Source organism: Bariatricus massiliensis (assembly GCF_900086725.1).
GTDB lineage: Bacteria > Bacillota > Clostridia > Lachnospirales > Lachnospiraceae > Allocoprococcus > Allocoprococcus massiliensis.
Map to the genome: position 1 here is coordinate 882,811 of NZ_LT574838.1, position 109,288 is coordinate 992,098.

Here is a 109,288-nt window from a genome sequence, read left to right on the forward strand (position 1 = left end):
GTTTTCAAATATGGCCCGCACTTCCTCCAAAGTTTTTTCCTGCATCATAATCTCCTCCTTCATGATATTTTTATTTTAGTTTCATTTTTTGTATAATTACCGCCATATTTCACATACTATGCCGAGGTGATTTTAATGGCGTCTTATGTAGCTCCAGAGATTCGGGATAAATTTGAATCTCTGTCCATCAATCTTAAAAACTGTATTCTCGAGCGCGATGTACAGCTGAACTCTATTCATGATCTCATCAACGTGCTGGAAGATATAGTAAAAGAAGGGGAAGCCGAGTAGGCCCCTTCCGTAAAACTTGTTATCATACAACAAAAAGTGCCGTAAACACGGCACTTTTTTAGTGGAGCCTAAGGGGAAGCAGTCGAACTCGGCGGCTTCCCCTTTAACAAAAGGGTCGCCGTCCGCTCCTTTCAGCATATCCCACGTGATTTCGGTCTTATCCTCCGAATACCACGAGGTCACGACCAGCTTTTCGTCGTAGAGATAAATCTTATCGACGAAATATTCCAATATCTTATCGCGCGTCTCCGGGTTGTCGAAGTCCGCGTGAAGGAACTTCTCGAAGTACGCCTTGATGCTGTGCTCGTCCTCGCACAGCGAGACCTTGACGTTCTCGGCCTGTATAGCGTCGTTCAGGGATGCCTTCTGCGCCTCAAGCTGGTTTAGGCGCTCTATGAGGGTGTCGCTGAGCGCACCGCCCTCGATTGCCTTCATCAGGTTCGCGATGCCCTTCTCGACCTCCTTGCGCTTCGCCTCCAGACCTTCGAGGTACCCCGTCTCCTTGTAATGCTCCTTGTAGTACACGGCGGCGTCCACCGCAAGGGACATCAGGTTCTCCGAGTCGTCGATGATGTGCCTCAGGACGTCGGTCACGAGGTCCTCAATCCAGTCCTTCTTGACCTTCTTCTTCGTGCACAGCTTCTTCCGCTGGGCGGAGCAATAGTAGTAGTAATACGTGCGCCCCGTCTTGCTCGTGCCCGAGACGCCTTGCATCGTCTCCCCGCACTCGCCGCAGTACAGCTTCCCGGTCAGCCAGTAGCGAGGAGCGCCATCCTCGTCCATTCCTCGCGCCCTCTGGGAACCCTTGCGCTTGTTCTCGGCGAGGCGCTTCTGCGCCCTGTCGAACGTCTCCCCGTCGACCAGAGCGGGCATCCCGCCGGGAACGACGAACTCGCCGTGCCTGTACTCGCCGATGTACGCGCGGTTCTTGAGCATCCTGTGCATCGTCTTCACACCGAAGGGGTTACCCCTCGACGTACGCAGACCGGCCTCGTTGAACTCGTCGCAGATGGACTGCATGGGTTCTCCTTCGGCGTACTTCGTGAACATCAACTGCACGAACGGCGCGGTATCGGGGTCTATGACGTACTTGCGCTTCTTGTCCACCTTCTCCGTCTTGAAGCCGAACACCTTATGGCCGTTGAAGTTCGCGTGCTCGGCGTTGAAGTCCATCCCTCGTTGGATGTGCACGGACAGGTTCCGGCTGTAATACTCCGCCAGAGCCTCCATCAGCCCCTCGATGAGGATTCCCTCGGCGGTGTCCGTCGGGATGTTCTCCGCCAGCAGGTGTATCTCGCACCCCGCGTCGCGAATCGTCTTCTTCGCCATCGCCAGCACGTACTTATCGCGACCCAGACGGTCGGTCTTCCACGCGATGAGGGTGTTCGGACGGATTTTTGCGACCTCCGACAACATCAGCTGGAATCCCGGACGGTCTTCCTTCGTGCCGGATATGGCCGCGTCCTCGTACTCTCGGACGATTTTCAGCCCGTGCGCGTCCGCCCATTCGTGGGCAAGCTCGCGCTGCTGTTCGATGCTCGCCTCGTTCTGCGAGTGGGAGGAGTAGCGATAGTACGCGATGGCGAGGTTGTTGTCGTTGAGCTTTGATTTCTTTCTCGCCAAATGAATCACCTCCATTCGTTTAGACACTTTCTATTTCAATCTCAATTGATTAAATGCTTTTTGATTAGTCCGCAAATGCTCAATTTGTGCTTTCTTCCGACTTGTCGGAACAATGCTCCTTCACCCACCCGTGGATGATTGCCGCGATGGTCGTGTTCCTCTCTGCTGCCATAATCTTCAGCTTTCTCTTGTCCTCCACCGTTATGGAAAGCGAGAGAATCGTCCTCTCGGGGGCGGCTCCACTCTTGGTCCCATCCATCCGTACTCCCTCCCTAGGTAAACTTTATATAATTATATAATTGCAACGCAAGAGTGTCAATCTCCGGCGGGAGGCACCGGACAGCGTGATAATGTGCGCCGACCGGGAAATCCCTTGATTTACGTGCAGATTTTATATATAATTATATAATAATATGTTGGATTTTGCTCTGACAATGAGGTGCGGCCTGCCGCACCAAAAGTGAGAGTGGCAGCTTACACATAAAAGGAGGTTCTTTCATATGACTCTAACACCGACCGTCAAGCGCCTGCTTGCCGTGACGGCGTCCCTCGCCATGGCTTTATCACTGGCCGCATGCGGAACCGCTAAAACGGGGGAAGAAGCGCCGGGCCATCGAATCACATTGACCATCACGGCGGACAAGGGCTGGGACGAGAATTCCACGCCTGCCATCGTCCACATCAAGGGGCTTGATGAGGACAATGCTTCCGTTGACTTCTATCACGCCGTGAAGGCTGATAAGGACGGGAACAAGGGCACATCCAAAACTATGCCTTAATTTTGTTTTTGTAACGGAAAGACGAGGGTTCAAGTATTTTATAATACGGTATTAAGAAATTTTCCTCTTTTCTGCCCTAAATGTAAATTAACGCATATCGTTGATGTTGAAAAACTAGAAATCATAATCAAAAACTCTGAAAAACAAACTTTTTAATTTTGAAAAGGAAGGATATTTAAATGAAACACTTACCTAAAAGTACACCTACGGAAATATTGAATGACCCATACGGATTTACTTACAAAGAAATGTCGGAAGTAATTGGAGAGGATAAAGCAAGAGCCTTATATACGGAATTGTATAAACAGCCATTTCACAAAGAAAATCTATCAATATCAACAAAAAAAGTCTATAAAAGTAGCGATACTGAAAAGTATGTTTATGAATTGAAAGATAACAGGTATATTGAAACGGTTTTTATTAAACGGCGAGATGGTGGGACTGTTTGCGTAAGTACGCAAGTTGGTTGTTCTGTTGGCTGTATTTTTTGTGAGTCCGGACGCAATGGTTTTGTTCGTAATCTAACACCGTCTGAAATTGTGCAGCAGGTTGTATTGATACGTCAAAAAGTAAATCGTATCGTTTTTATGGGAATGGGAGAACCTTTATTCAATTACGACAACTTGATTGCAGCAATCCATATTCTTCGAGATAGAAATGGACTTAACTTTCCAACCGACGGCATTACCGTATCAACAGTTGGTCCAGTTAATCAATTAAAAAAATTGCGCGAAGAACATCTAAAAATTCAGTTGACAATATCTTTACATGCAGCAACACAGGCTGCGAGAAACTGTATCATTCCTCATATGCACATGTACGCTATTGAAGATGTTGTTAAGCAAGCATTGTCCTATTCTCAAAGGCATAATCGAAAAGTGGTATTTGCGTATTTGCTTTTACCAGGTATAAATGACCGTTCCTCAGATATAAGGCAACTTGCAAAATGGTTTAAGGGCAAAAATGTTATGATTAACGTGCTGCAATACAACCCGACGAGTAATTCAAAAATTAGAGCACCACAAAAACAAGAAATGGTTGCGTTCAAACATCAATTAGAGCAAACAGGACTTGAAGTTACCATGAGAGTTTCTCATGGTAGAGAGATTAAAGCAGCTTGTGGACAGTTAGCTAATACATATAATAAAGCCAAAAAACAACAGAAATAATTTAATTAAAAGAGCCAGACGCACAGACGCAGAGCCGATAATATGCAGTTTGAAATACTGCTGTTATCGGCTCTTTTTTGATTTTAATTTGTGCCCCTAATAACCATATTGGAGCAAAATCAGAACTGTTGCTTGTCGTTCTTTGGTTTCCGCAGCAGCTTTGAAAAATCAAAGCCGCCGTTTCTTTTTATCTTCTAATGAAATGACGCGGTATCACTGTTGAAATCGGCGGCTAAAGGAGGTAGCCGCCATGAAGCAAAAAGCATATCGACAAAATCCGACAGTTATTGACTTATCAAAAAAAGCCCGCCCACCACCGGGGGAAACTACGCTTATATATATGAACTGTCTAATCATCTGGATACTGCTTACAATGCCTATGCGCCCGTCCGGGCTTTTCGGACGGGCGCATTTTGTACGTTCAAAAAATTTTTGAAGAAATTTCAAAAAATCTTCGGCGTTTTTGAAAAACGCCGTATTGCCCCGCGAAAAGGGGGGAAGCACCACCAACTTTCCAACGAGAAAGGAGGTGAGAATGTGGAACCTAATAGCAGGGAGTTTTACAAACAGTGTGCTTTTCAGAAGTTTTGTAATACGGTATTGCACAATGAAGCTTGCGACACCCATAGAGAACTTCGCAGACACAAGGCAAAGGAAGTGACCTTTTCCGACATGACCTTAGACGAAGCGCGGCAGCTTCATACGTTTGATGAATATTTCAAACGTGAAGCCGCCGAAACCGTCTTTGAGAAAGCCGGGAAGAAAATCACGCCAAAGCTGCTTCTTGAAGCAATCCGTACTTTGCCGGAAGAAAAGCGCAAAGCCATATTGCTGTATTACTTCGAGGGAATGAACGATACCGAGATTGCGGAGCTGTTCAACACGTCGAGAAGCACGATACAGTACAGGCGGACAAGCTCTTTTGAGAAATTAAGAAAATATCTGGAGGAAAATGCTGATGAATGGGACGAATGGTAACGAACCCGGCTACCCGGAAAATGCCCTTGTTCCTTATCCTGTCATTGTGGCAGCGACAAAGTAGAAGTTGACAAGGGACGCTACGACATCGATGTCATCAGCCCTGTCAATAAGGACGGCTCAGCTTACGAGCTGTTCGACACAGGTGATGCGACAGAGGTCGCAATCTCCGACGAACAGGACGAGGTCACTGTCGACTGCCAGATGACCTTCATCTCCGCAGACAAGGTGACGGACGATATGCTCAAGGCAATCGTTACCGACACGAAGACCGCCGTTGAAAACGGCGACTCCACCCTCAAGGGTGACAACGGAAAGGCCATCCTCGACAAGCTCGATAGCAATGTGAACGCCAACCCGAACGCCTCTGACGAGACGAAGGAAGACGCTTCTAAAGCCGACGAGGAAGTCAATGTCGACAGCGAACCTGCCGACACTACCAGCAAGCCTGCTGACAAGCCTTCCGACGGAAACGCCAACTCTTCCAGCTCCAACTCTGGAAATTCTAACTCTGGAAACTCTGGAAACAGCAATTCCAGCTCTGGCTCTTCCAGCAACACTGGAAACTCCAGCGGTTCCGACAAGCCGAGCAAACCTGCTCACCAGCATTCGTGGAAACAACACACCGCACAGAAGTGGGTATCCAACATGGTGACGGTTCCCGACTATGAAACTCAGAAGGTTGCTGTTGGAACAAACTTCATCTTCGCTGAAGATGGATATGTCGCAAGTAACATCAACGACGCAAAGGCTCATGCCAAAGAGCTTATTAAAGCTGGTTACATCGGCAACTACCGTACAGAAACCATCTACGAAACGAAACAGGTTCAGGTCGGTTCCCATCAGGAAGACCATGGTCACAACGAGACCTATGTCGACTACGAATACTGCGACTGCGGTGCCCGCCGTTAATCGCAACCGTCCATACCACGGCTATGCCAGACCCCTCACGGGGAACGGCATAGCCGTATTTTTTTTTCAATTATCCGCCACAGGCGGTACGGCGGATACCCGCCAAACTATCGCGATACGACTCATGGCATAGGCGAAGACGCCTGAGACCCTCCGAGGGGCTTTCTGAAGCCCACCGTTCCATCATCCCTAGACCCCTTTCGGAACGATTTTCGGGAATCGTCCCATAGACGAGCCGAAGTCGATTTTTCGACGTTTCCGCCTCTTTCGGGGAGAGACCCTTGAAAGGTCTTTTCCAAGCCCATCTCAAGCCCACCCGCGCTCTCGACCGTCGATATGCCTTCGGCATCGGGTCGGCGCGTGAAGGAGAAGGCCCGAAAGAAAGGGAGACGAGAGATGAACGGCTACGGCATCGAGACCTATGCGGATTTGGCCAAGACGGTCGGCGGGATGGTCCTCGCCAACGAGATGGCGCATCGTCCGCTGGAATTCGTGAGCGGGGATTTCGCACCATGGGACGAGATATTCCAGTGGTACATCATCAGCTACCCCGACTTCCTGATGGAGCACACGGACGAGCCGGTGTTCCATGACGAGGAACTCGACCTGTACGTCTGGGGAATCACCCACTTCGGTACAGGCTGGGACTGCGTGCCCGCCCCCGAGATTCGCTGAGAATGACGGTTCCCGCAAGGGAGCCGCCATTTTTTTACTCCCCGAGGTACTTGTCCTCGTCGCGCACGCGCTCCGTCGCCTCGGCCGTCTGCTGCATCTTCGGCGTGACGCCGCGATGCTTGACGGTGCGGGCGGCCTCGTTGTCCAGAGCCTCCTCGGCGGCCTTCAGGCGCTTCTCGGCGTCCCACATGTTGCCTCGGGATTCGTAGAGACAACGCTCGGCATCCTCCTGCATCCTGCGGCGCTGGTCCTCCATGAACTGGAGCATCATCATGCGGAACATCCGGGCCATCATGTCCGACATCATGCGGGAGACGGGGTCGGTCCCGGTCCTGCTCGCCAGCGTGTACAGCCCGAATCCCATCGCGAGGCTCGGGCAGGCTCCCTTCAGGGCGTCTCGTGCCTCCTTGGAATCGCGGAACTCCCTGCGGGCGCGTTCCACATCGGCGCGGAGCTGGGCGAGGGCGTCTTCCGGGTCGTTCTCTGCATTCGCGAGCGCCTCGTACTGCTCCCCGGCGATAGGCATGCCCTCGCTCTTCCTGCGGCGGGCGTACACGTTCTTCAAATCGGAGGCCATGTCCCTCACGTCGGACTCGCTCGGTTCGTACATGTCAAAATCATGCTGGGCAGGGGAATCCTGCTGCGTATCCTCCATGCCGACCATCTGGGAATCCTGATTCGGGGACGGCGCTGTCTTCAGTTCCTCGCGGGCCTGCTGTCCCTGCTTCTCCTCGAAGAACCGCTCGACGCCTTCCTTCGTCAGGTCGTCTGCGAGGTTGGAGGCACGGCGCTTCCGGGTCCTACGCTTCGGACCCCATTCGTCCCGCATCCTGTAAGACCATCCGACGGACTTCTCGCCCGTCTTCTTGTCGATTTTCGATGTCTCATTGAGGGTCACTCCAGCGAACGCAAGACGCTGCTTGAAATCATCAATATCGCTGGCCTCGTCCCTTGCTTTTGCCACCGCATCGCCGAGATGGCGGTCGAAGGAATCGTGCTCGAACGAGTCCCGTTTCTCCGCCCATGTCGACTTGTCCTTGCCCGCTCCAATCACGGACAGACCCCACTCGCGGCTCAGCTCGTCGTTCACCGCCTGCACGCGCGGGGCGAACAGGCTCGTGTCGTCCTTGTTGATGACCTGCCCGGTGCGGCAATCGTGATTCGCGATTGTCGCGTGGGCGTGGACGCATCCGCCCTCGCCGTCCACGTGCATGGTCACCCAACACGGGGAGTCGGGGGCGAGTCTATGGCAGAGCAGGTAGGCGTGCTCCATGCCCCTCTGCACATCATCGGGATTGCCCGGATTCAACTCGTCGAGCGCCCATGAGACGCGAAGCTCGTAACCCTCGTTGACCATGTTCGGATGGACGGCATGAAGCCCGTTGCAGTACGCGATGAACTCACCTCGGGAGGGCATGTCGCCCATCTGGGCGGCGATGCGGTCCGTCCCGTTTCGCAGGCGGTCGCGTCTGCGCTTTCCCTCTCCGAACTCGGTGTACGACATGCGCCCCCGGACGTCGGGCAATGCCTGCACATACGTCGTCGACATCAGACATCACCTCCCGTGATTCCGCCATGCAAATCGGCTCGAAGCTCCTTGACCTCGTCCGACAATCCTTCGATGGATTCCCTCAGGCTTTCGAACGCCTTCTTGTCCGGCTCCATCTTGATTTCCTCAAGCATGCCCATCCCTTTCACGCGGGCGTTGAAGGCCCGCGCAATCTGGTTGATGTTCACGCCGATTCGGTTCAATTCCATCAGCATCCGGTCGAGCTGCGGAGTGTCCGCAACGACCTCGTGCTCCGTGTGGGAACCGGCGGAACCGTACAGCGCGCCACGCAGATAATTCGAGCGCGTGCGTCCGCCTCTCTTCCCATCCAGAAGGGCAAGCTCCTCGGCGTTCATGCGCACCTGAACCACCGCCTCGCGACGGTCCTTCTTGTAGCGCTGGCGGGTCGCCTTGCCGCTTCTCTTCTCAACTTCTTTTGCCATGCAAAACACCTCCTTATTCGCAATCCAAATGCGATGCGCATTTCTCGTCGCACTTTGCTGCAATCTGCGAAACGGGGAAGGGAGCAAGCATTGACCATGTACGTACAAAATGCGAATATCGCATTTTTCCCGCCATGGTCAGCTTGCGAGGGGGCGGCTCCGCCGTCCCCTTCGAACCCCCGAATCTGTCCCCTCCGACTCAACATGTTCTGTCCGACAGAACCACGCGACCGAATGTCGGACACGGGGACGACTCCCCATGTCCGAACCTCCGGCGCGTTTTAATCGAAGGGACGGCGCTCGGGATTGAACCCCTCGACGCCGAGAGAACCGCGGTCGCCGTCCGAAGAATCGGCGTCGCCCGCAGGTTCGCGCACGACTGCGTTCGGGTCACCATCGGAAGGATTTCCGCCGTTTCCATGTCCGGCGTCCCTGCGCAGTGTCTTGACGAACGCGAGCACCTCTTCGGCGGAACCCATCTCCTTCACTTCGGGGAAGACCGCTACGAGGGCATCGGCGTACGCCTTGGTCTTCGCAGCCTGCTTCTCGCGGCGCAACTTCTTCGCCTGAGCCTCAAGCTCACGCGCCTTCTTGTCGATGTCATCGAATCTCTTGATAGCCATAATCAATCACTCCTTATCTATTTGAATCTATCTCTTCACTTGCGGTCGTTTCTCCGGACACCATGTACGCCGGAATCGACCCCACCTTGTTCCGCACATAGCCTCGATAGCTGTCCTTCACGTCGGGCTGCGCCAGACGCATCTTGTCGTTTCCCCGGTAGTCGTGATTCATCCACTCCTGTACCTGATATTCGAGAATCAGCATCTCGGGGACATCCATCCGGTTCGCCGAGCGGACCTTGTCCTGTAACTGCCATCCGTATTCCGGTGCAATCAGTTCGAGCGAGGAATAGAAGGAGTTCCGGCTCAGCATCTTTCCCTGAGGGACGTTCGTCTGGAACCAGTAGCGGTACAAATCGTATAGAAACTTGCAAGGGAGCAGGTCCCATGTGGCTTGGTCAAACACCTCGTCCGCGAACTGGCGAAGAGGGTCGTTGTCGACTCGGAACACGTCCAGCGACTTCTCGGATGCTTCGGGAACGCTGAACTCGTCGAAATCCATCTCGTACAGGGTGTGGAACAGGACGTATTCGAGGACATCCTTTCGTCCCAGATAATCGTCCTTGATGTATTTCCGCTCGCAGCCCTCGAATCGCTTCTCGAACGGAATCACGAGCAATCGCCTGTACATGGATTCCGACTTGTCCTTGAGCTTTGGAATCTCGTTCACGCATTGAATCATCAGCCCGCGGAAAAGGCACGGCATGGGAGCCTTGTACTTGCGGTTGAGCAGGAACGGGTCTCCCGTGATGACCGACTTGAGCGTGGCCGCCTTGTCGATATACGTTCCGACGTCGTTCTCGTCCGTGATAATCGCCTGTACGCGGGTAAGCTCCTCAAGCATGAAATCCTGCCCGAAATCCTTCAGGGGAATCGAGGCCCAAGAGCCTTTCCCGAGCAGGTTCCGGACGAGGGCGCAGAACGTGCCCTTTCCGTTGTTGCCCTGAGTAGAGTACAGCCAGACGGATTTGTTCCACGGCATGTTCGGACGCAGGGAAGCCCCCAGCACCTCCCAGAGAACCTTGACAACCTCGGGGTCGTCGGAAAGCTCCTCCATCCACGAGACCACGTCCCAATCCGTTCCGTCTTGGTCGTTGTGGATGACCGGATTCCGGGCGTTCGGGACGAAATCCACGTTCGACTTGCTGGTGAACACGTACTTCGGGTCGAAATCCAGCAGAATCTTGTTCTCGTAGTCGAAGATTCCGTTGTTCACGGGAACGAGTGCCTTGTCTTTGCAAGGCTCCACCTTCGGCACGAGGACGCGCAGCTTGTTCTCGGTGTTGCGCATGTCCACATCGCTGATTCCCGGGTGGAGAGCTGTAATCAACCTCCGGACCGTCTCGGTGCGGGTGTCGTACAGCCCTCGCCGTTCCCCGTGGGATTGGTAGACCCCCACATCGAAATTCCCGTCGCCCTCCTGACCGTTCAGGCGGATTCCGACCGCGTGGTACAGGCGAATTATCACGCTCGCCACCTGCCAAGGCGTCAGAGCCTTCAGTTTCCGTACGCGGTCAGCAGGGGCTTTCGCGTTTGGGTACGCGTCCTTGACGGGCGCTCCCATAGGGGCGTTCGGGTCGCGGGGACCGAGGTTGTATTCCTCGATTGCGTTGTTGGTCGCCTGAAGAAGCTCCGCCTCGATGCTCTCGAACGGCAGGTCGGCGTCCTCGTCGAGGCCGTCCAGATAATCGTCCGTGACCGCCTTGAGCAGTCCGTTGTATGTTAAGTCTTGAAATTCGCTCATATCTGTGCTATCATTAACACAGTTGAAAGGTACCGTCCCGTAAGCGTCGCCAGCGCTGGGGCGGTTTTCTTTTTGCCTCATAACCTCACCTCCTTAATGAATCCCGTGAGACACCAGATATTTCTCGAACGTCTCGCGGTGAATACGACGACTGCGAATCGTGTCAGTCATCACCACGAAGTCCGCGTCATCGGCCTTCATCAGTGAACGCACGCGCCCGATTCCTATTTCGAACAGGGTCGACGCCTCGGCACTCGTCAGGAACGGCTTCGCTTTCAGAGCCGTGATGTAGGCCGCGTATTCCTCCATCGTCAGCTCGCTCCCGCCGAGAATCTTCTTCGTGAATCCCTTCTTCTGTTTTGCATTTGCCATAAAGCAACCTCCTTTTTTCTGCCTATAAACGCAAAAAAGCGGCGAACCAGAATCCAGCAATCAAGCTGAAATCTGATTCGCCGCTCGTCACGTTCGTGCGATTGCCGTCCTATTTGGACGGGTAGACGCTGTTGCCTCCCGCATCGGCTCGTCAGACCGACGCAGTTTCGAGGGCGGACCCTCATCGGCTTCCTCCCGAGCCTAAGGCTCGGTCTCAGATAGGCTTACGTCGGTATATCCCGGCCGCTATCCATCGGCAATCATGTCGCGAATATATGGATATTATACAACATGAAATGACGGAAAGCAATAGCAAACGTCATATAATTGCAGGTCAGGGGCTTGTTCGACGCTGTTTCCCGCCATAAATGAGCGGAAACAGTATGCAAAAAAATCGCGGTACAGGGGGAAGAGGGGTGCTCTCAGGTAAATGTTCCAGTTTTGTTCCACTTTTGTTCCAGTTTTTTCAGGCAAAATGGAACGCTGATTTCCCGATGGTTCTCGACCCGAAACGCCGTTGTTCCAATTGTTCCAGTTTTTTTCAACAAACTTTTTTATATATACGGATTTCTCTTTTTTCTTCTCGCATAAATAAAGGTTTATAAAAAAGTGGAACAAATGGAACAATCGAAGAAATGCCCCGAGAATATGCGGGTTTCGTCTGTTCCAATTTTGTTTTGAGAAATGGAACAAGATTTTTCAAATCGGGCTGGGGCACCGAGGAATTGCGGGAAATGTCTGTTCCAACTTTTTTGGAACAAAATGGAACAACAATCTCTTGAATACATCATCTTTCCCACGTACCCAGTCCATAAAGCGCATCGAGCGAAGCGAGATTGCTGGTTGTGCTCCCACATCCTCTTCAGAATGCCCCAAAAGCCGTTTTAGGGCACAGAAAAGCCCGAAGGGTAACAAGTACCTCCTCGGACTTAAAACGTCTTAAAACGCAAAATACGATGTCAGAAAAACGAAAAGGGGACACCCTAAAGGGCATCCCCAAATCTATACACAAGCGCGAACTCATTCTTGATGAAGAAGAGTTCGACGCTTCCTCTTTTGGTGGACCTGAGGGGAGTCGAACCCCTGTCCGAAAGCTCTTCCATTAAAGCTTCTCCTATCACAGTCATTACTTTGACATTCCCTCCGTCAGACGCCTAATGACAGGCTGCTGATTTTAGTAGCTTCATCAATTCTTCCATTCCCTCAAAGCTTTGGAAACGAAGTGCCTCATCTGTTTGAAGCCGGTGACTTAAGCGATGAGTGACTTAAGGCCGACTGCTGCCACTAGGCAGCGTACGCTAAATTTTCGTCTGCGTTTATATTTAGTTACGGATTGATACGCGGTCCCGCCCCGCGGATAGCTTCTCTAACTTCTAAACCCCCGTCGAAACCAGTACAAGCCCTGATATATCGGCACTGGTATGCAAACGTCTAGCTTCTTCCTTTATTATATGGGCACGTTCTTTCGCTGTCAAGGTATTGCGCCCACATTTTCATACTTCCCTAGCTGTGGGCCTCTTTTTTTACCAGCAGCCCGCTCCTCAGAAGAACTGGGCGCAGTGCATTATATATGACAGCCACCAAGACCGTCGATACTACCGCGTTCACAAATGTGGTGGCTGTGCTCCATTTTGCCAGCACGCTTGCCATCTCCTGTGGCTGCCCAAGGATAATCTGTTTGTAGAAATATCCTACTATCGGGTCTGCGATTACGTTAAAGCCAAGCCCTGCCACGGATGCAATGACACTCCATTTAAAAATATATTTTTTATCACTGCTTTCGTCTATCTTTGCAATCCGATGTGCCACAAGCCCTACGATCAGGCCGATACAAAGCTTCAACACAAATGTCTTCGGCGCCCCTGTTATATAAATTGGGTCAAGAATATCCGCAAAAGTCATGCCAATCGCTCCTGCAAGTCCGCCGTACCACCCTCCCAGCAGCAGCGCTCCTAATACGCAAAACGCATTGCCAATGTGGAGAGAAGTCGCGTCTCCTCCCGGCATGGGAATCTTTATCTGAAGAAACGTGAACGACACATAACATAACGCCGCCAAAAGCGCGGTCTGCGCTAATTTCATCACTGTACCATTGTTTTTATTCATCGTTAATCCGTCCTTTCTTTCAAGCTAGCTCATATTTGCTATATCATACCACTATACTGTACATATAAAAATATCCAATTTTGAACTTTTTTGAAGGGACAGATGCGCAATGACCTGTTAATTCCACATCTATTCCAATCCCAATATTTCTGCCAGCACTTCCACAATAATCTCGTTCGTACAGGACTTCACATATCCCATCATATGTAAAGATATTTCGTCCCACTGCTGCGCTTCAGTCAAATCCTCTCTTTTTTTAGTCGTATCAATAAGGCGGACTAGCTGAGGCGCAAGCTCCTCATACGTCTCCAATGTCTGCTGGGTCACTAGCTTATTCAGCTCTTCTTTTGTTGTAGGTACCATATTTCTTCACTCCTTATCCTAGATTTCTGACCTTGAAATCCCGCTCCGCTTCTCTTTTCTGGTCTTTCTTGGCGATATCCTGACGTTTATCATACAGCTTTTTCCCCTTTGCCAGCCCGATTTCCACTTTCACGAGACTGCCGCTGAAATACACTTTAAGCGGTACGATAGCCATCCCCTTTTCTTTCGTTTTTCCCAGCAGCTTGTTGATTTCCGTCTTGTGGAGCAGAAGTTTCTTCACGCGCAGAGGATCTTTATTAAAAATATTTCCCTTTTCGTATGGACTGATATGCATACCATAGATAAAGACCTCTCCGTTTTCTATCCGTATAAAGGCCTCCTTGATACTGCATTTCCCCATACGCAGGGATTTCACTTCTGTTCCGTGAAGTGCTATCCCTGCCTCGTAAGACTCTAAGATAAAATAATCATGATATGCTTTTTTATTATTCGCAATCAGCTTTCCCTGTGATTTTGCCATGTCAACTCTCCTCCCCCGCTATCTCAAAATCAATAGTCCGGGTCAAAATATCTGTCCCGATTACCCGCACGCGCAGCTTCTGTCCAAGCTCATACACTTTTCTGGTATGGGAACCAATCATCCGGTAATGTTCCTCATCATAATCATAATGGTCGTCCGTCATCACAGTCACATGCACTAACCCTTCCACTGTATTGGGCAGTTCTACATACATTCCCCACTTCGTAATACCGGAAATAACACCTTCGAACTCTTTGCCAAAGAACTGCTGCATATATTGCACCTTTTTCAGCTTGATCGTCTCCCGCTCTGCTTCTTCCGCACGCCGCTCCAAGCTGCTTGCCTGCATGGTAACCTCTGGCAGAATCTTATCAAAATGGTTCCGGCGTCCCTCGTTCATGCGTCCCCGGAGATTGTCCTTGATAATCCGGTGAATCTGCAGATCGGGGTATCTTCTGATGGGTGATGTGAAATGTGTATAATACTGGGTGGCAAGTCCGAAATGCCCTTCATTGTCCGGCGAATACTTGGCCTGCTTCATGGAACGCAGCGTAAGCCTGCATATCATGGCCTCCTCCTGTGTCCCCTCAATCTTGTCCAGCAGCTTCTGTATTTCCTTTGGCCGTACAACCTGATTCGATAAATGCATCGTGTAACCGAAATTTTGTATAAATGTCTGAAGCTTTTTCATCTTCTCCTCATCCGGGGCTTCGTGCACACGGTAAACAAAGGGAATCTCCTGCCAGAAGTAGTCTTCCGCCACTGTCTCGTTGGCCAGCAGCATAAAATCCTCAATAATCTTCGTAGCCACATTCCTGTCATACGGCGTTATCTCCAGCGGATTGCCATTCTCGTCCAGCTTCAGCTTTGCTTCCGGGAAATCGAAGTCTATCGCTCCCCGTTTGTGGCGCTTCTCCCTCAAAATCGCGGACAGCTCCTGCATATGCTCGAACATGGGAATCAAGTCCCGATAGCGCTCGCATTCAGCCTCGTCATGGTCTTCTAAAATCTTTTTCACACTGGTGTAGCTCATCCGCTCGTCCACCTTGACGATAGTCTCGGCAATAAGATGATCCACCACGTCGCCTTTGTTATCTATCTTCATAATACAGGACAGCGCCAGCCGCTCCTCCCCCGCGTTCAAAGAACACATGCCATTCGACAGCGCATGGGGCAGCATAGGAATCACCCTGTCCGCCAGATAGACGCTGGTTCCCCGCTTCAAGGCCTCTCTGTCTAGCGCGCTGTTCTCCTGCACGTAATTCGTCACATCCGCAATGTGCACCCCGAGAACGTATTTATTTCCCTCTTTCGTGAGCGTGATCGCGTCGTCCAAATCCTTGGCATCTTCGCCGTCGATCGTGACCGTCTGCCAGCCCCGTATATCCTTTCTCCCCGCCATATCCGCAGAACTCACAGGCTTCGCCAGCCGCTCTGCCTGATTCAGTACCTTCTCCGGGAATTCTGTTGGCAGGCCGAACCCCTTCACAATGGAAAGGATATCCACCCCGGGGTCATTGGCATGTCCGAGAATCTCGACAATCCTGCCCTCCGGCTTTTTGCCCTCCCCGCCGTAGGAAGTCAGCTCTACCACAACCTTATGCCCGGTCACCGCTCCTTTGGACTTTTCAGCAGGCACAAAAATATCTTGTAAATAGCGGGCGTTATCCGGCACCACAAATCCAAAATTCTTCCGGCTCTGATAATATCCCACAAGAGTCGCCGTTCCCCGGTTCACGATTCGGAGTATCTTTCCTTCCCGACGTTTACCCTGCGGCGCGGCGGTTACGACCACTTCCACCTCGTCCCCCTGCATAGCGCCGTTCATATCGTCCTCGGATATAAAGATATCGTCCGGTTCGCCTTCAATAATGACAAAACCAAACCCTTTTGCATGGGCCTGAAATGTCCCCCGCAGATGTCTGGCTTCCCCTTTAATATATTTGCCTTTCTGGGTGACATGAATCTTACCCTCTCTCTCCAGACTATCCATCACAGCCTTCAGCTCTTCTCTCTGCTCCTTCGGCACCTGCAGGAGCACAGCCAGCTCCTTCAGCTTCATTGGCACGTAGAATTCGTCACACATGAAATCATATATCAACTTTTTCCGTTTTTCAAACATTTGGTCCACTTTCTCCACCTCCTATATCGAAAAAAGAACACTCTATATTCCCTATAGAGTGTTCCTCATTTTCATCCATTCATTCGTTACGCAAATACTTTCAGATTCAGCACAGCTGCAAGCACGATAAAAAGAATCGCCAGAAACTTCGTGGACTTTACAAGCGCCCCTTCCATAGAACGGCCTTTGTTATGTCCCCAGTAAGTATCCGCTGCCCCCGCAATCGTCCCAAGGCCTGCCGCCTTACCTTCCTGCATTAATACGATGATTGTTAATGCGATACAATCTATTGCAAAAATAATTAAAAGTACTGTCTTTAAAATTTCCACTTTTCACACCTCCTGATGGATAAAACCACGATTATTTTAACATACTCCCCTCATATATTCAAGAAGTATTTTCTCAAAAACATCAAGAAATTCTTAAGATTTACCCTAAAATCTTTCACAAATCTTTATTCCTGCTTGCGCGAATCTTAGTTTTTCTACGATACAATACACTCATACAAAAGGAATCAGCTTCAAAAAGGAGGGGCACTTATGAAAAAGCAACTACAGGTAATCTCCAACTCAATATATACAAGGACACCATTTATAGATCGGGCGGCCGTGGCCAGCCATACATACAGTGTTTCCTCGTTAGTACTGCAGTTCTTCATCTTTTCCTTCATCGGATGGCTCTGGGAAGTGCTGCTGCACGTATATACAGACCATGCGTTTATAAACCGCGGCGTTATGACAGGCCCGTGGCTTCCTATATACGGAAGCGGCGGAATTCTAATGCTTCTGCTTCTCAAGCGGCTGGCAGAGAACCCTAAAAAGTTATTCTTATCCATCATGGCACTCTGCGGTGTCATTGAATATGTGACCGGGACTTTTTTAGAGTATGTATTCCATGCCAAATGGTGGGACTACAGCGACATGCTCTTCAATATCCAAGGACGTGTATGTCTGGCCGGTCTGCTTCTATTTGCAGTGGGAGGCTGTCTCATCATCTATGTAGGCGCGCCGTGGTTAGATAGAAAGCTGTCCACTATGCCGGTCTATGTGAGAAGAGGGCTCTGCATCGTACTACTGTTAATCTTTGCAGGCGATGCCATATTTTCTGTCTTTCAGCCAAACACCGGCGCCGGAATCACATTTCCTCACTAGGCTTCTTATCATGCCCCGATGAAATCCATAAAATTTGTACTATATATTTTCTCAAGTATCTTTTCAGATAGCCCGAGTCCATGCATAAGCGTGGGCTCTTTTTCTTTCACATAATACCCGTCCGCCTCTAAAATATAGTCCCCTTTTGTTTCCAGAAATCTAGTAATCAACTCCGCCCTCGCCCGGCTTTCTTTCATGGACAATGGTGTTGCTTCTTTCCAGATGACAGAGCGTGCTCCTATGTCTGTCCCATAACAAATACGATTCTGGTATTTTTCAAAAAATATGCCGGCTTCCTCCACATTCTCGGACAAATTATAATAGAGTTCCACCCCGGGAGTGATATCAATTCTCACCTCCTCAAAGCGCTCCAAGACACTTGCCAGTCTTGGAAGCTGCCGGGACATAAAATAAAAATGGGGAAACAAGATACGAAGCCTCGGATGACGCTCCAGCACATGAAGCATCTGCGCATACTGCGCCTCATTATTCACATATGTCTCATCATAGAACCAGCCCGCTTTTTTCGCGTATTCAGATACCTGCGCCGCGTCCCAGAACTCCTCCGGATCGTTGACATGCATAATTATGGGTATCTGGCGTCTCTCCACCTCCTTCCAATAAGGTTCCCACACTTCCGCGTCAAAATCCGGCACCTTATCATTCTTTCTCACATCCGGTTTGCCCTCCAGCATCTTAATACCTGTGCATCCAAGTTTCATGAGGCGGTCAATCTCCCCCGCCAGCTCCTGTGCGGTCTGCCTCACTGGGGCCTGTCTTCTGTAAATGTTCCTGTCGATGCCTCCAAATATCCAGATTGGAATACCGCATGTTTCCCGGAACGCGAACGCGTCCTGCTCCACCGGCCGCACGCCACCCTTGGGAATGCATAACAGTCCAATTCCCGAAAGCTCCTGTTCTTCTATCACCGCTCTAAGCCTGCCGGCTTCCAAATCCTCCGCAAAATGTACGTGGCCGTCTATCTTCATTCTCTTCTTCCTCCGTCTTTATCCGCCTTTTCTAAAAGAAAGTATAGCACAGAATTTCCCACTTTTCCCTTTTGATTTGTTCTCTTCTATGTTATTGTATATGGAAAGAATGTTTCTTGGGAGGAATATGAAATGAATTTTTTGAGTATTTTTGATGTCATCGGCCCCAATATGATAGGGCCTTCCAGCTCCCACACAGCGGGGGCGGTATCCATGGCTTTACTGGCACGGAAAATGTGTCCGGAGCCAATCCGCAAAGTGACCTTTACCTTATACGGTTCTTTTGCAAAAACATATCACGGACATGGGACAGACCGTGCGCTGTTAGGGGGAATTCTCGGTTTTCATACCGACGACCCGCGTATTCGGGACGCTTTTGAGCTTGCCAAAGAGTTTGGTGTAGAATACGAATATATCATTGATGAGGAAACTATCACAGATCATCCAAATACAGCAGATATGGCCATTACCGGCGTGAACGGATATGAATTATCAGTCCGTGGAGAATCCATCGGCGGCGGCAAGATTAAAATCGTCCGTATCAATTCTATCGATGTAGAATTCACCGGTGAGTACAGTACATTAATCGTAAAACAGCTTGATCTGCCCGGTATTGTCGCACACATTACCCAATGCCTCAGCAACCAAAACGTCAACATCGCTTTCATGCGCCTTTTCCGTGAGGATAAAGGAGCAGCGGCCTATACGGTGGTGGAATCGGACGAGCCGATTCCGGAAAGTATTCTGGAAGAAATCAAGCAGAATCCGCATGTGCAGGAACTCATGCTGATTCAGATGTAGGAGGTAGGGAAAATGGATTTTAGAAACGGACATGAATTATTGAAAATATGCGCGCAGGAGAACCTTCCTATTTCTGAAGTAATGCGCCAGAGGGAAATCACCTGCGGAACACTGAAAGAAGACGAAGTGGCGGCCAAGTTAAAGACCGTGCTTTCTATTATGAAAGATGCAGTAAATAAGCCGCTGATGCAGCCCAAGAAATCTATCGGAGGACTGATTGGAGGCGAGGCTAAAAAAGTTTCCGACTTCGGGAGAACCGAGCAGAGTATCTGCGGTTCTCTGATGAGCAAAGCCATCTCCTACAGTATGGCAGTTCTGGAAGTCAATGCCTCCATGGGACTGATTGTGGCAGCCCCCACCGCCGGCTCTTCCGGCGTGCTTCCGGGAGTACTTCTGGCACTTCAGGAGGAAAAGCAGCTCCGTGACGAACGGATTCATCACGGCCTGTTGAACGCGTCGGCCGTAGGTTACATCCTCATGCGCAACGCTTCCGTATCCGGCGCTGAGGCAGGATGTCAGGCTGAGGTGGGCGCCGCGTCTGCCATGGCGGCAAGCGCCGTCGTAGAGATTATGGGCGGAACCCCGGAAATGTCCCTGCAGGCGGCAAGCCTCGCTATGTCCAACCTTCTGGGACTCGTCTGCGATCCGATCGCAGGCCTTGTAGAAGCTCCCTGCCAGAGCAGAAATTCCATCGGGGCGTCCAACGCGATTACCTGTGCGGAACTGGCTCTCGCCGGCGTCACACACCCGATTCCCTTCGATGAGATGGCCGAGGCCATGTACCGCGTAGGAAAAAGTATTCCTTTCGAACTCCGTGAAACTGCCATGGGCGGCTGCGCCGGAACACCGACAGGATGCTCACTCTGCAGCCGTGGGATGGCCTAAATTGTGATTTTATTGAGTTGAAACTAAAAGCCGGAAGGGGGATGCGCCCTCCGGGATGTGTCCCCCTTCATATGGTTAATTAGTGTCAGCGGATAATGCGTTAATCTCTTCAACGGACATTCCTGATATTTTAGAGATTTCTTCAAGTGGCAGTCCGCTCTGCTTCATACGCAGAATCAGCTCGTCACGCGCAGCGAAGCCCTCTTTGCGTCCAGCGGCGAGGCCCTCTTCACGTCCTTCTTCCCTCACGAACTTCATATGTTTTTCTTCGTTATATTCATAAATACTCACGCTTTTCGCCTCCGCTCTGTTCTTCCGTAGGAATTCTGCCAGAATGTCCTCTCTGATACACTCGGTAATAGCCAATTCAACAGCCGCTTCCAAATCCATAGTCTTAGCATACCTCCTGACCCGTGCGCTGTACTCGGAATAATCCTTAAGTGTCTTGCAGGCATCTAAAACAGCGCTGCTATGACCGGGATTGATGTTGAGTACCGTGGCCGTAAGTTCCAAAGAATAGTCCTCTTTCTCTATCATGAACGCATCCGACAGCTTGATAGTCTGCCTGTCGGCTATCTCATCCGTTCCATTGTAAAATACCACGAATTCAGGTGTAGGAATCTTGATGAGCTTCGTGCCGTAGAAATTTGCATCCATAGTCAGGGCAGAGTACAAATCTGATATATACAGCAGACAGCGCAGCGGAAGGTTTGGACTGTAGGTGGACTGGTGCTCATACAGGTACAGCTGCGAAGCAATGACAAAGGAGATGTCATTGTGCATCGACATGTAGATTGCATTCTCCAGAGTGTTAATCTCCAGCAGTTCCGGATTGTCATAATTAGTTCCATTCATCGCATTATAGAGCTGCAGTAATTCTTTTTTGTCGCTGAATATCATCTCAAATATTCTGGACTTGTAGGTACGGTTGACCGTAGGAGTGATTGCTGTGGATGCCGATACGTTCCCGGGGTTTTGTTGTGTTTCTTGCATATAAGTACCTCCTTGTTAAAAAGATGCAGGAGGCCCTCCAACCGTATTCGTCCGTACAAGAAACCTCGCTGCTGTTAAAGTGGAATGTAAAGCATTGAGATTTCTGTAAATTGATACTTTTCAGAATGATGATATCAGAGGCAGCAACGCTGCTTAGAATGTGAAGAAATATAATGCTTTGATTATATTTTAGCACGAGCTGATTTGAGTGTCCAGATTTGAAAAACAAAAAACTACAAAGGGACATAGATGAAATGCTATAATTAATTCAGTGGTAGTAAATGCCCTTTTCTATGCAAAAAGTGGAATGGAAAAAGTCTTTTCTAAGGGAGAAACACAATGAATAAGCCGATTATCAATGAAATTGAAACGAAAAATATTTTGACAAAATCCAATTTGCCTGTTTGTGAATACTCAGTAAACCCATATGTAGGGTGTACCCATGCCTGCAAATATTGTTACGCCTCCTTTATGAAGCGGTTTACAGGACATACGGAACAGTGGGGAACTTTTTTAGACGTAAAGTACTGGAAAGAAATCAAAAACCCCGCAAAATATAAAGGAAAGGAGTTGTTTATCGGCTCCGTCACCGACCCTTATAATCCGCAGGAAGAAATATACAAACGTACAAGGACTTTGCTTGAAGAGTTAAAAGGAAGCGGCGTAAAATTAAGTATTTCCACGAAATCCGATTTGATACTGCGTGACTTGGACTTGATAAAGACTTTTCCAAATACCCGTGTTTCATGGTCTATCAACACACTGGACGAAAACTTCCGGGCAGATATGGATAATGCCGTTTCAATAGAACGGCGGCTTGCCGCCATGAAAGCATTTTATCTTGCAGGTGTGCGTACTACTTGTTTTATTTCTCCGATATTTCCCGGAATCACGGATATAAAAGCCATCATCCGGCAGGTAAAATCACAATGCAATCTAATCTGGCTGGAGAATCTCAACCTGCGGGGCGGTTACAAATCTGTCATTATGAATTACATACAGGAAAAATACCCACAGCTTTTCCCTTTGTATCATGAAATATACGATTGTAAAGACCGTAGTTATTGGATAGCACTTGACAAGGAGCTAAAAGCCTATGCCGCCGAAGCCGGGCTTGCTTATGTAACAAATGACGACAGCATGACAAGGAACTTTCATTCCCCGCCTGTTATTGTCAACTATTTTTATCATGAACAGATTAAAAAATCTGCAAGAAAGGGCGCAGCGCGTAAGGGTGAAAGTCATGCCAGAACTGCCAGAAGTTGAAACAATAAAAAGAGTGCTTGAGCCTCAAATACAAGGACTTACCATTGAAAAAGTTACGGTAAGACGCCCGGAAGTCACAGCTTATCCCACGTCAGACGAATTTTGCAGGCTGCTGGCAGGACAGGTCATTTTCCACATGACACGCAGGGGAAAGTTTTTGATTATCCAATTGAGCAGTAATGACCGTATCATCTTGCACTTACGTATGACAGGCTGCCTGCTGGTAACCCCGGCAGACTACCCGGAAGAAAAGCATACACATATTATTATCAGTCTAAATAATGGCAAGGAACTACGATTCTCTGATACACGGCGTTTCGGGCGTTTCTGGCTGCTTCAAAAAGGCGAGGCCGATACATACAGCGGGGTAGAAAAATTAGGGGTAGAGCCGTTTGACAAGTCGCTTAACGCCGAGTATCTGAGCTCCCGTTTAGGGAAACGCAAAAAAGCCGTAAAAGAATGCCTGCTAGACCAAAGTGTCATTGCAGGCATAGGCAATATCTATTCTGACGAGATTCTGTTTACTGTAGGAATTCACCCTGCACGACCTGCAGGCAGCTTGAAAATAAAGGAATGGGAACGCCTCGCTGCTGCTATCCCAGAACGTATTTCTTATTTTATCGAAGCAAACCGAATAACGCCAGAGGACTACTTGAAAACCAGAGGGCGGGACTACCGTAACACCCCGTTTTTACAGGTTTATGGACACGAGGGGAAAAATTGTCCCGTGTGTGGTGAAATACTATCCAAAATGGTAATCGCCGGACGGAGCAGCGTATTCTGTCCACGGTGCCAAAGGGAAAAGGCATAACGAACAGACAAGAACCATATGATATACCTCTTGCGACTTATGGCAGCACCAAAGCGCTGCCATTGAGTTTCAACACGCGGTCTATTTTATTGATGGAGGCCATGCGATAAGAGTAGGCGGCGGACTCGAACAATGCGTATATATCACTTCCATCCTGATAGATCTGTTCGAGGCGTTCCGGGAATTTTATCGTCTTATAAGCTTCTGAGGTGGACAGAATCCCGTATCGGCTGTAATTGAATACCTGTACTTCCGATGGCAGGACGCCCCATGACCGTGTGAGGAGGATTTTATTATTGTAAAATGCCATGCCCTGTACTTTTCCGGAGATGACCTGCATACTGACGGCGCAGGCGACTGGGTCGATTACGCCTACGGTTCGTTTTAAGTTCATATCGGTCTTCTCGTAAAGTGTGCCGTCGGCATTTATCAAATATTTCTCTATCACACTGGCTTCATCCTGTGTGAAAAAGCCTACAAAGAGCGCCCCGTCGTGGTAAGTCATAAAGGATGCCCGTTTAATCCGGTACAGATTGTAGGACATGTCAAATTCCAGCGGCTTATACTCATCTGTGAACTGGTATTCTTCCAGATGTTTCAGTGATATGGCGTTCGCCTGTGCCCACGTAGAGCCCTGCCCCGTGACCCAGAGATTATGATTCATAGTGTCATACGCCATGCCGCCCACATGTGCACGTGTGTTCAGTACGATTTCTTTGATGAATTTATGTGTCACCTTATCTAGGACATAGATGACCGAATTATGTTCCTTCGTCCGGCAGTAAGCGCTGATCAGCAGATAGTCTTCCGTGATAGCCAGCCCCTGCGGCGTCATAGACGTACACATGGCTGGTTTTCCTGTAGAACGGATACGAAGCGTTCTGGTAGCCTCCAGCCCCGGCACTATATAGGTTCCATAGTCCACATCGCCGTCACGGTCCGTGTACGCATACTGATAGACTTCTTCATTGCGCTTTACGGTTTCCATGTGCTCCTTCATTGTATATAAAGCATCTGTATTCGTCTCCGTCAGTTCCGTCTGCGGCTCGTGCTGGGCACGGTATTGGAAAGCGTAGTACCAGTATCCGGTACCCGCCAGCGCCAACACTAAAAGCACACAGACGACACGCCTGAGTCTTTTCCATCTTGCCTTTCGACGCGCTTTCCTGCCCGTCCGTATTTCTTCTTTATTCTTTTTCTTCTCTTCGCGTTTCTGCTGACGTTCTTTCTTGTTCATTCTATCCCACTTCGTTTTTATAGACTTTCTGAGTAGTGAATCCACGCCCTTTTACTTCATTCACATTCCCGATAATCATGAAAGCATTGGGGTCTACTTCCTGCACGATCTGGTTGATTCTAACCAGCTCTCTGTTGGTGACCACGGCCAGAAGCATCGGCTGCTCCTTTTTCAAGTACCCTGTCCTTGCGTGAATGAAGGTTGTTCCTCTATCCAGTTTTTCCTGAATCATCTGATTCAATTCTTCTGTTTTATCACTGATAATCTTTACCTGCGTTCTGGTGCTTCCCATGAGCAGAACCTTATCCAGCATCGTTGTGTAGATTAGAACCAGCAAAATTCCATAGATAATCTGTTCTTTATTGGAAAATACCATCTGTAAAATCAGAATCCCAAAGTCAAATGCATAAAGCATTACCGATACCGGAAGCCCGAACTTTTTATTTAAAACGAGAGGAGGAATATCCATACCTCCCGTCGATGCTCCGGCACGGATGACAATCCCGATTCCGAATCCAATCATTAATCCCCCGCATACTGTGGCAAGCATCTTATCACTAGTCACATTTCCCAATGCAGGTATATTCTGAAAAACACCTAAAATAAACGGATAATAGAATGTGCTCACCAGAGTAGTCAGCGCAAACTTCTTTCCCAGCATGACGGCGCCCAAGATAAACATAATCGTATTAAATATCAATACGAATGTATGTATGGGAAGTCCCAGATAATGTTCTACACTGATTCCCAAACCAGTGGTACCGCCCGTAATCATATTATTCGGTAAAATAAAAACTACAATCGCTAATGAATATATCGTATTCCCCAATAGTATTAAACAAAGATTCTTTATATTTGTCTTATTCACAGTTTTCCTCTCCTGACCTTTCGATATAATGCCGGGTTCAAAAATTATTCTGTCCCTGACATCTAGCTATTAGTATACATTCGCGGTGTTTATTCAACAAGTGCTTAGAACAACTTTTTCTGTTTTTCATTTTATAATTTTCTCATAATCTGCTTTTATTCATTCAATACTCTGCTATAATAGAACTATGAACAACAATTTTCAGAATAACATTTCAGCTGATTCAAACATTAGCATGGGAAAGAGGGCAGAAAATGAATGATATAATGACTCTACAGAAAATGATTGATGAGAGCAGCCGTATTGTGTTTTTCGGCGGCGCCGGTGTTTCCACTGAGAGCAATATCCCTGACTTCCGGAGTGCGGACGGACTTTACCGCCAGCAATACAAATATTCTCCAGAGCAGATAGTGAGCCACAGTTTTTTCACCCGGCATCCACAAGAATTTTATGAATTTTATAAAGAAAAAATGATGTTTCTGGACGCAAAACCAAACAAAGCGCATCTGAAACTGGCTGAACTTGAAGCGGCGGGAAAGCTAGCCGCAGTTATCACCCAGAATATTGACGGTCTTCATCAGGCTGCAGGCAGTAAGAATGTACTGGAGCTGCACGGAAGTATTTTGCGAAATTACTGTATGCACTGCCATAAGTCATACAGCGCCGAATATGTCAAGCACTCCGCCGGCATCCCTGTCTGCGAATGCGGGGGCACTATCCGCCCGGATGTGGTACTCTATGAAGAAGCTCTGGATTCTGCAATCATCCAAAAAGCGATACAGGCCATCTCCGAAGCAGATATGCTCATTATTGGCGGAACTTCTCTCGTTGTCTATCCTGCCGCCGGATTTATCGACTATTTCCACGGCAGGCATCTGGCAGTCATCAATAAGGACGCTGCCGCCCGGGAAGTGGGTGCAGAGCTTACCATCCACGCCCCTATCGGTGAAGTTCTGGGGCAGATTGCCGTACACTGACATGCAGAAGCCCTGCCCATAGAAACAATACTCCTTTCTATGGGCAGGGCATACAATTATGAAAACTAACGTTTGTCTTTATCGATAAATTTCAGACTGATTGCTGCTATTAGTACATATACCGCGGCAAATGCCAGAAGATATCCCCATCTTCGAACCACCAGCTCATCTTTATATTCATAAATTTTCCGGTATGTATAATCATGAAGAAACTTTTCAAATCCCGCATAAGCATTTTCCTTCACATTATCCGGAAGCAGCTCCAAAACATCATCCACTAGCTCTATGTCCTCAATCATCTCCAGCTCCGATTGAAGAATCTCAGAAGGAATCTCGTTCATGTTCGACTCTACACACAGCGCCCGCTGCCCCCATTTGCTGATTGTAAGGTCGGAGAGTATTTTTGCATTGCCTGTTATTGGAAAAATAGAGCCGGAAAAAATCAACTGTATGATGAGCACAAAGGGCATCACCGTCATGGCTGATGTCGTGCTTTTCACAACAGAAGATATGGCCAGCCCCAGCATATCCGCCGCAAATAGAATCAAAAACAGTGTAATAAATATATCCACATAAAAGCTTCCGGTAACAAGGCCTTTCGATGGCAGTTTCATGAAAAAACCATACACCAAAACCATAATCAATGCCTGTATGATGCAGATAATTCCTTGATATATTACGTGCGCCGCGACATAGGAAGTGATATGGAGTCCAGTCCGGTGCTCCCGTTTGATAATCTGCCGTTCTCTGCAAATGCTTTGAATCGAATTAAAGATTCCAATCCAGATACTGGCCGATACAATCGCAAAAAATCCTGAACGTGTACTTTCCTTTTTCAGCATCATTGAATCCTTCAATACTACAGCCAGAAGCAGGGATACGATGACGGCAAAAGCCAGTGTCTTCCAATCTTTTTCATTTTTAAATATACGGAATAATTTTCCAACATAAATTCTAACCTGTGCCAGACGGCCCTCACGTTTCTCTTCCATCCCCTATTTCTCCTCTAGTTCTTTGTATTTCTTTATATAGTAATCCGCCATTCCCTCTCCGCCTTCATCGGTGCGGTTAATCTTTAGGATGACCTCTTCCATCGTATTCACTTCGAAAAAAGTTCTGGCCTCATGGGGCGTACCATAAAAGGCCAGATGGCCAATATTGTCCTCATTGCCCTTCGCCAATACAATCACACGGTCGAAAAGATCTATGACACGGTCCGGTGAATGCGTAATGACAAGTACAGTCTTATCTTGATCTGCTATCTGACGCAGCGACTCCATCAAATGGCGTGCCATGACACCGTCAAGACCAGAATCTGGCTCATCTAAGAAGAAAAGTCCCGGGTCCGCAATATACTCTACCGCGATACTAAGACGCTTACGCTGCCCGCCAGAAAGTTTACCTACAAGGGATTCTGACTCACGTTCCAGTCCAAAAAGCTCCAGCACCTCCTCCACTCTCTGCCTCCGCTCCTCTTCCGAGATATCTACGGGAAGCTTCAGCTCTGCCGCGTTTGCCAATGTGTCTTTTACCGTGTCCTCCATGCGAAGCCAATCCTGCTGCGGCACATAACCTATCTCATACTTCATGCTGTCATAGTTCTTATAGATATCCACCCCGTCTTTCGAAACACTTCCCTGTGCTTTTTCATACCCCATGACGGCATTGAAGAATGTGGTTTTTCCGGCGCCTGAGCCGCCCAGCACCATCACCATCTCTTTTGGCCTGATAGTCAAATCAATGTCTTTCAAAAGAAGGCGTTTACGGAATAAATTCCAGACACTGCGCTCTTCTATATGTATCACGAGCTTATGCTTGGACGCTTCATGATGATTGTAACAAAGCCGGTCTCCTTGAAGCAAGAACAAAGTCTCTCCAATTCGCACCACATCAAGAAACTTTAACGTACAGCTCCCCTTTACCTGCCCTCCGTTCACATATACGCCATACTTTGTATTGTGTTCTTCCACTCTCCAATGGTTCCCGTCATACCGCATAACCGCATAATGTTCAGGAAGTTCTGTCTCTGCTACTTCCTCTCCTTCCGATTCTTCTCTGCAGCTCAGATAATAATTCCTCTGCCGATCTTCCAGTGAAAAACTTCTCCATTCCGTCTCTTCTTCAAATTTATCCCGATAAATCAATATTGCCGCCTGCGCGTCTACCGTGCCAAACTGCGTATCGTCGATCCGAAGCACATCGCCGTCTTCCAATTTTACATGGTTATCATCATCCGTAAATCTGGAGCCCACCTTTTCATCGTTATAGTAGGTTCCGTATTTGGTTCCCAAATCCTTGTAAACAAACCGTCCTTCTTCTTTCAGCAGCTTCCCGTGAAGCTCTGCCGCAAAGGGGCAGTCTATCTGTATCTCCGCCGGACTGCCCTCTTCTTTCCGGCCGAGATACACGGTCTCCGCCAGCGGGTACTGCTCTATTCCACTTTGTCCGCTGCAGATGATAAGTTTTGCTTTCTGTCCCACCTGCTCTTCCTCCTCTCCTTGTAAATATGATACTGCCGCAGTCAAAACACCTTTTGACCCTGATGTCTACGGATTTCTCCGCACTCCGTGCTCCCAAAATCCTAAAAACATTCGAAATCCGCCCTAATCGGGCTACTTTCTCATGTTTTACGGGTCCCAAAGTTATCCAATTGCATGCCAGCATGCATTGTATAACTTTTTGACCCTGACATCATATGATTATACTATGGGAAAAGGGGTCATGGCTGCCCTCCCCCTGCTCTTTACTATTACAGAAGTGTTTTTACCGTTATTGCCGCTGCACATTGTGTGCATCCCCCGGAGGGTTTTATTATATTAGGAAAGTTCGAAGGACTTTCCTAATATAATAAAAAGCACAGCGGTCCAGAAACTGGAACCGCTGTGCTTAGGCTTCTAATTATTATATGATTTAAAGAACTTATAAACTCCGTCAAGCGCCTTGGTGAGCACCGGAATCTCCTCTTCCTCCAGATTCTCCAGCACCGACTCCACCATCTTTCGGTGGAATTCCTCGTGATGCCGGTAAGCCTTCTCCCCCTTCTTCGTCAGGCGGATATAGACCACTCTCCGGTCCTCCTCACTGCGCTCCCGAATGGCATACTTTTTATTTACAAGGCTGTTCATGGACGTAGTAAGAGAACCGACCGTGATGTTCAGCTTTCTGGCGATGGCGGACATATTATTCCCGTCCCCCAGCCCGATGGCCTCGATGATATGCATATCGTTGTTGGTCAAATCCTTGAACTCGTCTGTGATAACTGCTTTTTCTTCCAATTCCCAGATATCATTAAACAAATGCACTAACACTCTGTTGATGCTCTCGTATGCGTCCACGTCTTACCTTCCCTCTCTTTACTTGATTCTTTTTTAATTATACCCTCTATGCCAGCAAAGAATCAACGACTTCTTTTACCGTCTCTATTTTTTCTGCCCGGTATGCGGACGCCCCGCAAAATAAGAGGGCATTGTCAACATCTCCCCTTGCAGCGTTCACCAGAGCTTCTGTGATACAATAAGGTATTTCCGCAGGGTTACACTTGCGCAGACAGCCAAGACATTTCCTCGGAGCTTGCCGCTCCCCGGACATGACCCGCTCCATAAATGGATTGCGTATGGCTCGCCCCGGCATTCCCACCGGACTTTTTACAATGACAATGTCTTCTTTCGCAGCCTGAATATATCTTTCCTTATATTTTGTGTCTGCGTCACATTCCTTTGTCGTCACAAATCTGGACGCCACCTGAACCGCGTCGGCTCCCAGAGAAAAAGCGTGTCTGACATCATGGGCATTTTCAATCCCGCCCGCAAGCGCCACCGGTACCTTCACTCCATATTTATCTGAATACTCCTTAACCACGGCAAGAATAGCCTGCACTTCCCTGTCGTAAGCCGCCTCATCGAACTTATCTAACTGTTCTTTATCAAAGCCCAGATGCCCTCCGGCCTTGGGCCCTTCGATTACGACCATATCTGCAGTCCGGCTGTATTTTTTATCCCAATATTTTAAAATCACTTTTGCAGACTTCTCAGTGGAGACAATCGGGGCAATCTTTGTTCTGCTGCCTTCCACGTAAGACGGCAAATCTGTGGGAAGCCCCGCTCCGGAGATAATCAAATCGGCCCCCGCCTCCACGGCTGCCTTTACATACTCATCATAATACTTAAGCGCCACCATAATATTGAACCCAATCACACCGTGGGGCGCGATGTCTCTCGCCCTTTGAAGCTCACTTCCTATTGCCCTGATGTTTGCTTCCTTCGTGCAGCTCTCAAAGTCCGGCTCCTTAAATCCAATCTGGGCGGAGGAGATGATGCCTATGCCGCCTTCCTTCGCCACGGCTCCGGCCAGTCCCCCAAGGCTGATTCCCACGCCCATACCTCCTTGTATCAGAGGCTTCTCAACTATGAGATCTCCTATTTTTAATGACGGATACTCCATATGATCTCTACCTATATCCTTTCTTACATCTGGCGGAAACGCTCATATCGCTTTTCCGTCAGTTCCTCCGGTGTGAGTGCTCCATGTTTTTTCAAAAATTCACAGATACAGGAGTCCATAGGGCCTGTCACCTCCACCAGATTTTCCTTGGTCAGATGCGCCGGCTCCGGCAGCACCCGCTCCACGATTCCTGCCTTTTTCAAATCTCCCGCAGTCAGTCTCATAACGCCTGCCGCCTCTTCTGCTCTCTTACTGTCCTTCCAAAGAATGCTCGCAAAACCTTCCGGTGACAAGATAGAGTAGATGGAATTCTCGAGCAGCCATACTTCATCCGAGACTGCCATGGCCAGAGCGCCGCCGCTTCCGCCTTCCCCAATCACTACAGAGAGTATCGGTACGCCAAGGCCCGACATCTCAAAAAGATTGCGTGCGATGGCCTCTCCCTGCCCTCGCTCTTCTGCCTCTAATCCACAGAACGCTCCCGGTGTATCTACAAAGCAGATGATTGGACGGCCGAATTTCTCCGCCTGTTTCATCAGCCGCAATGCCTTCCTATAACCTTCTGGTGAAGGCATTCCAAAGTTACGCTCAATATTCTCCTTCGTGGTGCGCCCCTTCGCCTGTGCAATGACCGTCACCGGAATCCCATGGAATCTTGCCACGCCGCCGACAATTGCCTTGTCATCCTTGAAATAGCGGTCACCGTGGAATTCCACGAATTCTGTAAATAAAGCTTCCATATAATCCGCTCCCACCGGACGGTCCTTCATGCGGGAAATTTGTACCCGCTCCCAAGGGGCAGCAGTTTCCCTGCCGTTTTTCTTCAGTCCGCAAACGGTAGTATTTTTGTCCTCCAGCGGTAGTGTTTCCTGTGCATGAAGCTTCACAATCTGCGCCAAGGTATCCTTCAGATTCTCCCGCTCCACAATCTTATCTACAAATCCGTGTTCCAGCAAAAACTCTGCGCGCTGGAAGCCCTTTGGAAGCTTCTGTCCGATGGTCTGCTCGATTACACGGGGGCCCGCGAAGCCAATCAGTGCATTAGGCTCTGCCAGAATAATATCTCCTAACATGGCAAAGCTCGCGGTCACCCCTCCGGTTGTGGGGTCGGTCAACACGCTGATATACAGCTGTCCTGCATCGTGATGTCTTTTCAGCGCCGCGGATGTCTTGGCCATCTGCATCAGAGAATGAATCCCCTCCTGCATCCTTGCGCCGCCGGAACATGCAAATATAATGACAGGAAGTTTCTCCTGTGTGGCACGTTCTACCGCCCGTGTAATCTTTTCACCTACTACCTTACCCATGCTCGCCATCATAAATCTGCCGTCACAGACAGCCAGCACCACATCGTTGCCATCAATTTTTGCCTTGCCGGTAACGACGGCCTCATCCAGACTGGTCTTCTCCTGAAGGGCTGCTATCTTTTCTTCATAACCCTTGTAATTCAATGGATTTCCCGATGTAAGCCCTGTATCCCACTGGGTAAATGTACCTTCATCCGCGACCATCTCAATCCGGCGCATGGCATGCACCCGAAAGTAATTGTGGCACTTCGGGCAGATATAATATCCCTTTTTCACATCTTCTGTCAAAATCGCAGACTTACAGGCATTGCATTTCTTCATCAGCCCTTCCGGTACTTCTGGCGCCGCCTCCTGTCTTGACGCGGCTTCTGTCCGCGCAAGTTCGACTCTATATGCTCCCGGGGCATGTGCCTCGGTCAAGGAAATATAATTTTTCCGATTGGTCTTCTTGAACATGTTAGATAATTTCAACGTTATCTCCTCCTACAAGCAGCTCCTGCTCCTTGTCTGCAATAAACTCAATATCAAAATTTCCCGCCTGATAGTCCGGATGATTGAGAATCTCATACTGATAATCTACATTGGTATCGATTCCCTCGATAATCACCTCGCCCAGCGCGCTTCTCATCTTCATGATTGCCTCGGTACGATTCTTGGCAAATACAATCAGTTTTGCCAGCATGTTGTCATAGTAAGGCGGCACGGTATAACCGCTGTAAATGGCCGAATCAATACGGACTCCCTTGCCCCCCGGCAGATACATATCTGTAATCGTACCCGGACATGGACGAAAGCCTTTAGCCGGATTCTCCGCATTGATTCTGCACTCAATGGCGTGGCCTGTGAGCTGTACATCCTCCTGTTTGTAGGAAAGCTCCCTTCCGTCCGCAATGCGAATCTGCTCTTTGATCAAGTCAATTCCAGTTACCCATTCCGTCACCGGATGCTCCACCTGAATTCTTGTATTCATTTCCATAAAGTAAAAATTTCCGCTTTTTTCCAGTAAGAACTCGATGGTTCCGGCGTTTTCATAATGCGCCGCCTTGGCTGCCTTGACTGCGGCATCCCCCATAGCCTGACGCAGCTCTTCGCTGATGACGGTGCAGGGAGACTCCTCGATCATCTTCTGGTGATTCCGCTGTATGGAGCAGTCACGCTCGCCCAGATGGATGACATTGCCATATTTATCCGCAAGAATCTGAAACTCTATGTGCTTCGGGTGTTCTACAAAATGCTCGATGTACATCGTATCATCCCCGAAGGCTGCCTTTGTCTCCTTCTGTGCCGTCTGGAAAGCGGCTTCAAACTCTTCCGGCGTGCGGGCTACCCGCATCCCTTTTCCGCCGCCGCCAAGGGCCGCTTTCACAATCACTGGATATCCGGTCTGTGCCGCAATCTCCGCCCCTGTCCGGGCATCGTAGATTGGCTCTTTACTGCCCGGAATGACCGGGACTCCCGCCTCAATCATGGTGTTTCTCGCCTGTGATTTATGCCCCAGCCTGCGGATGACCTCCGCGTCCGGCCCGATGAAAATGATATTGCACTGTGCGCATAATTCTGCGAATTTACTGTTCTCGGAGAGGAATCCAAAGCCCGGGTGAATCGCGTCCGCCCCGGAAACGATGGTGGCGCTGATTATCTGCTCCATATTTAAGTAGCTCTCCGTGGAAGGTGCAGGCCCGATGCAGACTGCCTCATCCGCAAGCTGCGTATGAAGCGCTTCCCGGTCCGCTTCTGAATATACCGCCACCGTCTCAATGCCCATTTCCCGGCAGGCTCTGATAATCCGCACGGCTATCTCTCCCCGGTTTGCAATCAATACTTTCTTTATCATGAACTTCCCACCTATCCTATCATCAATGACAACTCGGCTTTCACCGCCACTTCACCGTCCACGGAAGCCGTCGCTTCGCCGATAACAAGAGGCCCCTTCTGGCGGATAATCTTCGCCTCCAGTTTCAGCTTATCGCCGGGACATACTTTCCTTCTGAACTTACAGTTCTTAATTCCGCCAAAGTAACCAAGTTTTCCTTTGTTCTCCTCTTTCACGAGTACAGCCACCGCGCCAACCTGAGCCAGCGCCTCCACAATCAGCACGCCCGGCATAACGGGTTCCTGAGGGAAATGTCCTGCAAAGAAGTCTTCCCGGTAAGTGACACACTTATATCCGACCGCATATTCGCCTTCCTTATAATCTTCAATATAGTCGACCAGCAAAAATGGATGCCTGTGAGGGATAATTTCCTTTATTTCGTTAATACCTAAATAATTCATTCTCTGCTCCTCCTGCTCTATACGGCCTTACACGATACGGAACAACGGCTGTCCGTACTCCACTGCTTCCCCGTTCGCGACCAGCACCTCTGCAACTGTACCGTCGAACTCGCTCTCAATATCATTCATCAGCTTCATAGCCTCCACGATAGCGATGGTCTGCCCCTTCTTTACACTGGCTCCCGCCTCCACAAAAGGCTCTGCCTCTTCAGAAGGTGCAACGTAGAAGGTTCCTACAAGGGGTGACTTAATCAGTCTGCCCGGTTTATCCTCCATGGAGGTTGACTCCTCATCATCTTCTGCTGTCTGCAAAGCGGCTGTCATTTGCGGCGCAGCCTGCACTGCCTGTAAAGCCTCCGCCGGAATAGCGGCCCCTGCAGCCGCAAAGGCCACTTTATCCTTCTCCCGGCTCATACTTAGCTTAATGCCGTTCTCTTCATATTTGAATCCGGTCAGCGTCGAATCCGATACTGTCTGAATCAATGTTACCAACTGTTCAAATTCCATCATTATTCCTCCCACTTCTTTATAAGGAGTGTGGCGTTATGCCCGCCGAATCCCAGTGAATTGCTCATGGCATATCGAATATCCATCTCCACTGGCGCTCCTACCGCATAATTCAGATTACATTCCTCATCCGTCTCAACCGTTCCCATCGTCTGATGGACGAATCCGTCCTCAATGGCTTTTACGGTGGCAACACACTCCACCGCCCCGGCGGCGCCAAGCAGATGTCCAATCATAGACTTTGTTGAGTTGATCACAAGCTTCTCTGCCGCCTCGCCAAATGCCCGCTTAATCGCATACGTCTCGAACAAATCATTATGGTGCGTGCTCGTTCCGTGGGCGTTGATATACTGCACATCCTCTGGTCTGACACCCGCCTCTTCCATGGCAAATTCCATGGCCTTAGCCGCGCCGCTTCCGTCCTCGGCCGGGGACGTGATATGGAAGGCGTCCCCTGTAGAGCCATAGCCTACAAGCTCCGCATAGATTTTCGCGCCTCTTGCTTTCGCGTGCTCCAGTTCCTCCAGTACGACCACGCCTGCGCCCTCGCCAAGTACGAAGCCGTTGCGCTCCTTGTCGAATGGAATGGACGCGCGCATTGGATTCTCGGAAGTCGTCAGTGCGGTCAGAGCAGTAAATCCGGCCACCCCTGTGGGGCAGATACAACTCTCTGTACCTCCTGCGAACATTACTTCTGCGTCGCCATACTGAATCGCGCGCAGGGCGTCGCCGATACAATTCGTTCCACTTGCACATGCGGTCACTACATTCGTGCACTTTCCCTTCAGCCCAAGCTGAATGGACACATTCCCTGCCGCCATATTGGAAATCATCATAGGCACCATCATGGGATTGACCCGGCCCGGCCCTTTTTCCTGAATCACCGTGTACTGTCTTTCCACCTGCTGCAGACTTCCAATCCCAGAGCCAATGATAACGCCGCACCGGTACGCATCTTCCTTTTCAATCTCAAAACCCGCATCCGCACAGGCTTCCTTTGCCGCCGCCACCGCATACTGAGAAAATGTTTCCATGCGCTTTGCAGCCTTGAAGTCCATATGCTCTTTCGGTACGAAGTCTTTGACTTCCGCCGCTATTTTCACCTTATAATCCGTGGTATCGAACTTGGTAATCTCGCCAATTCCTACCGTTCCGGCCTTTGCATTTGCCCAAAATTCTTCTACCGTGTTACCGATTGGAGTAACGGCGCCAAGTCCCGTTATCACTACTCTTCGTTTCATATATCTAATCTCCTTGATTTTACCTTTTTCATCTTCTAAGCCACAATCTGCCTGCTATCTTCTTCCGGCAGGTTACATGCACATTCCGCCGTCTACATGGAGCACCTGTCCGGTGATGTAGGCCGCTTCATCGGAGGCGAGAAATGCAGCCGCAGCCGCGATGTCTTCTCCCTGCCCCAGACGGGCAAGCGGAATCTGTGCCAGCGTAGCTTCTTTTACTTTGTCTGAAAGTGCATTGGTCATATCCGTCTCTATGAATCCCGGCGCAATCGCATTGACCGTGATTCCTCTGGACGCCAGCTCTTTTGCCGCTGACTTTGTCATGCCGATCACCCCCGCTTTGGAGGCGGAGTAGTTCACCTGACCTGCGTTGCCCGCCACTCCGACTACAGAAGACATATTGATAATTCTCCCGCTTCTCTGCTTCATCATCTGACGGGACGCGAACCGGATACAGTGGAACGTTCCCTTTAAATTGGTATCGATGACATCTGCGAAATCCTCCTCGGACATCCGCATCATAAGCCCGTCTCTCGTGATTCCCGCATTGTTCACCAGTATATCGATTCTGCCGAATGTATCCACAATCTCTTTTATGAATTGCTCGCAGGCCGCAAAGTCCGCCACATTGCACTGCATAACCATTGCTTTACCGCCTGCGCTCTCGATTTCTGCCTTCACTTCCTCGGCTTTATCGGCCGAGCCATTATAATTGATTACAACGGAAGCTCCCTGAGCCGCCAGTTTTTTGGCAATGGCTTTTCCGATGCCCCTCGACGCTCCCGTTACTACCGCAATCTTTCCTTCTAACATCTTGTACTCCTTTTTCAACTGCCGTTTTCTCTTATACCGGCAGCTCCTCTACTACTTTGTCCACATCTTCCCAAGTTCCGATATTATATACCTGCACCTCGCGGTTGATTTTCTTCAAGAATCCGGCCAGCGTTCTTCCCGGTCCGATTTCCACAAAGGTGTCCACACCCTCTGCGATCATGCGCTCTACACTTTCCTGCCAGCGTACTGACTCTGACACTTGCCGGGCCAAGAGCGCCTTCGTCTCCCCAATATCTGACACGTATGTGGCAGTCACATTGGTCACATAGGGAATCCGGAGCGCCCGCAACTCGGTCTTCTCAAGAACTTCCGCAAGCTCTGCTCCCGCCGGCTTCATCATCGGTGAGTGGAAGGGGCCGCTGACGTTCAGCATGACCGCACGCTTCGCCCCCGCTTCCTTAAGCGCCTCAGCCGCTTCCTCCACGGCCTTCGTCTCTCCGGTAATCACTATCTGCCCCGGACAGTTAAAGTTGGCCACGGTCACGCCTTCCCGCCCCTTTAGGACTTCCACGATGGCTTCGCCCGTCATCCCAAGTATGGCTGCCATAGCGCCCTCGCCCGCCGGAACCGTATTCTGCATAAGAATCCCTCTCTTCCGTACAAGTTTAATGGCGTCTTCCTCTGACATCCCTCCAGCCGCACTGACTGCACAATATTCTCCCAGACTCAATCCCGCAGTTACATCCGGCTTTAGTCCCTTTTCTGTCACAACTCTTGTCATTGCCAGACAGGTCGTCACAAGCGCAGCCTGCGTATATTCTGTCAAATCCAGTCTGTCATTTTCCTCAAAGCACAATGCTTTCATATCTATATCCAGCAGCTCGCTTGCCCTGTCGAAAAGCTCCGCCGCCACTTTACTATTTTCATAAAAATCCTGCCCCATCCCGCATTTTTGCGCGCCTTGTCCGGGGTAGATAAATGCAATCTTACTCATAGAATCCTGCTCCTTTAATCAGTGCGTCAGTCTCTCTTACTAATCTGTCGATCAGCTCCTTACAAGTGCATTCTTCTTTTACCATAGCCGCACTCTGCCCCGCCATCACACTGCCATTTGCCACATCGCCTTCTACCACAGATTTTCTCAAGCCTCCCAAAGTCAGGTGTTCCAGCTCCTCGAAAGAAGCCCCCTCCTGCTCCAGCTTTAAATACTCCTTCGTCATCTGATTTCTCAGCGCACGCACCGGATGGCCAGTACTTCTTCCTGTGACTCTGGAATCAATGTCCCTTGCTTTTATGATTGCTTTCTTATAATTTTCATGTACAATAGATTCTTTCGTTACCACAAAATGCGTTCCCAGCTGCATGCCTTTAGCGCCCAGCATAAATGCCGCCGCCATTCCTCTGCCGTCGGCAATCCCTCCGGCCGCGATCACCGGGATATTGACCGCATCCACGATCTGCGGGACTAATACCATTGTAGTATTCTCTCCGATATGGCCGCCTGCCTCACAGCCCTCCGCTACCAACGCATCAGCGCCACAGCGCTCCATACGTCTCGCAAGCGCCACAGAAGCCACCACCGGAATCACCTTGACTCCCGCTTCTTTCCACATACTCATATATTTTTCCGGATTCCCGGCCCCTGTCGTCACGACCTTCACGCCTTCCTCCGCCACTACCTTTGCCACTTCATCCGCATAGGGACTCATCAGCATAATATTTACCCCAAAGGGGTTATCCGTCAATTTTTTTGCTTCTCTAATTTGTTCACGTACCCAGTCTGCCGGAGCGCTGGCAGCTCCAATGAGTCCAAGCCCACCGGCATTCGATACGCCGGCCGCAAGATGATACTCAGCAACCCAAGCCATTCCGCCTTGAATGATTGGATATTCAATTCCCAGTAATTCGGTTACTTCTGTTTTCATATTACAACCTCTTTCTTGTCTACTTTACTTACGTTATCTGTACTAAATTATTTCTGCAGTCCTTCGATATAAACTACTACATCGCCAATGGTCTTTAATCCGCCGATAGCTTCTGTGTCAATCTCCACACCAAATTCATCTTCAAAAGACATTACCATATCCATCAAATCCAAAGAGTCTGCCCCCAGTGATTCAAAGGTTGTCTCCGCTGCCAAGTCTGCCACGTCTACTCCTAATCCTTCTGCTACGATGTTTTTCACTTTTTCTAACATAATATTCTGCTCCTTTTTTTCTCAATTTTATTTTATATAAAGAGATTCCTCTCTCTTTACCAGTTGATCAGAGATGCTCCCCAGGAAAGCCCCGCACCGAATCCGGCAAGTACTGCCCTTTGTCCTTCCTTTAGCATCCCTTTCCGGTTCATCTCATCCAGCAGTATCGGTATACTTGCAGAAGATGTGTTCCCGTACTCTTCAATATTCATGGGGAACTTCGCTATATCTACTTTCAAACGCTTTGCCACAGATTCAATAATTCGTTTATTGGCCTGATGCAAAATGAACCAGTCGATATCTTCCACCTCGAGCCCCGCCTTATCCAAAAGCTCGTGAATCATTTCCGGTACCTTTTTCACCGCAAATTTAAAAACGCCTTTGCCGTCCATGTATACATAGGTACTTTTATCTTTCATCTTTTCTTCCCAGTTTTTCTGATGCCGGCTTTCGCAAGTGAGCACACCTCCCTTGACACCGTCAGAATATGTAACGCAGGGCGTAAGCTCTCCTTCTACTCCCTTCAGAACCGCAGCTCCCGCGCCGTCCCCGAACAAGATGCAAGTGCCTCTATCCTCCCAATCCACCAGATTCGAAAGGCTCTCACTTCCTATGATAAGAATCGTGTTGTACATGCCGGAGGCAATATATGCCTGTGCCGTATTGTACGCAAACACAAAGCCGCTGCAGGCCGCGCTCAAATCAAAGCAGGTGGCGTTGACAGCCCCCAGCTCCCGCTGAACCTCACAGGCCGCACAGGGGAGAATCACGTTAGATGAGATTGTGGACACAAGAATCAAATCCACCTCATCGGCTGTAATCTGTGCGTCCTGCAGCGCGCGCTTTGCTGCCTTCGAGGCCATACTGACCGTCGTATCTTCTTTAATAATGTGGCGTCTTACAATTCCGGTACGCTCACGTATCCATTCATCGTTCGTATCCACCATCTTAGCCAAGTCATTATTATGGTAATAATTCGACGGCGTGTAAGCTCCTGTCCCATATATTTTTCCTATCATTTTTACATTTCTCCATATAGTTGTTTTACAGTAATATTATTTGATTTTAAAATACTTTGAGTTTCAAACTAATAGCTACTATATCATAAAAAAAAATGTTTGACAAGTATCAATTTTATGGTATAATGATTTTTGTCAGCGAGTTGAGTTGGCGGATTGCGGAAGTGTCGGAATGGCAGACGAGCTAGATTCAGGTTCTAGTGCTCGCAAGGGCGTGTGGGTTCAAGTCCCATCTTCCGCAGGTATAGAAAATAGTAGAAATACCGTAAATACGGGCGTTTCTGCTATTTTTTTATTGTCTTTTTTTCTCGTTGGGGGACATTTGGGGAGATTACTATAATTCTATGTTATATTCCATATTAAAATACATCAACCACTATTAAATAGCAATTTAGCTGGCAAGGCCGACATTACCAAGTTATCTGCCGTGGCTGGGGAGACTTTGACCGGGGAATATTTTGCCGGTGCGCCGGTGTATTCAAAGCTAATAGACGTAGGCGCGCTTCCCAATAACTCAGATAAGAATGTGTCTACCGGCCTGACTAGTGTCAATTATGTATGGATTGATACCGCAAACAGTATGGTATTTAACAGCGGCGCACATTATCCGTTTCCGTATATTGACCCCGGCAGCCTATCAAATGCAATAACTGGACGGTTACAAAATAGCTTTACTACATTAACAATCACAACCAAAACAAACTGGACTGGGTACGCGTGCATAGTGGCAATTAAGTACACTAAGCTATAGTTTATTTTGGTCCGAGGTAAGTAGCCATAAAACGGCTGTTACCGGCACTTAACACCACGGCCTTGCCAGAATTTTGCAAAAGTGTGAAAGTGAATAAGTCACCTGCAGATGCCTCATTAACGAATGAGTACATACAGCTAACGTAATTTGATGCGGTGGCTATCTGACGGCTCTGATTAATATTGTTACGGTCAAGATAACCGTATAATGCGTGTTGTCCACTCCACCCGGCTTCTGTAAAGTCAATAAGGACATCAATCCTGTATACTCCGGCGAAGGGGACTCGGAAGCCGTGCTTGTATGTTGTCCAATCAGGGACATACTCTAGCCCAAGGCTATCGAATATTTTTGTATTCCAGCCTGTGCCGCCCGGATTACTCGCATCACTATTGACATTATAATTGCCTGTATGACAATACACCGCGCTCTTGCCAATATGTGCTAAATTGCTATTTATCTTAAAATATTTCTATAAAATGTATTGACTTTGCGCCAATATTGGCGTATAATGTAATTAAAGATAAGGAAAGGGGATAAAAATCATGAAGTATAAAAATATAGCAAATAAAGCTCTTATCAATAATGTAGACGAAGAAAAGGTAAATGCAATTGCAGAGAGTATGAGAAAAAACGGCTTTGTTGGATGCCCTATCCTTATTTGGAATGACGAATTAATGACCGGTTCACACAGAATGGCAGCTCTTAAAAAGCTGGAAGATGAGGGCGTAGACATTTTTGATTGGGAAGTGGCAGAAGACATTACCGAAATAGCTGAAGAAAACTTTTCCAAATTTGAAGAAGAAAACGGCTGGCAGAGAGACGTGGACTTTTCTGATATAGGATGGTTGCTCAAAGGCTCATGGGTAGAAGAATACAAAGATGAAATAGTAGAATGGTAGGGTGAAAGAATATGAAAAGATATCCAGATTGCATCAGGACAGACGGCATGTGCGGCATTTGCTCTCTTGTAAACAGGGGTCTCGACTGCCACAACAATAAAATTTGCGGCCTGCTCTTCCAGCGGACCGCCTGCGGAATGACTCAGAATGAACTTGCAGAAAAGGCCGGAATAAACATCCGGCAGATACAGAAATACGAATCATTATCGAGTGATACTGGTAACATGACTCTCAAAAATGCTATTGCGCTGGCTGATGCACTAGAGTGTGATGTGAGGGATTTGCTATGAGTAAAAATATGATACCAAGAGTGTGCAAGTCATGCGAGTGTAGCTTTATCGGCGGCCCTCGTGCATGGTATTGTCCTGCTTGCCGGGTAGAACGGAAAAAGGACTCACAGAGGAAAATGCGGGAGGCGAAAAAAAGCAATAACTATATACCGCTTGGTAGTCCAATAACATGCGAATTATGTGGTGCAATTGTAATTAAAAATAGCGGCAATCAACGATACTGTCCAAAGTGCGCTAAAGAGCACTTAAAACTTGTAGATAATGCACAGTCCCTCGAATGGAAACGGGCAAATCCAGAAAAAATAAAAGAAGGAAAGCGGAACTTAAGTAAAAAAAGACATGCTGGTGAAGGTCGTAAATCTGGGGTAAAATATATATCTTGGGATAAGGGAGCGCAAAAATGGAGAGTCATGCCATTTTTTAATGGCAAACAATATCATGTTGGGCGTTTTTCGAGCTTGGAAGAAGCCGCCGAGAAATTGAATGAATTTATGTCTGAAAAAACTAATGGGCAAAATAAAAACTCTCCTTAATGGACTATTCTTCGTAAATATGTTATACTGTTCTCGCAGGGGAGCGGTGGCAAGCCCGCCCTCCTTTGCTACCTTTAATCTTCTAATGTACTTTGTAGATTATCTAATATTTTCTGTAGCCTCTCTTCTTTCTTCTTTTCGTCTTTCTCCTCTTGTACTTCTTTGATATCGTCAATCAAAAATCTTATGAAACCGTTAAACTGCTTATCAGTCATTCCCATGTCTTTCATACTGTCTCCTTTCTGATATTTGTTAAGTTACTTGCCTTCCTTAACTATCTTTAGTATACACTATTTTTTATATTATGTCAACTCTATTTTATATTATTCTTTATATTTTTTAAACTATTTTATTTGTATAATACACACTTTTTTATATTATTGGCTGTCCTGATTCCTTGTCAATAAAGGAAATTTTCAGGTCGGCATCGAGGGCCTCCGCAACTTTCTCGAGTTCTGATATTTTAAAAGTATTTCTCTTATATTTGTTGTTCATGTTCTGTGGTGTCTGCCCTGTCCTACGAGCAAGCTCTGCTTCTGTTATGTTTCCCCGTTTCACCCTACAAAGATTTATATATTCTCTTACATCTGTATGCATATTGCACCTCCTTTTTCTTCATCATACACTTTATTTTATATTGTGTCAATACTTATTTTTATATCATATAAATTATTTTATAAAAAAGTGTTGACATTATATAAAAAATAGTGTATAGTGTAATTACAAGATAAGAAAAATAAATTAATCGGAGGTATGTATAATGAAAATACAATATGAAGGACGTAGATACGAAGAAATCTATAACCCTAAAACCGGAAGATATGAAAATAAATATGTCGGAACGCCAAGCGCTGTTATATTTACTAAAGATTATGATTTAATCAAAGAAGTTATTAACGGACTTATTGATAGAGGCTGGGAATTCCAAGGTGGATTTGACGGTAGGACGGATGATGAGACTGGCTACTATTTCAAGGTCAACAATCAAGATGATTATAACAATTTCAAAGATGATTATAAAGAAATCAAACACTCACTATAATATAACTCCCCGGGATTGCTCCCGGGGATATTTTATACAATCTTAATCTGTACGGCATCAATGACATACCCATACCAGCCGGCATATCCATTGTTTCCGCTGCCCCAATCGGTCACCCAATCAAGCCAGCCTTTGCCAATTACATGTACTCGGTACTTGACATGTTTCCCCGGCGCACCGACAATGCGCATCTGTAGGCCATCGAACTGATTTCGGCAGTCACCGGCGAAGTTCTCACCGTTCTTATCCATCTCACGGTCACGCTGCCAGTTGTACCAGCCGCCGTTAAGCTTATGTACTCGGTACTCAAGATATCCGACATTCTTCGCTGTCCCCTTGACATAAGCTCTAAGCGCACGCAGGGCCTGCCCGAGTACTCCCGCATAAGCTTCTGTGCCTGTCCCGTTCTCATTGACATAGCTCTGCCACTTGCCACTGGCGTAGGCCTGCCATACTGCCTGACCGTCTTTAGCTGTTCCTGACGTACCGGATGTTTGTTCTGTTGATGTACTCTCTCCTGAGGAGGTGCTGTCGGACACATTTCGCCCAAGTATGCCCTCTACAATTGCCTGCGCGCATTTCTTATAATTCCATCTGTCCGCATCGTCTTTATCGTCAACGAAGCAACATTCTATAAGGATTGCAAGACTTTTTGTCCTGTTAAGGACCTGTAAGCTTTTATCATATTTTGTCCCCCGATTATGGATACTCAGAGCGGCACTAATGTTCTGGCATATCCTATCTGATATTTCCTTAGTACGGGAATCATAATTAAATACTTCTGTGCCGCCCGTTGATTTATCTCCTTTGTAATCGTTACGGCCGCTATTCAGATGAATACTAATATCAAGATTTACCGCATGTTGATTACATAATGCCACTATTCCATTCAGACACCCTTGCTTTGTAGTTGCGTAATTAACCGTACAATCATATACGGTGTGCCCCGCGGCTCTTAGCAGCCTGATAACCTCATCTTTTACCAGCCTGTCCTCAACCGATTCCTTAAGCATGCCAACGGCTCCTGACGCTCCCTGCCCCTGTGGGCAATGTCCTGCGTGTACGTTATAACTTGCCATATGTTTTCTCCCTTCTGTGCATTATTGCACTAAAAAGAGAGCCTGTCTCCAAGCTCTCAAATTATAGTTATATAAAGACACTCGCTCTTAAACCATGCCATTTTCATTATGCTGATTCTTTTTCCTCTTCCATTCCAGTGTACGATTCGATAGCTTTTTTTAGCAATTCCATCATTTGCGCATTGACAATATACTGAGATGGTTCTTTTTCAAATATGTCCATTAACCGTACAACTACCGGAAGCTCCAGCATATCGACAAAATCATTCAATGATAGCGGTATGTTGTTAATCTCATCACAGTGAAGCCTGCTTGACATAAGCGCCAATGTATGCAGGTGTTTTGTACTCTGTATATTCATAATATCATTGATAATGCTCATCCGCTCTTTATCGTTTTGCACTTTTTCCTCGTATGTGGGTATCAATAAGCTCATATTATGCCACCTCCATATTAATTTGTGAATTGCTGTCCAGAATCTGAATCCTTAAATTTGTGTCCGGCTCCCATAGGTCTATATACTGGAGCGCTTCATCAAATTTAGCAGTTAAAGTATTAGCTCTTGCATTAATACGGAAATAGTCACAATAATCTTTATTGAATCGGCTATAAGCCCTTCCTCTCAATGTTCTGTCTTTGTATGCATTACTTTCACGTCCACCTAACAAACAAGTTATTTTATGATTCACCCGGTTCTTTATGACTTGTATCTGTTCGTGGGTAATGGTCATATTATTTTCAAGCTTTTCCACTCTTTGTTCTACTTTCGTAACTCGCTTATCAACAACAATGACCGCCTTTAGCTCTGTTGATAAATCAGCCAACATATCATGTGTCATTTCCTTGTACTTCTTTTCCACTTTGATGAAGTAGCGCCGCACCTGCTTGCCCTTCTCGTTACGCTCAAGCATTGCCATCTCTTTAGCAGTGTCTAGCTTGATGATGTGGTTTTTCATGGTCTGTCCAGAAGGTGTAGAAATCTCTACGGCTTCAAAATCTTGTTTTTCCAATGCGTCACAGTCCTTCAACCTTCGTGCCGACCATTCGCGATACACACTCTTCACTCCCAACACTTGATGTAGTTCCGTACCATATACTACCTTTTCCCCTGTGCTTGTCTCATAAACTGGTACTAGCTCGTTCTCAATTACTGTTAAATTTTGCATATATGAAATCTCCTTTCAAATTGTTCTTGAAAGAAGTTCCATCCTGCATTATAATATTTGCAGAAGGAAACTTCTGGTGAGAGTAATCGGTTGACTTGGTAGGTTGGCGATTACTCTATTTTTTTAGTTCCGGTACCAATTTCTTTATTCCGCGTCTTATAGCTTCTGCACGTTCAATTTTTTCTTGTTGGCAATACTCATTTAGAATATTGCTTTCCTCGTTTCCTAAACGTACCGTGATTCTTTCTGACTTTGGATTGTCGATTGGCGGCCGTCCTGTTCGTGGACTCATGCAATCACCTCACTTTTTGTCTGCCACTAAATACATCATAATTAATGTCAGCCAAAAAGTCAAGAGGTTTTTCAAATATTTTCCACACCCCACATCTCTTCTGTTATAATAAATATAGTCAGTATTAGACTGTGGATTGAAACCATCCTACCAATGGAATAAAATAGGGCGCAGCATTTCGCCACGCCCATCTGGGGATATGGGGGAGGTCAGGAACATACCCTGACAGGACTTCTCCCCTGTATTTATTGTCTTCATTTATGCGCTCACTCCTCTTTTGCATCAATATCACTGCATGAAAAAAGAGGATAGTCCCCCCTCAAATACTACTCCTCTTTTCCCGACTGCTTAATAATCTGATTTGTATATGTACTTAGCCCTGCTACAAGAATCCCCTGCACTATAGACGTAAACACCGCCATCGCGATATCCGGTCCGCTCCTTAATGTTGTTGTCGCAATCACATATACCGCGCACAATGCAACTCCAGCCCCTCCTAGTATAAGAGGTATAAATTTGTCAGTTACAGCTTGGGCTTGTTTAAGCCCCATTCCAACAAAGTATAATACTACCGCTACAACAATAAGTTCCGGTTTCACATAATTCATAACCTGTTCCATACTAATTCTCCTTTACTTTTTCTAAAATTCCAATACGTTTCTCGTGGTCTACGAGCGTTTTATCCTGACTTTCATTGTGTTTCCACAATCTTTCATGAGACTTACTGTTTCTTGCTGTAAGGTCGTCCATACCCTCATCTAAATTATTCAGTTTGTCTACTAAACGGGTTATCGATGTATTTAACTTTACGATAGGCGTGCATATAGATATCGCAAATCCCGCAAGTGCTACAATTACCCCAAAAACTTCCCACTCTGTCACATTTCTTTACCTACCTTTCAAACAATGTCGTAATGTGGCCGCTCTTCGCCAAATAACAAATATCTTATCATATCATCTATGTAAACCGCCACCGCCGATAGCAAGAACCAGTAGCAGGAATTTTTAAGGCATATTTGTCCCATAAAGTTAAAGGCTCGGTCAGAATAGTCCCAAATATTCCAACCAAGCCATAAATTTATAACACAACCAGCCACGAACTCAATAACTGTAACCCAAAGCGTACTAAGTAACATTTGCCTAATCAAAGGCATTTTAGGAGTTGCCTCATTAAGTAACCCAATTACTATAAAACATATACCACCTACCAGAAACATCGTCCAATGGCTATACCCTCTCGCAATAATTTCAACAAAATAGTACAGCGTTCCGCCAGTACTTAGCAAAAACAAATATTTCACGAATTGTTTCACTATGCTACCTCCATCGCTTTCAAGACATCGGACTTGTATTTATCCGGAATTTCTACACCATACCGTATTGATTCGATGGTAGCTTTATCGGCCAGTGAACGGATGTATATCCTTAAATCACGGAAGTAGGTAACATGCCATGTCACATACGCCATCGCTGCCGCGGTTATCAGCTCCATATCTGCATTAGAATAGAATTTGCAATGCTCGGTCTCATCGCTGGTATGCCACGGTATATTTTCCTCTCCTGCAAGGACCTGCGCCTGCAGTCCGACGAGACTTGTCTGGTCATGGTCCGTCAGCGTAAAATGTTCAATTGTACCATTCGTTAAGGTGACATTAATTCCTTCTTGAATCATTTTCTGCTGTGCGTCATTCATTTCAGCAACCTTTGCCTCCTGCACTTCCTCAAGTGTTTGCTCCGGGACTGGTTCGGGTTCCGGCATTGGCTCAGGCTCAACGTATATAGAACCATCATCCGATAAAATAAACCCGCCTTCAATTTCTTTGAAAAGCGTGGTAAAACCATCATATTTTCCATATACAGCTCCAGAATCAAGTTCTAGGCGAAAACCAGAGATATTCGGCGAAATCTCACCAGTAATCTTTACTGTATGCGGCGAGAGTTTTTCTACCTCACCATATACAATTTCATTTGCATCTAAAAATCGAATGTTTTTCATAAAATTATTCCTTTCATAGATAAAAAATAGAGCCTTTGCAGCTCTAGGTTAATAAGTTACATATTCACTTAAATAGCAATTTAGGCACCGGAGGCATCGTAGAATCTGGCGCCGGTTATGTACGTTATAGAGATGGTACGCAACTATGCTGGATTGCCAAGAGCGCAACATACAACTACAGCACGGCATATGGTTCTGTGTATCACACAGGAGCCCAATATTTCGAGTTTGAAAAAGCATTCATTACAAAACCTTCGATAGCCGCTTCTGCCGGTTCCGCAGGTATGACATATGTGGCGAGCATACGTGCATCTAGTGACTTACAATCGGTAGGACTGACATTCTGCAACCCGGTAAGTACGTCAGGATTGTTGACTGATATCAGTATTATAGCGGTCGGTCGCTGGAAGTAAATTTTATTTATGCGTTATTTCCAACGGCCTACTGCGAACCAGTCGGCATCATGTGTCTCAACCTTATCAGTTGTGGTAGGATACTTCCGGCTGTACACGTTTGCTAAACTTCCGGTCATTTTTTGCGCTGATATAATCTCAAATACATACGCCGAACTCACATACTTTTGCTGCACAAAGAGCTGATAAGAAAGAGTATCCTTGAAAGCAATTGGGAAATTAATAGTCCCCGAGCCAGTGGTGTAGCCAATACTTACGATACCCCACATTAGGAGCGTACCGTCATTATACTTTTTATAATATGTATATCCGCTACTTCCTAATTCATATCCTAAATTATTATTTAAAGCCGTTAAATTGCTATTTATCCGCTTAGCTACCAGAGCATCAACCAGAAACCCCGGTTCTGTTACAAGCTCCAAATCATCCACCGAAACAATCTTATCTGTTATCTGTTCCGATGATGTTTCAAAGTGTATAGTGTCAAAATCAGTACCATTATCCACCTTAAATTTACTCTTTTTTATTGCTCCCATATTAGTATTACCTCCGTTAAATCTGTAACCACACTTGGCCTACCACATGAGTAGTAGGCGGTTCTGTGGATACTGTTATTTTAGTTCCATTACTGCTTGTAATTTTTGAATCTATTTCATTTTTTGTGTAAGTTCCAATCTCTGCGGGCGTAGGCTTATTACCTTTATGGTACACGTCATATCCATTAACCTTAAGATACTTAAAAAGACCTTTCATAATACCTCCTATCCAGTAACCGTCACCCGGTATTGATTCGCCGAAGGAGCTACAGCAAAAAGCAGTTTGATTGCGGATGTACTTGTTATCTGTACATCGCAAAGAACCATTTCATATGGCGATGCTTTCTCCCGAAGCATGACAGTCACATCCTGCGTACCAAGATTATGCGTGACCGTAAATTCCGTGGCCGTACCATTCCCAATATCGGCGCTGTATTTCTTTGTCCTAGCGTTCCATGTAGTACGTTCCGCCGCCGTGATATGTTTTGTCGTATCAGCGAGATGCGTAATTAGGTCTGCTACAGCTTTAGCAAGCTTACCAAATGCCGCCGATAGTTTCTCTCCGGATGTCAACGCAGAAAGTGTTGTCGTAGCTGTATACGTCGGTGTCTGGTCGTTCGTAGCCACATTCGGGACGTTGCCTAGACCTACGTTTGTTTTTGTCACTCCATGTGGATTCCCGGATTTGAGCTGACTATGGTCATAAGCTATTTTGCCTCTATCACCGCGGTATGCTGTAGAGCTTGTCTCTCCTAACGCAATAGTATCCGAAATGACTACATAAGCACTACCAGACCATCGATAGACCTTATTGGTGGAAAGGTCCGTATAAATTTTTCCAGCTTCTGCACTGATTTCTGTCGTGTGCGCAGACTCTTTATAAAATTTTCCTCCGCTCAAATATCCTTCTATAACATCATCGACAAAACTAGGCAACTGAGACGCTGGTACTTTTCCCGCAGCATCCAATTCAGCTACGCCCCCTGTAGCACCTTTCTGCGAAGTCGCTATATATGGATGACTATGGTTTGCTTTATCATAAGCTTTCTTCACCGCGTTCGCAGTTGCCGCCTGCGCTACCGATGTACTGTTAATATTATCATTTAGTTGTACAATTCCTGTCTGTCCAGTAGTGCCAGCCGGAAGGCTTTGCCATGTATTATCATTTCTCAAGAACTTTCGTGCATCTGCTGTTTGTACGGCAGGTACGTGATTCCCGTGGTTCGATGCCGCTTTCCCATTTAACTGTGTTTGTATATCTGATGTCACGCCAGCTATACAATCCATCTCTGCCGCTGACACTTTCGCCAATTTTGCGAAGTCTTCCTTACTCAACAATCCGTTCGCGCTTGCTGTTGCGAGGGAATACGTCGTATTACTGTCATAGCTATAGACCAGATGCCATGCTCCAGTACTAACCTGCGTCGTGTCATACAAGAGTTGTATGACTGCATTTGCCGGCGCGCGGCTAGCTGGTATTGCTGCTCCCTTATAATAGATTGGCTTTGCACCGAGACCATTGACATTGAGTGTCGCATTTGCGGCATTTGCGGCGTTGAACATCAAAATAATCATCGTTCCTGACACCAGTGCGGCCCCCGGAACAGATGCCTTATACGCGCTCGTTGTCCCAGTTGTAACCGCAAATGCGGCAATCCGTTTATAGAGATTATCAACTCTTGTCTTATCTGTGTTGCTCATCAAGCCAGCGGCGCTTCCCGTCGCATTTGGTATTGGGTCAGCCCCTCCGGCTATATGTTCTGCGCCGTGCACCGGATACGGTTCTATATTAATTAACTGCATATACTCCGCAAGTATAACATCGCCTGCATTTACCCCGCTTTTCAAAGTAAACACCGTACTTGAAGTTTCTACGAAGATTCCAGAGCTTTGTTTTACGCCATTTATAAACACAGAAAGCCCGCCGTGTCCCGGCTGGTAATATCCGCTTGTAAGCGTGAATGTTTTTTGTCCCTCTGTAGCCACGAACCGCTGTTGTTTGATAAGACAGCTCGATGGGTTGTTATTTGCGCTCAACACTCCCCCTGTCATGGACAGATTCTCTCCGACCTTTATCCCGCCTAGTTGTGTGGAGGAAGCGACTGGAGGAGTGAAAGTAGATGGTTTGCCTGTAATGCTCCCCCACGCTATGGTATCCTGCCCCCCTACCTGCACCCATGCATTAGCCGCATTATCTAACCAGATTTTTTTCGTATCGGCTGCTATATACACTATTTTGCTTCCGGTTGCCGTACCCTTGTCTGCATCAGCGCCGATATTGATTTGCGCCGGCGTGAATCCTAATTTCTCAACAATCTTTGCTTTTGTGAGCTCATTCAATATTGTCGCCGAGGATTTATTCTCCACACTGCCAAGTCCTACCTGTGATTTAGTAACACCGTGGGGATTGCTCTTGTTGGCCAGATGCGCTATCAGGTCTGTAACCGCCTTTGCAATCTTCCCGAAGGCTGCTGAAAGCTTCTCTCCAGATGTCAGGGCGCTTAATGCTGTGGCCACTGTATACGTCGGTGTCTGGTCGTTCGTAGCCACGTTAGGTACATTCCCTAGGCCTACATCACCTTTCGTAGTTCCGTGTGGGTTTGTACCACTTCCCGGATGTGCATATACAACCACTTCCGAACCATTTATTTTTATATTCCCATTCGTCAAAGACTTTTCGACTTTTGTTGCCCCCGATGCAATTGCATCAAGTTTTTGTTTTAATGCGGTCGTGAATGTCTCACCTGTGTAGGAGTATAGTGCGTTCTTCCACACCCCGCCCGCAAACATATACATTGTTTTATCAATGGTATTAAAATAAAATTGTCCTTCGACCGGACTTTCGGGAGCCGCCGCAAGGTTCTGTAGTCTGGCGTTCTGCAGCTCATTTTTGTTCAAATCAATATTTTGTAAATTTTTCATCTATGCCTCCTAATTCAAGTACGCAAAGCCAGCGAAGCCGCCAATAAAAATAAGTTTCAGATTGTTCCTGTCTATATACACAACATCGCCCATGACCATAGTTCCAGCACTGTCTGTTACTGTAACGGAAGGAAATTTACCCAGATTGTGATTGATTTCCCATACTTCTGCAGGAACGGACCTTGTATAAATATACCGCGCATCTCCTGCGCCTCCACCGCCAAATCCCGCCCCACTGCTACTACCAGAAGAAAGCCCCTTTTCTGGCACCCCAAAGGTTGGAATGACACTGTAACCATCCCTGTCCATCGTTTCGTCAATTTCAACCACATAATCATTCAGCGTTAGGCCGCTCTCTTCATGGATAATGGTCACCATATCACCTAGCTGCCACTTTTTACCGTAATCGGCTGAATCAACCTCGGATTCAAAATTCTCTTCAAGCTTCATGTCCGCTAATTTTGCCGCACCGCGCTCCGGAAGTTCACTTGCATCTTCTACATCCCTTGCATCCACATACACCTCGCGCCGTCTCTCTCCGGAAAGCTCATCGCCAACGATATAAATAGCCCGGTCTGCTCCTTCTCCCTGCCCAGCAGTATATGCACAATTCTTTGTGTTGCTGTCATTAACTGTATAAGTGGTATTACTAAGATTATCGTATTCTTCCCGGAATACGACAGGCGGGCGTTCCTTCTGTTGTATTGTTCGGTCCGTACCTTCCAACACCTCGAATACATATCTCTTATTCCTTATATCCATCCTTACGGCCACACCAAGCATAGAATATTTTGACAGCTCCTCTAAGCAAGTGGTAAGCTCCGTATGACTCGACTGGTAGGCCATTTTTTCCCCACGCCCAAGGGATTCCACAGCCTCAAATCGCTCCAGTTTCCTCTTGCCGTTGACAGGAGTCACCGCATTTGTTTTTACGATATCTATCATGATATCCTCGACGGGCGCATTGTAGTATACATAGTCCTTCCCAGCGTCTGGAACCGTTATGCGGTTTTTTAAGAGCCACAACAATGTAAAGCCTTTAATCGTAACGCTCCCATCTGTATCTTCGAAAATATATTTGATGATTCCATTCTTATACTCATCACCATCAAACAGGACACGGTTGTCTTTTTTTATGTATGCCTCCATCCGGTCCAGATGGATTTCAAATTGACCGTAACTATGCCAGCGTTTTGTAAAAATGACAACGGCATCGTCTACCTCTTTGAGCATCCGAAAGTCTGGGCTGTAAAATCTTACTGCTCTTGTATCCATATGCTTCCCGTCACGCTCCCTTCGGGGTTATCCGGCTGTATAAAGATATTCCGCCAGCCTTTCCCTTGCTGTGCGTCGAACCACTTATCAAATTGTTTTTGAAATTCTGTTACCATAGCTTTGTATTCGGTAAGGTTCTTCGGCCGGATGGCTCCGCATACAGAACTATCAAAACGCTCATCCGTTACTTCAACGCTTCCATTCGGCCTTACGCTAATTTTTGCAAGGGATATTTCCCACACATTATCGCTTCTCTGTAGTTCGGGTGCTTTAGGATTGCTCCCTGCCGCACCCGCCTTAACCACTATCTCAACTGGCCCGGACAATCTGTTCACTCGCACAACAATACGGTCTATTCTTTCATAGTTTGCGTCTGGGACAATTGGCAATACCAAGTCTGAATCATTATAATCATAGAATCCCTTGATAATAGCGAAACCTTTCGATACCGTCACCGCATTAGTCCCTGCTGTTACCTTCAATGTCATTTCACCATTATCATCTATGCTGACCCCACTCTCGAAGAGGTTCTCAAAGTACCGGTTGAATTCATCCTGTCCGTACTCATAATCACCATTAAAAAATCCACATTCCTGCATCATGCCCTCCTATATTCCAAGATACCGTTCCCGGTAGTATATTTCTACACCTCGCGTCTTCTCCGGTTCACTATCACCGGAAAATTCAATCATGTTGTCGCCGGGATACAGCCAAAAAAATTTAGAAGAAAAATCCAAGTTATCCCATGCGTTTTCGCGCTCATTACCATTGACGATTTCGACGGTTTTCTGCCTGTACGCAGTGTTTATATACATCGTGTCATTACTCGTTAATGTCTTCATGATTTTTATGTGTTCTCCGGTCCGATGGTTCTTTATCATTGGATTTACCGCTGGCCCCCGAAAGTAAATTTCCACCGGCGTTTCCATATCTCCATCGATGTATATGTTCTTTTTCAATGGACCATATTGTTTCATCCTAAATGGGAGACTGAACTTCCATTTCCATCCTCCTACAAGTGTCATGATTTTTTGCCCAACAGTTACCGCAGATAATAATTCCGGGTTAACACATACAAGTTCTACAAGACAGGATAATGGTTCACAAATTGTTTTATTATTTATTTTAAACTTTTGGACCTCATATTCTATTTGTCTATCAATGCCCAATAATTTAATGGTAAGCAAACCGCTTGAATAAGGTGTGAAAAATCTGGTTAATCTACGCCGTTGTGCCGCAACCTCTTCAATTGATGTGATTGCCACATAATCAAATTCCACTGATATAAGACGCTTAAGCAATTTCTTTCTCTTTACTCTTGCCCCGATATGGTTGATATTATCTTCCGTTACTATTTCATAATCAGTAGATTCAATCCCATCATAGTCGATAACATCAAAGGAAGAGCCATCGATAACAAGCTCTTCCTTTCCATTGTCAAATGTAAAAATGATTTCATTGTTTTTTTCCAAACGCAATCTCCCTCCCGACTTTTTTCAACTCTCTAGCTGTCTCAATAGGTGATTTTACTGGCTGATAAATATTTATTACTTGCTGTACTGACTCATTGCGGCTTATTTCATCAGCCTGCTTGCGCTCTTTCATCAACTCTTTCGCTTCTATTTCTACTACGATTTTGTCAGCTACAATTTTATGCTGGTCCTCCACAACAGCGTATATCTGGGACATTATATCAGGTACGTCAATATCTTTTAATCTTTGTGAGATTTCATTGATATTGATAGCTTTTAATGTATTTTGGGACAGCTCTTCTGCCGCATCTGTGGCTGATTTTGATTCCTGCTTTATACCCAACCCAAATCCTTGTGAATACCATCGCCCAACTTTTTTCATTTCTTTTGATGGAGATGCTATACCAAGTACTCTCTTCGCAGAATCTAACGCTGATTTTGCCAATTCTGCCGCCTTAGATGCCGCACTTGATATCCAGCTACCAATCCCACGCACAAATCCAGAACCAAAGTTGGAACCCGTTGTATAACTATCCTTAGAACCTGCACCGTCATTTGCATTTTGCGCTAATTCCAGACCTGATTTATGCGAAGCACCAGATTTGCTACTAACTCCAGATGCATATCTGCCACCAAAGGAAGTACCTGTTGTGGATGGGTCTATTGAGCCTGCTCCACGTTTTGCTGCGTCCGCATTGCTTCGCCCAGCATTTTGCGAAGAACCCAACATACCAGATATTCCACTACTGAATAATCGTCCAAAAATGCCACCAGTATTTACCGGATTCACAGAACCAGCTCCAGCATTTGCCGCATCTGCATTAGCCTTTCCGGACGCTTTTGAATTTCCTGCCTGCGATGCAGCCCCAATACCAAAGAACTGCATTATACGTGAGCCAATTCCTTGTGCCTCTGACTCACCGCCGCTTGATTTGAGTCCGTTCAAGAAATCAGTAACAAGTCCGACTCCCTTTTGAATTAGGCCCTCTTTTCCCTCTTCTACACCTTCTACCGCACCGGGTACGACTTGACTGAATATATCATGTACGGCCCTTGATGGAGAATGGACTTGCAATACCGCAGCTAGCGCATCCAAATATGAGCATCCGAGTTCATCTGCCTTTGCAGCAACTTCACCACCAAACTCAGAGCCTTCTATAGCACCTTGTACAGCCTGTTCAAACTTTTTCCGAGTCCCTTCATCTACGCCCTTCAATCCTTCGAGGAAACTTGTTACAGCGGCCCGCGACTCATTATTCAGCGAGCCAGATAACGCTGCCAGTTGTCCGAGCATGGCCGGGTCTATGTCTTTTGCAACAGCAGCCGCTCCTCCGGGTAGTTTTGCAAGCTCTGCTAGGCTCATTGCTGACATATTAGCAAATTCGGTTACGGCGCTGTCTGTTGCCGCTATGGTTCCATTCTTAATTGCGTCACCAAGAAGGACCATATTTTCTCCTGCTTTAACAGCTTGATTTTTTAATTCTTGGTCTGTTGCTTGGCCATGTGTTTTAAATCCTGTCTGGATAGCCATTAGGGCATCTTGTATAGCAACAGAATCTCCCGAAATTATAGCCGCGCTAAGTCCCTCATAAGCTTGAATTGTACTATTATAATGTTCGTAGCTATCACTTGCTTCCTGCAGGGCTTTTTGTTCTTCTTCGTAGGCTTCTTTTGCTTTTTCCACAGCATAGGCGGCGCCAGTTTGGAGCGCGGCAGTAACATCAGAGACTTGACCATATTTCTCTTCTTCTTCTCTCGCCTTTGCATTTGCTATTCCCAATTGAGTCTGTTTCTCAGCTAATTTGCTCGAGGCTTCTGCCGATGCTTCCTGACTGGAAAGCAGGTCCTTTAATGCATTGCTCCTGTTCTTTATTGCTTCATTATAGCTTGCCTCATAAGCACTTAATATAGCTTCTGCCTTTTTCTTTTCAATCGCCTTATCAATTGCCCCGGCTAATTCTTCGTACCCTTGAATTTGTCCATCAACAAGCTCTATCTCAATACCCAGCGCCTCTGCCAGCGTAGAAGTGATAAATGCAGCTCGCGCTTCATATCCTTCTTTTACTCGACCATTCTCATCAACGATTCCCCTAAGTTCATCTGCTAACTCCTGAGTATGCGCTGATTCAGCCAAAACGCCAGATACAGCCTCGTCACGCGCCTCTTTTGCTTCTCTGACAGCTTTTGTAGTTTCTTCAACTCGTTCACGCAGTTCTTCCTGTTCTTTCGCGTGTTTGTCCGTTTTCTCGGCACTTGAATCCGTGATTAGTGCATAAGCCCCAAGACCTGCAGCAAGCGCGGCAACTGCCGTCACTACAATGCCTATAGGATTTGAACTCATTGCTATATTCAACGAAGTTTGTGCTTTTGTCCACAATCCGGTAAGTGCGGTTGTAACTCCTATCTGCCCATTATATAGTGCCATTAAAGTCTGTCTTATCGTAAGTCCGCCATTTATTGCAACTGTCTGTAGTGCATTAGCTTTTTCCATGCGGTTCAAAATCGTAGTCGCTGCGGCATTAGCTTTCGTAGCAGTTGTAACTGCCTTTGTTATTGAATTATAAGATTTTAATGCCACCACACCAGTAGTAACCAATGGCACTGCAACATCCATATTTTTTGTGAAGAGTTCAATCGCTTTTACAACTGCAGGAAATGTTACCTTTGCAAGATTGCCACCTATATTTACAATGTTTTTTACTGGAGTAACTAAATTACCAACTGTTTCATTAGACTCAGAGACTTTATCGGAAAAATCATTAAAAATGTCTCCCGCTTCTTCTACCACTGATTTTATTCCGCCTGACTCAAAGGCTTCTTGTAATCTCCCCACACCATCTATGCCCGCATCCACCGCAACTTTGAGCGGCTCCCGCATATTGTCATATATTGAAATTCCAAAATCAGCAATATTGTTCTTAAATATCTGTATACGGCTCTCTAAAGTTTCGTATCTTTGCTCAGCTTCTTTTGTTAGCGCATTATTATCATCCCATGCTTGTGTAGCAATATCCAAACTCTTCGAAAGTACGTCACCAGCTCCGGACAGTCTTAATAATGCATCTCTCTGCCTTATCTCTGTAATGCCCATTTCGTCCAGTGTAGCAATGGCGCTTTTACCGCTTTCGTCCATGTTTGCCAGACCGGTTATGAACGATACTAACGCTTGAGCTGCGTCTTGCTGAAAAGCAGTTTTAAACTCTTCCCCGGTCATTCCCGCAACTGAGGCAAATTCTTCTAATGACTCCCCTCCAGTTTCTACTGCCAATTGCATTTTTGCCATTACCGTGGATACTGCAGAACCACCGGCATCTGCTGATATGCCCACCGAAGAAATTGCTCCGGAAAGTCCAAGGATTTTCGCTTCGCTCATGCCGACTTGTTTCCCTGCTCCAGCAAGCCTCAAACCCATTTCCACAACTTCCGACTCTGTAGTTGCCAAATTGTTCCCTAAATCAACTACTACTGAGCCTAAATTCTCGAAGCACTCTTGGGGCATTTGTGTAATATTTGCTAATCTGGCAAGAGAAGTAGCCGCTTCCGTCGCACTCATATTTGTTGCCACGCCGAGGTCTGACATCGTACGTGTGAACCCCATTATATTCTCATTTTTTATGCCAAGCTGGCCGGCCGCCTCTGCTACGTTAGCAATAGAAGAAGCTGTCTGAGGAATGTCTTTAGCCATATCCCTTATGCCCTGCCGCATTATGCCGAGTTCTTCATCTGTAGCGTTAACTGTTTTTTTTACGCCTGCAAATGCACTTTCAAATTCAATACCAGTTTTTACAGCATATACGGCCGTAGCAGTTAACGCTGTGGTAAATGCTGCGCCAGCCGCGGCGGCAGCAATCTTTACACCAGTGAGCCCTTTTCTAGCTGTCCCCTCAAACTTTGCCATTGCTTTTTCAGTCTTGGCATTGTCCAGTTCCGTTGTGATTTTTATACTTCCATCACTTGCCATTTTGCGTCGCTCTCCTATCTGTGACGCAAAAAAGGCACCGCATTTCGCTGTGCCTTAATTGCTTACTATGAGGGCGGCAGGAGCTTAATCTGCCATTCCTTTACCCTCTACTATTTCTTCATGCCTATTTTGTACATAGTCCTTCCATCGCTGATTTCGCATATCAAGTGTTACTTTTTTGCTCTCATCCGCTTCGGACTTAATCTTATATAGGTTTTTCATATCGTTAATGAAGGCCCTGCGTTCCTTCGAAAGTCCCGATGTACTTACAGTACGGTAGTACATTATTTTACTCATCTTCGTATCTTCGCCAAGAGACTCAAACAACGCCATGAATTTCCACCAGTGCATCTTTTCTTGAGTAAGGTCGATACCATATTGCTCCTTGAATGATGCATAAATATAAGCAGCATCCTGAGAAAGCGCATATGGTGCATTTGATGATTCTTTTCTATGATATCTTTTTTTATTATCGGTATTCGTTTCTGGTATATTCCCACAATGATAGAACCATAATATCCGTTCTATGGCTTCCTTAATATTAGCGGGTATATTGGGATAATATAGCTCAAGCATATGAATCAAGATTTCTTCATTAGTTTTGCCGCTCCTTAATACCTTGTCAAATAAAATACCAACGGTAAAATCACTTCTTATCGGGTAATCTATACCACAAACAGATACCGACTCCGGAAGACCGCCCGTTATAATGTCGAATACCATTATTCGCCTATCACTTTTAATTTCTGATTAATTTTTGCAGTTCTTTTTTTGATAATAGGCGCTACTTGTTCCGGATATAACGAAGCCATTTCATCAAGAGCTTCAAGACATGTCAGAAAATCCACCTCACTGCCAAATACTTTTTCCGCGCTTCCTTCTCCAAATATATCATCAACATAGTCTATGATGGCACTACACTGCTCCTTAATTGCTATGCTTCCAGTCATTTCGGAGCTTGCAGCCTTGATTCTTTTTACGGTCTCATCAAACTTTGTTTCAAATTTTTGTACTACCTTTGGATTCAATAAATCTGCTTGCAACGCTACTCCTAACAATTTGACTTCCACCATTTTCATCTTGTTCATCCTCCATTTCTCGCTCTAATACCTTAATATTCTCTTGAACCGGTGTATTTCACTTTGATGTTGGTGCAACAGGTGTAAATGTATATTCTGCCGGATTTACACCAATCTTCTTGAATTCAATGTCAATTGCAGAAGACTCCCCTGCATTACCAGAACCATCAGAATTTACGATAATAGAACACTGCCCCTTTTCACCTTTGCCATTCAAAATATTAAAATACACATAGTTTGTTACGACTCCGTTTCCTGTACCATATTTCATAGCATGTGACAAACAGAAGTCTTGTGCTTCATCGCCTGCATACCTATCTCCAGTAACTGCGAAAGAACGTTGCGTCCCTGTTTTCATTGTGTTCTGACCTGCGCGAATATACTGTTTATCCTGTGTTACTGGATTGAGCTGCGCATCAAGACCGGCAATTCCCATTTCTACTACAGCATAATTAGATTCAGTCGTCGGTGTTGATGCGTTGGGCTCTAAATCAATTGCAAATACATAATCATCATTTGTCACCCAGCCCTCATATTCAGGTTTAATTGCATAGCCTTTCATAAGTTCATTTAATTTCATATAATTATTTCTCCTTTTCAAAATAGATAACACGGCACTGGACCATATACTGTGCCAAATTGTTCTCAAGGTCTACTGTTGCAAGATTCGGCATATTCTGGAGCGACTCTATCTTTCTCATCTTACAGTTCGTTCCAAAATCCGGATAATTTTCACTTCTATTTTGTTCGTCTATCCAGTCAATCATCCTTTGTGCCATATTCATCGCTTCTATATTTGTGGAATCTGTATCTGGTGAATAATACCATGTAAATACGACTGAAAAACCATATTCTTTATCAGCGGCCCTTATATATTTCTTTATGGTTTTTCCAGAATAGTCCGTCAAGAATGATAAACTGCCGGGGGAATTATTAGCAAAGTTAAATACGGTGAGCCCACCCGTCAGCTCTCCAATGATAGGTTTTATGTATTCTATCATCGCTTCATGCTTTGTCATATTACCTCCCTCTAACAAATCTCTGTACAGAATCTGTAAACTCTTCTATTCTTGCTGTTTTCATGGCTTTGTCCCAATGTGATGTAGCAAATGCATGTCGGGATTTATCATAATTTAGCGGGCGGCCCGTCTCGACTTTACTTTCTCCATATCTCGCCCAAGGACTTCCAGTTATCCTTGACACCATTAAGATTCCATTAAACTGATATCTCGCATGTGGTGACAAGTAATGAACAATCCCTTCGTTTCCTTGCACATATGTTCTTACATTGCGTGACAATATCATATTTCTGGCTGGAACATATGGCTCCATCAGCCTTCTTGCTTCATTAGCCATAAACAATAGAGTTGACCCCTTTCCGGTAGCTTCTTCTGCAATCTGCTTTACTTCTTTTTTCCACTTCATTTCTATTTTCATGCAACTACCCTCCAAGCCTATAATGTTTTCCGGCAATCGCTTTTGTATTATCCGAAATGGCTGTTATCCGGAACGATTCTGGTTTATACTTATTGAGTAATTGTGCCGATGAGATTGCATGATTTGCGCCGATTTCATCTTTACATTCGCCATGTATTACAATATCATCTGGTTTAAGAGTAAAGAATTGTTCTCTATCTTGTTCGTCAAGAAGTATCCACTGATGATAGGGTCTGTAATTATTGCTTGATGGAATCCTAACAGTATATACATTTGTCATTTGTAAGCCTTTTCCAGATTCTACCCTATCAATCAAAGATTTATAATAACAATTATGTATGACTTTCCTATACCATACATCAGTCTTTTTCGCATTATCAGACGCACGCAAACAATTATATAACGTAATTGTATGTGTATAATTTGGATTCATTATCATACCCCTGCATACATCAAGCCAGTAAGCGAAAGATGTCTATATATAATCTTATAAATCTCTTTCTCTAATGCGCTTTCTGTGAGTTCGCTCACTAGATACGTTCCTGACTCTCCGTCATTACTATAGCTTTGTAAGATTTTACCACTTTCGTCCTTGGTTGATTCGTGTTGATACAATTTATTTGCCACTTCGCAACAGCACATCTGTACACAATATGGAATGTCTGATAGCAAATCAATCCTCCCAAACGTAAGGTGTCTGATTTCGGAAGAGGCCCGATTACTCCAATACTCGAAATCCTCTTCCGGAATCTTCTTTGTTTTTCCAGCATACTTTGTATAGTATTCATATGATGCATATGTAACCATGCTTGCCACCTCCTTAACTACGCCACTTCAAGTATAGCGCTACCAACTCCGACACATTTGTTCATTGAGTCAACTTCTACAATAACAATTTTCATTCCGGAAGTTGCTTCAATATCCGATACTCCGTCCCACGTTTTGTATCCGGTCGTACATGTTACACCTAATTTAGGCATAGTCGGGTTTGCGGCTATTTTATATTTGTAGCTATTTCCGCTTGTTAAAATTGGGACTACTGTTATCTTCGTAGTCCCGCTCGTGCTACCCGCCACTGAGGTAACATTCAGATTAACTAAGCTCCCTGTTTTTTTACAACCGCATAATTTTTATCGCCAAGCCGATAACCTGTACAGATTTCGATTTGTGCTAATGAGCCGTTGAAATTCTCAGAATCCTTAAGCCTTGCCATAGCCAGCAAATCTACAATATGGAGACCTCTCCAGTCATACATGATGTACTCTACCTTGGAAAGGTCTTCTGTTTGTAATGTCCCGGTGAAATCATAATACTTCGCCTCCGAAGTAAGGTCGAGCATATTACATTCTACCCACAACATTCCGAGATAATATCCCATCTGGCCCGTTCTTACAATCTCATCATTAGTAACCGGCGTGAATTTGTCACCTGCAATTTCAAGCATCGTGCTGTATGTCTCCACAGATGCCATTACCACATTTGCAGAAGCTTTCTGTTTTCTAATGCTCTTCCTACCTGCAATGATTTTGCTTATAATGTTAGATGCTGTAATTGCTTCGGTATCTGACAATGTTGTACCTTCGCGTGCAAGGCAGGCAAGCCCGGACATCTGCCATCCCTCACGGCACACCTGCACTGACTGCGATAGATGTGCATCTGCCATATCATAAGGAACCGCCTCTGCCTGCACATTGTATATTTTTGTAGATTCCTGCTGCAGATTGTTTAACAGCAATGGAATGAGTTCGTTATCTCCTTTTTCATGGTCAAAGTCTGACCCCGGTGCTTTGGGCCCATTTGCCGACTTTGCCGCAAGTCGGAATATTTTTACCGCCCCGGCGCTTTCCGCATCTCCCTGATACTGGTCGCTGTAAGTAAGTCCCGGCTGAAACACCGAGTCAAAATAAAGGTTAGGTGCAACAATGCTGCTGTATTTTTCGTTTACATTATATCCGCCATATTCCATAGTCTATTCTCCTTCTACTGTTTGTAATATTTGTTCTTTCCATATTTGGCCTCAAGAAACGCTTCCTGTTCAGACTTCGTTTGAGGCTTGTGTGTGTTACGGGTGCCGCGCACGAAAGTTTTTTTATGCTCCGGTTCATCCTGTTCAAATTCATCGGGGTACTTTTCTTTCATTGTCTTCATGTAATCTTCTGCCCCAACAAAAGCGCCATCCTTGAATTCGAAATCCTGCGACATGAATTCTCCCAGTATTGCTTTTCTCGATAATGGCGACTTGATTCTTTGGCCATCAATGAATTTCTCAGCAGCGAACTGCTTTTGCTGTGTTTCAATCTTGGATTGAAGGGCATTAGTATCCGCTTCATACTTATCTTTCCATTCTTCAACAGATTTTCTAATCCCATCTATGTCCAATTTCTCATATGAACCGATAGTTTCTGTCGCTTCCGTGAGCTGACCTTTCAGGCCGTCTCTTTCTGTCTGCATGTCCATATACTTAGCTTTACTTACATAGTTTCCGCTATTGATATTGTCGATTTTAATCTGTTTCCCTTCCCCTGCGGATTCATTGTAAGCGTTCACTTTTTCGGCGAACTGACCATACATTTCCTCGCCTAATACTTCTTTTAAAAAATCCATGCTTTTCCTTTCTTGGCCTATCTGTTTTTATCTGCGGTGTCTCCGCCGGCCGTGGCAGTTTATCTCTCATGCCACAGGAGTATTCCCCATCAGTTTATCTGTCTTAAGGGTTTTTCGGACAAAATAAAACACACAAGGGATTTCTTGTGTGCAATAAACTTTTTGCTATGCGACTCTTCCAAGTCCATCCATATAAATACGTTCTTTTTGTTGGGGTAGATTTAGCACATTTGAAAAATCTACATATTTATTCATCGTATCGCGATATCTTATTTGACATGCCATTATATCAAAGTCATTCCCTTGCCCTTCTTTTAACAATGCTATATCCTGACGTTGCTTACGCATAAGCAGCTCCAAATCCCGTTGTCTTTGTAGGGCAGTATAAGTTGTATACTCTTGCCCCTTATAATACTTTATAGTATTTTCGTCTGCTATCATTTTATCTAACTGCGAATCCGTATAATTTCGAGTGGATATGCCTTTGACAAACGGAGTATACGAGTGATAACAATTCGCTCCACATAAACCTGTTACATCCCCAAGAAGACAAATACTTTTCAATTCTTGATAGCTATATACGCGCCCCTGCCATGTTTGATGTGATGGTCTGGCCCCAATGTGATAAGACACCTCATAATCGTCAGTTCCTAGTTCCCTTGCGGCTTGTTCATTCATAAAACTATTGATTTGGTTGAATCCAGTCATTAGTGCAGCTCTGGTAGCCGATTCAATACGGTATCTTCTCCCGGAAGCATATGCGACAGTCCTCATACCCCCTCTCGTCATTTCCTTTACGGCCTTTTTTAACATAGTTTCATAACTAAATGCCCCCGTGGTCATACCAAGAACTGCATTATCAAGTACTGTTTGATAATATTCAGCAATAGGCAGGAATATCTTTACACCATCCTTCATCGTTGTGAACCCCAAGGATTGTGATATATTCTTGAAACTATCCGCTGTCTGTTTCATTACAGCTTCGACCATCTTTACAATCTCTTTATTGCTTCCGAACGGCGTGTGATTGTGACCTGTCTTTATATATATATCATCGAACTTCTCATATTCATTCTTTATAATATCTTTGAATAAACGTTCTAATTCATCATCTGTTATTTGCAAATAAGACTGTATTTCCTTCTTTATGTACGCATCTGTTTTCCCCAATTGCCTTAATCTATCTATCTGATATTCTGCAGATGATGTCATATCAGAATTGGCTTTGATTCTCCTGACGATATCTTTCATAATGTTTAGTTCCAGCCTTGATGCAGCTTGTTCCATAGCAACCGGAATTTTCTCAATATCTCCTTGCGTTAACATTTCTATCGCCTACTTTTCAACTACTTCTGCTGTGTCTGATACCATTGCTTGCGCAATCTCTTTTGTTTCCCCATACCATTTCATCCGGTATTCCCATAATTGCATAGCGCCGATTGAAACATCTTGCAAGTCTTGACGCCTTTCGGTTTCTTTGTCTACAATTATTGAATCGTCCCATATACTCGTCATTTCGACTTTACCGGGTGGAGACATTCCGGCAATATCAATCCACGCATCAATTGCGCTTACCAGCGTTTGAAGCGCATCCTCCAAGCTATTTTGTATTGCTTTTACAGTGGCATAGGAACGCTGTTTACTAGTTTTTATTTCTTCGGCTGTCTTCTCCACCACTTGAGGGTCTGATAATGTCCCATAGGCAAGTCCACTATTGAATTCAATTTTCTGCACAATACGATTATAACCATTAAAAAAGCTCTCATCACGTATTTGAGGAGAGTATACATTAAAAAACGGTCTCCCCTCAATGTCAGAAATACCGGGGCCCATAGCATGGTATATTCTTTTTTTCCCTTTTGGAAGAATTACATGACCCTTTCTGTCCCTCTGAAAAAACTCGTCAGCGGCTTGTATAGCGGTCTCTTTTGCTTTATATTCCCACATTGTAGCGCCATATTGTTCGTCTGCATCCCTTATTTGATTTACAGCTCTTGCATACACTGCAACGCCAAGCGGTGACTCCGTATCAATATTATTGGCCATCGGCATCCTAAAATAAGAAAATAGTGTTCTGTCAGCGCTTTCAAATTCTACATATGGCTCCATATCCGCCCATTCGGGAACATCTTCTAATGATATCTCTTGTCCAAGATTTATAACGTTATCATTCTTCACTACTGCTTTCCTGCTGACAAACGCTTTATTTGCAATGATATAGCGTCCATTTTTTAATTCCTGATATTCTAATCTAGTATATAATTTTTTCCCTACTGTCTTGAATTCAGGAAAAATAACTGCAGTTATGTGGTTCGCACCATCGAATTCAACCGGATAGAAATATCCAGCCTTTACTATATCTATCGCAATCCCCTGACTATCTATATAAGGCTTAAATACAATTCCCCCGCCATTGCACGCGTGCTCAACATATACTGGCAAATTCTTAATAAACATTGCCATAGAATCGCTTATTAAGTCTGCCCGCTGACTTCCAGTTATCTTGATTTCGGACTCCATCGTAACCAATCTAGCCATCTCAGAGCATATAGAACTGGCCAGATTCAAGCTTCTTATCTCTTCATTTATCCACGGTGCTTCGTTTGCGTACATCTTTGTCCATTTATATATAGCATCAGACATTTTATTTGATACAGCAATGTCTACTCCCATAGCTTTCTGTACATTTTCGTATTGTATCATCTGTTATCACCCCTTTCTGACATCGGGAGCATATATGATATAAGCCTCCACATCCCCATTATTAGATAACGTAGCGCGTCTTCGCAATGGTCGTTTACTTTGAGAGGCTCTTCTTTCCCTTTTTGTATACTTTTCTCGTCATATTGATATAGGCCCATTTCTCTAATAAGCATTTTCTGTGATGTGCTGACCAAAATCTTTTTGAAAGAAAGGAATTTTTGTACTCTGCTTATGCCAAGCGCTACATCATTCTTAGCTAGAATAACACTTATATGTGGAAGAATCCTTCTCACCTCTTCAATTAACCCCGCGGCCGATGGGTCAATAAAAATATAACTTACAACCCTTTTATATTCGCGCTCCAGTTCATCACAAAACTTTTTCATATCCTTTGCATAATCAGAAGGAGACTTTTGTTTGTTTTCATCTCTTCCCGAGTAATAGTATTCTTTCAGGCCTCTTAGACACTGTACTTCATGGTCTATACCAAATGCTTCAAACGTTGTTGGATTCTTCTGCCCGTAGTCTACACCGATTCCTATTTCCCCTATTGCCTCTCGCGACTCTTTACTGTAAGATTCAGGATTGTATATATGTGCTTTGGGAGAAAACATATAATATATCAAATCATCGACTCCCGTTGATTCCCCTAGCCATGTCCAGCGATACATCTTTATATCTGCCGCTTTCATCTCCTCCGCTGTATCTATAAGGTCTTGTCCGAGCCAGTCAATCGGGACATCTCTATAATCAGTGTGGATGTGCACGCAGTCACTACGCTCTTCCATCTTCTTACACCATTGATTTATTTCAGCATTAGGATTCTTTGGAGGGTTATACAGATATATCATTTGAAATCCTGATTTGTTTCCTCGGACGAACGTAGCTTCTATGTTAGCAAGTTCATCTTCCCCTTCTCCATCATCAAAGAATTCTGTTAGCTCATCAAGAATTACAAGCTTAATCGGCTTATCTTCGTCAATAATACCTTTTGTATCATCTATCCCATCTGAGCCCGAAAAATACATCGTCGTCTCATACTTTTTGTAAGTGATTTCCATTGGTGACTTTCCAATTTTAAATAGGTGCTTTGGTACTTGTAACCTGTTTATTCCCCTCAACATTTCCTTATATACTGTTTTCCGTAGTTTATTGTGACGCTTTCTTAGCACTACTACAGACCCATTAGCATCTGACACAAGCTGGTAGTCAGCCCTGATTGCTGCAAAACTTGATTTTGTTCCGGCTCTACCAGATGTAAGAATAATATGTTTTACTTGCCGATTATTAAATATGGGAAGATATTTAGGGATAATAATATCTGATATTCTAATCTGTTGGCGCGTCATTTATTATCTCTATACCTCCTCCATCGCTCATCTTATCCTCTGACAACTCCAGCCGCTTCATAAGTTCCTTCCCTGCCGCCAATCTATCCTTAAGCTCTGCATCCAATTCAAATTGGTCCTTAACTTCCCCCCTCATTACCGCAGTATAAAAGCGCATCACCTCTTCTATCGTGGCAATGCGCTTTGAGTCTATTTGTTTCTGTCTTTCTTCGATGTATTGCTTTATGCCTAGTTTTGTCAAGTTCTCACTTGCAACCCGGTTAAGGTTGTTTCCTTTGTATCCGGCTCTCCTTGCCGCCTCAGTTGCGTTTCCAAGTTCAAGGTAGTAATCTGCGAAGGCTTTTTGCCTTGATGTTAATTCTTTCATTTTATCCACCTGCCCTTGCTACCCGCATGACTTCTTTTGCCATCATTGCGAATATCTGTATGATATCTATCTGTGAGCTCGTAGAAAATAGCTGGCGGTTTCTTTTAGCATTTATGAGGTTATCATATACCGGAGTGCATATACAGTATATGTTCTTCATCCTCTTTTGCTCTTCGGAATAATGTTGATACTGATTAATCTTTAGCTCTACTCCGTTTATAGCGAGAAATAACTGTAGTTTATTTATTTTTGCTCTTATGTTCATCGTTTCCTCCATGCATGAAATTTGAATTTATATTAAAAAAATCAACCACTATTGCATGGCTGACTTTTTTCTATATCAAGCTCCTTCTCTTAAGGCCGTAATTCAAGAACGCAATAATATAGCACTCATCTTTATAGCACTTTAAAATATTCACTCACAATATTTTTCACCTCTAATAGCGTATAAAACACATTCTTATCTTCTAATTTTTCCTTATAGTTTTTTCTCTGATTTTTCATGCTTTCTGGGATATCAACATCGTCTAGTGCAGACCACAAAAAATGCACCCCGTAATCATATGGATATTTATATGGATAACCGTGCCCCACCGATTTATGAGCTTTCTTAAACGTTATGTTATGCTTTAAACAATTATTAGCACAACGTAATGCAGAAAACAACTCCCTATGTAAAACATCCACAACCTCATATGGTATACGGTCCAAACAATCTACTGTCCAATGAACGGCCGTTCCCACCAAATAATAAACCTCTGTCTCATCTGCATCAGTGGTTCCAATTTTTGCAATTGCATTTATTGACTTCTCCATACAATAAAATAACATATCTTTGTTACAGATTCTCATCCTCGCCATCCCACACTAAATGTATTTTTTTATTTTCTCCGTAGACAATATCTTCGACTATGTTTTCTATTTGATACTGCAATTCAGGAAATAAAAACGATTTTTTTATTCCGCAAAGAGATAGTGCTTTTAATAATGATTTCTTTTTTTCTTTGGGTATTATAATATCGGCTAAATAAAAAGGGCTTTCGGTGTCTAATGGAGACCACGTAAATTTTCTATATTCTCCTGTATATGTAAACATACTAAAATAGCCGTCTTGGTTTCTCAATCGTTGATTACTTATTGCTGATTTTATTGTAACAACTGCATGTTCTTTGCCTAATAGTAATTCTTCCTCACTTTTTATAAAACTATATCTATTAATTAAATACTTAAATTTATCAATTAGTGGATCAGTAAGCGAAAAAATGGGCATATTCTCAACAAAAACATTACCATCACAGCTTTCATCATTTGAACAGGCAAAATATAGTGCAACAAGCGGATTTCCCGTCAAGTCAAGCATCCTTGTTGGAGCACCATAATGCTGCATTTTTATCAATTTTTCAAAACCACTAGTTCCACTAAACTCATCAGGTAATCTTCGTTCGACTTCTTCTATAATTTCTTTTTCGTGATTGTAAAACTCTTCTCTTCTAAACAAACTAGGAATTAACCTTAAATCTTTATTCCCTTGCCCTCTGAATAACAATTTAGTTGGTTTTGTGTTTTCATAGCTAAATAAATGATTTTCACATATCTCTTCAATTGCAGCCAAAAATTGGCTTACCGTATTTGCTTTAAATGTTAACATGTTTACCTCACATAATATTTATGTAAATACTATATCATTTTAATTATCATTACGCAAATACTATTAACTTTAGTAAAAACGCCGCCCGTTATAGTGGACAGCGTTTTTTACTATATTTCTTTACATTTTAATATATATTTTGTTACTTTTGTAACGTCTTCTAAGATATATCTTGCCGGTATATGAACAACTTTCCAATCAAACCCAAGAGTTCTGTTTATGTAAAAATCTCTTTCTGCTTCTTTGCCTAGGTCGGAATGATAAAGTTCTCCATCCACTTCAACAACAAATTTCATTGATGGTATAACAAAATCTGCTTTATATTTGCCAATCTTTTGCTGTGGAATTATTTTAAGTTTATTTTTCAATAACTCAATTGCAAGCATTGCCTCTGGAATACTCGCGTATTGATAAGCTCTTGTCCGTGCAACTCTCACAGCTTTATCATACTTATCAAAATTCTTTACCTGCTTTTTTACTTTTTCTACAGCACAATTAAACCTTTTATCATGACGTGAATCTGTGTCGGGTTTCTTACCTTCCTTTTTCTCTTTAATAATCTTTTTACATGAATCACATATATATGTGCGCTTCCTGCTATATTGTGTTCTTTTTATTAGTTCACCACATATTTCGCAAGGTATAAGATAAATATTTCTACCGCAATATGTAACACCATCTTGTAAAGCTTCGTCTATCAACTAATCTCTCCTTTGCCTATTTATCCCATGTTATAATTATATTACAGGCTATATGACACGTCAATTAAACTCCAGAAATTCTAATGCCTTTTCATGAATCCTAAGAACTTGCCTGTAAGACACTCCAATTTCCTTTGATATCTTTCCAAAACTATGGAACTCTATATACTTTAATCTTATAGCTTCTTGCCCTCTTTGAATTGGGATATCTGCTATCTTTTTCATAATCTCTTTTTTTATTTCTCCTTTCCTTTTCAATTCTTTTTTTAAATTTTCCGTTAGTTCATCCAACCTCACAGAATAATCCGACAAGTCACCAACACTATTCCCTTTAGGCATATTGTCAAGCACCAGCGAAGGGAACATTTTATTGACCCTTGCCAATTGAATTTTCATAGCCGCGGTCTTACATTGTTGAACAGCTAATCTATATTCATCTAGTTTCTGGATTTTTTCTTCCTTTAATTTTTGAATTTCCGCTTCCTTTTCATCTTGGGTCATAATACATCGCTCCTTAATCTGACAATTAATATGTTTTTGCTGTCTCCCTCGTTCTCTAAAAATTCTTTGTAATTATTATACTTATCAAGCTCTCTGTAAGGGCAGCGTGAATATTTGCAACAATTTCCATATGAAAGTTCATCTACAAGATACCCTTCTTCACGCATTTTATCATTCAATGCTTTTTGCTTTTCCAACTCACCAACATAAAGCCCACTCTCCCCAACGCTTACTCGGTCCAAGCAGTATTCACATCCCCTTTGACGAGTTTCTCGTTTTGATACCCTTCTCATCTATACTCCTTTCCAGTCCTCTTGTCCCTAACAACCACGATTTCAAAACCTAAAAGGCTTGCTATGGCCCGGAGCGCATAGAGTGCCTCACGCATCTTATGCGACATCTGATTGGCTCTCCCGATAGCTCTATCGGCTGTAGGGTCCCTATATCCCTCTCCGTTCATTAATTCCCTTCCTCCATAGATATTTCTTCACTCTCCCCTTCCACGTGTACAACAATCCTTATTGGCTTACCGTTCCATCCACTGTTCTCTACATCAATTTCGCCAGAATAATCAAACACCTTGCCTTCTTCTGCATATACTTTGATTGTTCCGGTCGTGCATCTTGTGGTAGTATGTACAATAACCGGCTCTGCTTTTTTCGGTTTCTCCGGGACGTTCTCACAAGATACCACACCAGCTATTAACACCATTGTTACAATGATTGCACCTATTCTTTTTTTCAATCTTCGTCCTCCTATGCTACTTTTTTTCTTATACTCCTTAATGTATCCGGCGTGCTTTCTGCGTAGTACCGTGATGTTACCGCAGGTGATGCATGCCCGAGCACTTCTTGTACAGTTCCTATGTCGTGTCCTTGATTCTTCAACTGCATGCCTAACGTCTTACGCATCTTGTGCGGATACACTCTGTATGTGATATGCTGCCGCTCTGCGATAACCTTAAGCGCGGCCCTTACTCCGTCTGTAGTGAGGCGTTTGTATGGTGCTCTTAAACCGACAATTAGTGCCTCGTTGTTGTCTTTACGGCTGTCAAGATACTTTTCGACATGATATCGGGCAACCTCATCAAGGTATATTGTCCGGTATCTGCCGCCCTTCTCACCGCAAATTAGGATGTCTCCCGTATTCCAGTCTATGTCTTTCCTGTTGATTGCAACCACTTCTCCAACCCTCGCCCCGGTGCTCCGCAATATCTCTATGATTGCCCTATCCCGTAGGCTTACGCATCCTTCCCGCAGGCGCTCTATCTGGTCTGGTCTAAAATAGTCTATCGGCTTTCTCGGTTCTTTCTTACGTTCTATAGCTTCTACCGGATTGTTGGCGATAAATTTCTCCTTTCGCAACCACGTAAAGAAGGCTTGAAGGAATTGCCGCTCATTATTACATGTGGTAGCCTGCTTGCGCTTCCCGCTGTTGTGCTCGTAATATCGCAAGTAATAATCTATGTCCAGCTCATCCATCTTTATTAGCGGCTTATCTATCTGTGCAATCAGATTCCTTACTGCCCGCTCATACTGTTCAATCGTCTTCTCAGACAGGTTCTTTTTCTTAATCTTCAATAGTTTGATAAGATATTCATTCTGTTCTTGTGCGCTGTTGTCCACCGTGGCCGGAAGAGTGGTTATCTCCTCCATGTTCACAAACACAAACTGCTCTTCAATTATTCTTTGCAGGATATCTAATTTGACCGCATCAAGGTACATTGACATCTGTACTACAATATTATTCATTACATTACTTTTTGCATTAGTATTTAACATAATTTGTCCTCCTCTTTTGTATTGCCCAAGAGTTGTAATTATGTTATAATTCTCTTGGGTGGAGACAATGCGTTTAGAACTTTGGCGAGTTCGCATTGTCTTTTTTATTTTGCTCCACCCATATCTATACACCCTATGTTTTCGTTGTGATACTTCCCTTTCTTTCCTTGTCATGCTATACTATCGTTAGCAATTAAAGGAGCGAATCATTTATGAATTTTGACTATTATTCTGTTTTACATGATGCAATTAATAATATTGTTGCTGGCCTTAAAGAAGTATTTCTTAGCAAACCCATGATAATCATATATGCTGGCTTGATAGTTTCTGCAATAGCATCTTTCTTTATTAAGCACATATCTTATAACTGTTTTAGGCTTACTGGCGATTCCAAACGCAAAGCAAAGAAGAAGTCTAATCTATTGGCTGATTTCCTTTCTTTAATTGATTCTTTTCGCGGAAAATAATTATCCATTAAAGTGCCGTTTACCATCCGATAATACAGTATCCTTGCGTAAGTCCATATTCCGGAACATTACGCAAGACATATTTTATATACCGACGCACACTATTACCCGTATATCCGTTATTCCATTCTTCTAAAATAAGTAAATCACCTGCTTGAATACCATCTTCATCCTTGCGAAGTTCAAAATTCTTCTCTCGCGCTCGTACCGCTCGGAAATATTCGGGTTTGATTTTCTTCCTAATGACATTCAATTTGGTTATCCTCCTTCTCCGGCTCTTTCCGGTATGGTTCATGGAGTTTCCACGCAACCACATTTTCAATTTTACCGTGCCGTTTATCCATCCATTTCTCCCCATCGTAATACCCAAATGTGTATTCTATGGTATCGGTCATGTATGCCACTTCAAAACGCCTCATATAATATTCACATCTGTCCGAAGTTTCTAAATATTCTGTTTTTTCCGGCAACCGCTCCGATACCGAAATCCACTGCAATACCGTAGGCTGTTTCTCTACCAACTTTTTAATTTGGTGCTGGTACAGATTCGCAATTTTTTGCGCTCCAGTATTACAATCCCTACAATAATCTTTAATTCTTAATTCAATTCGATTCATCAATTTATCTGCATCAATCAACCTCATTTTTCTGCCCCCTTAAATCTCAGTTTACGCGCCCAAGAGCTTTTTTATATGCAGCTTCTCTACACTCATCGCCTGATGCAAAATCTCTGTCAACCCACGGTGCACCAGAACGGCAATCGGGACACCAAAAATGACATTGCAATTTGACACCAATTCCATTTCTATTAGTGTGTATATGCGGTTCTGTACACTGCATTTTACCCCCGCAATATGGACATATGACTACATATTCATCCATGCTTTTCCTCCTTAAAGTTTAATTTCCTATCCTACCCAAATAACAATGGCTTTAACAAATTCTGCTTCTGCTACTTTTTTATCAATCATCTTTTCAAATTCTTCGTCACTAAGGTCTTTATACTCATCCTCATCACTAAATTCGTCTGCCAACCCTTCCCTATATTCATCCTCTGTCATCCATTTGTTATCATATAAAATAAGCTCCTCAATCTCTCCTTTGCTTGCATCAGCCTGATTATAGTTATAATCACCTGTGTAGGACTCTTCGCCGCAAAAAATAAGTACTGGCAATTCTGGATTATTTAAAATCAATTCTCTCAACACAGTGGTGTCCGGCAACGAACAATCTTTTTTTGTACTCATTTCTATTTCCTCCATAAAGTTTAATTCTCTTTCAGTGAGTCTATGTCATCTTTCAAACATAAAAATCTTGACATACATCGTTTCTGTTCTTCAAACTTTCCTTTATACCAATCTATCGAAGATTGTGTTTCTTTCATTTCTTCTGTAAGTTTTTCGATAAACATGTTAACAACGCTTTCTAATTCTTCCATGCCTATACCCTCCGCTAAAGTTTAATTTTGAATTGTCGTTGTATACTTAACATTGCTAAAAGGCAGCGTCATAATCATTAGCCCGTCTCGTATGACGACATAACAACCCTCGTTACAGATTATAAAATCGTCACAGTCAACAGATATGTGCGTCCCATCATTAAAAAATATCCTAACTGTATATGGTCTCATTTCGTACCTCCATAAAGTATAATTAGTCTATTGAGTATCGTTCTTTTATTCTTTGTATTCTTTTATCAGTTTCATCTGGGAAAAATTCTGTTGAACCACCGTTATTCCCAGTTTCCAGTCCATTTTGCCAAATGTATTCAATCATCTGAATGTATGCTTCTTTTCTCGTGATTTTTCCTTCCAGTATGGAAGATAGGAGGTCATTATTACATAATGTTCCACAAAAATCACATGGTTCACCATATTGACTTGTTATATAATCATAATCGTCTCTGGCTTGTTTTAAAGAGATATTTTCACACATTATATTTGCCTCCTTAAAGCTCAATTTAACCTGTTGCATACGAATACCCGGCTTCTGCGTACACCCAGTCCCCGCTAGTACAACGATACATATTCTTCGAAACCGGCGTGTACTCTATCAGTTCTACGGTAACTCCATACTCTTTAAGTTCTTCTATTCCCCTCGTGAATTCTTTAATGGTTTTACTGCAATTTTTAGAAATGTGATGATAGGTCATGAAATCTTTCATGTACAGCAATCCGTTTCCTATATCACCGTAAAATGCAATCATTTTACGGCCATCTACATTTCTTTTGTAGGTATATGCTACGACCTCATGCAGGATAATGTCTGACGCTCTTATGACAGCATGTTCAGAGAGGAATTTCTCACTTATTTCTTTTGCTTGTCCTTTGTCTGTAAACACACGCTGTCCCATATCGCTGTTATATATTACGCCATATCCACCAGATTCTTTTGATATGCAATATCCCCTATCATTCCCTCCATCTCTGCACGCCCAGTTCCTTTCGAGGACTACACTTCTTTCAACGTCTCCTTTATGTACTACAAATACTACTTGCCCTGTTTCAAGTAATCTTGCTGGTTCCTTATAACTTATTTGTGCCTCGTATTCAAGTAGGGTTATTTGCCCCTCCACTTCGTTCACCTCCTAAAAAGTCCTTCCTTCGTTAAAGGGCCATTTTAATAAATCTCCTTCTCCATCTCCTCCATATATCTCGGAGTCATTAATTTCAAAATATAAAATCAGCGTTGCATTTACTTTTTCCATCTATTATCCTTTCCGAATCTCTTTGATAACTAGTTCTCATCAATGATAACCGTTCCAGTCGTGTAATATATGACATGCCGTTTCCCTTTCTCATCATCGAATTTAATTCGCTCCGAATCATAAGAAACATCAAACTTTCCTGTGTATTGCTGTAAAACATCTCCGTCAAAGTCATATACCGTAACCGTTCGTTCTATACCACCTGATATATTGCTTTGCGTATCCTTGATGGCTCTTTTCCCTCCTTCCGTATTGTAGAGCCACCATGCGAGACCCCCGCATATAAGAGCGGCCACTACAAGAGACGCAATCAGGCCCGCTATACATGACTTGCCACCTCCATTTGCCAATCCATAAATATTAACGCCTGCTATTATTAGTCCTATTGCTCCCACGATAATAATCATTGTCCATGTAAAAATCATATCTTTGTCTCCTTTACTCAAATTCTTTTAAGATTCTCTGTTGTTCGAGCATGCTCTCTTTTATCTTCTCCAGCTGTACTGTATTGGCACTGATTTTTCTTTTCATTACCTCCAGTTCTTCCGTGTTTTCAATTATTGCCTTTAAGAGCTTATACACCTCGCTTATCTTCCTGTCAGTCTCATGTGCCATTTTGAATATGTTTTCCAGCGCCTTGACTTCCCCGTTACTTCCGCCCGTATCAATCAAACTGCCCGGTTCTAACCCCAGAAGCAGACACATAAGCTTTTCCATACTCTCAGGTTGTTCTATGCTCTTTTTCAAGCTGTAGACATAGCTTTTGCTTCTTCCCAACTCGTAAGAAAACTCTTCTTGTGTCTTTCCACTTTCTTTTATTTTCCGGCAGAGCAGTTGATAATCAAGCTTTACCTTCTTTGTACCCTTTGCCATTTCTTTTCTGCAAACCTCCTTGTTATCTCAATAGCTGCCTTTCCAGCTCATCCATGTTGTAATCACGTTCTATGTATCCCTTCCCACCTGCCGACACATCCTGATTGAGATATGATTCGAATTTGGTTCCGAAGAGTGTGGAAGGGCGTAAATATGAACGCATATCTTTTTCTCCGGCCTTTTCCGGTTTTGACCCCCACTCTAAAACCTTTATGTCAATGACTTTCTTAAAATCATCAAGCGTATATCCTTCTTTGAATCTAGCTTTCATATGCTTTATGGTATCCTTAGACTTGTCCTTGAATCCCTTGCCAGTCTTCATGTTAAGATAGTCAATCACCTCTTTGTACGGGTACTCCGAAGTGGCACTGTCCTTGTACGGGTACTCGGTCGTGCTCTGCTCGACAATATTATTATTTAATTCATTATCATATTCATATACATATACATATTCATTATCAGGTTTTTTTGCTTTGCTTTGGTTTTCGCAAAAACCATTTGCTTTTTTTGGTTTACTTACAGAATCACTTGCTTTAGGTCTGCCTCCTTTACTGCCCGCTTCTCTACGCTTTTCAACGATGGATTTATATTTTTCTTTGTCCCTATCCAACTGGTCTTTGATAAAGCTGAACGCCATCTTAGTCATGCCATCCATCTCCGAAATAGTTCCATCGGCGGCGTATAGCATTATGGCCGTAAATAAGTCTCCACGCTGTTCCCTGCTCAACATTTCAATATGTTTCATGTAACTGGTATACAGCACAAAACTGTTTTTATCCTGCAAGGCAACCACCTGCCTTTCGCTCTACAAACAGGGATATTTGAGCCTCCTCATGCAGCATCTTTCTTGTGTTTCTTCTTCCCTTTCCCCTGTTTTTTCTTTTCACCTTCTGTCCTCCAATCAATCCCACAATTGCGAAGAGTCTGCCTCGCTGACTTTAGTGACCAGCCTATATGTTTTAGCCTGCTCTCTTCCTGCCGCACATACCTTATCAGTTTCTTTCGGTCCTCTTCATCGTTCATGTCAGGGATGAAGTATCCACGCCCCATCTGTAAGTTAAGGATTGGTATTTCCCGCCTCGCTAATGCGATTGCATTTCGGACATATCTATCCGGCAGGCCGCAGGTCTTGACCAAATCAGACCTTCTTATTGCCTTTTCGCTCCCCGTAGGGATATAGTCCAATATATTAAAATTCTTTCTGCCAATCTGGCGAAGGTAATCAACTAACTCTATCTGTCCTTCCACGAGTTCTCCTTTCCCCTCCGGCCCGCATAATAGCCGGAGGCAAACTGTGTATGATTATGCTACTGTGATATACTACTTATGCGTGAAACTTATGTTTACGGGTTACTATAGCCAAGACCTACCGAAGACATTTATGAACTCTTCACGTGTCCCATGATGTTCTTCGAAATAAGCCTGTGCCATCTGTTTTAGTTCCAAATCCAATCCGTGATTGGGGTTATCATGTACGCTGCCCGGATAATTCTCATGTAAATAATGGGCCAACAGTATTATAAAATTGTATGTTTCAGATAAGTCCCGCCTACTGCCATAAAAAATATGATGACGGTGGCAATATGGTGTATCAGTGAAATAACAGTGTTCCATATCATCGGTGAAGACGCTCCGCAATTTTTTACCCAATTTCAACTCCCCACTGTTCTTTCATCCGTTTTAGCTCATCTGGCGGAAGAGTCTCAATCCCAAGCTCTCTACATTCAGTGACAACGCCATCAATCAGTCGTGACATTTCTTCTGTGTCGTATGTATGGGAGCCATAATAACACTGTAGTTGTACTCCTGTCATACTTCCTACCGTTATCTCGCCAAGCACTTTGACCGCCCTCCATTCAGTTGCCATTCGTTCCACGGCATCCGGTTTTACGATAATATGCGTAAATACACCATATTCCTCAAGCATATCTATATACTTTTCCCACTTCCCGACACGATGTCCGGGTGCTGATAGCATATCTGCCATCTTTTGTAACAGTACCCACAAATAAGCATTTGCGTCCAAACTCCTTTTCTTTCTGAACCGTTTAAATACCACCGTCAACAGTTTGTCCGACATTTTTTGAACGTCCTCCGCAACAGACTGCACGAAAGGAAAAGAGAAAGTAATATCAAGTGTACGCTTGCCATGTTCGCCTATTCCAATTGCTATATTCTTAAGTTGTCCTTGTAGTTCCATATGCCCACCTATTTGAACGGAGTATCTTTCGAGACATCCTCGATGTTCTCTTGTTCCTCTTCCGGGGCCTTCGGGACTTTGCTCTCAGCATTTGCCAGCTGTATCATCCACTTGGTGTAGACCGATACGGTGATGTCCTCGATGGATTTAATGCCCCGTTTTTTCATGGCTGCGTCTAAGTTAAGTCCCGTACGCTCTGCCGCTTGCAAAAGAAGCTCTCGGTCTTTCTCACGAATTAGTGGGTCTTTTTCCATGTCATATTTGGTTTTATCTCCATCAAAGTAAACATCTGCCCCTATCCCAAGCTGTTTGCATGCTACCGATATAGCGTCGGTTGTTGCCATCTTAAAGCACTCGTCAGATACATATATTCCACTTTTTTCGACCGTGGCGAACTTACTCCCACCTGTTCCAGAAATTGGCTGTGACCACTCATTATCTACCCTGATATACAATTCAATATCCACGAACGCCGCATATTCATCACCTACATTTTCAAGCCATTTTTTAATAGGCTTATAATACCAACCAATGCCAATTGGTCCAAATTGTTCAGTGAGTTGCTTTATCCGCCACATTGGATTTATGTCAGTAAATCCTTTTGTTCTACCTGCTTTTATTTCTTTTTTTGCTTCTTCCGGAACTTTCCTAAACTTATCATACAGCACCATATTGTCAGATGATTTCATTAGACATCTTTCCTTTCAAAATAAACGCCAAGACTGGTAAATGCCATTTCAATTTCTTGCAGCTCATCTGGAGTAGCAACAACTGTATAAATTACTTTCTGTGATTCTTTAGTACTTAATGGCGCGGCCGCATTTTCATCTACAGTCTTCAACGCTTCAATAGCCAATTTCTCCGCATCAAATCTGATTTTTTCTTCACTTCGAATCCGTTCACGTTCTTCTTTTCGGATACGCTCAATCTCCTTCTGACGTTCACGTTCCGCTCTTTCTGCCTGTTCAGCCTCCTGTTTTATTAAAATTTCAGCCTTCTGTTTTTCATAATCAGCAATACATTTCATTGCGGCCGGAAGATTACGTGTAGCCATGTATATATTCAGGGCAGCTTCTTTTTTGTCAGAATTTATTGCCTTAATCGCATTGATTTCGGCACTTGTTTTAACTACTACGGATTCTATTTCCCGCCGTATACTTTTTAACGTTGTACCGGCATTTCCCCACTTGGTACCGTAAATACACTCAAGTGGGATGTAATCTTGTAGCTCATCTTCCACAAGTTCGTCATATATCTTCTGTATCTCTGCATTTTTTTCTCTTATGCGTTTTTCTTCAAATTCTTTTACTTGTCCATTTATCAATCCGATAGGTCCATCAATCAAATAAATTAGCTCTGCAACCTCTTTCTCAAACAAATCGCAAGGTTTCATATACTCCTTTTTGACCTCAATTCTTCGCTCATTTACCGCTTTCTTAATGCTCCGGAGAAACGCCAAATCATCTTTGGCATCCTTTTTATCTTCCTCGGCAAATACTTTCGATGCATATTCCTCCATCTTCTCACGCAATTGTGCCTTAAGAGGCTCAACATTCATGTGAATAATGCCCGGTTTCTGAATAATATCAAAGCTCAAATCGTTCATGTTCTATTTCCTCCTCGTATAATCTTCTATTCTCACTTATTCTCTCTTGTAGCGTCTGGTGTGGTATTATGTATTGCCGGTATTCTTCCGGTGTCATTGTTACTAATTGGTCATAATTGGGGATGTGCATGCTATCACTCCTCTACAGGCCCGATAATCTGCGCTCTACTGCACCGGATTTTTCCGTCTGTACCGAACGGCACTACCACACCGGCCAGCCATTCGTATCTAATGAGAAGCTTATATATTCTTCCATGATTGTCGCTTCTTACCCAATCAATGGGCGCAACGTTAATTCCGGAGCCACAAATATCTGTCCGGTTTGTGTTGCAGACCTCTTCGATAACGCTATCTGGTTTAATCTCCCATTTCTCAGGAGATTCGTAATATATACCGAAAGACTTGTACACTATATAACCATCTTTATTTCGTTCAAAATGGGCCTCAAGATAATTAATGGCATCCAACAAGCCGGTTGTTTGGCTCAGGTTAGCACCGCTCAGGTTAGCATCGCTCAGGTCAGCACCGCTCAGGTCAGCATCGCTCAGGTCAGCATCGCTCAGGTCAGCACCGCTCAGGTCAGCACCGCTCAGGTCAGCACCGCTCAGGTTAGCACGTCTCAGGTTAGCACCGCTCAGGTTAGCATCGCTCAGGTCAGCACCGCTCAGGTCAGCACCGCTCAGGTTAGCACGTCTCAGGTTAGCATCGCTCAGGTCAGCACCGCTCAGGTTAGCACGTCTCAGGTTAGCATCGCTCAGGTCAGCACCGCTCAGGTTAGCACGTCTCAGGTTAGCATCGCTCAGGTCAGCACCGCTCAGGTTAGCACGTCTCAGGTTAGCATCGCTCAGGTCAGCATCGCTCAGGTTAGCACGTCTCAGGTTAGCATCGCTCAGGTCAGCATCGCTCAGGTTAAATTCAAGAAGCTTCTTTTTATCTCTGTTGCCAAGTATTTTTAAAAATTCTTCTCTGTCAAAAGGAATTGCTTCTCCGATTTTTTCGAAGTATTTAGTGTCAACTTCGAATGTTCCGGTACGACCAGATTTATGCTCTATTACTTCAACGGTAATAATATCACCGCAAACCCTCCTAACGATTCCCTTTGTCATATCTCTATCTGTGATATTATAATTATCAGATATCCCTTTCACTAAATCGCCTACTTTAAATTTGCCCATTTGATTTTTCCTCCAAATCTGTTATAATGTAATTGGTTATTTGTTTGAGTGCCTGAGGCTTGCCGGCCTGTGAAGGCGCTCTTTTTATGCTCTCTTGTAATCATTGCAAAACTGTCTTGCCTCTCTTTCATTTTCAAAAATGTCTACCCATATATCGCAGCTCCTTGTCTCTGTACATCCACATTTCTCTCCATCTACTGCCGGACGTACTCTGGCAACAATTTTACCGCTGTTGAATATTCTTGCTTCTACTGCATATAACACTGTCTTCACCTCCTCGTTTCAATACCCTGTTATCATCCAGCATACTAGTAATATCACCGGCACCACGATTGATGATATAGCCGAGGCCGCCGCGGCTTTTTCGGCCTCTACTTCTATTTCCCGGTCAATGTAGGCAAGCATACGCTTATGTTCTTTTGTCATGCTGATTCTGCCTCCCCGTACATTCCAATAGCGCGGGCCACTTCCTCCGGGTCAAAATCTGGTACATGCTTCCTTAAATTCTTGTCCTTTAATCGTGTGCGGTATGTCAGATAATCTACCCACACAAGAAAATTAACTAAAAAGAAGCCACCGTCCTTTATGTATGCGTATTCTCCATACCTCTTTGTCTCTTCTTTGATTTCTTTGAATCTTGTGTCTACCGACCGGGCCCCCATATCCATGTTTTTCTGAATCCACGACTTGGATACATACGGCGGCGTGGTTTTGATTGTTTTAAATGCTGTGATTGTCATATCTACCACCTCCTTATCTTTATCACAATGTTTATCCAGCTCATCTTTTGACATGTTTATTGCCTTTTTCTTCCATCGCTAATATAATGTAATTACCGAGTGCCAGTCGGAATACTGCGAATGAGAGATTACCTATGACAAAACTAGAAAAAAGATTTTTGAATTGTTGCATTAAAAATTATATTAATAATTCTGTAATTGGTAGCGATGATTTACTTCTGCACCTTGATTCATCACTTTTTATTCTCCAAAAATGCGCTGAAAAACTTGAACAAAAAGGATATATTAAGAATCTCCATATTCAAACAAGGATTCGTTTCAATTTTCAACTTACATATGAAGGAATTATGTACAAAGAAATCAGATTTAAAAATCACAAAGATTTTATTTTGAAATCCATCTTTGTACCTGTCGTTGTGTCAGTCATTACATCGCTGATTATTGCTGTTGTAGGCTATCTTTGGAGTATGGAAAGTATTAAACTAAAGAGCCAAAACCCTATACCCACGCCAACAACTGAACTTATAACTGAAACAAGCGGACCAAACCACGGATGGTAAAGATACATATCTTCAATCCAGTCCCAAGCGGATGCCGGTGCATCGTACTTATACCAGTACTTTAGTTTATCAAATACTTTTTTCAACCTATACCACCTCCTTCTCTTTATCAGCCCCTACTTTAACATCATCACCGCCTAACGCATTGGCTCCAAGAAGAATCCCTTTTACAATAAGCTTCTTTTCTGTAGATGCATTTTTAAGAAGTTCGGCGATTTCTTTTGTTAAAGCCCTGCCCTCATTTACTGTTTTCATTTTATCACCTCTTTTCAGCAATGTTTGCTTTGTTTAATTAGATATTATAACAATAGTTGCTTAATGTCAATACTTTTTTACCATTTATTATTGACTTTTTTAGCAACTGTTGCTATTATCTACTTATAGGATATAAGCGCTATATTACTATACGAAAGAAATTACATATGGCACTTCCTTATAATAAAATGAAAACATAATATAATTCGGAGTATCTGTACATTGGGAACTCTTAAGAAAGGAGGGGATGAAATTGACAGTTAACGAACGAATAAAATTTCTTCGCGAAGACTTGGGCATGAGTCAAGCAGAATTTGCCTATACATTGGGTATTGGTCAGACAACTGTGAGTTATTTAGAGAAGACAGGTTCCACAGTTAAAGAGCAACACATCAGACTTATATGCAAAGTGCATCATGTAAATTATTTCTGGTTGACAGAAGAAAAGGGTGAACCTTATCTATCACCACCATCAATAATAATGGATGAAGTTGCAGAAAAATATGAGTTAGATAATATGGATAAAGCTATTATAGAGGAGTATGTGAAGCTGGAGCCAGAGGCAAGAAAAGTTATAAAGACATTAATCGAAAATATTATGAAAAAGGCGCCGGAGTAACCCGGCGCATAATTCAAAGGAACATACGATGTACAAATTCAAAGATTAACTTTAATTTGTTGTTATCAGTGATTTCCTTTAGCATTTTGATAATGCAATTAATGTACTCTTCATTTTCCATAATATGTACTGCCTCCTTCAATGTCGAGGAACGTCTGTTCGTGTTTTCTTGATATTATAATACTATAACAGAATTAAAAAATCAACACCTTTTTCGAACAAGCGTTCTGTCTTTTAATGGTAACTGATACCGGGGAATCTATCCCCTTTACTATATAAACAATGGTGACGCAGTAAACTAATGGGAAATGATGGATTTGTCCGAGTCCTCGGACACTTATTTAAACGGGGAGTCATAAAGGTCAGAAATGCGTATATTTAGACCTTTTGCTAACCGCTCCAAAGTTCCTAATCGCGGGTCCGTTTTGCCTGACATGATGTTTTCAATACTTGATTTTGGGATGTCCGTGAGAATGGAAACTTGGCGAATTGTTAAGTTACGTTTATACATTATTTCACCAAGTAATATTTTCATACTTTTATTATAATAGATTGCATGCTAGATATTACTGGTAATATTTAGTAATTATGTTTTACATAATTTATTTACGATTAGAAAGAAAGTGAAGGTATATTTAAAATATGAAAAAGGGAAAATTGCTTTCGATTTTATCTCTCATCTTTGGAGTTATCGGATTGATTGGGTCTATGATACTATTTGGAATAATTCCGGCAATAGCGGGATTTGTTATGGGTATGATTGCTATTGTATCTAAACGTGAAGGAAAAGTGATTGCGATAATTGGTACTATCATATCCGCTATCGCAGTAATATGGACTCTCATCCTAATTATTGTTGGATTGTCTCTGCCAGACAAAACGGAAAAGACCGTAGGCCCTGCATCTGAAACAAAAATTGAGGAGTCTGCTGAACAGAACGACATATCTTCACAAGTTGAAATTATAGCACAAAAAACAGAAGATAACCTCCTCTGTGTATTTGTCACAAATAATGCAGATATTACAATCGCAGAAATAGACTTTCAAGTTAATTTTAAAGATGAAAGTGGACAAATAATAAAGACAGAGGAAGATGGGCATGACGCTGTCCTATCAGGTAGTACTGTTGTATCAAGAATTAGCACCCCTGATAACTATGCAGACTATGAAATCAGCAAGAAAGTTATACCAGATGATAATGACTACGTTAATCACGCCGCTGATATAACCGTTACGAGCAACCAAGGCGATGATTGTGTAATCGTTCAAGCAACCAATAATTCCGGTGTTGATATTGAGGAGCTAGAACTTGTAGTTGTGTTCTATAATGGCGAGTCTATAGCATCTGTGACTCACGCAAAAGATATATATGACTTTACACAAGGCGATACAATTACCCAAGAATTTAATACTTATTCAACCATTGTTTATGATAGATTCGAAGTTTATGTAAATCAAGCACACACATTTTAACTTTAAAACCGCCCAGTGTTGGCGCACTGGACGGCTAAACAAATCACAATGTCAACTCCGAAGAGCAGACAATACTCACATAGATATTGTATCATCTTCGGGGCAGCCTCGCAAGCGGAACAAATGTTTACGCAGGCTGTAATTTTTATACTCTTTTTTAGGAAGGAAAATGATTATGTGGGTAGAAAAAAGGGCAAACGGAAAGTACAAATTTGTAAAGGAATACAAGGACTATTACACCGAGGAAACAAAGCGAGTATCAATCACGCTGGAAAAAGATACTGCTGCCTACAGGGACCTAGCCAGCCGGGAGCTGGACAAACTGATAGAGAAACGGTGCGCCTACGTTCCATCGGAGCGCCTGACGCTCAAGGAACTTGTTGAAAAATATCGTGATTATCAGAAAATGACCGTTAAAGCATCAACATACAGCCGCAATTATCACGCCTGCAATTCATTAATGCAGCTCTTGGGAGAAAATACGTTCCTTGATAAATTAAACGCAGCGTACATCAAGGAGAAATTTTTACAGTCCGGCAAATCGGCCGGCACATTGAACGAACATCGGGCGCGGCTCAAGGCATTGCTTAACTGGGGATATGAAAACGATTATATTGCAGATGTATCATACATGGGCAAGGTCAAGCCCTTCGATGCCACGCCGCACCGGGAAAAGATTTCGGACAAGTTCTTAGAGGGTGAGGAGCTGAAAAAATTAATTGCCGCTATGGACGATTGGCGCTGGAAATATGCGACTGAATTTCTGGCCCTGTCCGGTCTGCGGTTCGGGGAATTTGTTGCCTTGAGTCTGACTGATGTAGACATCAAAGAAGAGGTCATACATGTGACTAAGACATACGATTCCCAGAATAAGGTCGTTACACCGCCAAAGACCTCTTGTTCTATCCGCGATGTATATATGCAGGCAGAATTATTAAAGGTAGCTAAAAAAATCCGGCTCAACATAAAGTATGAACAATTCGAGAAAGGCTACCATAACAGCAACCGCCTGTTCTTCCCGTCTAAAACGGACGGATACGCTCAATACTACGCTTATGAGAAATACCTCAAGGCAATATCAAAAAAGGCATTAGGGAGGCAAATAACGGCTCACACGCTACGTCATACACACGCCTCGCTATTATTTGAGCAGGGAATTGATATAGACACTATCTCCCGCCGCCTCGGCCACGAAAACAGCAAGGTCACGAGAGAGATTTACCTTCACACAACAGAAAAATTAAAGGAGCGGGATAAGGAGAAAATAAGGAATGTTAAAATCGTCATGTAATTTTTTGAGGTATTCAGGGGGGAGTTTTGGGGGAGGAATTGTCCCCCAAGATGCATTGATACTACAATATACAGTTCAAAAAACAACGTATTTAAGCCGTTTTGGCGTATATATATATCAAGATACACGGTGGTTAAGGGAGCATCTTCCGCAGTAGACCAAATAGCAGAAACCCTATGAATACTGGTGTTTCTGCTATTTTTTTGTTTTCCTTTGATGTATATATATCTCTTGTTCTACATACGCTATTCCGGAAAGGATGTGGTATATATGAACATGGATAAAATTGTATGTAACTGCATGAGCGTCACCAATGGTATGATCAAAGATGCCGTGGATTCCGGAGCAGACACTTTAGAAGAAGTACAGGAAATTACAGGAGCCGGAACTGTTTGCGGCGCATGTTTGGATGACGTTCAGCACCTCGTTGATTTTTTTGTCGAAGAACGTGGCAAATAGTACGCCAGCACCTTTTTAAGGTGCTTTACATATTCTGCTTTTCCTTAATAAGAGCCACCTCGATAGCCAGTCGGTGAACTTCCCACCCTCTTTCGGAATGTATTGCAAAAGCTGCTTTCCGTTGTAAATCCACAAAGATACACAATCTCTTTGACCGGCTTCTCCGTCGTCTTCAGATAGTATTTGGCGTGAGTAATACGCAGATTTAATAAGTAATCATGGGGAGAGCTTCCTGTCACGCGCTTGAACAGGCGTATATAATAGTAAGGACTAAGGCAGGCAGCGGATGACAGCATCTCTACAGTCAATGGCTGGTCAAAATGTGTATTCATGTATCGGATACTCTCATATATTTTCTTTGCCGGTTCTGACTCAAACACTTCTTCCGAAAGAAGGCTTGTAAGAATTTCTGTCAAATATTTTGAGATAGTTGCCTCATTGATTCTCCGGCTGTTCTCATATATATCATAAATTGTCTTGATTAATTTCTCACAGTTGGACGTCTCGGCCAGTGTAATCACATTCCCCTTCTTTTCCCGGATAGCGTTGTAGAACCGCTCCGCCATCACCCCATCGAAATGAATCCAGCAGGCGCTCAGTCCCTTTTCCGTATAATAGGCATGCGGCTTATACCCACTCACCAAAGCGACTTGTCCGGGTCCGGCATCCGCCTGTGCTTCTTCACATGTAATATGACACTGTCCCGAAAGCACCAACATGATGGAGTATCCCGGATAGTCCTTCCGCTCCAGCGTATACCCCGGCAGATAGCGGTAACTGCCTACACATAAGGGATAAAGGTATAATTCTTTCGCCTGCGCCGTAGGGGTATGAAAATAAAGTTTTGAATCCAAAGATATATTTTCAACATTTATCAGCATCGTTGTCCACCTCTTACGATTTCTCCTATTTGTTATTCTATTATAAAGGGCAATTTTTTACAAGTAAAGGGCAATCTGTCCTAATGACATTTCTTTCTCATTCCTTATAATAAAATTAAAGAAAACAATCTGAAGGAGGTATTTACATGAAACCGGAATTAAGATTTGAGCAAATGAAAGTGAAGACCGGACACTTCGGACACGAGTCCTGCGTCCCTTCTTTTCTGGGCACCTTGACTGTCCAAAACGAAGTATCCTTCCATCTGGACGAATGGGATGAAATCTATGAGGCATACGGACGCTGCCCATCCTGTTATCCCTACCGTGAGCTCAACACCTACGACCGTGTATTAGAAGAATCGAATATTAGAACAGCAGTTTTAGAAAACAATAATCTGACGGCTGTATTTCTTCCTGATTTAGGCGGAAGGCTCTGGTCACTGGTCGATAAAAATACAGGCCGCAATCTTCTCTATACCAATGATGTGATTCGTTTTAGCAATCTTGCCATACGGAATGCATGGTTCAGCGGCGGTGTAGAGTGGAACATCGGCATAATCGGCCATACTCCATTGACTACAGAAACGCTCCACACCGCCAGTCTGACTGATGACTCAGGAATCCCGATTCTGCGCATGTATGCATATGAGCGTATACGGGAAGTAGAATACCAGATGGATTTCTGGCTGGGGGAGGAAGACACCTGTCTCAACTGCCGTATGAGAATCGTCAATTCCAGCTCCTCTGTCGTCCCCATGTATTGGTGGAGCAATATGGCCGTTCCGGAGTATGACAGCGGACGGATTGTCGTGCCTGCCGATGAGGCGTATACTTGTGGATACCAAGGAAATGATAATCAAGTATATAAAACCTCCATCCCCATGGTGGATGGAATCGACATTTCCAAATATAATGATATTCCTAATCAAGTGGATTATTTTTTTAATATTCCCGCTAATTGTCCCAAATATATCACGAATCTGGATGCCTCAGGATATGGACTGCTCCACATGTCTACCAGCCGTCTACAAGGACGTAAGCTCTTTTCTTGGGGGAAAAATGATGGCTCAGACCGCTGGCAGGAATTCCTTACAGAAGATGCCGGCCGCTATGTAGAAATTCAGGCCGGTCTCGCCAAGACACAGTATGGCTGTCTCCCGATGGCTCCACACACAGCGTGGGAATGGGTAGAGCAATACGGTCCCGTCCGGATTGAAACAGATTATCTCCGCCGTTCTTTTGAAGAGCTGCGAAGTTATATGACAGATATGGTCTGCCGCAAAATGGCAGAATCCAGACCCGATGAACTTCTGGCTGCCACACAGGAAATGGCAAAGACAAAGGGGTCTGTTGTCTATTATGGGAAGCCTTACGGCGCGTTAAAAAATGTAATAAGGGATTTGGAAAATGAATGCCAGCTCTCCAGCCATCTGGATTATGGCGAATTAGAAGAAAGTCAGAAAGCGTGGGCTGATTTTCTTAAGAGTGGAATTTTCATACAGAAATCTCCAGAAGAAATACCGGAAGATTTCCAAAGTGATACCATTTTTTATGATAAGTTACAAAGCGTTATCTCCGAGCCCGTCAACAACAGCAACTGGTACGCACATTACCAGCTCGGAGTTATGCATTTGCACGCCCAGTCTTATCCGGACGCAGAGAGAGAGTTCGAGACTTCTTTAGAGCTGGAAGAAAATCCATGGGCGCTTCACGGGTTGGCTGTCCTCGCGCTGGCACATGGCAACAAACAAAATGTACGACCGTATATGACCCGGGGCATTTCATTGCTGCCGGACAACTTGTCCTACGTGAAAGAAGGTTTCCGGATTCTCCTAATGTCAAACGGCTATGAAGATATCCGCACCCTATACCATACGCTGGACAGTCAGCTCCAGAACGAGAGCCGTATTCAGTTCGACTATCTTACTGCTCTCGCTCATACCGGAAACGCAGAAGAAGCCATGGAAATACTGCTCTCAGAAAAAGGCTTCGTTCTGGATGACGTTCGGGAGGGTTCCGATACCTTAGGTGATTTGTATGCAATGCTCTACAGGCAAGTCTATCATCAAGAACCCGATGTTATTCCGCATATGTTTAACTTTCATTCTCTGACGCCAGTGCAATCCTAGATAAAAATCACATCTATATAAATAGAGTGTACAAATCCCTCACTCATGAGGGACTTGTACACTCTGCACATTGTGCGCATCCCCCGGAGGGGATTTTCTGCTTATCTCTTTTTTATCTCAAGGCCGCCAGAAGCTGTTCAATATCCACAGGCTTGGTAATCACACCGTCCATTCCTGCCTTTTCTGCCCTCTCCAGTTCCTCTTTAAACGCATTGGCAGTCAGTGCTATGATTTTGACTGTTTCCGCGTCCGCTCTATCCATATTGCGTATAAAACGGGCAGCTTCATACCCATCCATGACAGGCATCCGTATATCCATGAGAATTCTGCTGATACTGCCGGGGGTGCTTTCTTCAAACATGTCAACTGCTTCTTTGCCGTTCAATGCCTCTTGAGTCCTGTATCCTTTGCCATGTAGAATCTCACAGGCAATCTCCCTGTTGATTTCATTGTCATCCGCGACCAATACCAATGGCTCCTCGTTAATTTCATGATCCGTGTACGGGATATCCTTTACTTCACCTCGGTCAAAAGACTCCGTGCGGGCGGCTGTCTCTGCCGGAATCCGTACAGTAAACCTAGTCCCCTCCCCCCTCACACTCTCAACAGATATTGTGCCTCCCATCTGTTCGGTCAGGTTTTTACATAGGGTAGTACCCAGTCCATTTCCGCTACGGCTCTTCTCCTCCCCCTCCTGCTCAAAGGGCTCCCATATCCTTCCAAGAAATTCTTCGCTCATTCCACATCCATTGTCGGTGATAACAAAACATGTCTCGACATTGTTTCTGGGCAGCATTATCTGGCTCACCTCTAAATGCACCCATCCGCCCTTATCTGTAAATTTTACCGCGTTGCCTAATAAGTTGACTAAAATCTGTTTAAGGCGCACGCTGTCCCCGACCACATAGGGCTGGCTGAGCTCTGTATGCATTTGAAACGTAATCTCTGACTCCTCTGTCTGAATCTGCACCATACCCTGCACTTCCCGGAGAACTTCGCGCAAATCCAAGGGCATGGCGTCAATATCCAGTTGCCCGTTTTCAATTTTCGATATATCAAGCACGTCTGTCACAAGATTCTTAAGATACTGTGAAGAGACCCTCAGCTTGCCAAGATAAAGCCTAAGCCGCTCCGGATTATCCACATTCTCCCTCATTAGATATTCTAATCCAATGATGCCGTTAAGGGGCGTCCGAATCTCATGGCTCATATTTGTAAGATAATTACTTTTTTCAAAACTTTCTCTCTGCATTTCCTGAATTTGTCTTTCTCTGACACGGAGGCGGTATGCTAACACCGCGGCTACAGTCGTCAGAACTATTACAAGTATTATCAACACCATCTCCATCTAATTTCCCTACTCCCGTGTTTTTATGTCGAATAATTGCGATGATTGGTAAAACTTAATTTCCATCTGCTCATAGGCTCATTATACATCCCATGGTTGTATTTTAGCAACTATAATCGCTTAATAATTTATTCCATAGCGGATAAAATGTAACTATAGCATGCAGGAGGACGAAATGAATAATCTTCTCGAACAAATGGGGAAACGAATCTTAGAGCGTAGAAAACAGATGCGTCTGACACAAGAGGAACTGGCCGAACGTGCCGGAGTGACCAGTCAGATGATTTCCACTGCGGAACTGGGGAAGAAGGCAATGCGCCCGGAAAATATTATCAAAATCTGCTCTGTGCTGGAAATCAGCACCGATTATCTTCTATTGGGCAATATAACAGAAAACGACCGCTCTCTTCTGTCTGATAAAGTATCCACTCTCACCCCTGCCCAGTATCGTCATCTGGAGGACATTATCGACAACTTTGTTACCGCTCTGAAAGAAACTTCGGAGAAATAAATAAAAAGGAAAATGAAAAAAAGGGGAACGGCCCGCTTCGGAGCTGTTCCCCTTGTTTATTTTTAATATACAGCCGCTCCAAACGGCATGAGCGCCAATTTTGCCAATTTAAACTGCTGCATGCCAAATGGAATCCCAATTATAGTAATGCATAATCCACACCCTAGCACTGCATGTTCTATGGCTAAGGGCAGCCCCGACACGATGAGCCAGATAATATTCAGAAGCAGCGAGCCGGCTCCCCCTCCATAACGCACTTCTTTTCCAAATGGAAAGAAACTCAAGGCAGCAAACTTAAAACACTGCAGGCCGACTGGCAGACCTATAACTGTGATACACCAAAGCAGGCCGGCCAGACACCAGCTCAAGCCACTCAGCGCCCCTCCAAAAATAAACCATAAAATATTTCCAAGTAATCCCATAACGTAATCCTTTCTATGCCTTTTCTGAAAGGAGCCTTAAATCCGCCACTCCCAAGTTCCACTACCGCTCATTATCCGGAAGCTCCGGATACGTCTGCTCCGGTTCGCGCCCGCGCATCTTTCTATACCATTCTCTTATTTTCTCCACCGTAAAACTCAGGTAGCGGAATACCGGTTCTGTAGCTATAGAGAAGACTACGAACAGCATAATACACTTTGTGGACATATCACTGAGCGCAAACCATTGATTCAGGAATGTACCACAGAAGACCAGTCCTATCGCGCAGCCTATCAATATAATTCTGCGCAAAGCATTCATAGGCAGGCTTATCTTATATAGAATCATAAACCCGACAATTGCAAGCAATATGGTGGCCGCCGTCGAAATATCTGTGCTTCCCACCCCGAACGTCATCCCAAAGATGACCAACGCTCCAACCGCCAGCACGTCCGTCAGGCCTCCGGGCAATGCCTTCAAAAATACATTGGTAAGAAAATGTCCTTCTATTCGGCTCTTGTTCGGCTCCAACGCCAAGAAGAATGCCGGCACCCCGATAGTGAACATACTGATCAAGGACACCTGCGCCGGCTCCAGCGGATATGTTATCATGAACACTGCCGCGAATATGGAAAGCAGGAATGAAAATATATTCTTTACCAAAAACAGACTCGCCGAACGCTGAATATTGTTGACCACTCTCCGGCCTTCCAGCACCACCGAAGGCATACAAGAAAAATCCGACTCCAGCAGCACTACTTGCGCTGCCTGTGCCGCGGCCTCACTGCCCGACGCCATGGCGATACTACAGTCCGCATCCTTCAGCGCAAGAACATCATTGACTCCGTCGCCAGTCATGGCAACCGTATGCCCCGTTTCCTTCAACGCCTGCACGAATTGACGCTTCTGATTCGGCGTCACACGGCCAAATACCGTGTATTTTTCCATCGCCTCGGCCACCTGTTCCTCTGTTTTTAAAGTAGACGCGTCCACGAACCTCTCTGCGTGTTCTATTCCTGCCCTGCGTGCAACCTCGGACACCGTCTCCGGATTGTCCCCGGAGATGACCTTGATAGCCACTCCCTGCTCCGCAAAATAGCGGAAGGTTTCTTTTGCCTTATCTCTGATGGGGTTCGATAACAGTACAAGCCCCAGCGCAGTAACTTTATCGGTCAATGCCTTGCCGTCTATGACGCCATGGTACTGTCCAAACACGAGCACTCGGTATCCCTTCTGTGCATACTGCTGTATCTTCCCCTGATACCTTGGATAATCTTCCCGGAGGACCATCTCCGGCGCTCCCAGCACGTATGCGCCGTCCTCGTAAGTTACACTGCTGTATTTTACCGTGGAGGAGAAGGACGTGATACTCACAGGCTTTTTGCCCGTATTTTCCTTAAAGTATTCCTTTAACGCCTCCATCGTAATATTATCCGCACTCATGGCGGCCGCAAAGTCCCCCAGCATCAGGGAAAGAGAAGGATACTTGGCCTCGCCGCTCTCCTCATCTTTCTCTCTGGCCTTGCGGTATTCTTTCGTCGGAACCGCCTTGTGGACCGACATCTTATTCTCTGTGATCGTACCTGTTTTATCTACACAGAGTACATTGACTCTCGCCAAAGTCTCAATGCTTTTCATATCGTGAAGAAGCACATTCTGCTTGGCGAGCCGCATAGAGCTCACCGCAAGCGCGACACTGGCAAGCAGATATAAGCCTTCCGGTATCATACCGATAATCGCTGCCACCATCGCCGTGATACTGCTTCGGAATGTTTCATTATTATAAAAATAACTCTGTGAAAAAAGGATAACGCCAATAGGGATAACTGCAATGCCTACCCATTTGACCAGCTTATCCAGAGAACGAATCATCTCGGATTGCTCTCCTTCCCCCATCGCCTTGGCTTCCACCGTCAATCTGGATATATACGAATCCTCCCCCACCGCGTCCAGACGTGCATGGCACTGTCCCGACACCACAAAGCTCCCGGACATCAGCTTATCACCCTTGCGCTTAGTTATCTCGTCGGCCTCTCCGGTGAGCAGCGACTCATTGACCTGCACTTCACCTGCAGCCACTATAGCATCGGCGCATATCTGATTCCCCGCCGAGAACACTACAATATCATCCAAGACCAGTGTCTCCGAAGTGACGATCCACTCCCGCTTGTCCCGTATGACCTTCGCGTGGGGCGCATTGAGCATATTCATCTTCTCCAGCACATTCTTCGCGCGTATCTCCTGTATAATACCGATTAACGTATTAATAATTACAACCGGCAGAAAGGTTAAATTTCTAAAAGACCCTACCAGACACAGCAGGACGCCCAGCACCGCGAACACCAAGTTGAAGTACGTGAATACATTACTGTGGATAATCTCTCCCGCCGTCTTAGACGGAGGCTCTACCGATAGATTCTCCCAGCCATGGAGCCGGTGCTCTTGTACCTGCTGGGCGGTGAGCCCTTCCCGGTAATCCGGATTATATCTGGTGGTGGGAATCCTCTTTCCCGCCTCTTCCTGCGGCCGTGCCGCTCTTTGTTTTTTCTTCCGCATATTTATCTCTCCTCTACGTCTTTCTATTATACGATAGCTAATCTTAGAATTCCATAAAGGTTATCTAAAAAATTGTTTAATTTTTATTTCTGCCCCTGATAGCTCCGATACCGGAAATATGCGAAGCAAAAGGCAGATACTCCAACAACAGCCGCCACCAGCAGATGTACGCTTATCTGGCCTCCATCAAATGCAAAGTCCCAATTCCACTGCAGCCACACTGGCATGGAGACCATGAAATGATTCATCAGTTTCGTGCCCGCAGTCCCTAAAATCCAAGTGGGCGCAAGCACCTTCAGCCAGATTAACGGTACAGCGTAAATGATAAGTGAAGCTATCACAGTCAAAAAGGAGCTTTTTGAGAATGCCGAAAGAAGAGCCGTGACCCCCGCCAGCAGCACCATACCCGCCAGCGCAAGCGCCCACTCAAACAAGAAGAATCCTCCGATAGACTCCGGCGTAAATCCGAAGAATGGACTGCCTATCAGCTGGCTGGAAGCAGACAATCCCTCTGCCCCGAACGCCGTCATATACAGTCCAAAATAAAAGACTCCAAATAAAACACATAACAGAACCGCAAAAACCACCGCCGCCAATAATTTTATCCAGATTCCCTTCTTTTTCCCGTCTTCTGTTGTAAGCAGTAGATCCGCCGTGCGCAGAGAGTATTCTTCTGAAAACAGGGGGCAGAGTGCGGCAATTAAAATGAGCTGCAGATACACACAAATTGTCATTGCATTTTCCTGCATGAGCATCCACCCACGCACATATGCAAACTCTGTGTTACCTTCCACAAAAGGTTGTGAATTATTCTCCCACTCCGTCCCTTCATAAAATTCTATCTGGGATAAATCTTCTCCTCCTGTTTGGTTGAAGTTGGTCATGTTCAATGTTATAAAATAATTACAGAAGTTTCCTACCGGTTGTCCGGTCTTCGTATCATAATAGTAGAATCCAAAACGATTGTAGATATCCTGCACCTTTTCCACCGTGAGAACGCCCTTATATTCCTCCGCCAGCTCTTTATCCTCGACAACAGCCTCCCGTCCTCTGTAAGTCTTTCCGTCAATCATAGTTTTCTCCTCCGATACCGCCACGATTGTCCACACCGTCACCAGAATCATAAGAAAAAGGACTCCGCCCCACACCAATTTCCTCGATACAATTTTCCTCAATTCTTCCCAAAATAGTCTCATTCTCTCTCTCCTCCCATATAGTAGAGATAAGCATCCTCAAGCCCCGGTTCCACAGGACGCGCCCCTTTGACCGGGCATTTCTCTGCCACGATGCGCAAATGTACGCTACTCTCGACGTTTCGTAAATTGCATATTGCAAACTCATCATTTAATCTGTCGGATTCCTGCTGTGATACCGTACACTCCCACACCTTTCCCTCTGCAGCCTTCGTGATAGAGTCCATCCTGCCTTGACACAGGATACGCCCGGATTTCATCAGCATGATTTCATCCGCGATGTACTCCACATCGGACACAATATGTGTAGACAGAATGACAATCCGGTCCTTGGACAGAGAACTGATGATATTGCGGAAGCGAATCCGCTCTCTGGGATCCAGCCCACTGGTAGGCTCGTCAAGAATCAGAATCTCCGGCTCATTCAGAAGAGCCTGTGCAATCCCAAGCCTTCTAAGCATTCCGCCTGAAAATGTCTTAATCTTTTGGTTCTGATGTTCCTCAAGTCCAACGAGCTCCATATATTCCAATGTCTTACTGGCAGCCGTCTCCCTCGGCAGGGCCTTGCAGGCCGCCAGATAATTTAGATATCTCTTCGCTGTAAAATCTGGATAATAGCCAAAATCCTGAGGCAGATATCCCAGCATATGGCGGTACTCTCCATCCAATGTGCGTATATCCACGTTATCGCAGGTAATCATCCCCTCCGTGGGCCTCAGCACACCACACAACATCCGAAGAAGCGTCGTCTTGCCGGCCCCGTTTTCTCCCAGAAATCCATACACCCCTTCTGTCAGGTTCATAGAAACATTTTTCACTGCCTCTTTCTGCTTGAACCTTTTTGTTACTCCCTCTAATTTTAACTCAGGCACAGTTCTTCCCCTCCTTCAATCACGCAAAATATTCTCTTCACCGCCAAGACAAGCGCGCCTCCCCCTGCCAGCAGAGCAAGTCCCCATAAGGGCAGGCATGACCGGTCATAAATATGCGGAATAAAGTACGGCGCGGCCGCCACGGCCGCACTAAGCAGGGCCGTCCCCGCCTGCCGCAGCCCAGACGTAATCCCCCGCAGCAGAGTAAACGCCCACAAAATCCAGACATCGGCCCACACAAAGGGAACCAGCAGATACAATGCAAACACTGCCGTCTCCCCCGCCCGTGCTGGCCCTAACAACAAAACAAATATGCCAAAAACAAGCAGATCCAGTATTCCACCGAACAGCAACTGTATGGCGGCCATCTGCTTTAGATTCAAGTAGAGCGTCTGCTCAAGCTCCGCCATATTTCTGGAAAAAAGCCGTCCCAGCCCTGCAAAACCTATATTCCCCGAAAGTACAAGGAATATGGCGCAGACGGTAAAAAGTTCCGGCCCCGGCCAGCTTTTAAAATATCGACAGACTGCGAAAGCCGCTCCCAGACAAACTCCCTCCAGCATCCACATGAAAACCGGCCTATATTTTAGCTGAATGAGCATGCTCTGGATAAAGTTGGGATAGTTGCGCACTTTCTTTGCTGCAGCCGCTCTCCGTATTTCTTCCAGATTTCTTTCCTTTTTCTCTTTATCAATGGTAAGGGATTTATATTCCTCCATAAAAATCCTCCTTTTCCAAGAACAATTGCAGTTTCTCCAGCCCCTGCCGGATTCTGGATTTTACAGCCGCCAGAGAAGCACCTGTCATTCTGGCGATTTCCCGGTTCTTATACCCATATAGATGGTGCAGAATCACCGCTTCCCGTTGAGACTCCGAAAGTTCTGCCAATGCTTCTTTTAAAAGAACCGCCCGGATATTATCGGCTTCTGAAGAACCAGCACTCCTGTGCTGCTCCTCCCGAGCCGCCCTTAAGACACTTTCCCTGTCTGCCTCATTTCTCCACGAAGCCCGGCATACATTCATAGCTATTGTGAGAAGGTATCCCTTGAGATTGTGGTAATTATAATGATCCACATAGCGAATAAAACGCAGAAATGTCTCCTGCGTCAAATCATACGCACCGTCTCTGTCACCGGTCTGGTAACAGCAGAAATAATAAATATCATCGTAATACCGCGCGGCCACATCGTTCAGATATTCTGTCTGACCGCCCTGAATCCGCCGGATAAGTTCACGGTCCTCCAAAAGACCTCCCCCCTTTTGTAAAACGTCTTACATTTAATATAATCGCAATTGATAAGAAAAGGATTTAATTATTTTACATTTTTTTGCAGGTGCACATTCATACCAGTTTTTATTACACAAAGTGCGGCTGCGAAGCAGCTTTCATCTGCACATTGTGTGCATCCACCCGGAGGGTTTTTGTTATATAGGAAAGTTCAAAGGACTTTCCTATATAACAAAAAAAGCGGCTTTGGTCATCCCAAAACCGCCAATAGCTTCTCTCCACACTGGTCTGATATATTCAAAATACTATTCTGCCTCTTTGCTCTCCTTTATCTTGTGCGTCAGCTCCTTAAGTTCACGTATCATAAAGTACCCACAGACAATAGCCGCAGCCGCGTCGGCGATGGGGCCCGCATACATGACCCCGTCAATCCCCATAATAAGTGGAAATATAATGATTAGTGGGAGCAAGAACAAAATCTGCCTCGTAAGCGACATAAATATACCCAAAGTTGATTTTCCTATGGAAGTAAAAAAGTTGGAAGTCACCGGCTGGATTCCATTCACGACTGTAAGAAACATATAAATCCTAAAGTACCGCTCGGAGAAGCGGAAGTATAGTTCGCTCCCTGCGCCAAAGATGGATATAATCTGCCTTGGGAATACTTGAAAGCAAATAAATGCCACAAAGGATAATACCGTGGCAGCCCCCACTGCCAGCAGATAAGTCTTTCTCACACGCCCATATTTTTTGGCGCCGTAGTTGAAGCCTACAATAGGCTGAGTCCCCTGAGAGATACCGATGATAATTGCCATAAACACCATGTTCACCTTTGTGATAATTCCCGCACAGGCAAGTGGTATCTCCCCTCCGTACATGGATTTTGCTCCGTAATATGACAGTACGTTGTTCATGACAATCTGCACGATTGTCATAGCTATCTGATTAAAACACGCACTGGCGCCGAGAGCGCCGATATTTTTTACATAACGTCCGCCCAGACGAAAACTGTCTTTTGTAAGCCGGATATTTTTAAAATGAAACACGTAGCGCAGACTGATGCTAAATGAAATAATCTGTCCGGTAATCGTTGCCAGCGCCGCTCCCGCCATTCCCATACCGAACCCGAAAATCAATATAGGGTCCAATATCGTATTGATGACCGCGCCCACCAGCATAGACATCATAGAGTATCTTGGACTTCCGTCCGCCAGAATCTGCTTGCTAATCGCAGTATTCGCAATCAAAAACGGAAAACCGATGGCCGTAATCCTCGTATAAGTCTCCGCATAGGGCAGTACATCTTTCGTTGCCCCAAATCCTTTCAGCATCGGTGTGAGAAATAACTCTACCACCACAAATAGGGCCACCCCGAAAATCGTAATCAAGGTCAGCGCATTGCCAGAATAGCGTGCCGCTTCTTCCTTCTCACCAGCGCCCAGCTTTAGAGAATAATTGGACGCACCACCGATTCCCAGCAGCAGGGCAATGGCCGTACAAGTAGTAGACAGCGGAAACGCAATATTTGTCGCCGCATTACCGAGCATCCCCACTCCCTGACCGATAAAAATCTGATCTACAATATTATACAGCGCCGTCACCAACATAGAAATGATACATGGTATGGCGAAATTAACCAATAACTTGGATTCCTTTTGCACACCTAATGGATTGGGCGCATTCTGTACTTCTGCCTTCATCTAACATTCTCCTCCTTCAGCTTTCTCCTTCTGTCGTTCTAGTTTATTAATCTCATATGCATGAAGCCCTGCCTTTTTCAGCAGCTTCGGAAGCATCTCACGTTCCTCTTCCGTAAAAGGTTCCAGCACATCCCGGATTGTCTCCTGCGATATGGCTTGAATCTCCTCACAATCCCTGATTGCCTTCTCGGTAGGAAACAAGTAGCAGGTGCGCCGGTCTTTCTTGCTCGGCTCTCTCCGCACATACCCCTTTTCCTCCAGCTGCATCAACGCCCGGGTTACATTACTTGGATTCCGGTACACGGTTTCCATGATACTCTCCCTTGTCATCCCCGGTTCCTGACAGATGCGCATGATGTAAAAAAACTGGCTGCTGTTGATATCAAATTTAGCGAGACGCTTATCAAGACAACTGCTCATATTTAGATTTAATACGGAGGACCATTTTATAAACTCTTTCATATAAACTATTTCCTCTTTTCAAAAATTTGCGGGCGCAAACAACTTTTTGCGCCCGCAAATATCATAAAATAAAAAAGTGCTCCTGTCAAGAAGCACTTTTTCTATATTATACGCGTTTGAACTGTTTTTTCATCCACTTCACAACTTCTACCTGAATAAGGGAAAGCAGCGAAAATCCCATCACCGCCAGCCATTGGCTTCCAGTCAGGCTCGTAAGCCTAAAGGCACTTTGAAACATGGGAATAAAAAGAATGACAGCCATAAGCAGAGCCGATACAGCAAAAGAAATAATCAGCCAAGGATTGATTCCCTCCGCCCTGACCCAGATCGGCTCCGTGTTTGAACGCTGGTTGAAGGAACGCAGCATCTGTGAAAACGCCAGCGTGGCAAAGGCCATCGTCTGCCCTGCCGTATGGCTCCCGGTGGAAGCACCGGCCCAATATGCCGCGGTTGTCATTCCAGCCACAAATATCCCCTGCGTCACGACCCGATGTATAAGGTCCCGCTCAAACAAAGTACCTGATTTCACCGGCCGATGTTTCATAATATTTTTGCTGGCTGGGTCTACCCCCAGCGCCAAAGCCGGAAGTGTGGCCGTGGCCAGATTCACCCAGAGAATATGAGAAGCAAGAAGCGGGGCCTCCCAGTTGCATATAGTGGCTGCAAACAGAGTCAATATCTCCGCAATATTTCCCACCAGTAAGAACTGTATTACCTTCTGTATATTCCGGTAAACACGCCGGCCTTCTTTAATGGCATAGGCAATTGTAGTAAAACTATCATTTAATAGAACCATATCGGCAGCTTCTTTTGCCACATCTGTGCCGGTAAGCCCCATGGCAACGCCGATGTCTGCCGCTTTCAGCGCAGGGGAGTCATTGACACCGTCTCCGGTCATAGCCGCCACTTCCCCGGTGCGTTTCAGGCTCTGGATAATCCGGAGTTTATCAGCCGGCGATACTCTGGCAAAAACTGTTGTATTCTTAACTGCCAAATCAAGACTCTCATCGCTCATAGTCTCAAGCTCCTCCCCGGAAATGACTTGATTCCCTTCCCGGAAAATACCAAGCTCTCTGGCGATGGCGAATGCCGTCACCTTGTGATCTCCGGTAATCATAATCGTCCGGATTCCCGCTTCCAGACAAGTCTGGACAGACTGGGCCACTTCCTTTCGCGGAGGATCAATCATCCCCACCGCTCCGATAAACGTCATATTGAACTCTTGGTCTTCCTCCTCATCATCAGGAAGCGCCGGCAATGTTCTCATTGCAAAGCCAAGAACACGAAGCGCCTTCTCAGACATGGAAAGACAAGTCTCCGCAATCTGCCGATTATCATTCTCAGTGATAGGGCGAACTCCCTGCGCCGTCAAAATATGGGTGCACAATGGAAGTAATTCATCTGCCGCCCCCTTCGTGTAAGCGACCCACCCGCCATCTATCTGATGTACTGTCGTCATACGCTTCCGCTGGGAGTCAAATGGCTGTTCGAACAGTCTTGGAAATGTGGTTTCCAATGATTCATGGTCAATTCCGAATTTCTGAGCCATATAAATCAGCGCCCCTTCTGTGGGGTCTCCGATAATGTTGCCCGCCCGGTCTGGATCTATGCTTGCATTGTTGCAGAGCGCTGCCGCATACACTAGTTCCTGATATACCTTTGGGTGCTGTTCTGCGGCAGAATCGACCGGAGTTATTTTCCCTGCTTCAAAGTCCCCATTCACCGCAATATGAGTCACCGTCATCTTATTTAAAGTGAGTGTGCCCGTCTTGTCACTACAGATTACAGTAGCACTTCCCAGCGTCTCCACAGCAGGAAGACGGCGTATCAAAGCATTCTTTTTTGCCATCCGCTGTACGCCCAAAGCCATGACAATGGTGGCTGTAGCGGGAAGCCCTTCCGGTATAATGGAAATGGCGAGGGAAATGGCCACGAGAAACTGTGGTACAAGCGGACGCTGGTACAGCGCTCCTATTACAAAAATGAGAATACAGACAATCAGACCCACAATTGTAAGTATCTTTCCCACTGCATTCAATTTCTGCTTCAAAGGAGTATCAAGCTCATCCTGATTGTCCAGCATACCGGCTATGTTACCGACCTCAGTATTCATGCCGGTATCCACTACCACCCCCTGCGCCCGTCCATAAGTGACGATAGATGATGTATACACCATGTTGCAGCGGTCTCCAAGTACACACTCTTCGGGCAGAACCCTGTCTGCCTCCTTCTCAGAAGGCACCGATTCACCGGTGAGAGACGCTTCCTGTACCTTCAAGTTGGCGGAATGAATCAGTCTCATATCGGCAGGCACCATATCCCCGTCACTTAAACATACTACATCCCCTGCCACCAATTCCGCCGCCGGGATTATCCGCTCTTCGTTGTGGCGTATTACCCGTGCCGCCGGGGCGCTCATACTCTTCAATGCTTCCAGTGACGATTGGGCTTTCTTTTCTTGTACAATCCCTATGGCTGCGTTGATGACTACAATAAAGAAAATAACTGCCGCCTCTGTCCATTCCCTAAGAATTGCAGAAAATGTACCCGCTCCGATAAGTATAAGAACCATAGGCTCTATAATCTGAGCTTTCAGCATTTGAATAATTGTTTTCGGCGGTTTCGAACGCAGTTCATTGCGTCCATTTTTTTTCAGCCTTTCGGCAGCCTCAGCATCACTTAATCCTTCTTCGGATGTGTACAGTGTAGTTAACACTTCTTCTAGTTTCTGTGAATGCCAAGGCATTTGTCTGTGATTATCCATATAGGACAAACCACCCCTTTCTTTAAAATAATTTTGGCGGGGATGATATGAAAATCGCATCCCCTGTTGTTGAGTTTATATCTGACCGCCAAAGGCGGTGGTCAGCGGAATCGTGGCGTAATGCCGATTCAAAAACACAAAAAGACATAGCCTGTGTTCTATTGTCTAGGACACAGGTTATGTCTTATATAAATCTATCTGCTGTCATATCATTATAATTATTATTTCGGTCAGAGTCGCTACTGTCAGCGTCATCCATCGTTTTAATTAATTCCTTTCTTTCCATAATACCTTAAATCACATTTGCGATTTATTATATGTGATGTACGCCTTACTGTCAACTGCCGGACAACAGAATTTATATTTTCTTTATAGTTGAGCAGAAAACCAAGCATCATCTCTCCGGCAGATATCTTCCCAATCCTCTCCCCAGCCGTTTCCCACTGTACAGGTACGCTTTTGCCCCTCTCTGCAGCGAGGTCTGTTCCGGATATTGGCTCATATCTTCCCGCACTTTTGAAAAGATACGCCATAACGCTTCGGTCTGCAGATAATCCATCTCCAGCAGCCGGAAATGATTCTGAAATTGAATAATATTTGACTCTTCCGGAAGAATCTCTTTTAATCCCGGAAACAAAAGCCAGGAATGGCAGACGTATGGAATCTCCCTGCCAAACCATTCATAGGCGGCTGCAAAAGACGCTTCACAGGCAGCCCAATCCAATGGTTCTCCTTGAGGGATATGCACGTTGATGACAGGCTCCCCTTTCTTTATGGCAAAAGCATTACAGCCGATGTCACGCTTCACATTCATAGTCTCGAACTGAAGTCTTCCAAGCTTAAATAAGGTTCTGTCAAACAGACGCCAGAACCATTCAGCCTCATCAATTCCATATTCACCGAATTCTTGACGGCAGTTCTCACACCAATGCTTCAAATCTCGAAAGGTATCAAAAAAAATCGATTCACTAATCTGCTCATTTATATAATCTTCATAGGTCTCACAGGCAAATCTGCAAAAATAATAAAGAAAACGCACACGGAAATCCTTACTATTTCTAACTTCCCTGCAGAAGCCATCGTAATCCGTTTTGCGGAGACGGTTCATATATAGATATACCTCCTCCGGTATATCCAGCCGCATGATCTGCTCTACTGCAGGCTCCGGCATTCCGATTCTTTTACATAATTCCAATATCTCCATTCATTCAGTTCTCCTTTATAGTGTCCCGGCGACATTGATTGCTATTCTAGGCATTTATCTATATAATATAAGATATTCGATAGAATTTCAAATAATTATAGGAGAATTATCACTAAATTCCCCTTCGTCAACCTAAGGTTGCGAATTTGCAATCTTAAGTTGGTGGCGGTATTTAGGTCACATATAATACAATAAAAACAAAAAAATTAGGAGGGATTTATATTGAGTTTCAGTGAGAATCTACGGACGATAAGGAAAGAACAAAATATTTCTCAAGAAGACTTGGCAGAAATGATGAATGTCAGCAGACAGGCTGTGTCGAAATGGGAGCAGGGGACAGGTTATCCAGAAACTGAAAAAATGATTTTGCTGTCAGAAAAGCTGAATGTTTCTTTGGATTACCTGCTGCGTGATAAAAAGGACTTCGCAGAACCACAAAAAACAGCTGCCAATTTAACCGGAAAAATTATGATAAAATCATTGGATACAGATGTAATTGTAAGCTGCCATAAAGTGTTCATTTCCCCACTTTTCAACCGGCTCTTCAAGGCCACTCCAGACGTACCACAATATGCTTTATTTGGTATTGACACTGTCACATTTTGGGGTGAAAACCGGACTCTACTTGGCTGGTATGCTGATAAGGAAAGTGCAGACAAGGAACAACATGCAATTATGGAAGCACTTCAAAACGGTGATGTCTCGTACGAATTACAATATGCCGCAAAAGTGAAAAAAGGTCTTATGAGTGTGAAATTAGATACGGAGGAGCACTGATATGAATCAACAATATAAAATAACCCCTGTGGCCCATATCCACAGCGGGTTTCCAGAAAAGTTCGGTATTCCCCGGCAAAGCGGGTTGATCGAGTCGTTGAAGGCAGAGATTATCTTTGAAGAAGAATACGCGATACCCGAAGCTGTCCGGGGACTGGAAGCCTATTCTCATATATGGCTTATCTGGGGATTTTCAGAGTCTGCAAGGGATACTTGGTCTCCCACGGTCCGCCCTCCCAGACTGGGCGGCAATATCAGAATGGGTGTTTTCGCCACCCGCTCTCCCTTCCGCCCCAACAGTCTAGGCCTGTCCTGTGTCCGTCTGGAGGGTATAGAGACAGACACTAAGGCAGGGCCTATTCTTCATGTGGCGGGGGCAGATTTGATGGACGGAACACCCATTTTTGATATCAAACCTTATCTTCCGCTCTCCGACATCCGGACAGATGCTGCGGAAGGCTTCGCGGGAGATGTCAAAGATTATCATCTGGAAGTCGACTGTCCCCCCGCCCTCCTGTGCCTGATACCCGAAGCCCACAGGGACGCAGTACTTGCTCTGCTCGCACAGGATCCACGGCCTTCTTATCAGAGAGACGCTTCCCGGATGTATGGCATGAAATACGAGGGGATGAATATCCGCTTCCGGGTGGAAGAAGGAATCCTCACAGTCTGCGGAATCGAGCATCTCACACCCTAATATTCCTAATTACCTCAGTTGTTCCAACAGCGAGCTTCCAATCGTCCCCTGCGGCATCTGCACATCAAAGTTTTCGGCGACCGTGGCCCCTATGACAGCAAAGGTATCCTGCTCGGCAAGCTCCCCGCTTCCGCTCATAGACTTTGAGTATGCCAGAAACGGCACTTTTTCCCTAGTATGGTCTGTCCCCGTATAGGTTGGGTCGTTGCCGTGGTCGGCCGTGAGAATCAACAGGTCGTCCTGCTCCAGTTTTTCCAGAAGTAACCCCAGCTTCTCGTCAAATTTCTCAATTTCACGGGCATAGCCCAGTGGATCACGGCGGTGCCCCCAAAGGGCGTCAAAGTCTACCAGATTTACAAAGCACAGTCCGTTGAAGGATGTCTCTGCTATCTCGAGTGTCTGTTCCATACCGTGGACGGAGCTTTTTGACTTATATGCCTTGGTAATTCCTTCTCCCACGAAAATGTCCTGAATCTTACCTACGGAAATCACATCCCGCCCTTGGTCTTTCAATGCATTCAGCACTGTCCGGCCGAAGGGCTTCAGTGCATAGTCATGGCGGTTGCTCGTCCTTTTGAACTCTCCTTTTTTCTTTCCCACATAAGGCCTTGCAATGACACGCCCCACTTTCCATTCATCCCGCATCGTCAATTCTCTGGCAATCTCACAACAATGGTAAAGTTCTTCCAGTCCGAAGGTCTCTTCGTTCCCACAGATTTGCAGAACAGAATCTGCCGAGGTGTATACGATCATATGTCCCTCCGCGATTTCCTCCTCCGCCAGCTCGTCTAATATCTCTGTCCCGCTGGCGCTTTTGTTCCCAATAATCTTTCGTCCGGTACGCCGCTCAAGCTCTGCAATCAATTCCGGTGGAAAACCGGTGTCGGTAAAAGTCTGGAATGGTGTGGTGACTTCAAGCCCCATCATCTCCCAGTGCCCGGTCATCGTATCTTTTCCCCGGCTGCGTTCTCTCAGCTTCGTGTAATATGCGAGGGGCTGCTCTGCCGGAGGAATCTGCGTCAGCGGACAGATATTCGCAAGACCCAGCCGCTGTAGATTCGGAATGCAAAACTCCTCCACCGATTCCGAGATATGCCCAAGCGTATTGACTCCGGCATCCCCGAACTCTTCCGAATCGGGCATGGGTCCTACCCCTAGTGAATCTATCACAATCAGAAAGACACGCTTATATTTCTTCATATTCTGCTCCTTTACTGCATCTGACTGAAATATTCGTCGATTACATCCTTCCAGTCACCCTTGCAGATAATGTGGTGGTTGCTGATTGGATAGCTTGAGAAATATTCGGTTCCGTCGGTAAGGTGAAGCCGCATTTGTGAACGGCACAAATCGCTTTTGTGCATAGTCTCAATAAGCTCGGCACGTCCGGCGTAATATCTCTGCAAGGTATCGTCACATTTGAATATGGTCATCGGCTGGGCCGCGATATCACAGCTCACCGCCACACCGATTCCCGACTCAAAGTGGGTGGTCAGGCTGTAAGAATCTGGCATGTCGATAGGGAGAGTACAGTGGGCGAAAATAATCTCGCTCTTTCCCGGATCGATACAGCTTGGGTTGGCCATAAATCCGGACTCGCCTGTCAATGCATTCAGCACCGCCATGCTTACAAGGCTCTTCTGGTCACCCTCACATGCCGCCGGAATCCCTTCTGCGTTCAAGATTGCCAAGGCAAGGCATCCCGTGGTGTGAATCATGTCCAAAAGGTCAAAACATTTTACGGTCACCCCTTTTAAATCGTACTTCGCAATTAACCGCTTGAGTGCCCCGTAAACATTCAGCGCCTTTTCCACTTCCTCCGGGCTATATCCCTTGTTCTTCAATTCTTCTGTGTATGTATTCTCTGGATATCCGCCCTTTTCATATTCAGCCACCAATTCATCCAGCTCATACAGAACCAGCTCCATGCCGCTCACCTTCTTTAGAAGTCCGAAGTCGGCATCGCTTGCAATCAGTCCTCCAGGTGTTCCGAAACATCCAAGCTTCATGTGGCTTAATTGCTCCTTCGCCTCCGCCACTCTTTTTAATACCTTCAACCTCGCCGCGATTTCTTCCGCAGAGCCGTGGAGAATCTCTCCCTTTAATCCCTGTTCTTGGAGGAATCCCATAATCTCCATGGACGCCGCCAGAGAATTATAACCGGGCGTTGTCAATAGAATGTATGGCTCTTTCGTCTCCTCATGAACTGCTTTAAATCCCTGCTCCGCCCCGCCGGAAGCGATGAAGTAGACGGGGAGAGGCTGCGCTTTAACTTCGTCCATCTCCGCACATTTCACTTCCACCCCCATTGCTTCGCTCAGTTTTTCTAAAAATTCCTGACTGTAGGTGGGAATATAACGGTCATTACACTCTGCCGGTCCCATTAAAAACTTTACTTTCAATTCTTCCATATTTTTTTCCTCCTTATCAGACAGGCGGATGTTGTCACATCCGCCCGCCACATCACTGTATGGTTACTGTATCTTCAGTGTCCGGTAGATGTAATCTTTATATTTATCTGCGTGCAGTTTACTGCAGATATATACATTCGGTTCTTTTCCCGAAAAATGATTGACATCTACCAGCACAGCCCCATAGCTCGGACCATTGGTAACATCTACCTCACAATAATATTTTTCACATTTATCGATGCAATCAGGATACAAGGCCGCCGCCATAGCGGAAGGATCCGCCATATCCAAATAATCATCCCCGAACCTTTCCCTATTCATTTCCAACAGGTTTTTATTGCAGTCGATGGCAAATTTTCCAAGTTCACTGCCGGTCCGTATCTTTTCAATCTCCTGTGGATTCAGCATACTGTCCCCAAGGCAAGCGTCCCATCCCACATAGATAATTTCATCCAGACCAGATTCTGTCACGATCTTGGCCGCCTCCGCATCCTGCCAGATATTGAACTCAGCCACAGGAGTTACATTACCGGCGCCAAGCCCGGCCGTCCCCATAATAACGATACGTCCGGCCTTTTTCATCGCTTCATAGTCAAGCCTGATGGCAAGGGCCAAATTCGTCAGCGGCCCCAATGCCACGATATCAATCTCGCCTTCCTCGCTCTCTCTGAGTGTGTCCAGCATCTTCAAAATACCGTTGCCTTCCTGTGCCTTGAGCCGCTTTGGGACAAGCCCTATATCTCCCATTCCGTCATTACCGTGGGTCTCATGGGCAAATACCAAATCCCGCAAAAGCATTTTTGCAGAACCTTTATATACCGGCGGTTCGTAAGTTCCTGCGTATTCAATGGTCGTCAGCGTATTGATGGTCGCCTGCTCTACATCCACATTTCCTGAAACCGTGGTAATCAGCACAATCTCGTATGCCGTCTTCTTCTTGAAAAAAA

The 109,288-nt window shown here is 45.1% G+C and carries 130 protein-coding genes, 1 tRNA gene, 1 other RNA gene and 2 pseudogenes (1 of these 134 cut by a window edge); 29 read left to right on the forward strand and 105 right to left on the reverse strand.

Features of this window, described 5'->3' with window-relative positions; genetic code table 11:
• The 3 genes and pseudogenes from BN6465_RS15685 to BN6465_RS15695 all read right to left on the reverse strand — a co-directional run.
• Positions 1-45, reverse strand: partial view of a PaaI family thioesterase gene (locus tag BN6465_RS15685; protein ID WP_066736962.1) — the beginning only. The gene continues 354 nt to the left of window position 1, outside the view; the window shows 45 of its 399 coding nt (coding positions 1-45); it begins with the start codon at positions 43-45; its stop codon lies beyond the left edge, outside the window.
• Positions 46-879: 834 nt separating this feature from the next.
• Positions 880-1,929, reverse strand: a pseudogene (locus BN6465_RS21630) (recombinase family protein); the annotation flags it as partial.
• 64 nt (positions 1,930-1,993) lie between these two features.
• Positions 1,994-2,173: a hypothetical protein gene (locus BN6465_RS15695; protein ID WP_065532245.1), complete on the reverse strand. Its 180-nt coding sequence runs from the start codon at positions 2,171-2,173 to the stop codon at positions 1,994-1,996.
• A gap of 241 nt (positions 2,174-2,414) precedes the next feature.
• Here BN6465_RS15695 and BN6465_RS15700 point away from each other — a divergent pair, with 241 nt between their 5' ends.
• The 7 genes and pseudogenes from BN6465_RS15700 to BN6465_RS15730 all read left to right on the forward strand — a co-directional run bounded on the left by BN6465_RS15700 (position 2,415) and on the right by BN6465_RS15730 (position 6,427).
• The gene (locus BN6465_RS15700) at positions 2,415-2,693 is read left to right on the forward strand and encodes a hypothetical protein (protein WP_066736964.1); all 279 of its coding nucleotides are present in this window, start codon (positions 2,415-2,417) and stop codon (positions 2,691-2,693) included.
• A gap of 18 nt (positions 2,694-2,711) precedes the next feature.
• A pseudogene (locus tag BN6465_RS20290) lies at positions 2,712-2,849 on the forward strand (cysteine-rich KTR domain-containing protein); the annotation flags it as partial.
• A 23-nt stretch (positions 2,850-2,872) separates the two neighbouring features.
• A complete protein-coding gene (rlmN, locus tag BN6465_RS15705) occupies positions 2,873-3,862 on the forward strand; it encodes a 23S rRNA (adenine(2503)-C(2))-methyltransferase RlmN (RefSeq protein WP_002569187.1) in 990 nt (329 codons plus the stop codon).
• 250 nt (positions 3,863-4,112) lie between these two features.
• Positions 4,113-4,298: a hypothetical protein gene (locus tag BN6465_RS15710; protein WP_009243795.1), complete on the forward strand. Its 186-nt coding sequence runs from the start codon at positions 4,113-4,115 to the stop codon at positions 4,296-4,298.
• A 101-nt stretch (positions 4,299-4,399) separates the two neighbouring features.
• Complete coding sequence (locus tag BN6465_RS15715; protein ID WP_002569188.1) at positions 4,400-4,840, forward strand: RNA polymerase sigma factor; 441 nt, start codon at positions 4,400-4,402, stop codon at positions 4,838-4,840.
• 240 nt (positions 4,841-5,080) lie between these two features.
• Positions 5,081-5,752 (forward strand): hypothetical protein, encoded by a 672-nt coding sequence (locus BN6465_RS15720; RefSeq protein WP_154670273.1) that lies wholly within the window; start codon positions 5,081-5,083, stop codon positions 5,750-5,752.
• 396 nt (positions 5,753-6,148) lie between these two features.
• Positions 6,149-6,427 (forward strand): hypothetical protein, encoded by a 279-nt coding sequence (locus BN6465_RS15730; protein WP_066736968.1) that lies wholly within the window; start codon positions 6,149-6,151, stop codon positions 6,425-6,427.
• A 34-nt stretch (positions 6,428-6,461) separates the two neighbouring features.
• Here the strand turns inward: BN6465_RS15730 and BN6465_RS15735 are convergent, their stop codons facing one another.
• From BN6465_RS15735 to secG, 11 genes are all read right to left on the reverse strand, one after another.
• Positions 6,462-7,976, reverse strand: a complete 1,515-nt coding sequence (locus BN6465_RS15735; protein ID WP_066736970.1) for a relaxase family protein — start codon at positions 7,974-7,976, stop codon at positions 6,462-6,464.
• Positions 7,976-8,419 carry a plasmid mobilization relaxosome protein MobC gene (gene mobC / locus BN6465_RS15740; RefSeq protein ID WP_066736972.1) on the reverse strand — a complete coding sequence of 148 codons (444 nt, stop codon included), beginning with the start codon at positions 8,417-8,419 and terminating at the stop codon, positions 7,976-7,978. The genes BN6465_RS15735 and mobC overlap by 1 nt, the downstream gene beginning before the upstream one ends.
• 281 nt (positions 8,420-8,700) lie before the next feature.
• Positions 8,701-9,042: a hypothetical protein gene (locus BN6465_RS15745; RefSeq protein WP_066736974.1), complete on the reverse strand. Its 342-nt coding sequence runs from the start codon at positions 9,040-9,042 to the stop codon at positions 8,701-8,703.
• A gap of 13 nt (positions 9,043-9,055) precedes the next feature.
• Positions 9,056-10,867, reverse strand: a complete 1,812-nt coding sequence (locus BN6465_RS15750) for a DNA primase family protein (protein ID WP_082891746.1) — start codon at positions 10,865-10,867, stop codon at positions 9,056-9,058.
• A 12-nt stretch (positions 10,868-10,879) separates the two neighbouring features.
• A complete protein-coding gene (locus tag BN6465_RS15755) occupies positions 10,880-11,158 on the reverse strand; it encodes an excisionase (protein ID WP_009270622.1) in 279 nt (92 codons plus the stop codon).
• Between the two features lie 1,057 nt (positions 11,159-12,215).
• Positions 12,216-12,561: a transfer-messenger RNA gene (ssrA, locus tag BN6465_RS15765) on the reverse strand.
• Positions 12,562-12,661: 100 nt separating this feature from the next.
• Positions 12,662-13,264 carry an ECF transporter S component gene (locus BN6465_RS15770; protein WP_066736977.1) on the reverse strand — a complete coding sequence of 201 codons (603 nt, stop codon included), beginning with the start codon at positions 13,262-13,264 and terminating at the stop codon, positions 12,662-12,664.
• Between the two features lie 129 nt (positions 13,265-13,393).
• A complete protein-coding gene (locus BN6465_RS15775; RefSeq protein ID WP_066736978.1) occupies positions 13,394-13,627 on the reverse strand; it encodes a hypothetical protein in 234 nt (77 codons plus the stop codon).
• A gap of 13 nt (positions 13,628-13,640) precedes the next feature.
• Positions 13,641-14,108: an SsrA-binding protein SmpB gene (gene smpB, locus BN6465_RS15780; RefSeq protein ID WP_066736979.1), complete on the reverse strand. Its 468-nt coding sequence runs from the start codon at positions 14,106-14,108 to the stop codon at positions 13,641-13,643.
• 1 nt (position 14,109) lies between these two features.
• Positions 14,110-16,239, reverse strand: a complete 2,130-nt coding sequence (gene rnr / locus BN6465_RS15785) for a ribonuclease R (RefSeq protein ID WP_066736983.1) — start codon at positions 16,237-16,239, stop codon at positions 14,110-14,112.
• Between the two features lie 77 nt (positions 16,240-16,316).
• A complete protein-coding gene (secG, locus tag BN6465_RS15790; protein ID WP_066736990.1) occupies positions 16,317-16,559 on the reverse strand; it encodes a preprotein translocase subunit SecG in 243 nt (80 codons plus the stop codon).
• Between the two features lie 210 nt (positions 16,560-16,769).
• Here secG and BN6465_RS15795 point away from each other — a divergent pair, with 210 nt between their 5' ends.
• Positions 16,770-17,381 (forward strand): putative ABC transporter permease, encoded by a 612-nt coding sequence (locus tag BN6465_RS15795; RefSeq protein WP_066736993.1) that lies wholly within the window; start codon positions 16,770-16,772, stop codon positions 17,379-17,381.
• Positions 17,382-17,389: 8 nt separating this feature from the next.
• On the opposite strand, the gene BN6465_RS15800 is transcribed toward BN6465_RS15795, so the two are convergent.
• Positions 17,390-18,370: an amidohydrolase family protein gene (locus BN6465_RS15800; protein ID WP_066736995.1), complete on the reverse strand. Its 981-nt coding sequence runs from the start codon at positions 18,368-18,370 to the stop codon at positions 17,390-17,392.
• Positions 18,371-18,502: 132 nt separating this feature from the next.
• On the opposite strand from BN6465_RS15800, the gene sdaAB reads away from it, so the two are divergent.
• Both sdaAB and sdaAA read left to right on the forward strand, forming a co-directional pair.
• Positions 18,503-19,171, forward strand: coding sequence for an L-serine ammonia-lyase, iron-sulfur-dependent subunit beta (gene sdaAB / locus BN6465_RS15805; RefSeq protein WP_066736998.1), 669 nt, complete (start codon positions 18,503-18,505; stop codon positions 19,169-19,171).
• Positions 19,172-19,183: 12 nt separating this feature from the next.
• Positions 19,184-20,056 (forward strand): L-serine ammonia-lyase, iron-sulfur-dependent, subunit alpha, encoded by an 873-nt coding sequence (sdaAA, locus tag BN6465_RS15810; RefSeq protein WP_066737000.1) that lies wholly within the window; start codon positions 19,184-19,186, stop codon positions 20,054-20,056.
• Between the two features lie 75 nt (positions 20,057-20,131).
• On the opposite strand, the gene BN6465_RS15815 is transcribed toward sdaAA, so the two are convergent.
• On the reverse strand, positions 20,132-21,049 hold the full coding sequence (locus tag BN6465_RS15815; RefSeq protein ID WP_082891747.1) for an RpnC/YadD family protein: 918 nt from the start codon (positions 21,047-21,049) through the stop codon (positions 20,132-20,134).
• 339 nt (positions 21,050-21,388) lie between these two features.
• Here BN6465_RS15815 and BN6465_RS15820 point away from each other — a divergent pair, with 339 nt between their 5' ends.
• Positions 21,389-22,315 carry a radical SAM mobile pair protein B gene (locus BN6465_RS15820; protein ID WP_066737002.1) on the forward strand — a complete coding sequence of 309 codons (927 nt, stop codon included), beginning with the start codon at positions 21,389-21,391 and terminating at the stop codon, positions 22,313-22,315.
• Complete coding sequence (gene mutM, locus BN6465_RS15825) at positions 22,293-23,126, forward strand: bifunctional DNA-formamidopyrimidine glycosylase/DNA-(apurinic or apyrimidinic site) lyase (RefSeq protein WP_066737004.1); 834 nt, start codon at positions 22,293-22,295, stop codon at positions 23,124-23,126. The genes BN6465_RS15820 and mutM overlap by 23 nt, the downstream gene beginning before the upstream one ends.
• A 37-nt stretch (positions 23,127-23,163) precedes the next feature.
• Here the strand turns inward: mutM and BN6465_RS15830 are convergent, their stop codons facing one another.
• Both BN6465_RS15830 and BN6465_RS15835 read right to left on the reverse strand, forming a co-directional pair.
• Complete coding sequence (locus tag BN6465_RS15830) at positions 23,164-24,363, reverse strand: YncE family protein (protein ID WP_082891748.1); 1,200 nt, start codon at positions 24,361-24,363, stop codon at positions 23,164-23,166.
• A 1-nt stretch (position 24,364) separates the two neighbouring features.
• A complete protein-coding gene (locus tag BN6465_RS15835) occupies positions 24,365-25,231 on the reverse strand; it encodes a YitT family protein (RefSeq protein WP_066737005.1) in 867 nt (288 codons plus the stop codon).
• Between the two features lie 254 nt (positions 25,232-25,485).
• On the opposite strand from BN6465_RS15835, the gene BN6465_RS15840 reads away from it, so the two are divergent.
• The gene (locus tag BN6465_RS15840) at positions 25,486-26,208 is read left to right on the forward strand and encodes an NAD-dependent protein deacylase (protein ID WP_066737006.1); all 723 of its coding nucleotides are present in this window, start codon (positions 25,486-25,488) and stop codon (positions 26,206-26,208) included.
• A 65-nt stretch (positions 26,209-26,273) separates the two neighbouring features.
• Here BN6465_RS15840 and BN6465_RS15845 read toward each other — a convergent pair whose 3' ends face one another.
• The 14 genes from BN6465_RS15845 to BN6465_RS15910 form a co-directional block, all read right to left on the reverse strand.
• Entirely contained in the window at positions 26,274-27,200 is a 927-nt protein-coding gene (locus BN6465_RS15845; RefSeq protein ID WP_066737007.1) for an ABC transporter permease, read from the reverse strand.
• A gap of 3 nt (positions 27,201-27,203) precedes the next feature.
• Positions 27,204-28,688 (reverse strand): FHA domain-containing protein, encoded by a 1,485-nt coding sequence (locus tag BN6465_RS15850; RefSeq protein ID WP_066737008.1) that lies wholly within the window; start codon positions 28,686-28,688, stop codon positions 27,204-27,206.
• Positions 28,689-29,102: 414 nt separating this feature from the next.
• Positions 29,103-29,543, reverse strand: coding sequence for a MarR family winged helix-turn-helix transcriptional regulator (locus BN6465_RS15855; protein WP_066737011.1), 441 nt, complete (start codon positions 29,541-29,543; stop codon positions 29,103-29,105).
• A gap of 46 nt (positions 29,544-29,589) precedes the next feature.
• Positions 29,590-30,648 carry an NAD(P)H-dependent flavin oxidoreductase gene (locus tag BN6465_RS15860; RefSeq protein WP_066737015.1) on the reverse strand — a complete coding sequence of 353 codons (1,059 nt, stop codon included), beginning with the start codon at positions 30,646-30,648 and terminating at the stop codon, positions 29,590-29,592.
• Between the two features lie 23 nt (positions 30,649-30,671).
• Positions 30,672-32,426, reverse strand: a complete 1,755-nt coding sequence (locus BN6465_RS15865) for an acetyl-CoA carboxylase carboxyltransferase subunit alpha (RefSeq protein ID WP_074017803.1) — start codon at positions 32,424-32,426, stop codon at positions 30,672-30,674.
• Complete coding sequence (locus BN6465_RS15870; RefSeq protein WP_066737016.1) at positions 32,413-33,789, reverse strand: acetyl-CoA carboxylase biotin carboxylase subunit; 1,377 nt, start codon at positions 33,787-33,789, stop codon at positions 32,413-32,415. The genes BN6465_RS15865 and BN6465_RS15870 overlap by 14 nt, the downstream gene beginning before the upstream one ends.
• Before the next feature lie 11 nt (positions 33,790-33,800).
• Positions 33,801-34,229 carry a 3-hydroxyacyl-ACP dehydratase FabZ gene (gene fabZ / locus BN6465_RS15875; RefSeq protein ID WP_066737017.1) on the reverse strand — a complete coding sequence of 143 codons (429 nt, stop codon included), beginning with the start codon at positions 34,227-34,229 and terminating at the stop codon, positions 33,801-33,803.
• 27 nt (positions 34,230-34,256) lie between these two features.
• Entirely contained in the window at positions 34,257-34,736 is a 480-nt protein-coding gene (gene accB, locus BN6465_RS15880; RefSeq protein ID WP_066737018.1) for an acetyl-CoA carboxylase biotin carboxyl carrier protein, read from the reverse strand.
• Positions 34,737-34,738: 2 nt separating this feature from the next.
• Positions 34,739-35,977 carry a beta-ketoacyl-ACP synthase II gene (gene fabF / locus BN6465_RS15885; RefSeq protein ID WP_066737019.1) on the reverse strand — a complete coding sequence of 413 codons (1,239 nt, stop codon included), beginning with the start codon at positions 35,975-35,977 and terminating at the stop codon, positions 34,739-34,741.
• A 72-nt stretch (positions 35,978-36,049) separates the two neighbouring features.
• Positions 36,050-36,790 (reverse strand): 3-oxoacyl-[acyl-carrier-protein] reductase, encoded by a 741-nt coding sequence (fabG, locus tag BN6465_RS15890; RefSeq protein WP_066737020.1) that lies wholly within the window; start codon positions 36,788-36,790, stop codon positions 36,050-36,052.
• Positions 36,791-36,821: 31 nt separating this feature from the next.
• A complete protein-coding gene (fabD, locus tag BN6465_RS15895; RefSeq protein ID WP_066737021.1) occupies positions 36,822-37,745 on the reverse strand; it encodes an ACP S-malonyltransferase in 924 nt (307 codons plus the stop codon).
• Entirely contained in the window at positions 37,738-38,676 is a 939-nt protein-coding gene (fabK, locus tag BN6465_RS15900) for an enoyl-[acyl-carrier-protein] reductase FabK (protein WP_066737022.1), read from the reverse strand. Before fabK ends, fabD begins: the two co-directional genes overlap by 8 nt.
• Before the next feature lie 47 nt (positions 38,677-38,723).
• Positions 38,724-38,948: an acyl carrier protein gene (locus tag BN6465_RS15905; RefSeq protein ID WP_066737024.1), complete on the reverse strand. Its 225-nt coding sequence runs from the start codon at positions 38,946-38,948 to the stop codon at positions 38,724-38,726.
• 56 nt (positions 38,949-39,004) lie between these two features.
• Positions 39,005-39,967, reverse strand: coding sequence for a beta-ketoacyl-ACP synthase III (locus tag BN6465_RS15910; RefSeq protein ID WP_066737027.1), 963 nt, complete (start codon positions 39,965-39,967; stop codon positions 39,005-39,007).
• Positions 39,968-40,125: 158 nt separating this feature from the next.
• On the opposite strand from BN6465_RS15910, the gene BN6465_RS15915 reads away from it, so the two are divergent.
• The 5 genes from BN6465_RS15915 (at position 40,126) to BN6465_RS15940 (ending at position 42,440) form a co-directional block, all read left to right on the forward strand.
• A tRNA-Leu gene (locus BN6465_RS15915) sits at positions 40,126-40,208 on the forward strand.
• A 201-nt stretch (positions 40,209-40,409) separates the two neighbouring features.
• Positions 40,410-40,718, forward strand: a complete 309-nt coding sequence (locus tag BN6465_RS15920; RefSeq protein ID WP_066737030.1) for a hypothetical protein — start codon at positions 40,410-40,412, stop codon at positions 40,716-40,718.
• 542 nt (positions 40,719-41,260) lie between these two features.
• Positions 41,261-41,617, forward strand: coding sequence for a ParB N-terminal domain-containing protein (locus BN6465_RS15930; protein ID WP_066737034.1), 357 nt, complete (start codon positions 41,261-41,263; stop codon positions 41,615-41,617).
• A gap of 11 nt (positions 41,618-41,628) precedes the next feature.
• On the forward strand, positions 41,629-41,907 hold the full coding sequence (locus BN6465_RS15935) for a helix-turn-helix domain-containing protein (RefSeq protein ID WP_066737036.1): 279 nt from the start codon (positions 41,629-41,631) through the stop codon (positions 41,905-41,907).
• Complete coding sequence (locus tag BN6465_RS15940) at positions 41,904-42,440, forward strand: hypothetical protein (protein ID WP_066737037.1); 537 nt, start codon at positions 41,904-41,906, stop codon at positions 42,438-42,440. The genes BN6465_RS15935 and BN6465_RS15940 overlap by 4 nt, the downstream gene beginning before the upstream one ends.
• Positions 42,441-42,514: 74 nt before the next feature.
• On the opposite strand, the gene BN6465_RS21050 is transcribed toward BN6465_RS15940, so the two are convergent.
• Together BN6465_RS21050 and BN6465_RS15945 are read right to left on the reverse strand one after the other, a co-directional pair.
• Positions 42,515-42,670 carry a hypothetical protein gene (locus BN6465_RS21050; protein ID WP_199882850.1) on the reverse strand — a complete coding sequence of 52 codons (156 nt, stop codon included), beginning with the start codon at positions 42,668-42,670 and terminating at the stop codon, positions 42,515-42,517.
• Between the two features lie 142 nt (positions 42,671-42,812).
• Positions 42,813-43,037 (reverse strand): helix-turn-helix domain-containing protein, encoded by a 225-nt coding sequence (locus BN6465_RS15945; RefSeq protein ID WP_066737039.1) that lies wholly within the window; start codon positions 43,035-43,037, stop codon positions 42,813-42,815.
• 163 nt (positions 43,038-43,200) lie between these two features.
• Here BN6465_RS15945 and BN6465_RS15950 point away from each other — a divergent pair, with 163 nt between their 5' ends.
• The gene (locus BN6465_RS15950; RefSeq protein ID WP_066737040.1) at positions 43,201-43,482 is read left to right on the forward strand and encodes a hypothetical protein; all 282 of its coding nucleotides are present in this window, start codon (positions 43,201-43,203) and stop codon (positions 43,480-43,482) included.
• 32 nt (positions 43,483-43,514) lie between these two features.
• Here BN6465_RS15950 and BN6465_RS15955 read toward each other — a convergent pair whose 3' ends face one another.
• From BN6465_RS15955 to BN6465_RS16125, 37 genes are all read right to left on the reverse strand, one after another.
• Positions 43,515-44,561, reverse strand: coding sequence for an N-acetylmuramoyl-L-alanine amidase (locus BN6465_RS15955; protein WP_066737042.1), 1,047 nt, complete (start codon positions 44,559-44,561; stop codon positions 43,515-43,517).
• Between the two features lie 106 nt (positions 44,562-44,667).
• The gene (locus BN6465_RS15960) at positions 44,668-44,997 is read right to left on the reverse strand and encodes a hypothetical protein (protein WP_066737044.1); all 330 of its coding nucleotides are present in this window, start codon (positions 44,995-44,997) and stop codon (positions 44,668-44,670) included.
• Position 44,998: 1 nt separating this feature from the next.
• Positions 44,999-45,727 carry an ORF6C domain-containing protein gene (locus BN6465_RS15965; protein ID WP_066737046.1) on the reverse strand — a complete coding sequence of 243 codons (729 nt, stop codon included), beginning with the start codon at positions 45,725-45,727 and terminating at the stop codon, positions 44,999-45,001.
• A 618-nt stretch (positions 45,728-46,345) separates the two neighbouring features.
• Positions 46,346-46,639 carry a phage holin family protein gene (locus BN6465_RS15970; protein WP_066737048.1) on the reverse strand — a complete coding sequence of 98 codons (294 nt, stop codon included), beginning with the start codon at positions 46,637-46,639 and terminating at the stop codon, positions 46,346-46,348.
• 1 nt (position 46,640) lies between these two features.
• Positions 46,641-46,901 carry a hypothetical protein gene (locus BN6465_RS15975; RefSeq protein ID WP_066737050.1) on the reverse strand — a complete coding sequence of 87 codons (261 nt, stop codon included), beginning with the start codon at positions 46,899-46,901 and terminating at the stop codon, positions 46,641-46,643.
• A 17-nt stretch (positions 46,902-46,918) separates the two neighbouring features.
• Positions 46,919-47,332 (reverse strand): putative ABC transporter permease, encoded by a 414-nt coding sequence (locus BN6465_RS15980; protein ID WP_066737053.1) that lies wholly within the window; start codon positions 47,330-47,332, stop codon positions 46,919-46,921.
• Entirely contained in the window at positions 47,332-48,015 is a 684-nt protein-coding gene (locus BN6465_RS15985; RefSeq protein WP_066737055.1) for a DUF4376 domain-containing protein, read from the reverse strand. The genes BN6465_RS15980 and BN6465_RS15985 overlap by 1 nt, the downstream gene beginning before the upstream one ends.
• Positions 48,016-48,442: 427 nt before the next feature.
• Positions 48,443-48,964: a gp53-like domain-containing protein gene (locus tag BN6465_RS15990; RefSeq protein WP_066737056.1), complete on the reverse strand. Its 522-nt coding sequence runs from the start codon at positions 48,962-48,964 to the stop codon at positions 48,443-48,445.
• A 16-nt stretch (positions 48,965-48,980) separates the two neighbouring features.
• Positions 48,981-49,181: a hypothetical protein gene (locus BN6465_RS15995; RefSeq protein WP_066737058.1), complete on the reverse strand. Its 201-nt coding sequence runs from the start codon at positions 49,179-49,181 to the stop codon at positions 48,981-48,983.
• An 8-nt stretch (positions 49,182-49,189) separates the two neighbouring features.
• Positions 49,190-51,886 carry a phage tail protein gene (locus BN6465_RS21270; protein WP_066737060.1) on the reverse strand — a complete coding sequence of 899 codons (2,697 nt, stop codon included), beginning with the start codon at positions 51,884-51,886 and terminating at the stop codon, positions 49,190-49,192.
• Positions 51,887-51,895: 9 nt separating this feature from the next.
• Positions 51,896-53,161 carry a siphovirus ReqiPepy6 Gp37-like family protein gene (locus tag BN6465_RS16005; RefSeq protein WP_066737061.1) on the reverse strand — a complete coding sequence of 422 codons (1,266 nt, stop codon included), beginning with the start codon at positions 53,159-53,161 and terminating at the stop codon, positions 51,896-51,898.
• A complete protein-coding gene (locus tag BN6465_RS16010) occupies positions 53,143-53,763 on the reverse strand; it encodes a hypothetical protein (protein ID WP_074017804.1) in 621 nt (206 codons plus the stop codon). The genes BN6465_RS16005 and BN6465_RS16010 overlap by 19 nt, the downstream gene beginning before the upstream one ends.
• Positions 53,764-53,769: 6 nt before the next feature.
• A complete protein-coding gene (locus BN6465_RS16015) occupies positions 53,770-54,633 on the reverse strand; it encodes a phage distal tail protein (RefSeq protein WP_066737063.1) in 864 nt (287 codons plus the stop codon).
• Positions 54,617-58,594, reverse strand: a complete 3,978-nt coding sequence (locus tag BN6465_RS16020) for a phage tail tape measure protein (protein ID WP_066737065.1) — start codon at positions 58,592-58,594, stop codon at positions 54,617-54,619. Before BN6465_RS16020 ends, BN6465_RS16015 begins: the two co-directional genes overlap by 17 nt.
• Before the next feature lie 84 nt (positions 58,595-58,678).
• Positions 58,679-59,317 (reverse strand): bacteriophage Gp15 family protein, encoded by a 639-nt coding sequence (locus tag BN6465_RS16025; RefSeq protein WP_066737071.1) that lies wholly within the window; start codon positions 59,315-59,317, stop codon positions 58,679-58,681.
• Positions 59,317-59,673, reverse strand: coding sequence for a DUF6673 family protein (locus tag BN6465_RS16030; protein WP_066737073.1), 357 nt, complete (start codon positions 59,671-59,673; stop codon positions 59,317-59,319). The genes BN6465_RS16025 and BN6465_RS16030 overlap by 1 nt, the downstream gene beginning before the upstream one ends.
• 58 nt (positions 59,674-59,731) lie before the next feature.
• Positions 59,732-60,253 carry a phage tail tube protein gene (locus tag BN6465_RS16035; protein ID WP_066737076.1) on the reverse strand — a complete coding sequence of 174 codons (522 nt, stop codon included), beginning with the start codon at positions 60,251-60,253 and terminating at the stop codon, positions 59,732-59,734.
• A 4-nt stretch (positions 60,254-60,257) separates the two neighbouring features.
• Positions 60,258-60,692: a hypothetical protein gene (locus BN6465_RS16040; RefSeq protein WP_066737078.1), complete on the reverse strand. Its 435-nt coding sequence runs from the start codon at positions 60,690-60,692 to the stop codon at positions 60,258-60,260.
• 1 nt (position 60,693) lies between these two features.
• The gene (locus BN6465_RS16045) at positions 60,694-61,110 is read right to left on the reverse strand and encodes a minor capsid protein (RefSeq protein WP_066737080.1); all 417 of its coding nucleotides are present in this window, start codon (positions 61,108-61,110) and stop codon (positions 60,694-60,696) included.
• Positions 61,111-61,114: 4 nt separating this feature from the next.
• Complete coding sequence (locus BN6465_RS16050) at positions 61,115-61,543, reverse strand: DUF6751 family protein (RefSeq protein WP_066737083.1); 429 nt, start codon at positions 61,541-61,543, stop codon at positions 61,115-61,117.
• A 2-nt stretch (positions 61,544-61,545) separates the two neighbouring features.
• Complete coding sequence (locus tag BN6465_RS16055; RefSeq protein ID WP_066737088.1) at positions 61,546-61,917, reverse strand: head-tail connector protein; 372 nt, start codon at positions 61,915-61,917, stop codon at positions 61,546-61,548.
• Between the two features lie 17 nt (positions 61,918-61,934).
• Entirely contained in the window at positions 61,935-62,186 is a 252-nt protein-coding gene (locus BN6465_RS21740; protein WP_199882851.1) for a hypothetical protein, read from the reverse strand.
• A gap of 20 nt (positions 62,187-62,206) precedes the next feature.
• Positions 62,207-63,076 carry a hypothetical protein gene (locus BN6465_RS16060; RefSeq protein WP_066737090.1) on the reverse strand — a complete coding sequence of 290 codons (870 nt, stop codon included), beginning with the start codon at positions 63,074-63,076 and terminating at the stop codon, positions 62,207-62,209.
• A gap of 14 nt (positions 63,077-63,090) precedes the next feature.
• Positions 63,091-63,714, reverse strand: coding sequence for a phage scaffolding protein (locus tag BN6465_RS16065; protein WP_066737095.1), 624 nt, complete (start codon positions 63,712-63,714; stop codon positions 63,091-63,093).
• 165 nt (positions 63,715-63,879) lie between these two features.
• Positions 63,880-65,040, reverse strand: a complete 1,161-nt coding sequence (locus tag BN6465_RS16070; RefSeq protein ID WP_066737098.1) for a phage minor capsid protein — start codon at positions 65,038-65,040, stop codon at positions 63,880-63,882.
• Positions 65,041-65,049: 9 nt separating this feature from the next.
• Positions 65,050-66,417 carry a phage portal protein gene (locus BN6465_RS16075; RefSeq protein ID WP_066737100.1) on the reverse strand — a complete coding sequence of 456 codons (1,368 nt, stop codon included), beginning with the start codon at positions 66,415-66,417 and terminating at the stop codon, positions 65,050-65,052.
• Positions 66,414-67,766, reverse strand: a complete 1,353-nt coding sequence (locus BN6465_RS16080; protein WP_066737102.1) for a PBSX family phage terminase large subunit — start codon at positions 67,764-67,766, stop codon at positions 66,414-66,416. Before BN6465_RS16080 ends, BN6465_RS16075 begins: the two co-directional genes overlap by 4 nt.
• Positions 67,747-68,133 (reverse strand): terminase small subunit, encoded by a 387-nt coding sequence (locus tag BN6465_RS16085; RefSeq protein ID WP_066737104.1) that lies wholly within the window; start codon positions 68,131-68,133, stop codon positions 67,747-67,749. Before BN6465_RS16085 ends, BN6465_RS16080 begins: the two co-directional genes overlap by 20 nt.
• A 1-nt stretch (position 68,134) precedes the next feature.
• On the reverse strand, positions 68,135-68,398 hold the full coding sequence (locus BN6465_RS16090; RefSeq protein WP_066737106.1) for a hypothetical protein: 264 nt from the start codon (positions 68,396-68,398) through the stop codon (positions 68,135-68,137).
• Between the two features lie 131 nt (positions 68,399-68,529).
• On the reverse strand, positions 68,530-68,985 hold the full coding sequence (locus BN6465_RS16095) for a hypothetical protein (protein WP_066737108.1): 456 nt from the start codon (positions 68,983-68,985) through the stop codon (positions 68,530-68,532).
• Complete coding sequence (locus tag BN6465_RS16100) at positions 68,972-69,781, reverse strand: FRG domain-containing protein (protein ID WP_066737110.1); 810 nt, start codon at positions 69,779-69,781, stop codon at positions 68,972-68,974. The genes BN6465_RS16095 and BN6465_RS16100 overlap by 14 nt, the downstream gene beginning before the upstream one ends.
• A gap of 110 nt (positions 69,782-69,891) precedes the next feature.
• On the reverse strand, positions 69,892-70,482 hold the full coding sequence (locus BN6465_RS16105; RefSeq protein WP_066737112.1) for an endonuclease domain-containing protein: 591 nt from the start codon (positions 70,480-70,482) through the stop codon (positions 69,892-69,894).
• A 60-nt stretch (positions 70,483-70,542) separates the two neighbouring features.
• The gene (locus tag BN6465_RS16110; RefSeq protein WP_066737113.1) at positions 70,543-70,983 is read right to left on the reverse strand and encodes a hypothetical protein; all 441 of its coding nucleotides are present in this window, start codon (positions 70,981-70,983) and stop codon (positions 70,543-70,545) included.
• Positions 70,980-71,276 (reverse strand): hypothetical protein, encoded by a 297-nt coding sequence (locus BN6465_RS16115; RefSeq protein ID WP_066737117.1) that lies wholly within the window; start codon positions 71,274-71,276, stop codon positions 70,980-70,982. Before BN6465_RS16115 ends, BN6465_RS16110 begins: the two co-directional genes overlap by 4 nt.
• Positions 71,273-71,443 (reverse strand): hypothetical protein, encoded by a 171-nt coding sequence (locus BN6465_RS20845; protein ID WP_154670274.1) that lies wholly within the window; start codon positions 71,441-71,443, stop codon positions 71,273-71,275. The genes BN6465_RS16115 and BN6465_RS20845 overlap by 4 nt, the downstream gene beginning before the upstream one ends.
• On the reverse strand, positions 71,443-71,727 hold the full coding sequence (locus BN6465_RS16120; RefSeq protein ID WP_066737120.1) for a hypothetical protein: 285 nt from the start codon (positions 71,725-71,727) through the stop codon (positions 71,443-71,445). Before BN6465_RS16120 ends, BN6465_RS20845 begins: the two co-directional genes overlap by 1 nt.
• 11 nt (positions 71,728-71,738) lie before the next feature.
• Positions 71,739-72,764 (reverse strand): tyrosine-type recombinase/integrase, encoded by a 1,026-nt coding sequence (locus BN6465_RS16125; RefSeq protein WP_066737121.1) that lies wholly within the window; start codon positions 72,762-72,764, stop codon positions 71,739-71,741.
• Between the two features lie 212 nt (positions 72,765-72,976).
• On the opposite strand from BN6465_RS16125, the gene BN6465_RS16130 reads away from it, so the two are divergent.
• Positions 72,977-73,231: a hypothetical protein gene (locus tag BN6465_RS16130; protein WP_066737122.1), complete on the forward strand. Its 255-nt coding sequence runs from the start codon at positions 72,977-72,979 to the stop codon at positions 73,229-73,231.
• A gap of 19 nt (positions 73,232-73,250) precedes the next feature.
• On the opposite strand, the gene BN6465_RS16135 is transcribed toward BN6465_RS16130, so the two are convergent.
• From BN6465_RS16135 to BN6465_RS16210, 17 genes are all read right to left on the reverse strand, one after another.
• Positions 73,251-73,484: a DUF3850 domain-containing protein gene (locus tag BN6465_RS16135; protein ID WP_199882852.1), complete on the reverse strand. Its 234-nt coding sequence runs from the start codon at positions 73,482-73,484 to the stop codon at positions 73,251-73,253.
• Positions 73,471-73,875, reverse strand: a complete 405-nt coding sequence (locus BN6465_RS16140) for a DUF551 domain-containing protein (RefSeq protein ID WP_066737128.1) — start codon at positions 73,873-73,875, stop codon at positions 73,471-73,473. The genes BN6465_RS16135 and BN6465_RS16140 overlap by 14 nt, the downstream gene beginning before the upstream one ends.
• Before the next feature lie 264 nt (positions 73,876-74,139).
• Positions 74,140-74,478, reverse strand: a complete 339-nt coding sequence (locus BN6465_RS16150; RefSeq protein WP_154670275.1) for a hypothetical protein — start codon at positions 74,476-74,478, stop codon at positions 74,140-74,142.
• A 20-nt stretch (positions 74,479-74,498) separates the two neighbouring features.
• Entirely contained in the window at positions 74,499-74,669 is a 171-nt protein-coding gene (locus tag BN6465_RS20850; protein ID WP_154670276.1) for a hypothetical protein, read from the reverse strand.
• A gap of 214 nt (positions 74,670-74,883) precedes the next feature.
• Positions 74,884-75,165: a hypothetical protein gene (locus tag BN6465_RS16155; protein WP_066737133.1), complete on the reverse strand. Its 282-nt coding sequence runs from the start codon at positions 75,163-75,165 to the stop codon at positions 74,884-74,886.
• A 25-nt stretch (positions 75,166-75,190) separates the two neighbouring features.
• On the reverse strand, positions 75,191-75,805 hold the full coding sequence (locus BN6465_RS16160; protein ID WP_066737135.1) for a hypothetical protein: 615 nt from the start codon (positions 75,803-75,805) through the stop codon (positions 75,191-75,193).
• Between the two features lie 161 nt (positions 75,806-75,966).
• Positions 75,967-76,362 carry a hypothetical protein gene (locus BN6465_RS16165; RefSeq protein ID WP_066737138.1) on the reverse strand — a complete coding sequence of 132 codons (396 nt, stop codon included), beginning with the start codon at positions 76,360-76,362 and terminating at the stop codon, positions 75,967-75,969.
• A gap of 13 nt (positions 76,363-76,375) precedes the next feature.
• Positions 76,376-76,810 (reverse strand): hypothetical protein, encoded by a 435-nt coding sequence (locus tag BN6465_RS16170; RefSeq protein ID WP_066737149.1) that lies wholly within the window; start codon positions 76,808-76,810, stop codon positions 76,376-76,378.
• A 22-nt stretch (positions 76,811-76,832) separates the two neighbouring features.
• Positions 76,833-77,594 carry a DUF6291 domain-containing protein gene (locus BN6465_RS16175; RefSeq protein WP_227183571.1) on the reverse strand — a complete coding sequence of 254 codons (762 nt, stop codon included), beginning with the start codon at positions 77,592-77,594 and terminating at the stop codon, positions 76,833-76,835.
• Between the two features lie 47 nt (positions 77,595-77,641).
• Positions 77,642-78,058, reverse strand: a complete 417-nt coding sequence (locus BN6465_RS16180; RefSeq protein ID WP_066737153.1) for a hypothetical protein — start codon at positions 78,056-78,058, stop codon at positions 77,642-77,644.
• 394 nt (positions 78,059-78,452) lie between these two features.
• Positions 78,453-79,010, reverse strand: coding sequence for a hypothetical protein (locus BN6465_RS16185; protein WP_066737155.1), 558 nt, complete (start codon positions 79,008-79,010; stop codon positions 78,453-78,455).
• Between the two features lie 8 nt (positions 79,011-79,018).
• Positions 79,019-79,699 (reverse strand): hypothetical protein, encoded by a 681-nt coding sequence (locus BN6465_RS16190; RefSeq protein ID WP_066737157.1) that lies wholly within the window; start codon positions 79,697-79,699, stop codon positions 79,019-79,021.
• Entirely contained in the window at positions 79,699-80,616 is a 918-nt protein-coding gene (locus BN6465_RS16195) for a DUF1351 domain-containing protein (protein WP_066737158.1), read from the reverse strand. The genes BN6465_RS16190 and BN6465_RS16195 overlap by 1 nt, the downstream gene beginning before the upstream one ends.
• Positions 80,617-80,750: 134 nt before the next feature.
• A complete protein-coding gene (locus BN6465_RS21490) occupies positions 80,751-81,791 on the reverse strand; it encodes a pentapeptide repeat-containing protein (protein ID WP_066737160.1) in 1,041 nt (346 codons plus the stop codon).
• An 84-nt stretch (positions 81,792-81,875) separates the two neighbouring features.
• Positions 81,876-82,055, reverse strand: a complete 180-nt coding sequence (locus tag BN6465_RS16205; protein WP_066737162.1) for a hypothetical protein — start codon at positions 82,053-82,055, stop codon at positions 81,876-81,878.
• An 18-nt stretch (positions 82,056-82,073) separates the two neighbouring features.
• A complete protein-coding gene (locus tag BN6465_RS20855; RefSeq protein WP_154670277.1) occupies positions 82,074-82,217 on the reverse strand; it encodes a hypothetical protein in 144 nt (47 codons plus the stop codon).
• Positions 82,214-82,585 carry a hypothetical protein gene (locus tag BN6465_RS16210; RefSeq protein WP_066737165.1) on the reverse strand — a complete coding sequence of 124 codons (372 nt, stop codon included), beginning with the start codon at positions 82,583-82,585 and terminating at the stop codon, positions 82,214-82,216. Before BN6465_RS16210 ends, BN6465_RS20855 begins: the two co-directional genes overlap by 4 nt.
• An 80-nt stretch (positions 82,586-82,665) precedes the next feature.
• On the opposite strand from BN6465_RS16210, the gene BN6465_RS16215 reads away from it, so the two are divergent.
• Positions 82,666-83,091: a hypothetical protein gene (locus BN6465_RS16215; RefSeq protein ID WP_066737167.1), complete on the forward strand. Its 426-nt coding sequence runs from the start codon at positions 82,666-82,668 to the stop codon at positions 83,089-83,091.
• A gap of 87 nt (positions 83,092-83,178) precedes the next feature.
• On the opposite strand, the gene BN6465_RS20860 is transcribed toward BN6465_RS16215, so the two are convergent.
• On the reverse strand, positions 83,179-83,346 hold the full coding sequence (locus BN6465_RS20860; RefSeq protein ID WP_154670278.1) for a hypothetical protein: 168 nt from the start codon (positions 83,344-83,346) through the stop codon (positions 83,179-83,181).
• 253 nt (positions 83,347-83,599) lie between these two features.
• Here BN6465_RS20860 and BN6465_RS16220 point away from each other — a divergent pair, with 253 nt between their 5' ends.
• Entirely contained in the window at positions 83,600-83,965 is a 366-nt protein-coding gene (locus tag BN6465_RS16220) for a helix-turn-helix domain-containing protein (RefSeq protein ID WP_199882853.1), read from the forward strand.
• Positions 83,966-84,302: 337 nt separating this feature from the next.
• Here the strand turns inward: BN6465_RS16220 and BN6465_RS21635 are convergent, their stop codons facing one another.
• The gene (locus BN6465_RS21635; RefSeq protein ID WP_074017806.1) at positions 84,303-84,500 is read right to left on the reverse strand and encodes a helix-turn-helix domain-containing protein; all 198 of its coding nucleotides are present in this window, start codon (positions 84,498-84,500) and stop codon (positions 84,303-84,305) included.
• Between the two features lie 107 nt (positions 84,501-84,607).
• Here BN6465_RS21635 and BN6465_RS16225 point away from each other — a divergent pair, with 107 nt between their 5' ends.
• The 3 genes from BN6465_RS16225 (at position 84,608) to BN6465_RS16235 (ending at position 87,188) form a co-directional block, all read left to right on the forward strand.
• Positions 84,608-85,438: a DUF4190 domain-containing protein gene (locus BN6465_RS16225; RefSeq protein WP_066737171.1), complete on the forward strand. Its 831-nt coding sequence runs from the start codon at positions 84,608-84,610 to the stop codon at positions 85,436-85,438.
• A gap of 175 nt (positions 85,439-85,613) precedes the next feature.
• Entirely contained in the window at positions 85,614-86,729 is a 1,116-nt protein-coding gene (locus tag BN6465_RS16230) for a tyrosine-type recombinase/integrase (protein WP_199882854.1), read from the forward strand.
• Between the two features lie 270 nt (positions 86,730-86,999).
• Positions 87,000-87,188 (forward strand): (2Fe-2S)-binding protein, encoded by a 189-nt coding sequence (locus BN6465_RS16235; protein WP_066737175.1) that lies wholly within the window; start codon positions 87,000-87,002, stop codon positions 87,186-87,188.
• Positions 87,189-87,232: 44 nt separating this feature from the next.
• On the opposite strand, the gene BN6465_RS16240 is transcribed toward BN6465_RS16235, so the two are convergent.
• Positions 87,233-88,069 (reverse strand): AraC family transcriptional regulator, encoded by an 837-nt coding sequence (locus tag BN6465_RS16240; RefSeq protein ID WP_066737177.1) that lies wholly within the window; start codon positions 88,067-88,069, stop codon positions 87,233-87,235.
• Positions 88,070-88,215: 146 nt separating this feature from the next.
• Here BN6465_RS16240 and BN6465_RS16245 point away from each other — a divergent pair, with 146 nt between their 5' ends.
• Positions 88,216-90,198, forward strand: a complete 1,983-nt coding sequence (locus BN6465_RS16245) for a DUF5107 domain-containing protein (RefSeq protein ID WP_066737179.1) — start codon at positions 88,216-88,218, stop codon at positions 90,196-90,198.
• 112 nt (positions 90,199-90,310) lie between these two features.
• On the opposite strand, the gene BN6465_RS16250 is transcribed toward BN6465_RS16245, so the two are convergent.
• On the reverse strand, positions 90,311-91,546 hold the full coding sequence (locus BN6465_RS16250; RefSeq protein WP_066737181.1) for an ATP-binding protein: 1,236 nt from the start codon (positions 91,544-91,546) through the stop codon (positions 90,311-90,313).
• 175 nt (positions 91,547-91,721) lie between these two features.
• Between BN6465_RS16250 and BN6465_RS16255 the strand changes: the two genes are divergently transcribed.
• Positions 91,722-92,057: a helix-turn-helix domain-containing protein gene (locus BN6465_RS16255; RefSeq protein ID WP_066737183.1), complete on the forward strand. Its 336-nt coding sequence runs from the start codon at positions 91,722-91,724 to the stop codon at positions 92,055-92,057.
• A gap of 62 nt (positions 92,058-92,119) precedes the next feature.
• On the opposite strand, the gene BN6465_RS16260 is transcribed toward BN6465_RS16255, so the two are convergent.
• The 10 genes from BN6465_RS16260 to BN6465_RS16305 all read right to left on the reverse strand — a co-directional run bounded on the left by BN6465_RS16260 (position 92,120) and on the right by BN6465_RS16305 (position 104,456).
• A complete protein-coding gene (locus tag BN6465_RS16260) occupies positions 92,120-92,479 on the reverse strand; it encodes a YccF domain-containing protein (protein ID WP_066737185.1) in 360 nt (119 codons plus the stop codon).
• Positions 92,480-92,540: 61 nt separating this feature from the next.
• Positions 92,541-95,033, reverse strand: a complete 2,493-nt coding sequence (locus BN6465_RS16265) for an HAD-IC family P-type ATPase (RefSeq protein ID WP_066737187.1) — start codon at positions 95,031-95,033, stop codon at positions 92,541-92,543.
• A gap of 83 nt (positions 95,034-95,116) precedes the next feature.
• Positions 95,117-96,229 (reverse strand): ABC transporter permease subunit, encoded by a 1,113-nt coding sequence (locus tag BN6465_RS16270; RefSeq protein ID WP_066737194.1) that lies wholly within the window; start codon positions 96,227-96,229, stop codon positions 95,117-95,119.
• Positions 96,226-97,098 (reverse strand): ABC transporter ATP-binding protein, encoded by an 873-nt coding sequence (locus BN6465_RS16275; protein WP_066737195.1) that lies wholly within the window; start codon positions 97,096-97,098, stop codon positions 96,226-96,228. Before BN6465_RS16275 ends, BN6465_RS16270 begins: the two co-directional genes overlap by 4 nt.
• On the reverse strand, positions 97,086-97,817 hold the full coding sequence (locus BN6465_RS16280) for a hypothetical protein (protein WP_066737196.1): 732 nt from the start codon (positions 97,815-97,817) through the stop codon (positions 97,086-97,088). The genes BN6465_RS16275 and BN6465_RS16280 overlap by 13 nt, the downstream gene beginning before the upstream one ends.
• Positions 97,804-98,343, reverse strand: coding sequence for an RNA polymerase sigma factor (locus BN6465_RS16285; protein ID WP_066737197.1), 540 nt, complete (start codon positions 98,341-98,343; stop codon positions 97,804-97,806). Before BN6465_RS16285 ends, BN6465_RS16280 begins: the two co-directional genes overlap by 14 nt.
• A gap of 288 nt (positions 98,344-98,631) precedes the next feature.
• The gene (locus tag BN6465_RS16290; RefSeq protein ID WP_066737199.1) at positions 98,632-100,026 is read right to left on the reverse strand and encodes an MATE family efflux transporter; all 1,395 of its coding nucleotides are present in this window, start codon (positions 100,024-100,026) and stop codon (positions 98,632-98,634) included.
• Positions 100,027-100,488 carry a MarR family winged helix-turn-helix transcriptional regulator gene (locus tag BN6465_RS16295; RefSeq protein ID WP_066737201.1) on the reverse strand — a complete coding sequence of 154 codons (462 nt, stop codon included), beginning with the start codon at positions 100,486-100,488 and terminating at the stop codon, positions 100,027-100,029.
• A 106-nt stretch (positions 100,489-100,594) separates the two neighbouring features.
• Entirely contained in the window at positions 100,595-103,252 is a 2,658-nt protein-coding gene (locus BN6465_RS16300; protein WP_066737203.1) for a cation-translocating P-type ATPase, read from the reverse strand.
• 394 nt (positions 103,253-103,646) lie between these two features.
• Positions 103,647-104,456, reverse strand: a complete 810-nt coding sequence (locus tag BN6465_RS16305; protein WP_066737207.1) for an acyltransferase domain-containing protein — start codon at positions 104,454-104,456, stop codon at positions 103,647-103,649.
• 222 nt (positions 104,457-104,678) lie between these two features.
• On the opposite strand from BN6465_RS16305, the gene BN6465_RS16310 reads away from it, so the two are divergent.
• Complete coding sequence (locus BN6465_RS16310; protein WP_066737208.1) at positions 104,679-105,233, forward strand: helix-turn-helix domain-containing protein; 555 nt, start codon at positions 104,679-104,681, stop codon at positions 105,231-105,233.
• A gap of 1 nt (position 105,234) precedes the next feature.
• Entirely contained in the window at positions 105,235-105,930 is a 696-nt protein-coding gene (gene tsaA, locus BN6465_RS16315) for a tRNA (N6-threonylcarbamoyladenosine(37)-N6)-methyltransferase TrmO (protein ID WP_066737210.1), read from the forward strand.
• A gap of 9 nt (positions 105,931-105,939) precedes the next feature.
• Here tsaA and BN6465_RS16320 read toward each other — a convergent pair whose 3' ends face one another.
• From BN6465_RS16320 to BN6465_RS21790, 3 genes are all read right to left on the reverse strand, one after another.
• Complete coding sequence (locus tag BN6465_RS16320) at positions 105,940-107,130, reverse strand: phosphopentomutase (RefSeq protein WP_066737217.1); 1,191 nt, start codon at positions 107,128-107,130, stop codon at positions 105,940-105,942.
• 11 nt (positions 107,131-107,141) lie between these two features.
• Positions 107,142-108,341, reverse strand: a complete 1,200-nt coding sequence (locus tag BN6465_RS16325) for a hypothetical protein (RefSeq protein ID WP_066737219.1) — start codon at positions 108,339-108,341, stop codon at positions 107,142-107,144.
• Positions 108,342-108,404: 63 nt separating this feature from the next.
• Positions 108,405-109,288 (reverse strand): nucleoside hydrolase (locus BN6465_RS21790; protein ID WP_154670308.1); only part of this gene is annotated, 884 nt, incomplete at its 5' end.

Coding starts and splice junctions, on each gene's coding strand:
- BN6465_RS15695 (WP_065532245.1), bottom strand. CDS start 2,173: ATGGATGGGACCAAGAGTGGAGCCGCCCCCGAGAGGACGATTCTCTCG.
- BN6465_RS15700 (WP_066736964.1), top strand. CDS start 2,415: ATGACTCTAACACCGACCGTCAAGCGCCTGCTTGCCGTGACGGCGTCC.
- rlmN (WP_002569187.1), top strand. CDS start 2,873: ATGAAACACTTACCTAAAAGTACACCTACGGAAATATTGAATGACCCA.
- BN6465_RS15710 (WP_009243795.1), top strand. CDS start 4,113: ATGAAGCAAAAAGCATATCGACAAAATCCGACAGTTATTGACTTATCA.
- BN6465_RS15720 (WP_154670273.1), top strand. CDS start 5,081: ATGCTCAAGGCAATCGTTACCGACACGAAGACCGCCGTTGAAAACGGC.
- BN6465_RS15730 (WP_066736968.1), top strand. CDS start 6,149: ATGAACGGCTACGGCATCGAGACCTATGCGGATTTGGCCAAGACGGTC.
- BN6465_RS15735 (WP_066736970.1), bottom strand. CDS start 7,976: ATGTCGACGACGTATGTGCAGGCATTGCCCGACGTCCGGGGGCGCATG.
- mobC (WP_066736972.1), bottom strand. CDS start 8,419: ATGGCAAAAGAAGTTGAGAAGAGAAGCGGCAAGGCGACCCGCCAGCGC.
- BN6465_RS15745 (WP_066736974.1), bottom strand. CDS start 9,042: ATGGCTATCAAGAGATTCGATGACATCGACAAGAAGGCGCGTGAGCTT.
- BN6465_RS15750 (WP_082891746.1), bottom strand. CDS start 10,867: ATGAGGCAAAAAGAAAACCGCCCCAGCGCTGGCGACGCTTACGGGACG.
- BN6465_RS15755 (WP_009270622.1), bottom strand. CDS start 11,158: ATGGCAAATGCAAAACAGAAGAAGGGATTCACGAAGAAGATTCTCGGC.
- BN6465_RS15770 (WP_066736977.1), bottom strand. CDS start 13,264: ATGAATAAAAACAATGGTACAGTGATGAAATTAGCGCAGACCGCGCTT.
- BN6465_RS15775 (WP_066736978.1), bottom strand. CDS start 13,627: ATGGTACCTACAACAAAAGAAGAGCTGAATAAGCTAGTGACCCAGCAG.
- smpB (WP_066736979.1), bottom strand. CDS start 14,108: ATGGCAAAATCACAGGGAAAGCTGATTGCGAATAATAAAAAAGCATAT.
- BN6465_RS15795 (WP_066736993.1), top strand. CDS start 16,770: ATGAAAAAGCAACTACAGGTAATCTCCAACTCAATATATACAAGGACA.
- BN6465_RS15800 (WP_066736995.1), bottom strand. CDS start 18,370: ATGAAGATAGACGGCCACGTACATTTTGCGGAGGATTTGGAAGCCGGC.
- sdaAB (WP_066736998.1), top strand. CDS start 18,503: ATGAATTTTTTGAGTATTTTTGATGTCATCGGCCCCAATATGATAGGG.
- sdaAA (WP_066737000.1), top strand. CDS start 19,184: ATGGATTTTAGAAACGGACATGAATTATTGAAAATATGCGCGCAGGAG.
- BN6465_RS15815 (WP_082891747.1), bottom strand. CDS start 21,049: ATGCAAGAAACACAACAAAACCCCGGGAACGTATCGGCATCCACAGCA.
- BN6465_RS15820 (WP_066737002.1), top strand. CDS start 21,389: ATGAATAAGCCGATTATCAATGAAATTGAAACGAAAAATATTTTGACA.
- mutM (WP_066737004.1), top strand. CDS start 22,293: ATGCCAGAACTGCCAGAAGTTGAAACAATAAAAAGAGTGCTTGAGCCT.
- BN6465_RS15830 (WP_082891748.1), bottom strand. CDS start 24,363: ATGAACAAGAAAGAACGTCAGCAGAAACGCGAAGAGAAGAAAAAGAAT.
- BN6465_RS15840 (WP_066737006.1), top strand. CDS start 25,486: ATGAATGATATAATGACTCTACAGAAAATGATTGATGAGAGCAGCCGT.
- BN6465_RS15845 (WP_066737007.1), bottom strand. CDS start 27,200: ATGGAAGAGAAACGTGAGGGCCGTCTGGCACAGGTTAGAATTTATGTT.
- BN6465_RS15860 (WP_066737015.1), bottom strand. CDS start 30,648: ATGGAGTATCCGTCATTAAAAATAGGAGATCTCATAGTTGAGAAGCCT.
- BN6465_RS15870 (WP_066737016.1), bottom strand. CDS start 33,789: ATGATAAAGAAAGTATTGATTGCAAACCGGGGAGAGATAGCCGTGCGG.
- fabZ (WP_066737017.1), bottom strand. CDS start 34,229: ATGAATTATTTAGGTATTAACGAAATAAAGGAAATTATCCCTCACAGG.
- accB (WP_066737018.1), bottom strand. CDS start 34,736: ATGGAATTTGAACAGTTGGTAACATTGATTCAGACAGTATCGGATTCG.
- fabF (WP_066737019.1), bottom strand. CDS start 35,977: ATGAAACGAAGAGTAGTGATAACGGGACTTGGCGCCGTTACTCCAATC.
- fabG (WP_066737020.1), bottom strand. CDS start 36,790: ATGTTAGAAGGAAAGATTGCGGTAGTAACGGGAGCGTCGAGGGGCATC.
- fabD (WP_066737021.1), bottom strand. CDS start 37,745: ATGAGTAAGATTGCATTTATCTACCCCGGACAAGGCGCGCAAAAATGC.
- fabK (WP_066737022.1), bottom strand. CDS start 38,676: ATGAAAACAGAAGTAACCGAATTACTGGGAATTGAATATCCAATCATT.
- BN6465_RS15905 (WP_066737024.1), bottom strand. CDS start 38,948: ATGTTAGAAAAAGTGAAAAACATCGTAGCAGAAGGATTAGGAGTAGAC.
- BN6465_RS15910 (WP_066737027.1), bottom strand. CDS start 39,967: ATGATAGGAAAAATATATGGGACAGGAGCTTACACGCCGTCGAATTAT.
- BN6465_RS15930 (WP_066737034.1), top strand. CDS start 41,261: ATGAAGTATAAAAATATAGCAAATAAAGCTCTTATCAATAATGTAGAC.
- BN6465_RS15935 (WP_066737036.1), top strand. CDS start 41,629: ATGAAAAGATATCCAGATTGCATCAGGACAGACGGCATGTGCGGCATT.
- BN6465_RS15940 (WP_066737037.1), top strand. CDS start 41,904: ATGAGTAAAAATATGATACCAAGAGTGTGCAAGTCATGCGAGTGTAGC.
- BN6465_RS21050 (WP_199882850.1), bottom strand. CDS start 42,670: ATGAAAGACATGGGAATGACTGATAAGCAGTTTAACGGTTTCATAAGA.
- BN6465_RS15945 (WP_066737039.1), bottom strand. CDS start 43,037: ATGCATACAGATGTAAGAGAATATATAAATCTTTGTAGGGTGAAACGG.
- BN6465_RS15950 (WP_066737040.1), top strand. CDS start 43,201: ATGAAAATACAATATGAAGGACGTAGATACGAAGAAATCTATAACCCT.
- BN6465_RS15955 (WP_066737042.1), bottom strand. CDS start 44,561: ATGGCAAGTTATAACGTACACGCAGGACATTGCCCACAGGGGCAGGGA.
- BN6465_RS15960 (WP_066737044.1), bottom strand. CDS start 44,997: ATGAGCTTATTGATACCCACATACGAGGAAAAAGTGCAAAACGATAAA.
- BN6465_RS15965 (WP_066737046.1), bottom strand. CDS start 45,727: ATGCAAAATTTAACAGTAATTGAGAACGAGCTAGTACCAGTTTATGAG.
- BN6465_RS15970 (WP_066737048.1), bottom strand. CDS start 46,639: ATGGAACAGGTTATGAATTATGTGAAACCGGAACTTATTGTTGTAGCG.
- BN6465_RS15985 (WP_066737055.1), bottom strand. CDS start 48,015: ATGAAAAACATTCGATTTTTAGATGCAAATGAAATTGTATATGGTGAG.
- BN6465_RS15990 (WP_066737056.1), bottom strand. CDS start 48,964: ATGGGAGCAATAAAAAAGAGTAAATTTAAGGTGGATAATGGTACTGAT.
- BN6465_RS15995 (WP_066737058.1), bottom strand. CDS start 49,181: ATGAAAGGTCTTTTTAAGTATCTTAAGGTTAATGGATATGACGTGTAC.
- BN6465_RS21270 (WP_066737060.1), bottom strand. CDS start 51,886: ATGAAAAATTTACAAAATATTGATTTGAACAAAAATGAGCTGCAGAAC.
- BN6465_RS16005 (WP_066737061.1), bottom strand. CDS start 53,161: ATGGATACAAGAGCAGTAAGATTTTACAGCCCAGACTTTCGGATGCTC.
- BN6465_RS16010 (WP_074017804.1), bottom strand. CDS start 53,763: ATGATGCAGGAATGTGGATTTTTTAATGGTGATTATGAGTACGGACAG.
- BN6465_RS16020 (WP_066737065.1), bottom strand. CDS start 58,594: ATGGCAAGTGATGGAAGTATAAAAATCACAACGGAACTGGACAATGCC.
- BN6465_RS16025 (WP_066737071.1), bottom strand. CDS start 59,317: ATGGTATTCGACATTATAACGGGCGGTCTTCCGGAGTCGGTATCTGTT.
- BN6465_RS16030 (WP_066737073.1), bottom strand. CDS start 59,673: ATGAAAATGGTGGAAGTCAAATTGTTAGGAGTAGCGTTGCAAGCAGAT.
- BN6465_RS16035 (WP_066737076.1), bottom strand. CDS start 60,253: ATGAAATTAAATGAACTTATGAAAGGCTATGCAATTAAACCTGAATAT.
- BN6465_RS16040 (WP_066737078.1), bottom strand. CDS start 60,692: ATGACAAAGCATGAAGCGATGATAGAATACATAAAACCTATCATTGGA.
- BN6465_RS16045 (WP_066737080.1), bottom strand. CDS start 61,110: ATGAAAATAGAAATGAAGTGGAAAAAAGAAGTAAAGCAGATTGCAGAA.
- BN6465_RS16050 (WP_066737083.1), bottom strand. CDS start 61,543: ATGAATCCAAATTATACACATACAATTACGTTATATAATTGTTTGCGT.
- BN6465_RS16055 (WP_066737088.1), bottom strand. CDS start 61,917: ATGGTTACATATGCATCATATGAATACTATACAAAGTATGCTGGAAAA.
- BN6465_RS16060 (WP_066737090.1), bottom strand. CDS start 63,076: ATGGAATATGGCGGATATAATGTAAACGAAAAATACAGCAGCATTGTT.
- BN6465_RS16065 (WP_066737095.1), bottom strand. CDS start 63,714: ATGGATTTTTTAAAAGAAGTATTAGGCGAGGAAATGTATGGTCAGTTC.
- BN6465_RS16070 (WP_066737098.1), bottom strand. CDS start 65,040: ATGTTAACGCAAGGAGATATTGAGAAAATTCCGGTTGCTATGGAACAA.
- BN6465_RS16075 (WP_066737100.1), bottom strand. CDS start 66,417: ATGATACAATACGAAAATGTACAGAAAGCTATGGGAGTAGACATTGCT.
- BN6465_RS16080 (WP_066737102.1), bottom strand. CDS start 67,766: ATGACGCGCCAACAGATTAGAATATCAGATATTATTATCCCTAAATAT.
- BN6465_RS16085 (WP_066737104.1), bottom strand. CDS start 68,133: ATGAAAGAATTAACATCAAGGCAAAAAGCCTTCGCAGATTACTACCTT.
- BN6465_RS16090 (WP_066737106.1), bottom strand. CDS start 68,398: ATGAACATAAGAGCAAAAATAAATAAACTACAGTTATTTCTCGCTATA.
- BN6465_RS16095 (WP_066737108.1), bottom strand. CDS start 68,985: ATGAGAATCTGTAACAAAGATATGTTATTTTATTGTATGGAGAAGTCA.
- BN6465_RS16100 (WP_066737110.1), bottom strand. CDS start 69,781: ATGTTAACATTTAAAGCAAATACGGTAAGCCAATTTTTGGCTGCAATT.
- BN6465_RS16110 (WP_066737113.1), bottom strand. CDS start 70,983: ATGACCCAAGATGAAAAGGAAGCGGAAATTCAAAAATTAAAGGAAGAA.
- BN6465_RS16115 (WP_066737117.1), bottom strand. CDS start 71,276: ATGAGAAGGGTATCAAAACGAGAAACTCGTCAAAGGGGATGTGAATAC.
- BN6465_RS20845 (WP_154670274.1), bottom strand. CDS start 71,443: ATGAACGGAGAGGGATATAGGGACCCTACAGCCGATAGAGCTATCGGG.
- BN6465_RS16125 (WP_066737121.1), bottom strand. CDS start 72,764: ATGTTAAATACTAATGCAAAAAGTAATGTAATGAATAATATTGTAGTA.
- BN6465_RS16130 (WP_066737122.1), top strand. CDS start 72,977: ATGAATTTTGACTATTATTCTGTTTTACATGATGCAATTAATAATATT.
- BN6465_RS16140 (WP_066737128.1), bottom strand. CDS start 73,875: ATGAGGTTGATTGATGCAGATAAATTGATGAATCGAATTGAATTAAGA.
- BN6465_RS16150 (WP_154670275.1), bottom strand. CDS start 74,478: ATGAGTACAAAAAAAGATTGTTCGTTGCCGGACACCACTGTGTTGAGA.
- BN6465_RS20850 (WP_154670276.1), bottom strand. CDS start 74,669: ATGGAAGAATTAGAAAGCGTTGTTAACATGTTTATCGAAAAACTTACA.
- BN6465_RS16155 (WP_066737133.1), bottom strand. CDS start 75,165: ATGTGTGAAAATATCTCTTTAAAACAAGCCAGAGACGATTATGATTAT.
- BN6465_RS16165 (WP_066737138.1), bottom strand. CDS start 76,362: ATGATTTTTACATGGACAATGATTATTATCGTGGGAGCAATAGGACTA.
- BN6465_RS16170 (WP_066737149.1), bottom strand. CDS start 76,810: ATGGCAAAGGGTACAAAGAAGGTAAAGCTTGATTATCAACTGCTCTGC.
- BN6465_RS16185 (WP_066737155.1), bottom strand. CDS start 79,010: ATGGAACTACAAGGACAACTTAAGAATATAGCAATTGGAATAGGCGAA.
- BN6465_RS16190 (WP_066737157.1), bottom strand. CDS start 79,699: ATGAAATCATCTGACAATATGGTGCTGTATGATAAGTTTAGGAAAGTT.
- BN6465_RS16195 (WP_066737158.1), bottom strand. CDS start 80,616: ATGAACGATTTGAGCTTTGATATTATTCAGAAACCGGGCATTATTCAC.
- BN6465_RS21490 (WP_066737160.1), bottom strand. CDS start 81,791: ATGGGCAAATTTAAAGTAGGCGATTTAGTGAAAGGGATATCTGATAAT.
- BN6465_RS20855 (WP_154670277.1), bottom strand. CDS start 82,217: ATGACAAAAGAACATAAGCGTATGCTTGCCTACATTGACCGGGAAATA.
- BN6465_RS16210 (WP_066737165.1), bottom strand. CDS start 82,585: ATGTCAAAAGATGAGCTGGATAAACATTGTGATAAAGATAAGGAGGTG.
- BN6465_RS16215 (WP_066737167.1), top strand. CDS start 82,666: ATGACAAAACTAGAAAAAAGATTTTTGAATTGTTGCATTAAAAATTAT.
- BN6465_RS20860 (WP_154670278.1), bottom strand. CDS start 83,346: ATGAAAACAGTAAATGAGGGCAGGGCTTTAACAAAAGAAATCGCCGAA.
- BN6465_RS21635 (WP_074017806.1), bottom strand. CDS start 84,500: ATGAAAATATTACTTGGTGAAATAATGTATAAACGTAACTTAACAATT.
- BN6465_RS16225 (WP_066737171.1), top strand. CDS start 84,608: ATGAAAAAGGGAAAATTGCTTTCGATTTTATCTCTCATCTTTGGAGTT.
- BN6465_RS16230 (WP_199882854.1), top strand. CDS start 85,614: ATGTGGGTAGAAAAAAGGGCAAACGGAAAGTACAAATTTGTAAAGGAA.
- BN6465_RS16235 (WP_066737175.1), top strand. CDS start 87,000: ATGAACATGGATAAAATTGTATGTAACTGCATGAGCGTCACCAATGGT.
- BN6465_RS16240 (WP_066737177.1), bottom strand. CDS start 88,069: ATGCTGATAAATGTTGAAAATATATCTTTGGATTCAAAACTTTATTTT.
- BN6465_RS16245 (WP_066737179.1), top strand. CDS start 88,216: ATGAAACCGGAATTAAGATTTGAGCAAATGAAAGTGAAGACCGGACAC.
- BN6465_RS16250 (WP_066737181.1), bottom strand. CDS start 91,546: ATGGAGATGGTGTTGATAATACTTGTAATAGTTCTGACGACTGTAGCC.
- BN6465_RS16255 (WP_066737183.1), top strand. CDS start 91,722: ATGAATAATCTTCTCGAACAAATGGGGAAACGAATCTTAGAGCGTAGA.
- BN6465_RS16260 (WP_066737185.1), bottom strand. CDS start 92,479: ATGGGATTACTTGGAAATATTTTATGGTTTATTTTTGGAGGGGCGCTG.
- BN6465_RS16265 (WP_066737187.1), bottom strand. CDS start 95,033: ATGCGGAAGAAAAAACAAAGAGCGGCACGGCCGCAGGAAGAGGCGGGA.
- BN6465_RS16270 (WP_066737194.1), bottom strand. CDS start 96,229: ATGAGACTATTTTGGGAAGAATTGAGGAAAATTGTATCGAGGAAATTG.
- BN6465_RS16280 (WP_066737196.1), bottom strand. CDS start 97,817: ATGGAGGAATATAAATCCCTTACCATTGATAAAGAGAAAAAGGAAAGA.
- BN6465_RS16290 (WP_066737199.1), bottom strand. CDS start 100,026: ATGAAGGCAGAAGTACAGAATGCGCCCAATCCATTAGGTGTGCAAAAG.
- BN6465_RS16295 (WP_066737201.1), bottom strand. CDS start 100,488: ATGAAAGAGTTTATAAAATGGTCCTCCGTATTAAATCTAAATATGAGC.
- BN6465_RS16300 (WP_066737203.1), bottom strand. CDS start 103,252: ATGGATAATCACAGACAAATGCCTTGGCATTCACAGAAACTAGAAGAA.
- BN6465_RS16305 (WP_066737207.1), bottom strand. CDS start 104,456: ATGGAGATATTGGAATTATGTAAAAGAATCGGAATGCCGGAGCCTGCA.
- tsaA (WP_066737210.1), top strand. CDS start 105,235: ATGAATCAACAATATAAAATAACCCCTGTGGCCCATATCCACAGCGGG.
- BN6465_RS16320 (WP_066737217.1), bottom strand. CDS start 107,130: ATGAAGAAATATAAGCGTGTCTTTCTGATTGTGATAGATTCACTAGGG.
- BN6465_RS16325 (WP_066737219.1), bottom strand. CDS start 108,341: ATGGAAGAATTGAAAGTAAAGTTTTTAATGGGACCGGCAGAGTGTAAT.